Origin of the sequence: Buttiauxella cochleicola (assembly GCF_021282405.1) — a bacterium.
GTDB lineage: Bacteria > Pseudomonadota > Gammaproteobacteria > Enterobacterales > Enterobacteriaceae > Buttiauxella > Buttiauxella massiliensis.
Genome location: NZ_JAJSOU010000004.1, coordinates 1 through 115,343, shown reverse-complemented (window position 1 = coordinate 115,343; position 115,343 = coordinate 1). Strand labels below are relative to the sequence as shown.

102 protein-coding genes, 1 other RNA gene and 9 pseudogenes (1 of these 112 running past the window's edge) are annotated in these 115,343 nt (G+C 48.0%); 47 read left to right on the top strand and 65 right to left on the bottom strand.

Annotation, left to right across the window (positions count from 1 at the left end):
• The 5 genes in view from LVQ79_RS06845 to LVQ79_RS06825 are tightly spaced (at most 34 nt apart) and all read left to right on the top strand, a layout consistent with a single transcriptional unit that may run on beyond the window.
• On the top strand, positions 1-220 hold the 3' end of the coding sequence (locus tag LVQ79_RS06845) for an ATP-binding protein (protein ID WP_232864375.1). The gene continues 2,816 nt to the left of window position 1, outside the view; only the last 220 of its 3,036 coding nucleotides appear in the window; the start codon falls outside the window, past its left edge; the stop codon is at positions 218-220.
• A 24-nt stretch (positions 221-244) separates the two neighbouring features.
• Positions 245-874, top strand: coding sequence for a hypothetical protein (locus LVQ79_RS06840; protein WP_232864374.1), 630 nt, complete (start codon positions 245-247; stop codon positions 872-874).
• A 12-nt stretch (positions 875-886) separates the two neighbouring features.
• Positions 887-1,747 carry a hypothetical protein gene (locus LVQ79_RS06835; protein ID WP_232864373.1) on the top strand — a complete coding sequence of 287 codons (861 nt, stop codon included), beginning with the start codon at positions 887-889 and terminating at the stop codon, positions 1,745-1,747.
• 15 nt (positions 1,748-1,762) lie between these two features.
• On the top strand, positions 1,763-2,362 hold the full coding sequence (locus tag LVQ79_RS06830) for a hypothetical protein (RefSeq protein WP_232864372.1): 600 nt from the start codon (positions 1,763-1,765) through the stop codon (positions 2,360-2,362).
• Between the two features lie 34 nt (positions 2,363-2,396).
• A complete protein-coding gene (locus LVQ79_RS06825; protein WP_232864371.1) occupies positions 2,397-4,979 on the top strand; it encodes an acetate and sugar kinases/Hsc70/actin family protein in 2,583 nt (860 codons plus the stop codon).
• A gap of 299 nt (positions 4,980-5,278) precedes the next feature.
• On the opposite strand, the gene LVQ79_RS06820 is transcribed toward LVQ79_RS06825, so the two are convergent.
• Positions 5,279-5,464, bottom strand: a complete 186-nt coding sequence (locus LVQ79_RS06820) for a type I toxin-antitoxin system Hok family toxin (RefSeq protein ID WP_370639835.1) — start codon at positions 5,462-5,464, stop codon at positions 5,279-5,281.
• A 156-nt stretch (positions 5,465-5,620) separates the two neighbouring features.
• Between LVQ79_RS06820 and LVQ79_RS22550 the strand changes: the two are divergent.
• From LVQ79_RS22550 to LVQ79_RS06805, 3 genes and pseudogenes are all read left to right on the top strand, one after another.
• Positions 5,621-5,941, top strand: a pseudogene (locus LVQ79_RS22550) (transposase); the annotation flags it as partial.
• A pseudogene (locus LVQ79_RS06810) lies at positions 5,942-6,467 on the top strand (integrase core domain-containing protein); the annotation flags it as partial.
• 155 nt (positions 6,468-6,622) lie between these two features.
• Positions 6,623-7,084: a hypothetical protein gene (locus tag LVQ79_RS06805; RefSeq protein WP_232864370.1), complete on the top strand. Its 462-nt coding sequence runs from the start codon at positions 6,623-6,625 to the stop codon at positions 7,082-7,084.
• Positions 7,085-7,338: 254 nt separating this feature from the next.
• On the opposite strand, the gene LVQ79_RS06800 is transcribed toward LVQ79_RS06805, so the two are convergent.
• Together LVQ79_RS06800 and LVQ79_RS06795 are read right to left on the bottom strand one after the other, a co-directional pair.
• Positions 7,339-7,638: a hypothetical protein gene (locus LVQ79_RS06800; protein WP_232864369.1), complete on the bottom strand. Its 300-nt coding sequence runs from the start codon at positions 7,636-7,638 to the stop codon at positions 7,339-7,341.
• A 10-nt stretch (positions 7,639-7,648) separates the two neighbouring features.
• A complete protein-coding gene (locus tag LVQ79_RS06795; RefSeq protein ID WP_370639840.1) occupies positions 7,649-8,068 on the bottom strand; it encodes a hypothetical protein in 420 nt (139 codons plus the stop codon).
• Positions 8,069-8,268: 200 nt separating this feature from the next.
• Between LVQ79_RS06795 and LVQ79_RS06790 the strand changes: the two are divergent.
• Positions 8,269-8,472, top strand: a pseudogene (locus LVQ79_RS06790) (arsenical pump-driving ATPase); the annotation flags it as partial.
• A gap of 171 nt (positions 8,473-8,643) precedes the next feature.
• Here the strand turns inward: LVQ79_RS06790 and LVQ79_RS06785 are convergent.
• From LVQ79_RS06785 to LVQ79_RS06775, 3 genes and pseudogenes are all read right to left on the bottom strand, one after another.
• On the bottom strand, positions 8,644-10,335 hold the full coding sequence (locus tag LVQ79_RS06785; RefSeq protein ID WP_232864367.1) for a UvrD-helicase domain-containing protein: 1,692 nt from the start codon (positions 10,333-10,335) through the stop codon (positions 8,644-8,646).
• A 2-nt stretch (positions 10,336-10,337) separates the two neighbouring features.
• A complete protein-coding gene (locus LVQ79_RS06780; RefSeq protein ID WP_232864366.1) occupies positions 10,338-12,464 on the bottom strand; it encodes an ATP-dependent nuclease in 2,127 nt (708 codons plus the stop codon).
• 66 nt (positions 12,465-12,530) lie between these two features.
• Positions 12,531-13,402, bottom strand: a pseudogene (locus LVQ79_RS06775) (tyrosine-type recombinase/integrase); the annotation flags it as partial.
• 87 nt (positions 13,403-13,489) lie between these two features.
• Between LVQ79_RS06775 and LVQ79_RS06770 the strand changes: the two are divergent.
• Both LVQ79_RS06770 and LVQ79_RS06765 read left to right on the top strand, forming a co-directional pair.
• The gene (locus LVQ79_RS06770; RefSeq protein ID WP_255668757.1) at positions 13,490-13,741 is read left to right on the top strand and encodes a zinc ribbon domain-containing protein; all 252 of its coding nucleotides are present in this window, start codon (positions 13,490-13,492) and stop codon (positions 13,739-13,741) included.
• A 47-nt stretch (positions 13,742-13,788) separates the two neighbouring features.
• A pseudogene (locus tag LVQ79_RS06765) lies at positions 13,789-13,872 on the top strand (VOC family protein); the annotation flags it as partial.
• Positions 13,873-14,351: 479 nt separating this feature from the next.
• On the opposite strand, the gene LVQ79_RS06760 reads toward LVQ79_RS06765, so the two are convergent.
• Both LVQ79_RS06760 and LVQ79_RS06755 read right to left on the bottom strand, forming a co-directional pair.
• Entirely contained in the window at positions 14,352-15,791 is a 1,440-nt protein-coding gene (locus LVQ79_RS06760) for an HNH endonuclease signature motif containing protein (protein WP_232864365.1), read from the bottom strand.
• A 501-nt stretch (positions 15,792-16,292) separates the two neighbouring features.
• Complete coding sequence (locus LVQ79_RS06755; RefSeq protein ID WP_232864364.1) at positions 16,293-16,784, bottom strand: hypothetical protein; 492 nt, start codon at positions 16,782-16,784, stop codon at positions 16,293-16,295.
• Between the two features lie 402 nt (positions 16,785-17,186).
• Here LVQ79_RS06755 and LVQ79_RS06750 point away from each other — a divergent pair, with 402 nt between their 5' ends.
• Positions 17,187-18,107 (top strand): L,D-transpeptidase family protein, encoded by a 921-nt coding sequence (locus LVQ79_RS06750; RefSeq protein WP_232864363.1) that lies wholly within the window; start codon positions 17,187-17,189, stop codon positions 18,105-18,107.
• A 352-nt stretch (positions 18,108-18,459) separates the two neighbouring features.
• Entirely contained in the window at positions 18,460-20,121 is a 1,662-nt protein-coding gene (locus tag LVQ79_RS06745) for an NAD-dependent malic enzyme (RefSeq protein WP_232864362.1), read from the top strand.
• Positions 20,122-20,222: 101 nt separating this feature from the next.
• Here LVQ79_RS06745 and LVQ79_RS06740 read toward each other — a convergent pair whose 3' ends face one another.
• Positions 20,223-21,059 (bottom strand): AraC family transcriptional regulator, encoded by an 837-nt coding sequence (locus LVQ79_RS06740; protein WP_232864361.1) that lies wholly within the window; start codon positions 21,057-21,059, stop codon positions 20,223-20,225.
• A 389-nt stretch (positions 21,060-21,448) separates the two neighbouring features.
• On the opposite strand from LVQ79_RS06740, the gene cfa reads away from it, so the two are divergent.
• Both cfa and metK read left to right on the top strand, forming a co-directional pair.
• Positions 21,449-22,597 (top strand): cyclopropane fatty acyl phospholipid synthase, encoded by a 1,149-nt coding sequence (gene cfa / locus LVQ79_RS06735; protein WP_151995654.1) that lies wholly within the window; start codon positions 21,449-21,451, stop codon positions 22,595-22,597.
• Positions 22,598-22,695: 98 nt separating this feature from the next.
• Positions 22,696-23,841: a methionine adenosyltransferase gene (gene metK, locus LVQ79_RS06730; protein ID WP_232864360.1), complete on the top strand. Its 1,146-nt coding sequence runs from the start codon at positions 22,696-22,698 to the stop codon at positions 23,839-23,841.
• A 306-nt stretch (positions 23,842-24,147) separates the two neighbouring features.
• On the opposite strand, the gene LVQ79_RS06725 is transcribed toward metK, so the two are convergent.
• A complete protein-coding gene (locus tag LVQ79_RS06725; RefSeq protein ID WP_232864359.1) occupies positions 24,148-25,041 on the bottom strand; it encodes a LysR substrate-binding domain-containing protein in 894 nt (297 codons plus the stop codon).
• Between the two features lie 109 nt (positions 25,042-25,150).
• On the opposite strand from LVQ79_RS06725, the pseudogene LVQ79_RS06720 reads away from it, so the two are divergent.
• Positions 25,151-25,721: pseudogene (locus LVQ79_RS06720) on the top strand (nuclear transport factor 2 family protein).
• A 92-nt stretch (positions 25,722-25,813) separates the two neighbouring features.
• Here the strand turns inward: LVQ79_RS06720 and LVQ79_RS06715 are convergent.
• The 4 genes from LVQ79_RS06715 to LVQ79_RS06700 all read right to left on the bottom strand — a co-directional run bounded on the left by LVQ79_RS06715 (position 25,814) and on the right by LVQ79_RS06700 (position 30,017).
• Positions 25,814-26,845: a methionine synthase gene (locus LVQ79_RS06715; RefSeq protein ID WP_232864358.1), complete on the bottom strand. Its 1,032-nt coding sequence runs from the start codon at positions 26,843-26,845 to the stop codon at positions 25,814-25,816.
• A 27-nt stretch (positions 26,846-26,872) separates the two neighbouring features.
• Positions 26,873-27,850 carry a DUF1852 domain-containing protein gene (locus LVQ79_RS06710; RefSeq protein ID WP_232864357.1) on the bottom strand — a complete coding sequence of 326 codons (978 nt, stop codon included), beginning with the start codon at positions 27,848-27,850 and terminating at the stop codon, positions 26,873-26,875.
• A 714-nt stretch (positions 27,851-28,564) separates the two neighbouring features.
• Positions 28,565-28,975 (bottom strand): ASCH domain-containing protein, encoded by a 411-nt coding sequence (locus LVQ79_RS06705; protein ID WP_232864356.1) that lies wholly within the window; start codon positions 28,973-28,975, stop codon positions 28,565-28,567.
• A gap of 106 nt (positions 28,976-29,081) precedes the next feature.
• Positions 29,082-30,017 (bottom strand): LysR family transcriptional regulator, encoded by a 936-nt coding sequence (locus tag LVQ79_RS06700; protein ID WP_232864355.1) that lies wholly within the window; start codon positions 30,015-30,017, stop codon positions 29,082-29,084.
• Positions 30,018-30,115: 98 nt separating this feature from the next.
• Here LVQ79_RS06700 and LVQ79_RS06695 point away from each other — a divergent pair, with 98 nt between their 5' ends.
• Entirely contained in the window at positions 30,116-30,550 is a 435-nt protein-coding gene (locus tag LVQ79_RS06695) for a DMT family transporter (protein WP_232864354.1), read from the top strand.
• 9 nt (positions 30,551-30,559) lie between these two features.
• Positions 30,560-31,033, top strand: coding sequence for a DMT family transporter (locus LVQ79_RS06690; protein ID WP_232864353.1), 474 nt, complete (start codon positions 30,560-30,562; stop codon positions 31,031-31,033).
• A gap of 114 nt (positions 31,034-31,147) precedes the next feature.
• Here LVQ79_RS06690 and LVQ79_RS06685 read toward each other — a convergent pair whose 3' ends face one another.
• Positions 31,148-32,602 carry an APC family permease gene (locus LVQ79_RS06685; protein WP_232864352.1) on the bottom strand — a complete coding sequence of 485 codons (1,455 nt, stop codon included), beginning with the start codon at positions 32,600-32,602 and terminating at the stop codon, positions 31,148-31,150.
• Between the two features lie 563 nt (positions 32,603-33,165).
• Here LVQ79_RS06685 and LVQ79_RS06680 point away from each other — a divergent pair.
• The 4 genes from LVQ79_RS06680 to LVQ79_RS06665 all read left to right on the top strand — a co-directional run bounded on the left by LVQ79_RS06680 (position 33,166) and on the right by LVQ79_RS06665 (position 39,662).
• Positions 33,166-35,232: an EAL domain-containing protein gene (locus tag LVQ79_RS06680; protein ID WP_232864351.1), complete on the top strand. Its 2,067-nt coding sequence runs from the start codon at positions 33,166-33,168 to the stop codon at positions 35,230-35,232.
• A gap of 359 nt (positions 35,233-35,591) precedes the next feature.
• Entirely contained in the window at positions 35,592-37,814 is a 2,223-nt protein-coding gene (locus LVQ79_RS06675; RefSeq protein ID WP_232864350.1) for an EAL domain-containing protein, read from the top strand.
• Positions 37,802-38,719: an amino acid ABC transporter substrate-binding protein gene (locus LVQ79_RS06670; protein WP_232864349.1), complete on the top strand. Its 918-nt coding sequence runs from the start codon at positions 37,802-37,804 to the stop codon at positions 38,717-38,719. Before LVQ79_RS06675 ends, LVQ79_RS06670 begins: the two co-directional genes overlap by 13 nt.
• A gap of 55 nt (positions 38,720-38,774) precedes the next feature.
• Positions 38,775-39,662, top strand: a complete 888-nt coding sequence (locus LVQ79_RS06665) for a transporter substrate-binding domain-containing protein (RefSeq protein ID WP_232864348.1) — start codon at positions 38,775-38,777, stop codon at positions 39,660-39,662.
• A 79-nt stretch (positions 39,663-39,741) separates the two neighbouring features.
• On the opposite strand, the gene LVQ79_RS06660 is transcribed toward LVQ79_RS06665, so the two are convergent.
• The 5 genes from LVQ79_RS06660 to LVQ79_RS06640 all read right to left on the bottom strand — a co-directional run bounded on the left by LVQ79_RS06660 (position 39,742) and on the right by LVQ79_RS06640 (position 44,883).
• The gene (locus tag LVQ79_RS06660; protein ID WP_151995639.1) at positions 39,742-40,056 is read right to left on the bottom strand and encodes a hypothetical protein; all 315 of its coding nucleotides are present in this window, start codon (positions 40,054-40,056) and stop codon (positions 39,742-39,744) included.
• A gap of 175 nt (positions 40,057-40,231) precedes the next feature.
• Complete coding sequence (gene hisD / locus LVQ79_RS06655; protein WP_232864347.1) at positions 40,232-41,539, bottom strand: histidinol dehydrogenase; 1,308 nt, start codon at positions 41,537-41,539, stop codon at positions 40,232-40,234.
• Positions 41,540-41,542: 3 nt separating this feature from the next.
• Positions 41,543-42,682 (bottom strand): nuclear transport factor 2 family protein, encoded by a 1,140-nt coding sequence (locus tag LVQ79_RS06650; RefSeq protein WP_232864346.1) that lies wholly within the window; start codon positions 42,680-42,682, stop codon positions 41,543-41,545.
• A gap of 162 nt (positions 42,683-42,844) precedes the next feature.
• A complete protein-coding gene (locus LVQ79_RS06645; protein ID WP_232864345.1) occupies positions 42,845-43,816 on the bottom strand; it encodes a nuclear transport factor 2 family protein in 972 nt (323 codons plus the stop codon).
• Complete coding sequence (locus LVQ79_RS06640; protein ID WP_232864344.1) at positions 43,813-44,883, bottom strand: LacI family DNA-binding transcriptional regulator; 1,071 nt, start codon at positions 44,881-44,883, stop codon at positions 43,813-43,815. The genes LVQ79_RS06645 and LVQ79_RS06640 overlap by 4 nt, the downstream gene beginning before the upstream one ends.
• A gap of 281 nt (positions 44,884-45,164) precedes the next feature.
• Here LVQ79_RS06640 and LVQ79_RS06635 point away from each other — a divergent pair, with 281 nt between their 5' ends.
• From LVQ79_RS06635 to LVQ79_RS06610, 6 genes are all read left to right on the top strand, one after another.
• Positions 45,165-46,415: an MFS transporter gene (locus LVQ79_RS06635; protein WP_232864343.1), complete on the top strand. Its 1,251-nt coding sequence runs from the start codon at positions 45,165-45,167 to the stop codon at positions 46,413-46,415.
• Between the two features lie 94 nt (positions 46,416-46,509).
• A complete protein-coding gene (hisD, locus tag LVQ79_RS06630; RefSeq protein ID WP_232864342.1) occupies positions 46,510-47,841 on the top strand; it encodes a histidinol dehydrogenase in 1,332 nt (443 codons plus the stop codon).
• Complete coding sequence (locus tag LVQ79_RS06625; protein WP_232864341.1) at positions 47,841-48,608, top strand: SDR family NAD(P)-dependent oxidoreductase; 768 nt, start codon at positions 47,841-47,843, stop codon at positions 48,606-48,608. Before hisD (LVQ79_RS06630) ends, LVQ79_RS06625 begins: the two co-directional genes overlap by 1 nt.
• Positions 48,605-49,336: an alpha/beta fold hydrolase gene (locus LVQ79_RS06620; protein WP_232864340.1), complete on the top strand. Its 732-nt coding sequence runs from the start codon at positions 48,605-48,607 to the stop codon at positions 49,334-49,336. The genes LVQ79_RS06625 and LVQ79_RS06620 overlap by 4 nt, the downstream gene beginning before the upstream one ends.
• Entirely contained in the window at positions 49,333-50,124 is a 792-nt protein-coding gene (locus LVQ79_RS06615; RefSeq protein ID WP_232864339.1) for an HpcH/HpaI aldolase family protein, read from the top strand. The genes LVQ79_RS06620 and LVQ79_RS06615 overlap by 4 nt, the downstream gene beginning before the upstream one ends.
• 11 nt (positions 50,125-50,135) lie before the next feature.
• Complete coding sequence (locus LVQ79_RS06610; RefSeq protein WP_232864338.1) at positions 50,136-51,302, top strand: cupin domain-containing protein; 1,167 nt, start codon at positions 50,136-50,138, stop codon at positions 51,300-51,302.
• 58 nt (positions 51,303-51,360) lie between these two features.
• Here LVQ79_RS06610 and LVQ79_RS06605 read toward each other — a convergent pair whose 3' ends face one another.
• Positions 51,361-51,567: a hypothetical protein gene (locus LVQ79_RS06605; protein WP_232864337.1), complete on the bottom strand. Its 207-nt coding sequence runs from the start codon at positions 51,565-51,567 to the stop codon at positions 51,361-51,363.
• Between the two features lie 273 nt (positions 51,568-51,840).
• Here LVQ79_RS06605 and ynhH point away from each other — a divergent pair, with 273 nt between their 5' ends.
• The 3 genes from ynhH (at position 51,841) to LVQ79_RS06595 (ending at position 54,018) form a co-directional block, all read left to right on the top strand.
• Positions 51,841-52,065 carry a protein YnhH gene (ynhH, locus tag LVQ79_RS22650; protein WP_502258292.1) on the top strand — a complete coding sequence of 75 codons (225 nt, stop codon included), beginning with the start codon at positions 51,841-51,843 and terminating at the stop codon, positions 52,063-52,065.
• Complete coding sequence (gene pykF, locus LVQ79_RS06600; protein ID WP_034455914.1) at positions 52,062-53,474, top strand: pyruvate kinase PykF; 1,413 nt, start codon at positions 52,062-52,064, stop codon at positions 53,472-53,474. The genes ynhH and pykF overlap by 4 nt, the downstream gene beginning before the upstream one ends.
• 307 nt (positions 53,475-53,781) lie before the next feature.
• Positions 53,782-54,018, top strand: coding sequence for a major outer membrane lipoprotein (locus tag LVQ79_RS06595; protein WP_034455915.1), 237 nt, complete (start codon positions 53,782-53,784; stop codon positions 54,016-54,018).
• 74 nt (positions 54,019-54,092) lie between these two features.
• On the opposite strand, the gene ldtE is transcribed toward LVQ79_RS06595, so the two are convergent.
• The 7 genes from ldtE to sufA form a co-directional block, all read right to left on the bottom strand.
• Positions 54,093-55,142 (bottom strand): L,D-transpeptidase LdtE, encoded by a 1,050-nt coding sequence (gene ldtE, locus LVQ79_RS06590; protein ID WP_232864336.1) that lies wholly within the window; start codon positions 55,140-55,142, stop codon positions 54,093-54,095.
• 100 nt (positions 55,143-55,242) lie between these two features.
• Complete coding sequence (gene sufE / locus LVQ79_RS06585; RefSeq protein ID WP_232864335.1) at positions 55,243-55,659, bottom strand: cysteine desulfuration protein SufE; 417 nt, start codon at positions 55,657-55,659, stop codon at positions 55,243-55,245.
• Between the two features lie 13 nt (positions 55,660-55,672).
• On the bottom strand, positions 55,673-56,893 hold the full coding sequence (gene sufS, locus LVQ79_RS06580) for a cysteine desulfurase SufS (RefSeq protein WP_232864334.1): 1,221 nt from the start codon (positions 56,891-56,893) through the stop codon (positions 55,673-55,675).
• On the bottom strand, positions 56,890-58,170 hold the full coding sequence (gene sufD, locus LVQ79_RS06575) for a Fe-S cluster assembly protein SufD (RefSeq protein ID WP_232864333.1): 1,281 nt from the start codon (positions 58,168-58,170) through the stop codon (positions 56,890-56,892). The genes sufS and sufD overlap by 4 nt, the downstream gene beginning before the upstream one ends.
• Entirely contained in the window at positions 58,145-58,891 is a 747-nt protein-coding gene (sufC, locus tag LVQ79_RS06570; protein WP_232864332.1) for a Fe-S cluster assembly ATPase SufC, read from the bottom strand. The genes sufD and sufC overlap by 26 nt, the downstream gene beginning before the upstream one ends.
• 16 nt (positions 58,892-58,907) lie before the next feature.
• Positions 58,908-60,392, bottom strand: a complete 1,485-nt coding sequence (gene sufB / locus LVQ79_RS06565) for a Fe-S cluster assembly protein SufB (protein ID WP_232864331.1) — start codon at positions 60,390-60,392, stop codon at positions 58,908-58,910.
• 8 nt (positions 60,393-60,400) lie between these two features.
• Positions 60,401-60,769 carry a Fe-S cluster assembly scaffold SufA gene (gene sufA, locus LVQ79_RS06560; protein ID WP_232864330.1) on the bottom strand — a complete coding sequence of 123 codons (369 nt, stop codon included), beginning with the start codon at positions 60,767-60,769 and terminating at the stop codon, positions 60,401-60,403.
• A gap of 447 nt (positions 60,770-61,216) precedes the next feature.
• Between sufA and iraP the strand changes: the two genes are divergently transcribed.
• The gene (iraP, locus tag LVQ79_RS06555) at positions 61,217-61,552 is read left to right on the top strand and encodes an anti-adapter protein IraP (protein ID WP_232864329.1); all 336 of its coding nucleotides are present in this window, start codon (positions 61,217-61,219) and stop codon (positions 61,550-61,552) included.
• A gap of 76 nt (positions 61,553-61,628) precedes the next feature.
• Positions 61,629-62,150, top strand: coding sequence for a GNAT family N-acetyltransferase (locus tag LVQ79_RS06550; protein ID WP_232864328.1), 522 nt, complete (start codon positions 61,629-61,631; stop codon positions 62,148-62,150).
• 100 nt (positions 62,151-62,250) lie between these two features.
• Here LVQ79_RS06550 and LVQ79_RS06545 read toward each other — a convergent pair whose 3' ends face one another.
• The 24 genes from LVQ79_RS06545 to ydiJ all read right to left on the bottom strand — a co-directional run bounded on the left by LVQ79_RS06545 (position 62,251) and on the right by ydiJ (position 84,274).
• A complete protein-coding gene (locus LVQ79_RS06545; protein WP_232864327.1) occupies positions 62,251-62,412 on the bottom strand; it encodes a hypothetical protein in 162 nt (53 codons plus the stop codon).
• Between the two features lie 182 nt (positions 62,413-62,594).
• Positions 62,595-63,095 (bottom strand): GlcG/HbpS family heme-binding protein, encoded by a 501-nt coding sequence (locus LVQ79_RS06540; RefSeq protein ID WP_232864326.1) that lies wholly within the window; start codon positions 63,093-63,095, stop codon positions 62,595-62,597.
• A gap of 102 nt (positions 63,096-63,197) precedes the next feature.
• A complete protein-coding gene (locus LVQ79_RS06535; protein WP_232864325.1) occupies positions 63,198-63,812 on the bottom strand; it encodes a response regulator transcription factor in 615 nt (204 codons plus the stop codon).
• Positions 63,812-65,125, bottom strand: a complete 1,314-nt coding sequence (locus tag LVQ79_RS06530; protein ID WP_232864324.1) for a sensor histidine kinase — start codon at positions 65,123-65,125, stop codon at positions 63,812-63,814. Before LVQ79_RS06530 ends, LVQ79_RS06535 begins: the two co-directional genes overlap by 1 nt.
• Positions 65,126-65,159: 34 nt before the next feature.
• A complete protein-coding gene (gene nudI, locus LVQ79_RS06525; RefSeq protein WP_232864323.1) occupies positions 65,160-65,585 on the bottom strand; it encodes a nucleoside triphosphatase NudI in 426 nt (141 codons plus the stop codon).
• A 318-nt stretch (positions 65,586-65,903) separates the two neighbouring features.
• Positions 65,904-66,956 carry an HTH-type transcriptional regulator EutR gene (gene eutR / locus LVQ79_RS06520; RefSeq protein WP_134183065.1) on the bottom strand — a complete coding sequence of 351 codons (1,053 nt, stop codon included), beginning with the start codon at positions 66,954-66,956 and terminating at the stop codon, positions 65,904-65,906.
• An 18-nt stretch (positions 66,957-66,974) separates the two neighbouring features.
• Positions 66,975-67,457: an ethanolamine utilization microcompartment protein EutK gene (gene eutK / locus LVQ79_RS06515; protein ID WP_154149993.1), complete on the bottom strand. Its 483-nt coding sequence runs from the start codon at positions 67,455-67,457 to the stop codon at positions 66,975-66,977.
• 10 nt (positions 67,458-67,467) lie between these two features.
• A complete protein-coding gene (gene eutL, locus LVQ79_RS06510) occupies positions 67,468-68,127 on the bottom strand; it encodes an ethanolamine utilization microcompartment protein EutL (RefSeq protein ID WP_134183069.1) in 660 nt (219 codons plus the stop codon).
• 13 nt (positions 68,128-68,140) lie between these two features.
• Positions 68,141-69,034 carry an ethanolamine ammonia-lyase subunit EutC gene (eutC, locus tag LVQ79_RS06505; protein WP_232864322.1) on the bottom strand — a complete coding sequence of 298 codons (894 nt, stop codon included), beginning with the start codon at positions 69,032-69,034 and terminating at the stop codon, positions 68,141-68,143.
• 19 nt (positions 69,035-69,053) lie between these two features.
• Entirely contained in the window at positions 69,054-70,415 is a 1,362-nt protein-coding gene (locus LVQ79_RS06500; protein ID WP_134183073.1) for an ethanolamine ammonia-lyase subunit EutB, read from the bottom strand.
• A 12-nt stretch (positions 70,416-70,427) separates the two neighbouring features.
• Positions 70,428-71,825, bottom strand: coding sequence for an ethanolamine ammonia-lyase reactivating factor EutA (eutA, locus tag LVQ79_RS06495; protein WP_232864321.1), 1,398 nt, complete (start codon positions 71,823-71,825; stop codon positions 70,428-70,430).
• Positions 71,822-73,066: an ethanolamine utilization protein EutH gene (gene eutH, locus LVQ79_RS06490; protein ID WP_232864320.1), complete on the bottom strand. Its 1,245-nt coding sequence runs from the start codon at positions 73,064-73,066 to the stop codon at positions 71,822-71,824. Before eutH ends, eutA begins: the two co-directional genes overlap by 4 nt.
• Before the next feature lie 46 nt (positions 73,067-73,112).
• Positions 73,113-74,300 (bottom strand): iron-containing alcohol dehydrogenase, encoded by a 1,188-nt coding sequence (locus LVQ79_RS06485; RefSeq protein WP_232864319.1) that lies wholly within the window; start codon positions 74,298-74,300, stop codon positions 73,113-73,115.
• The gene (gene eutJ, locus LVQ79_RS06480) at positions 74,290-75,129 is read right to left on the bottom strand and encodes an ethanolamine utilization protein EutJ (protein WP_232864318.1); all 840 of its coding nucleotides are present in this window, start codon (positions 75,127-75,129) and stop codon (positions 74,290-74,292) included. The genes LVQ79_RS06485 and eutJ overlap by 11 nt, the downstream gene beginning before the upstream one ends.
• 10 nt (positions 75,130-75,139) lie before the next feature.
• Entirely contained in the window at positions 75,140-76,549 is a 1,410-nt protein-coding gene (locus tag LVQ79_RS06475) for an aldehyde dehydrogenase family protein (protein WP_232864317.1), read from the bottom strand.
• 15 nt (positions 76,550-76,564) lie between these two features.
• Positions 76,565-76,852, bottom strand: coding sequence for an ethanolamine utilization microcompartment protein EutN (gene eutN, locus LVQ79_RS06470; RefSeq protein WP_134183085.1), 288 nt, complete (start codon positions 76,850-76,852; stop codon positions 76,565-76,567).
• Between the two features lie 105 nt (positions 76,853-76,957).
• A complete protein-coding gene (eutM, locus tag LVQ79_RS06465) occupies positions 76,958-77,251 on the bottom strand; it encodes an ethanolamine utilization microcompartment protein EutM (RefSeq protein ID WP_034455942.1) in 294 nt (97 codons plus the stop codon).
• Between the two features lie 35 nt (positions 77,252-77,286).
• The gene (gene pta / locus LVQ79_RS06460) at positions 77,287-78,303 is read right to left on the bottom strand and encodes a phosphate acetyltransferase (protein WP_232864316.1); all 1,017 of its coding nucleotides are present in this window, start codon (positions 78,301-78,303) and stop codon (positions 77,287-77,289) included.
• On the bottom strand, positions 78,293-79,102 hold the full coding sequence (gene eutT / locus LVQ79_RS06455; protein ID WP_232864315.1) for an ethanolamine utilization cob(I)yrinic acid a,c-diamide adenosyltransferase EutT: 810 nt from the start codon (positions 79,100-79,102) through the stop codon (positions 78,293-78,295). Before eutT ends, pta begins: the two co-directional genes overlap by 11 nt.
• Positions 79,103-79,114: 12 nt before the next feature.
• Complete coding sequence (gene eutQ / locus LVQ79_RS06450; RefSeq protein WP_232864314.1) at positions 79,115-79,801, bottom strand: ethanolamine utilization acetate kinase EutQ; 687 nt, start codon at positions 79,799-79,801, stop codon at positions 79,115-79,117.
• Positions 79,798-80,259, bottom strand: coding sequence for a EutP/PduV family microcompartment system protein (gene eutP, locus LVQ79_RS06445; protein WP_232864313.1), 462 nt, complete (start codon positions 80,257-80,259; stop codon positions 79,798-79,800). Before eutP ends, eutQ begins: the two co-directional genes overlap by 4 nt.
• A 5-nt stretch (positions 80,260-80,264) precedes the next feature.
• On the bottom strand, positions 80,265-80,600 hold the full coding sequence (gene eutS / locus LVQ79_RS06440; RefSeq protein ID WP_232864312.1) for an ethanolamine utilization microcompartment protein EutS: 336 nt from the start codon (positions 80,598-80,600) through the stop codon (positions 80,265-80,267).
• 210 nt (positions 80,601-80,810) lie between these two features.
• Positions 80,811-81,221: a 1,4-dihydroxy-2-naphthoyl-CoA hydrolase gene (menI, locus tag LVQ79_RS06435; RefSeq protein WP_134183097.1), complete on the bottom strand. Its 411-nt coding sequence runs from the start codon at positions 81,219-81,221 to the stop codon at positions 80,811-80,813.
• The gene (gene ydiJ, locus LVQ79_RS06430) at positions 81,218-84,274 is read right to left on the bottom strand and encodes a D-2-hydroxyglutarate dehydrogenase YdiJ (RefSeq protein ID WP_232864311.1); all 3,057 of its coding nucleotides are present in this window, start codon (positions 84,272-84,274) and stop codon (positions 81,218-81,220) included. The genes menI and ydiJ overlap by 4 nt, the downstream gene beginning before the upstream one ends.
• Before the next feature lie 329 nt (positions 84,275-84,603).
• Here ydiJ and ydiK point away from each other — a divergent pair, with 329 nt between their 5' ends.
• Together ydiK and rprA are read left to right on the top strand one after the other, a co-directional pair.
• Entirely contained in the window at positions 84,604-85,704 is a 1,101-nt protein-coding gene (gene ydiK / locus LVQ79_RS06425; protein ID WP_064518327.1) for an AI-2E family transporter YdiK, read from the top strand.
• Between the two features lie 212 nt (positions 85,705-85,916).
• An RNA gene (gene rprA, locus LVQ79_RS06420) (antisense sRNA RprA) lies at positions 85,917-86,023 on the top strand.
• Between the two features lie 1,342 nt (positions 86,024-87,365).
• Here rprA and ppsA read toward each other — a convergent pair.
• Complete coding sequence (ppsA, locus tag LVQ79_RS06415) at positions 87,366-89,738, bottom strand: phosphoenolpyruvate synthase (protein WP_232864310.1); 2,373 nt, start codon at positions 89,736-89,738, stop codon at positions 87,366-87,368.
• A 324-nt stretch (positions 89,739-90,062) separates the two neighbouring features.
• On the opposite strand from ppsA, the gene ppsR reads away from it, so the two are divergent.
• The 8 genes from ppsR to LVQ79_RS06375 all read left to right on the top strand — a co-directional run bounded on the left by ppsR (position 90,063) and on the right by LVQ79_RS06375 (position 98,363).
• Positions 90,063-90,896 (top strand): posphoenolpyruvate synthetase regulatory kinase/phosphorylase PpsR, encoded by an 834-nt coding sequence (gene ppsR / locus LVQ79_RS06410; RefSeq protein WP_151996135.1) that lies wholly within the window; start codon positions 90,063-90,065, stop codon positions 90,894-90,896.
• A gap of 159 nt (positions 90,897-91,055) precedes the next feature.
• Positions 91,056-92,102 carry a 3-deoxy-7-phosphoheptulonate synthase AroH gene (gene aroH, locus LVQ79_RS06405; protein WP_154149970.1) on the top strand — a complete coding sequence of 349 codons (1,047 nt, stop codon included), beginning with the start codon at positions 91,056-91,058 and terminating at the stop codon, positions 92,100-92,102.
• Between the two features lie 203 nt (positions 92,103-92,305).
• Entirely contained in the window at positions 92,306-92,470 is a 165-nt protein-coding gene (gene hemP / locus LVQ79_RS06400; RefSeq protein WP_034455958.1) for a hemin uptake protein HemP, read from the top strand.
• A gap of 293 nt (positions 92,471-92,763) precedes the next feature.
• On the top strand, positions 92,764-94,740 hold the full coding sequence (locus LVQ79_RS06395) for a TonB-dependent hemoglobin/transferrin/lactoferrin family receptor (RefSeq protein WP_232864309.1): 1,977 nt from the start codon (positions 92,764-92,766) through the stop codon (positions 94,738-94,740).
• Positions 94,741-94,749: 9 nt separating this feature from the next.
• Complete coding sequence (locus tag LVQ79_RS06390) at positions 94,750-95,781, top strand: hemin-degrading factor (RefSeq protein WP_232864308.1); 1,032 nt, start codon at positions 94,750-94,752, stop codon at positions 95,779-95,781.
• A complete protein-coding gene (locus tag LVQ79_RS06385; RefSeq protein WP_232864307.1) occupies positions 95,778-96,593 on the top strand; it encodes a heme/hemin ABC transporter substrate-binding protein in 816 nt (271 codons plus the stop codon). Before LVQ79_RS06390 ends, LVQ79_RS06385 begins: the two co-directional genes overlap by 4 nt.
• 35 nt (positions 96,594-96,628) lie before the next feature.
• Complete coding sequence (locus LVQ79_RS06380) at positions 96,629-97,591, top strand: FecCD family ABC transporter permease (RefSeq protein WP_151996137.1); 963 nt, start codon at positions 96,629-96,631, stop codon at positions 97,589-97,591.
• Positions 97,584-98,363 (top strand): heme ABC transporter ATP-binding protein, encoded by a 780-nt coding sequence (locus LVQ79_RS06375; RefSeq protein ID WP_232864306.1) that lies wholly within the window; start codon positions 97,584-97,586, stop codon positions 98,361-98,363. The genes LVQ79_RS06380 and LVQ79_RS06375 overlap by 8 nt, the downstream gene beginning before the upstream one ends.
• A 4-nt stretch (positions 98,364-98,367) precedes the next feature.
• Here LVQ79_RS06375 and selO read toward each other — a convergent pair whose 3' ends face one another.
• The 7 genes from selO to btuC all read right to left on the bottom strand — a co-directional run bounded on the left by selO (position 98,368) and on the right by btuC (position 104,737).
• Complete coding sequence (gene selO / locus LVQ79_RS06370) at positions 98,368-99,813, bottom strand: protein adenylyltransferase SelO (RefSeq protein ID WP_232864305.1); 1,446 nt, start codon at positions 99,811-99,813, stop codon at positions 98,368-98,370.
• 78 nt (positions 99,814-99,891) lie between these two features.
• Entirely contained in the window at positions 99,892-100,608 is a 717-nt protein-coding gene (locus tag LVQ79_RS06365; protein WP_232864304.1) for an EAL domain-containing protein, read from the bottom strand.
• Positions 100,609-100,775: 167 nt separating this feature from the next.
• Positions 100,776-101,750 carry a LacI family DNA-binding transcriptional regulator gene (locus tag LVQ79_RS06360; RefSeq protein ID WP_232864303.1) on the bottom strand — a complete coding sequence of 325 codons (975 nt, stop codon included), beginning with the start codon at positions 101,748-101,750 and terminating at the stop codon, positions 100,776-100,778.
• Positions 101,751-101,887: 137 nt separating this feature from the next.
• The gene (locus LVQ79_RS06355) at positions 101,888-102,349 is read right to left on the bottom strand and encodes an NlpC/P60 family protein (RefSeq protein WP_034455965.1); all 462 of its coding nucleotides are present in this window, start codon (positions 102,347-102,349) and stop codon (positions 101,888-101,890) included.
• Between the two features lie 80 nt (positions 102,350-102,429).
• Positions 102,430-103,176, bottom strand: a complete 747-nt coding sequence (gene btuD, locus LVQ79_RS06350) for a vitamin B12 ABC transporter ATP-binding protein BtuD (RefSeq protein ID WP_232864302.1) — start codon at positions 103,174-103,176, stop codon at positions 102,430-102,432.
• Positions 103,176-103,724 carry a glutathione peroxidase gene (locus tag LVQ79_RS06345; protein WP_232864301.1) on the bottom strand — a complete coding sequence of 183 codons (549 nt, stop codon included), beginning with the start codon at positions 103,722-103,724 and terminating at the stop codon, positions 103,176-103,178. Before LVQ79_RS06345 ends, btuD begins: the two co-directional genes overlap by 1 nt.
• Positions 103,725-103,756: 32 nt before the next feature.
• Positions 103,757-104,737 carry a vitamin B12 ABC transporter permease BtuC gene (gene btuC, locus LVQ79_RS06340; RefSeq protein ID WP_064553914.1) on the bottom strand — a complete coding sequence of 327 codons (981 nt, stop codon included), beginning with the start codon at positions 104,735-104,737 and terminating at the stop codon, positions 103,757-103,759.
• A gap of 392 nt (positions 104,738-105,129) precedes the next feature.
• Here btuC and LVQ79_RS06335 point away from each other — a divergent pair, with 392 nt between their 5' ends.
• The gene (locus tag LVQ79_RS06335; protein ID WP_232864300.1) at positions 105,130-106,071 is read left to right on the top strand and encodes a VirK/YbjX family protein; all 942 of its coding nucleotides are present in this window, start codon (positions 105,130-105,132) and stop codon (positions 106,069-106,071) included.
• A gap of 186 nt (positions 106,072-106,257) precedes the next feature.
• Here LVQ79_RS06335 and LVQ79_RS06330 read toward each other — a convergent pair whose 3' ends face one another.
• Positions 106,258-106,476, bottom strand: coding sequence for a DNA-binding transcriptional regulator (locus LVQ79_RS06330; protein ID WP_232864299.1), 219 nt, complete (start codon positions 106,474-106,476; stop codon positions 106,258-106,260).
• A gap of 146 nt (positions 106,477-106,622) precedes the next feature.
• On the opposite strand from LVQ79_RS06330, the pseudogene LVQ79_RS06325 reads away from it, so the two are divergent.
• Both LVQ79_RS06325 and LVQ79_RS06320 read left to right on the top strand, forming a co-directional pair.
• A pseudogene (locus tag LVQ79_RS06325) lies at positions 106,623-107,326 on the top strand (phage portal protein); the annotation flags it as partial.
• Between the two features lie 275 nt (positions 107,327-107,601).
• Positions 107,602-108,180: a serine acetyltransferase gene (locus LVQ79_RS06320; RefSeq protein ID WP_232864298.1), complete on the top strand. Its 579-nt coding sequence runs from the start codon at positions 107,602-107,604 to the stop codon at positions 108,178-108,180.
• Positions 108,181-108,665: 485 nt separating this feature from the next.
• Here LVQ79_RS06320 and LVQ79_RS06315 read toward each other — a convergent pair whose 3' ends face one another.
• The 4 genes and pseudogenes from LVQ79_RS06315 to LVQ79_RS06300 all read right to left on the bottom strand — a co-directional run bounded on the left by LVQ79_RS06315 (position 108,666) and on the right by LVQ79_RS06300 (position 114,752).
• Positions 108,666-110,636: a coiled-coil domain-containing protein gene (locus LVQ79_RS06315; protein WP_232864297.1), complete on the bottom strand. Its 1,971-nt coding sequence runs from the start codon at positions 110,634-110,636 to the stop codon at positions 108,666-108,668.
• Positions 110,636-111,148 (bottom strand): ABC-three component system middle component 4, encoded by a 513-nt coding sequence (locus LVQ79_RS06310; protein WP_232864296.1) that lies wholly within the window; start codon positions 111,146-111,148, stop codon positions 110,636-110,638. The genes LVQ79_RS06315 and LVQ79_RS06310 overlap by 1 nt, the downstream gene beginning before the upstream one ends.
• The gene (locus tag LVQ79_RS06305; RefSeq protein WP_232864295.1) at positions 111,141-112,358 is read right to left on the bottom strand and encodes an ABC-three component system protein; all 1,218 of its coding nucleotides are present in this window, start codon (positions 112,356-112,358) and stop codon (positions 111,141-111,143) included. The genes LVQ79_RS06310 and LVQ79_RS06305 overlap by 8 nt, the downstream gene beginning before the upstream one ends.
• A gap of 118 nt (positions 112,359-112,476) precedes the next feature.
• Positions 112,477-114,752: pseudogene (locus LVQ79_RS06300) on the bottom strand (replication endonuclease).
• On the opposite strand from LVQ79_RS06300, the pseudogene LVQ79_RS06295 reads away from it, so the two are divergent.
• Positions 114,734-115,219 (top strand): annotated as a pseudogene (locus tag LVQ79_RS06295) (phage integrase); the annotation flags it as partial. The pseudogenes LVQ79_RS06300 and LVQ79_RS06295 overlap by 19 nt on opposite strands.
• Positions 115,220-115,343 lie beyond the last annotated feature (124 nt).

Below are 115,343 nucleotides of genomic sequence, written 5' to 3'. Positions count from 1 at the left end.
ACGCATCGTTGGGCAACTCAAAACGCTTAACGCCTGCGAGCCCGATGTAATCCAGGCGATGGTGGCCTGGACGGAGGATAACACCGATCTCCCCCCGGATGCCGTACGCGAAAAGATGCCGCGTCGGCTGGCTGAGCTATTGAAATTTATCGATATCGAGCCAGAATCGCTTGATTTCACCGTGTTAGCCGCTCGGGTTAACGATATAACAAAAAAATAATCTTTTAAATAACAAGGGGTTGCTATGGGATTTTTGACTTCAATCGGTTCGGCGCTGTCGAGCATCGGCAGCTTTGTGGCGAGCGTCGCCAGCACGGTGCTGAAAATTGCGACCACACCTGAAATCGTGCGTGCGATAAGCGCCGTGGTGCAGGTCCTCGGGATCGCGCTGGATATTCTTCGCCCGGATCAGTCACCGGAAAAACATGGTGAAAAAGTGCTGGCCGCCGCAGAGATAGGGATTACACCAGACACCTTCGCGACGTTTGATGAATATTCTCAGGCAATTAAAAATTTTGAGGTGAAACCTGGTCTGGAAGGCAAATGGAGCAAAGAACAGAAAATCGCCGCCAGCGCTGGGGTGATTGCCCAGGGCCTGACCGAATACAAATCCTTCAGCATGGATTCGGCGATTAGCCTGCTAATGCTGGTGGCGCAAAAGCCGGAGTTTTTTACCGCCGAGCGCGTTCTTAACCTGATGGGCAAAACCAACGACTTTACCCTAATCCGCGATTATCTCGACGACGAGTTGGATCTGTATGACAGCGAGCGTGTGGAAGCTTGGTTGGCCTCTGCCGAAGCCGATATGCCGGATGGCCTGTCCCGGGAAGAGATCATCGCAAGCCTGCGCGCCCAGCGCGCTGATGCAGAATAACTCCGGACATGAATGATGAGCCATTACGCTATTTTTCTCGACCAGCAGCGCTTTAGCTGTTTTTACCACGCCCAGGCAGGCTGGGAAGTTTATCCGCTGAAAGGCGAAGAGAGCCTTGAGTGTGCCCAGCCGGACCAGTTGGTGGAAGCGCTGAGTGAACTGACTGGACGTCTGGAATGGTTCCCGCCGGAACAGATTGTGGTGCTCTATCAGGCGGCATACCAGCCGTGGCTACCGCAGTTGCTTGATGCGCTAGCCAACATCCCGGTTATGGTGTTGCCGCTCGCCCCATGGCTGGCCAGTGCTGCAGCCTGCGATCCGTTGAGCAAAACGCCGGAACTGATTTGCCGTCACCTTCTACCGCTGCTGTGGAAACAGTTGGTTAATCATGAAGCGCCGGTGAAATCCCACCAGCTTGAGTCTGCTTCACGAACTCAGGAAGCCCTGATGCAGCAGCTCCAGCAGGAGCAGCAGGAAAACCTGGCGCTGCAAAATACGTTAAATACTTGCCAGCAGAGCCTTCAGCAACAGCAGTCCAACTGGAATAAAGAGCGCGCCCTCTATGAAGCTAATCTGCTGCGCACTGACGATCTCGATGACGCCGCTATCGCCCAGTTTATGCCGCTGTTTTTCGCGCACTTCTGGCAAAAAGTCAGCCCGAACGATATGGCGATGCTGCTAGGCATCCTGACCTTGCCCGACATCTCAAGTCCTTGGCCGGAACCTAACAGAAGCGCGCTAGCGATTAAAAAGCGCAGCTTTCAACAAAGCCAGTTTCGTCACCAGCAACAAATCAAAGCCATGGTGCGCAAATTTGTTGAGGTGGGTTATTTGACAGTGCGCCCGGAAATGGAACCGTTACTGGAAGAGTAAGAGAGCTGACGCCCAATGACATCGCCCTTTGAAGATTTACGCGCCGATCCTGACTTTTGCGCCTGGCTCGCCAGGCTTATCGGTGACGAAGTGCAACAGCAACTGCAGCAAGCATGGCGGCAGTTAAGCGAGCCATCGTCAGATCCCCTGCCCGCTGTGCCACTGCTAAGGGAGCCCGCGCCAGAGCCGATATCTGACGCCCTGCAACCGCTACGGAGCATCATCGCGATGGTGAAAAACGATCCCGAACTTCAGGAGAAATGGCTGCGCCGCTCTCTTCCCGACGACGAGGCCGAGCAGTTCCAGCAGGTGTTAGTTATCGCCAGCCACTGGGATCGCATCGAGCGTCTATGGGACGTGCTCGCAGAACGGGTGAAAACCCGCGAGGCACCGCTTAATGAAGCTGAGCTACGCCTGGTGGAATACGCACTTTCGCTGCATAACCGACTGTGGATTGACCGGCTGGCGGAACTCGAAACCGTGGCTACCGCCAGCGCTTATAACTATGAAATCCATAACGGCGTCGGCCAGGGTGATACCATCATCGCGCTTTGGCAGCCAGGGCTGATTAATAGCGCAGGCAAGCGGGTTCGTAAACCACTGGTACAGTTATAGTAATCAGAAAAAGACGGATACGAAGAGAATGAAGATGCTGGAAAAACTGCAGGAACGCGCCTGGCTCGGGCTGGTTGACACCTTCTGGGCTGAGCTAAAAAGCAAAGAGACCTTTGGTATACTCGTTGATAGCGAGCAGACAAAATGGCTGGTGCAGGCGAAGGCCGATGGGCTACTACTCTGGACACATGATAATCGCTACTACCCGCCGGGGCGGGTCGAGGATAACCAGGCATACTGCAACGGGCTGCGCTGGCTGGGGCTCGAAGGCTGGCGTGTGCCGACCCGCCTCGAAATGCTGCTGTTTGCCAAAAACCACAAAAACCCATTGCGTCAGGGAGCTAATAATCGCCTGCAGGATAAATACGCCTTTAACGTTGTGGAAGGTTGTATCGATCTTGATAATACTAACCCTTCCGCCAACACGGGGCGTGAGTCTCTCTCCATTCCCTGCGCCTCAGTCACGAAACAGGTTTTAGCTGATATTCTGATCAATCTGCCGATCAGGTTGAGCTCCCTTAGCGAGCCTGGCCGTAACTGGCTGGATGGCTGGGAAGATCATCTTTATACCACACTGGTGGAGCTGGATTACCAAGTTAACCGTCTGCCGAAAATCGATCCCCTCACCTTTACAGATATCAATAAAGGGATATGGGAAATGTGGGGGCAGGACGCGCATACCCTTGAAGCTCTTAACATTCGTCCGCGCGACCCGGCGCGAGATATCCGCCCCGGCTGCGTCGCCATCGATTTTGGCACCAGCAGCACCGTGGTGGCTTATGAAACCGAAAACGGCCGCAAAGAATTAATGCGCATCGGCGTGCGTGATTTCTATGAGCGCATTGAACCGCACCATTTTGAAAACCCAACGGTGTTAGAGATTATCAATTTGCAGGCGTTGTTAAGCGAATGGACCGAAGAGGCCTACCGCCCCGGAGTGCGCTGGGAAATGGTGCACTGTTCTCACGAGGCGCAGGCGAAACTGCGCGATAATCAGAGCGATATCTACACCGTCAGCAGCATTTTGACCCGGCTGAAACAGTGGGCGCTGCGCCAGTCCAGCGATCATCAGGTGGTATTTACCGACCAACAGCAGTGCGAACACACCCTCGCACCGCTCACCCAAAGTAATCCGACGCGCGGAGAGTGGCTGGACGTCACTGGTGATTATCCCTTCGATCCCATTGAGCTGTACGCCTGGTTTTTAGGAATGACCATTAACTGGCGCGGTCGGGGGATCTCGCTGGAATATTTCATGACTTTCCCGGTGGAGTATCCGCGCGAGGTTAAAGAAAAAATTCTCGCCAGCTTTAAACGCGGCTTGCAGCGCAGCCTGCCGCCAACGCTGGTGGCTCAGCCTGAATTGCTTAACGCCTTTAGCGTCGAAGAGTTAGCCAGCGAGCCTGCAGCCTATGCGGTGTGCGCGCTGGATGCCCTAGCTATCCAACCCGGTGAACAGGGTGCAGCCTACGCGGTATTTGATTTTGGCGGCGGCACCACCGATTTTGATTTCGGCTACTACCGTCACCCCTCAGAAGAAGAGGACGATGAAGGCTTCGAGCGGGTATTTGAGCATTTCGCCCCCGCGGGCGACAAATTTTTAGGCGGAGAAAATCTGCTGGAAAATATGGCCTATCGAGTGTTTCGTAATAACCTCGATCTGTGTCAGAAATACCAAATCGCCTTTACCCAGCCGCTGGATGCCGACCCATTCCCGGGTTCGGAAATATATCTCGAGAAAACCCAGGCTGCCTACAGCAATACCATGTTGCTGATCAGCGAGTTACGTCCGTTCTGGGAAACGCCCAGTACAGCAGAGCCGGATATTGAAGATAAAACCTGCACGGTGGACCTGTTCAACCGGGCGGGAGAAAAAGTCAGCTGCGATTTCGTGATCCCGTATGGCGAGCTGGCAGAGTATCTTGAGCAACGCATCGCGCTGGGCATTGATAAATTTATCGCCGCGCTCGGACAGGCATTTACTCCTTTGCCTGAGGAGATGCATATTCTGCTGGCAGGCAATTCCAGCCGATCACTGTGGATCTCCAAGCTGTGGGGACTGGCCGACGATCGTCAGGATGCATTGATATTTACCAGAATGGCCGAGCGTTTTGGCAACGATACCCCTGCGCTACATATTCATGCGCCGCTCAGCAGCAATCCTGACGCCCCCTATCAGCCGACCGCCAAAACCGGGGTGGCGCTCGGGCTACTGGATTTGCGGCCTGGCGGCGTAACCAAAGTTATCAACCATACGCGCCAGCAGAGCATGGGCGAAGCCGGATTCGCGTTTAACGTGGGCCGCGCCCGCGCCGGATCGCTCCTGGTAGGCTTAGCCATGAATAGCCGCTATGAAGAGTGGTTTGAACTGGGACCCCAGCGGGAAGGGATTTTTGAGTTGCTGTATACACAGTCGCCGCTGGCGCAACAGGGCACGCTGTCCTCCGTTGATAGCGAAGTAAAACGCCTGCGCTTACGCCTAGGGGTGAATCAGAAAGGACATCGGGTATTTGCCAAAGCCACTGCGCCACACCAGATAAGCCTGGTCACGGCTGCAAACCTGGACGAACTGGCGGAAAATCGAACGGATAATCATCAAGTGCTGGAGTTGAAATAGTCTGAATTTACCGTATCGCTTTTGGGGTTGGGCTACGTGCAGCAAGTATAGAAAAGATATGCCAGTAAAATACTGGCAGCCCTCTTAAAAGCCGCTTTCGGCATGACTGGCCACACCAGCCTGGAGGCGGGATTTCCCCCGCCTCCAGGTGCTACTTGTCGGGTAGCAGAGCGATATTACTATAGCTCCGCCCCCTAAGAACGGTACGTGCGAGTTTCCCCGCATACCGTTAGCTGAATAACGCGTCCCTCTTCCAGATTGGTTGGGACAATGATGGATATGGCTTACGCCATGAAATTCTATATTGATAACTTCACGACTTCTTGTCGCACACCAGGTTCGTAAGCCAGTAACACAGAGGCGTCCCTGCTTCCATCATTCACCCGCAGCTCGCACAGCGAGCTTCGCGTCAGATATGTGAATATCAACAGTGTCAAGCACACCATAAATACACACCAGATCAGGGCGTTTAGCGGCAGTTTCATCGATTTCTTCTCCTGTAAACGCAAAACAGAAGGTAAGCGTCAAGCCACTGCCGCCTGTGATTCTGGTTCCGGGATCGTTAGCTTAGAGCTCCGTCTAATTTAGAAGGAGCTCTAATGATGGAAAATATGACCGACTGGCGTACCTAAGCCCGCAACATCTACTCTAACGACTTTAAACTGCATGTTGTCGGGCTGGCATCCCAACCCTGAGCCAACGTGGCTCAAATAGCCCGCGAGACCGGAGTTGCCCATAATCTGGTCTTTAAATGGCTACGCCTCTGGCAGAAAGAAGGCCGCATATCACGCCGTCTCCCTGCAACGATCGCACCCACTTCATCATCGGTACTACTGCCTGTTGAGGTGATATCTGACCCTACACAATCAGATGAGCAAAGCACCTCAACCTGTCACTCTCCTTCGCTGAACGCCACCTCCTGCCACGTGGAGTTCAGTCAGGGTAAAGTGACACTGGATAACGGTAAAATCGCGGTGGCAGAAAGCGATCTTCGCTGGTGTTCAGATGGCTTAGAGTTCGGCTGTGATGATGGCGAAAAGATGCGGGTCACGTTCGCACTGGACTGCTGCGACAGAGAAGCCATAGACTGGGCAGCGAGTACAGGTGGCTATGACAGCAGCACGGTACAGGATGTGATGCTGGGTGCAGTGGAAAAGCGGTTCGGTAATCAGTTACCGGAAAGAGCAATCTAGTGGCTGACGGACAACGGTTCTGCTTATGTAGCGCATGAAACCCGCGGGTTCGCGAGGGAACTGAATCTGGAGCCGTGCACCAGCAGTGAGCAGTCCGCAGAGCAATGGGATGGCTGAACGGTTCGTAAAAACGATGAAAAGTGACTACATCACCTTCATGCCAAAACCGAATGTGAGAACGGCGTTGATAAACCTGGCGGCAGCGTTCAAGTATTACAATGAAAACCATCCGCACAGCGTCCTAGGATACCTCTCACCGAGGGAATACCGGAGCCAACGGATAACGCTAACTTAGAGACAAAAGCTGTCTGGAAATAGCGGGGCAAGATCACATGAGGAACGCAGGGTGTTGCATGTTGGGGCAAAAAATGGAGGTTATACAGATCTCCTGTTTGGTATTATTGTCGCTATACAAAAATGGTGGTTACCGTCCCCAAATAAGAGGCTCAAATGGCAAAGGACACGAAACCCGGCCGCGCATTAATCAGCGCCATAAAATCCGAATCTGTAGTCGGGCTTGGGAAAGAATATGTCGAACTAGGTCTTGATGCCTTGCTTGAATCTAAGGCTCTAGAATCCATCCCATTCGTGAATACGCTGGTCGGTGTATATAAAACGGCAGGCCATATCCGCGACCAAATCTTCACGGATAAATTAGTTCACTTTCTGAACCCTTTGTCGGAGATGACTGAATCCGAGCGCATTGAAATGACTGACCGTCTGAATGATGACGACAAGTTTGCCGGTAAAGCAGGTGCCAGTCTGATCGAAATAATTGACCGTATGGAAAGTGAGAAAAAGCCAGAGTTGGTGGCGTCTTTCCTCAAGTCTTTTGCCAGGGATGATATTGATTTCAACACTTTGAGACGCTTGCTTTATGCTCTTGAAAGAGTACCAGCCTTCGATATTTAACAGTTGGCTGAATTTTGCCTAAGAGGAGGGTTTAGCTCTAGAACTAATGATGACCCACTCTTGGTAGGTTATGTTAATGCTGGTTTGGCAATTAACAACGGCGCAACAGATGGTGGTTATATTATTCCGACCAAGTTATGCAAAATGTTCGTTCAGGCTGGGGCGTTAAAAGCGAAAAAACCAGAAAATGACCTTGAACAGTTTTTTCAATAAACATAAACGGAGGCCGCAATGCCTCCGTTAACTGGTTCTTCTTAGTTGTTGCCCAATGAACCGGCCATTGCTGCATATTTGATTTCATCAGCAGGAATCTCCGGGTGAAGTTTGATTTGCCTGATGACATAGGCTGTGACTTCATCTCCCCAAAGTTTGGCTGCATCTTTGCAAACTTTATATGCAAAATCTCTGTGTTCAAATGCGTAGGATTTGCCGTAAGCATACTGCTGGCAGTTATAGACGTAAGCGCCGTAATCTCCATCCTTATCTGGGAAAGCGCAACCGGACAGTGTGAGCATAGTAGCGGTCAGAGTGAGAGCTTTGATCATGCTTTTCATCGTTTCATCCTTAAAACTCAGGATTCATTTGATCTGGGAACTTCTTGTATGCCGCGTAATAGCTTCCCAGCGTGTAGGCTTTCAACTGCTGCTCGGTATCAACACGACATGAGGCGTTGTAACAAGCACCGCTGATCATCCCATATGTCGCAGCCTTCTTGTTCAGATCTGACTTTGCTTCCTCAACACTATTTTTGCCCATCGTCACTACGCATCCGGAAACAATGGCCTGGCCTTTGCGGTCGTCCATTGTCAGGATCACCGTGTTGGCCAGTTTGCTGTAACCATTGTTCTTGTGCACATCGGCAGCGAACTCGCGGCATTCTGAGTAGTACGGGCTTGTTTTTATCTCGGCATAATCAGGTACCTTCATGCCGGCACAGCCAACCATTCCGAAGCACATCGCTGTTATCAGCGTGTTTTTTATTATATCCATAACCCAGGGACTCCATTTTGAAAACCAAATGATTTAATTCAGTACCATCGTTGGTGTGGGGGTATTTTCCCAAATTTCCCAAAATAAACAAGATTATACCTACCAAAATTGTGGGTCTGGAAAGGTGTTCAGTTGGAGGGAGATTGTGAGAATGGAAAAATCAATATTGCACAAAGTTTAAAGTCATTGTAAGTATCCCTGATAATCTAGCTACTCTTCCTCGTTCGCAGCTATATCTGAAGCCATTTAATCTGGTCGGTCTGGAAGCCCTGCGTGAATTATTTATAGAGAGCAAAGCCTCACCGACTCTCCCTGATACCACGCTGAATGCTCTGGATTTACCGAAACTTGCGTCACTGGTTGATGAACTAAGCCTGACTGGAAAGTGCATGGTTTTGCATGCGTTTTACCGATACTCAATCCCCCGCCAGCCCAAGCACTGGCGCGCCCTGAGGTCGCTCATGCACCTGCATTAAAAGAGACCCCTTAAGCGGGCAGGCGTGGCGGGGAGAGCATTGCGCGCTGTGGTACATATTAAAAAAAACAGCAGAACACTGTTTCTCTTCAAATCAAGTATCAGCCATAAAATAAGGGCTAACAATTCTCCGGTCATCGATATATATATTCATGTGATTTTTAGCTCGCGAAAATGCAACGAACATTAATCGTTTCGCGATGCTTTCTGAATATTCAACACCTTTTTCAACCGCCGAAGAATGGGGGACAACTTGATCATGATATCCAAGAGATATTACATAATCGTATTCCTCACCCTTACAGCCATGTATTGTTGTCACTTTCACGACGTTAGCTTCTTTATTTATTATTTTCCTTATTGAAATAATATCAGACTTTACTGGAAAAGTAGAAAGATTGGACTGACAGATCAAATAATCAGAATTTATTTTTGGAGAGCGAGGTAAAACAGATGAAATGAAGTCATAAAAATCCTTTAACCAAAGGATAAAAACAGTTCGCTTTGTATTGAATTGCTTTACTGTTTTTTTCAATTCACTACAAGATAAACTATCAAGTTCAGGAAGTTTATCCTTTATAGCACTGCATAACGCATGCCTGGCTCTGTAGTTCTTAACTGAGACTTCAAGCAACACAAGGCGAACAAGATCATTATAAATAGTATCTTTCAATGTATATAAAGGATTGGTTGAATAAAAATCAAACACAAACTCATTTGATCTTTCGTAAATACTATCGATAAGATCATTTAAATAATATCTATTCGGGCCTATTATAGCCAAACCCTCAACACTGCCTTTAGACTTATTATATGCACCAATAAGATTCATCACCCTATCGGCCAACTCAGTTTGCAGCGTATGTCTAATGATTGGCGATTTACCTAAATCCTCACGGATAGATTCTATATTAGATTTTGAATAAGAATATTTCTTATAATAATCCACTAATGATTTTGTAGATCTATAACACCCCGTGAGTTGTCTTACTTCCAAATCATCTAGTCTGAGTATATTCTTTATACTAACTTCATCCTTTATAGACACACCAAGATCTTGATATATAGCTTGATCATTATCACCCACAACAAGAATAATTGTTTTATTATATCTTGTAATAAAAGAAAGAACTTCCAACTGAATATAACTAGTATCCTGAGACTCATCCAAGTAAATATAACCTATAAGCTTCGATAAATACTCTGCCACCATCTCATTTTGAGTCAAAAACTCCCGACTAAGAGTTAATATGTCGTTAAAATCTATGAGATTTGCATCCAACTTGTTTTTTTCATATTCCTCACATACTATTGCTTCGTTTTTTTGAGCATCAACTATTTTATCAGGTTCATTCAATAAACAAAATGGCTCAACATGAGGAGCACCATATTCATCCCATTTAAACTTTAATCTTGTAGTGGCGAATTTTTCCTTCTCAATCTTACGAATTAAGTCACGATGTTCACGCTCGGATATTAACCTTACCCCATCTTTTGTTCTAGCCATCGCCCCTGCATATTTTCTTACAACCCATTCGAGTAAAAATGAATGTATTGTTCCACACCAAACTCTATCATTTAGAATATTTTGGTTATCTAATCTTAAATTTATTTCATCTGCGGCAGCATTAGTATGAGTAAGGACTATGTGCCATTTATATCCTGTATCACACATAATATTATCGTCAAGCATACCTAAAAGAAACTTAGTCTTCCCCGCACCAGGACAAGCAGAGACAAAGAGATTTTTCTTGATTTTTAATAACTCTTTTTTTTCATCATCCATGATTACGCCTCCATTAAAAGATGTATTAAAGGATCATTACTGTAGTGCCCTTTGAAAACATCCAAAACAGGTTCTATGTTATCAACAATATATTCAAGGCTATCATCTGAGAAAACCACGTCTATAATATTCTCACCTAAAGCTTTAGTATAATAATCACACCTGTATTTAATCACTCTTGCGAGAGTTAACTTATTAAAATCACATGTAAATCCAAGTGCCTCACACAAAGCTATAGGGATAGGGAAATCGAAATCAAGTTTCTCGACGACTTTCATTGCAAACCACCCTTTCTTATGTTTATTTGCCAATTTCAAAGCAAAAGAACCAATTTTCGTATCGTCAGAAGATTGGAAAGCATCTAAGTAAGGAGTTAAATAAAAATCTTTTTCGAAGGAATCTCGAGCGATTATCTCAAAGTATTTTTTTGAACCGCTTAGAGCCAAGTCAATTTCAAAGGTATGCTTCGTAAAATATGCTTTAAGAAGCTCATTGTTTGCAGTTAATAACTTTAACGCTTCAACTCTTTCTTTCCCTGATTTTTCTGAGGAAATGGCATCATCATACATTACTTGAGTAATGTATTCCGGTTTGCCATTGTTATAAATATTAATATCATCATCCGTGAGAATTGCGCATTTTTTAGTTATTCTCGACGGATGAAATAGAGATGAGAGTAATTCAAACCCGGTTCCTCTCACAGAAATAAGAGATACTCCTAACTCATCCAATGTTACACCGAAAGAGTTTTTTACTAGATGAGGGATAAGTATTTCCTCTGCATCCCCCTCAATTAATATTACATTTTTAGCAAATAATATATCTGTGCGTATTGCATCAAGAAAACGTTCTATCTTATTTATCGTTGATTCATCGAGGCCTGAGGAAGGAGAACAAGCTTGAGTGTATCCAAGTTTTTTCACCAAAACATTAGTTGATGAGATATTAGAGACTGATGAGATATGTGTTGAATGAGTGGAAATAAAGACTTGAGTTTTTTTGTTTTTTAAATTACTAAAAAGTGTTTTTTGAATATGAGTATGAATATGTGATTCAGGTTCTTCTATAATCAGGAAGTTTGATAATAAATTCTTACTCACCCCTTCTTCATACTCATACAATTTAAGAGCAAGATATATTAAATTGGCTCCTCCCAAACTCATTTCAGATAAATCAGCCGTATACCCATCACTCAACGAATCACCTGCTTTAAGTTGTAAAACCTTCACAAGATCTTTGACTTCACTAGGTAGTTCTGAAGAAATGTTTACTAAAGGGGAATATGTAGAGCCGACTGCATTCGTAATCGATGTTAGAATACCAGTGGAAAGCTTTCTAACCTCTGAGATTGTTGATATCTTTTTATTTACGTCACAAATATTACTTGTGAGCTCATCATCATTCGAAATATCTTTAGATATGAAATCCAATAATTTCTGGAATGGATTGAATCTATTATTTTTTAACTCACTAACAACATCTCTAAGCGCCCTTGCATATGTGCAACTAATATGGTCCAGCAAATTATAGCCACGCTGCCTATTCCCTAATAAATCTATATACTGTACTGATGGATTTGGAAAAATAAAGTTTGAAAAATCACCAACAACCTTAACATATTCATTTTCATCGAAGAAATCACAAGTTCCCTGATAAACAACCCAAGCCTCGTAGGTCGTTTTATCTATTATATATTCCTTTAATAACTGATCATATGCATCTCTCCTTTTTTCCAAGTCTGCAAGAGATGATAAATTAAAAAGTTTCTCTCTAATATGGAATTGAGGTCGATATATGTATGTTACTCGACCTGTACCACCCGCATCAACTGTCGTATTTAATTGGCATAAGATTTCAGACTCCTCATCTCCAGAAATGTCACCTAACTCCAAGCTAATTAATATCCACTGTCCAAAAACAGGTAAACATCCCCTGTGAAAATCTTTTTCAGAAAGAAATCTTTTATAATATGGGAGAGAGTCATCAAGAATTAATCTCATTGCCTCAAAAATATTTGTTTTACCTGACGAGTTCTCCCCAACTATCGTATTTACACATTCCTTCTTAAAGTTCAATTTTGTACTTTGAAAATTTCTAAAATTACGTATTGATAGGTTTTTAATATACATTTATTAATTCTTCTGGTTAATTTTGTCTGAATACCATTGCATCATATCTTTTCGACTTTCGATATATTAGGCATAGCCATATATTCCGCGAATACTATTTTTATCAACATGAGCAAGCTGCAATTCTATCCAGATAATGTTTAACCCTGCTTTATGCAATACAGTTGAAAAAGTATGTCGAAACCCATGGCCGGTAAGTCGTCCACCATAACCCATTCGTTTGATTAGTTGATTTATGCTCGCTTCACTCATCTGCTTGTACGGATCATTCCGCCCCGGAAAAACATAACGATAGTTCCCTGTCATGATCTTGAGTTCATTGAGTAAATCTAACGCCTGAGTCGACAATGGCACAAGGTGTGCCTTACGCATTTTCATCCTTTCAGCAGGAATTTCCCAAATATCGTTATCTAGATCAAATTCTGACCATAATGCCGCACGTAATTCGATGGTTCTTAAACCCGTAATCATCAGTAATTTTGTAGCAATCAGGACAAGCCGACTTCCGATGTAACCATCCAAAGCGCACATGAAATCGGGTATCTCATCAGCTTTTAGGAACGGGAAGTGATTTGATTGGTGTACTTCGAGGGCGCTGCCGCAGGGTTATACTCTGCCCTACCCGTAGTAATTGCGTAGTGAAACACTTCTGAGCAACGCTGTCGAACTTTACGCATTTTTTCTAATGCACCGAGCTTTTCGATTTTACGCAGCACATTCAGCAGCCCCAACGGTTTAATCTCTCCCACTGGCCTTGTTCCGACATAAGGAAAAATGTCGTTCTTAAACGCTGCCATGATGTCTGGTGCATATCCCGCCGACCATTTAGCAGATTTAAGTTGATGCCACTCTCTGGCTATCTTTTCGAAGGCGTTCTCTGACTCTGTTTGCAGAACCAGCTTTTGCTCTTTTCGAACCTCACTAGGGTTCTTTCCTTCTTAGCCTTTGCTTTGATCTGATGCATCACCTGCACAATATATATTCTGTATGTTTATTAATCAAAATGTCACCATAAGGAGCATCATATGTCACAACATGAACAGTTCTGTCAGGTTCGCGGAATGCCGATGTCTGCACCCGATGCACACAGTGCCAGCGATCAATATTGCGCGTACTGCAGCGACAGCAACGGCAATCTTAAACCTTGGGAAGAAGCAGTATCAGGCTTAGCAAGCTTCCTTGATTCCTGGCAAAAAGTCGGCCCGGAAGAAGCACAGAAGTGTGCAAAACGTTATCTGACGGCAATGCCCGCCTGGGCTCATAAAGCGGACGAGTGATTTGAGCTGATTATCTACACTCCCTCTGAATCCATTCAGGAGAGCCGATGTTTTCTTACATTATGCTGGGAACCAACGACCTGCCACGCGCCATTACATTCTACGATCCGCTGATGGAGATGCTGGGATACAAAGGATGCTATTCAGGTCTTTTTTTAGTAACGCTCAAAAGTATCAGGTATCAGCCTCATAGCCGAGCTCATTCACTGTAGTGATGTGATGCCCCCTTCCCTGAAGCAGGCAGTGCCATACTTTACTGTCTGCGTTTGCTACGAGAGTATATAACATGAACCTAGGCAGGCTTGTCCACACAGATTTAAGCACGTCGTTTGCCTCGCGCCGACTAGGCCGCACTAGTAGATCTGGGCTTATTTTAAATGGCACTAAACGCCTTTTACTATACTGGCGCACTCCAGTCCACTTCGGAATGGTTCGATTGACCGACATTGCACTGCTCGCACATAACCTGCAGGTTAGACAGCTTTTAACACCAGAGACGGGTATTTGCTACGTGGCTTGATATGACGTTGGTCGTAGTTGCTTTCAGAAGTAAGTCACGCTTGAAATATTAGGCTGTCGCTTGCCAGGAACGCAGTCAGGTGTTCAAATTTTATGCGGCAGTGTCGACTTCCATATAAGCCGTCAGAAATATCGTCCAACGTTCGTCCAAGTTGGTGGAGTTAATCGGCTTAACTGTTTTGATAGTCTTACCTTCATAAGCAGCCAGATCAGGATCGCTTTCCAAGATGGTGAGACTAAAATGTATGGTCATGGCCAGCGGATCAATCGCGCACATTCCAGCGTCAAACAAAGTATGCAAGTCGGCACGGAGCAGCAGGCCGTTTTTAAAGCTCGCACCACCTTTGCGGGCGTGCGCCAACAGGTGAGCCGCTTCGCAACGCATCAGGCTTGCACCGGAAATCACGCAGCGTTCAAAACAGTTCAGCGCCACGTCAGCACGGAATTGTGCCTGTGTACGGCGGCGCATACCGTAAAACGGTACATCGCCTTTAGCGTCGCGTTCCACCAGCTGACAAATTCGCGATTTACGTGGTTTGCGTACTTCCGGTTTGCGCTGTTTTGACTGGCTTGACTCTTCTTCTTTTGGACTTGAAATAACGACATCAGGCGCTGTTTCGGTAACTAATACCGCTTTTGTTGTATCAGAAACACCCTCAACTGGATCGGCACCGTAAATTTTGTTGTAAAACGGTTTTGTATATTCCAGCTCGTTCTCCAATTCAAGTTTAGGATCCGACTCAGGCACTAGCAGAACCTGTTTAGGCGTGGCCAGCAGAAGGAATTCAGGCATTGGAGCGAACATTTGCGCCACCGCTAGCAACTCATCCTCTGTTAACGATGCAGTAGCTAAAAAAAGCGCTATGCGTTCTTTCTCGGGAATTCTGTTGAGTTTCTTATGGTTCATCCCTACCCAGCGGCGATACGATAGCACTCTCATATGTGGGAGGCCTTGAGCAATTTCCAATGGGTATTTTGGATAAAGCATCTGCGGTAAATTTTTCGCTGAAACTGATGTAATTTTCTCTTCTGTAAGAGTTGTGTCTTTACGCATTAGTTTTGCTGTACGTGCAACCGCGGCTGCACGCTTTGCCTGTAATGCCTCAGATTCTGCCTTTTGCTTATTGATCTTCGCTATCTTGCGATCTGCGTCGGCGTTACCATAAAGCTCCAACTGTTTGAGAGTGGCGATCACCTTGCTCTTATCCATCCCACGAGTGAAGGTATATGTCTTACCCTTCCAGTTAAAGCGCACGTCATGCTGTTCAATGTGCACGATCGCATCACCCTGATCAGTTTTTTCAAAGAAAAATTGAAACTCGGCGCGGCTTATCTTCATGATTTCGCATGCTGCTACCGTGGCCTGTGAGTGAGCCAGCGTGTACGTAGAATCACGCGGACCGCAATGAACGGTGTTCCAACAACCCGGAGTCCAATTTCCGAAAGCGTAGTGATTTGCCTTCCAAACTCGTCGAGTATAATTAGCACGACTAATGACGTGCTTATAACCGTTGTGTTCACGAATAATCATTTCATCTCCCCGCTCGGCACGGCGATATTTTGGCCTGCCAGCTGTTGTCAACTTCCGCGCAAACGGCGTTATATTAACGGCGAACGGCCTTACAAGTACTTATGTAGTCTTCCAGTTCTCGCGAGGCTATCAGTTCGCAGCCTTCCAAATCACGGTGTTGGCTTGATAATAGGAGTTGAACCTACGACTTTCGCATTACGAATGCGAGTCAACTCAAAAATGAGTATAGCCATGAGTACATAAAACAGAAATAATTAATAAAATTATACTAATCAATAACATATCACATAAATTACCGTTCAACGTCTAAATAGTTTTTGTTGCCTCATGAAAATTCATTGAATCTCATGAGGACCGACAAATCCCATAAAATCCACGCAATTGCGTGGATTTTTTATTTAATCGTATCTTAGATGATATCGAAAAAGCACATTACAGATGAGTATAACAACGGTATCGATAATGAGGGGTTTAATATCCCCCATTGACCGCCCCGCCGTCTTATACTTTTCCAATAATAGTATTAATATTTTTGATATACATTATTAGAACCATTCCCGCAGCCAGAAGATGCCAGAGATATTCACCATCGCTTGCGCCGGACAGTGTCTGGCTAAACAACATCACACTGGTAACAAATAGAGACGCCACAGCACTTTTCATTAGCCATGGACGGGCATTAGCATCCGTCAGAAACTCCAGTTTCAGAATAGAAACAATAATGAAGAGGAAAGGAAGACACTGAAGAATAATCAAAACAGGGAAAAGTGCATCAAATAGCGGACTTAATACAACATGGGCAACCTGACTCTTATCCCAGGTTCCAACGATGTACTCCTTCCAACCTGCCCAGGTATCCCCCTGGTAAGCCGTCTCAGGCGAGATGAGACCGTTGAAAATGCCACAAACCTTATCAATGAACCCGTTTTTAAACCAAAAAATACCAAGGAAAATTTGTACCGGGATAATGTGAAAAGAGAGTTTTTTAAACATATAGATAACATCCTCGCAATACAGATAGAGGGCAGTTAAAGTAATGACTGGATATTTTTATAAAATAAAAATGCATTAAAGCAGGAGTTCATCCTGAATATTAAGCATACGCCCTTCGAAAATTTAAATACATTATGTGCAATAGGTAAAAATAGACATTATTTTATTCGAGCAATAGATAAAACTGCACATTAGTAAAACAGATATAAACACAACATCGTTGCAAATATTTAAATAATGCCAAATGTTATTTTTATGTAACATAACATTCATATAAAAGATAAATCCTCGTACGGAACATGTAACCCCCTCCATTTAATTTCGGTGTAAATTAATATGAATATGGAGCGATGATTATATTGGGAGTAATATCACATCAATTCATCATACAAATGGTTCATCATGAAATACCGCACACCCTCTCTCCTGGTTATTGGACTCCTGGCCTCACATTCTTCATTCGCCTCAACATTCACTCTCCCTTCTGACGGCAGTCGTTTGGTTGGGCAAAATGCTGTTGAGCAAATCCCTTCCCACAACCAGCAGCCGTTGGAAAATTTTGCAGTTAAGTACCATGTGGGTTTAAGCAATATGCTGGAAGCGAATCCAGGTATTGACCCCTGGTTGCCGCAATCGGGAAGCGTTGTCACTTTCCCTCTGCAAGTGATTCTGCCTGATACGGTACATGAGGGAATCATCATTAATACTGCTGAAATGCGGCTTTACTATTACCCGCAAGGCAAGAATGTGGTTGAGATTTTCCCAGTGGGTATAGGTCAGGTTGGCCACGATACACCTGAACATTGGGTCACAAGCGTACAACGTAAAAAAGCAGGCCCAACCTGGACTCCTACGCCGAATGAAAGGGCTGAGTTTGCAGCAGAAGGTCAAATATTACCGGCGGTTGTTCCTGCTGGGCCAGAAAACCCGATGGGTTTATATGCGATGTATATCGGTAATCTTTTTGCCATTCATGGCACAAACGCAAACTTTGGGATTGGCCTGAGAGTCAGCCACGGTTGCGTTCGTTTAAGGGCCGATGACTTGAAAAAACTCTTTAATGAAGTCCCTGTCGGTACTCGCGTTGAATTGATTAACGAACCGGTGAAAGCCACTGTTGAGCCAGATGGATCTCGTTATGTCGAGGTTCATAACCCACTGTCTTCAAATGAGGCAGAATTTAACACGGCAAACGTATCACCTCTTCACCTGTCTCAGAAAATTGAATCCGTCTTACAGGATAAACAGGTGCAACATGACGTTGTGGATAAAGCATTGGCAATGCGCGCAGGCTTGCCTGTACAAATTAACATCACAAATTAAATCTTATCAGGACTGATAAAAGGTTGGTCGGCAGAAAAGGTGGCGTTGATGTTGTTAGTTAAACCAACACCCACCTTTCTGTTATATTTTGTTGCACTTCACCTTAAAACAACACACCTGTCTTAATTATGTTTCTTTTGTGCACCTGAATGTTTCAGATAAATTTATTCAGAATTAGCGATGTTGCTTTTTTGTTTTTATTATTCTTGATTAAGTCTCTTACTCACATTGCATATAGCCTTTTTGAATATGGCTTCTGGCTAATGATTTGGCACATTTGCATAAGAAAATAATTAGGAATATATATCTCTACAAATTCAGAGAGTCAGCTATTTAACAAAGTGAGAGTAAAATGCGATACACCCACCTTTCCGGGCAATCCCTGCTTAGCAATACTACCTTTAATAAGGGAAGCGCATTTAGTAACAGTGAGCGTAATGAATTTAACTTACATGGACTTATCCCCACAATTGTCGAAACAATAGACGAACAAAGCGACCGGATACGCTTCCAGCTAAATAATTTCATTACTGATGAAGATAAACATATTTTTTTGCGTAACTTGCAAGATACAAATGAGGTGCTTTTTTATCATTACATCACATCTGATATCGAAGCTTCACTGCCATTAATTTATACGCCAACGGTTGGTTATGCCTGCCAGCACTTTTCGGAAATCTGGCGTAAAAACCGAGGAGTATTTATTGCCTGGGAGGACCGAGACAATATTGAAAGCATTCTTCGAAATGTTCTTAGCGATGATATCAAAATTATTGTGGTTACAGACGGTGAGAGAATTCTCGGTTTAGGTGACCAGGGCATTGGTGGAATGGGTATTCCTATTGGGAAATTGTCTTTATACACGGCTTGCGGCGGTATAGACCCGCACCAGTGTTTACCCGTAATGCTCGATGTCGGGACTAATAATAAAGAACTGCTAAGTAATCCATTATATATGGGAGCCCGCCACGCACGCATTTCTGATGCGGAATATTTTGAGTTCATTGATATTTTTGTGTCAGCAATTGAGCGCCGTTGGCCAGGAGTGTTGTTGCAGTTTGAGGATTTTGCACTACAACATGCAACGCCATTGTTGAAAGAATACCAGGATAAGTTATGTTGCTTTAATGATGATATCCAGGGAACAGCGGCTGTAGCATTAGGCTCTATTCTCGCAGCCTGTCTGCGTAATAAAATATCACTTTCCGAGCAACGTATTATGTTCGTTGGGGCTGGGTCTGCTGGTTGTGGCATTGCCGAGCTCATTGTATCAGCACTTAAGGCTGATGGTATTGATGAGGAAATCGCCAGAAGTCATATATTTCTTGTCGACAAAGATGGTCTGGTATTAAAAGACACCCCTGCATTAACTGATTTCCAGTATCGACTGGCTCATGCAAGAGAAAGCTTAACATTTTCCCCTGATGGCAAAAATATTGCGGCGCTGGTTAATTGCATCCAACCATCGATATTAATTGGGGTATCGGGTGTACCAGGCCTGTTTACGGAAGAAGTTATCAAATCGATACATTCTTGCACTTCCACGCCAATTATTTTCCCGTTGTCGAATCCAACATCACGCGTTGAGGCTGAACCTGTCGATATTATCGAATGGACCGAAGGTAACGCGATCATCGCAACAGGAAGTCCATTCGCGCCGGTTATCTACAATGGTAATAAACACATTATTTCTCAATGCAATAACTCTTATATCTTCCCGGGTCTTGGGTTGGGCGTTTTACTCTCAAATGCGAAACGTGTAACCGAAAGTATGTTCCTGGCAGCCAGTAAAGTCCTTGCACAATCATCGCCTATGCTCAAAGACCCGCATGGAGCATTATTACCTGAGCTTACAAAGATTCATGAAATATCTAAAAAGATCGCCATTGCCGTTGCGCTTGCAGGTGCTGAAGATGGCGTTGCTACCAGCATGGGAATTTATGAATTAGAAGAAAAATTAGAGAAGATATTTTGGAAACCGGAGTATCAGGGTTACAAGCGTATTTCATTCTGACTGATTGCCCCTACTCCATTTTTTGAGTAGCCATAAAAAATCCGGAAATGTTTAGCATCTCCGGATTTTTATTAAGCTACCTCCCCAGCAAACATCTGGTTTTAATCATATAAAATCGCAGCTGGCGGTGGAGGTGTAGCTTCATAGCGCGAGGGAGATACGCCAAATAATTGGCGGAATGCATAGGTATAAGCTGACGTACTACCGTAACCCAGCATTAACGCAATCTCGGTCACGCTGCGCGACTGGCGTAGTAAAATAATTGAATGCAGTAAACGATGCCGTTGTTTCCAGTTGCTGAACGTTATCCCGGTTTCTTTAATAAAATGCCGTGAAAAAGTACGTGGCGACATTCCTATCCGCTCGGCCCACTCTTCCATTAAATGGGGTAAATCGGGTGATTCGCTGATCACCTGGCACATTTCCAGCAATGCCGGTGCCGTAGGCCAGGTCATTGCAAATCCTGCGGCGGGAAGATCGTTTAGCACGTCGATTAAAGTGGATACCAGGCGCCCTTCTTTACCGTTAGCATCATAAAACTCGGGGATAGTCTGCGTTGCATGGTGGATAAAACTACGCGCAAAGTCAGAGACAGTTACCAACTTTAGCTCCGCTTTACAACCCGTAGCCGCATAGTAATCCGGGTCGATATCAAGGTTCTCCAGCATCACTTCACTGGCAGTTTGCACCCGATGAGGCATAAATGCCGGTATCCATAACCCATAACAGGCAGGAATAATGTATGAATTATTCTCCACGGAAATATATAGGGAGCCTTCACGGGCGTAGTGGAACTGAATGAAAGGATGAGAATGCAGTTCTGATTGCACGTTTTCCGCCAGCATAAACGAACGGAAGAAAACAGGGCGTGCAAGTTTAGCCCCTGTTGCATCGCCCGTGTAGCGGAATGAGTGTAATACCTTTTTTGTTTTAACCATCTGACTCACCTAAATTGACGCTTGATCGACACAACTTGGCATCCCTTCATGATACACAAACCTTCTTAGCTGCGATAATTAATTCATCAGCCCAGTCAATGAGTAACCAAAAATCAGTAAAGTAGTAACATGAAATATTTAATCGCACCCAGAATAAAGCGTTGACTGACATCGCCATTAGTTTAGCCAATAAAAAATTCAGAGGTATTTAGAATAAGCCACTCTACTATTTATAAAATAAATAGTTAGCATGAACTAATTATTTATATCGCAGCAGTCAATCAATAACAAATTTAAATATTTGTTATTCAATCTTTCTTTTAACGAAACATAAATGAGTTCAGATAGTCGAGTAGAAATTTAGCTTAGGCTTTTATTGAGGATGAGATATGAGTGTTGAAGTTGAAAGTGCTCCCGTCGTACGCAAAGACAACTGGTATCGGATTGCAGAAGATCTTGTGAACCAGGCTGATGTCCGTTTTAACGGCAGCCGCCGCTGGGATATTCAAGTACACAATCCTGACTTTTATAAACGTGTTTTGCAGGAAGGTTCTATTGGCCTTGGTGAATCCTACATGGAAGGTTGGTGGGATTGCGCCGCACTGGATGTTTTATTCGAGAAAATCCTTCGTGCAAAACTCGATGAGAAAGCACCAAAAAACTTCAGGGATTTAGCCCGTGTCGCGGGTATGCGCTTATTTAATTTACAGACACGTAAACGCGCCTGGATTGTTGGCAAAGAACATTACGATATCGGCAATGATCTGTTTGCAAAAATGCTCGATCCGTATATGCAGTATTCCTGCGGCTACTGGAAAGATGCGACCAACTTGCGTCAGGCGCAAGAAGCCAAATTGAAAATGTTATGTGAAAAATTGCAGCTTCAACCCGGTATGAAACTGCTGGATATTGGCTGCGGTTGGGGCGGTTTGGCACAGTACGCTGCAGAACATTACAATGTTCATGTTACCGGTGTGACCATTTCCGCAGAACAGCAGAAAATGGCACAGGAGCGTTGTACCTGGCTGGATGTTTCCATCAAGCTAATGGATTATCGCGATCTCGACAGCCATTTTGATCGTATCGTTTCCGTCGGGATGTTCGAGCATGTTGGGCCAAAAAATTACGACACCTATTTTGAAGTGGTGAACCGCTGCCTTAAACCGGACGGAATGTTCCTGCTACACACTATTGGTGCGAATAAATCAGATACCAACGTTGATCCATGGATTAACAAATATATATTCCCTAACGGCTGCCTACCCTCTGTAAAACAAATAGCCAGCGCCTCAGAACCCCATTTTGTCGTCGAAGACTGGCACAATTTCGGTGCAGATTATGACCTGACATTAATGGATTGGCACCAACGTTTTAATCTTTTCTGGCCTGAGATACAGGATAATTACAGCGAATCTTTTAAACGCATGTTCAATTATTACCTCACATCTTGTGCAGGAGCTTTCCGTGCCCGCGATATTCAGCTGTGGCAAGTTTTATTTAGCCGTGGTGTAGAAGGTGGAATGTATGTTTATCGCTGATATAGGCTATAACCTTAATCGCAAATTAATTTCGATAATATAACTACTATTTTTATTATCAGTATTAAATGATTTAGTTATTAATTTAAGGATTTTGTATGTCACAACAGTTATTCACCTCAGAATCTGTTTCTGAAGGGCATCCTGACAAAATAGCTGACCAAATTTCTGATGCCATTCTCGATGCCATTATTGGACAAGATCCCAGAGCGCGCGTGGCCTGTGAAACGCTGGTAAAAACCGGCATGGTTTTGGTGGGGGGAGAAATTACCACCGACACGTGGGTGGATATAGAAGAGATTGTGCGCCGCACGATCCATGACATCGGCTATAACAGCTCAGAAATGGGGTTTGATTCCCACACTTGCGCCGTTTTAAGTGCGATTGGTAAACAGTCTCCCGATATAAATCGTGGAGTAGATCGTGAAGATGAAGCAAATCAAGGTGCAGGCGACCAAGGGCTTATGTTTGGTTATGCATCCAACGAAACCGATGCGCTAATGCCCGCTCCTATTACCTTTGCTCACCGTTTAATGGCACGCCAGGCTCAGGTGCGGAAGAGCGGTTTATTATCCTGGTTAAGACCAGATGCGAAAAGTCAGGTTACCTTTGCATATGAGAATGGCAAAATCACCGGTATTGATACCGTGGTTATTTCCACTCAACACAGTGAAGCAGTCACCCAGCAAACCCTACGTGAAGGCGTGATGGAAGAGATCGTTAAGCCTGTTTTACCGCCTGAGTGGCTGACGCGCGATACCAAATATTTTATTAACCCAACCGGCCGATTCGTTATTGGTGGGCCAATGGGTGACTGTGGGCTGACGGGCCGCAAAATTATTGTTGATACCTACGGCGGTATGGCGCGTCACGGCGGCGGTGCATTTTCCGGTAAAGATCCGTCTAAAGTTGATCGTTCAGCCGCATATGTTGCACGCTATGTCGCTAAGAATATTGTTGCCGCCGGGTTAGCTGATCGCTGTGAGATTCAGATTTCTTATGCCATTGGTGTTGCAGAACCCACCTCAATAATGGTGGAAACCTTCGGTACTGGAAAACTGGATAATGAAAAACTGATTATGCTTATTCGTGAGTTTTTCGACCTTCGCCCACATGGGTTAATCCGCTCGCTGAATTTGCTGCAACCGATATATCAGCAAACAGCGGCCTACGGTCATTTTGGACGTGATATTTTTAGCTGGGAACAGACCGACAAAGCTGACCTGCTGCGCCGCTTCCTTTAAGTTTTCACGCTCTATAGGGCCAGGTTTTTAGCGCGAATTAATTCTCATAGAGAACAGTTAACATCGGGAGATCCACGCTTTTGCGTGGATTTTTCTTTCATTCGCTCAGACTGCGGCATTTCCATTTCATATAAAATACACTCGAACGCCTCTGGATATATATTGCACAAATAATTTTAGTTAAGTAATTAATAAACTCCAGAGAGTGCGAGATGAACCACCGACCCGGCACTGTTTGTCAATAAAATGCATCAAGTCATGATTTCACTGAGGAAAAAATCGCCCACGGTCACGCCGGGTAGTTGTTCAACCTATAAAGAGACCGTGTTTCCGGGTGTGTTTGAGGTAGGCTAGCACGGCGGCACTGGGTTCGTCTTTACGACTGACCATCATCAGATTAGCTGCCAATTCCTTCGAATCAAGAACTCGATAAACCACACCCGGGATCGCCACCTGTGCTAATGGTGCTGGGACAAGGGCGATACCCAACCCGGCTCCAGCCATAGCGAGGACGCTCAGTGAACTGGATATCCGATAAGCAATATGCAAAGCGTCGCCAAGCAGTTTATGGAGTTGCGTATCAAGTTGAGAATCCACGTCATTTATTGCGTACATAATCAAAGGCTCATGGGCCAGCATATCTACCGTCAGACTCTCTTTATCGGCGAATCTGTGCTCGCTGGACATCACCACGACCCGTCCCCATTCACCCACAGATTCGTAGACAAGGGTTGATTCATGATCCGGGTCGTAATCAGGCATATAACCCACATCCAGCGTCCCGTTCTGAATGGCTTCATTTTGAAGCTGTGGCGCAAGCTCCTGGCAAATTATTTCAGCGTCCGGGTAGGCCCGATGAAAAGATCGGACATCCTGCATCAGCCTGCCGCTGAAGACAGCATTACCGGCAAACCCTATCCGCACCCGGCCTGTTTCACCGCGAATAGAACGCTCCACGGCAAGACGGGTATGTTCTACTTGCTTTAGTGTGCGCGTGGCTTCCGCTTGCAATAGCTTCCCGGCTTCGGTCAGTTCCACACGACGGCTGGTCCGAATCAACAATGGCCCACCCAGCTCAGCCTCGAGGGCTTTAATCTGCATGCTTAACGCGGGTTGAACAATATTGAGCCGTTCCGCCGCCCGGCCAAAATGCCGTTCCTCTGCGACAGCCAGAAAATACTTCAGGTGGCGTAAATCCATAAATCGCTCCATTAATCATTAAAAATGATTAATCAGTAAAATCTATATATTTGAGTTTAACTACTTTCGGGACCAAACTGAATCCAGTCAAACAACAGGAACTAAAAATATGCAAAATCAACTTCAAGACCACCAACAACTTAACGACCTGATGAATGGCTGGATGCACCGTGATTTAGGTGAATGGGATCAGTTACGCGACTTGTTCCACCCTGACGGCACGATTGAAATCACCTGGTTTGAAGGCTTGGGAAGCGACTTTGTTAATGGTTCAATGCGTATGGGTGCTTCTGACCTGCGTACCAAGCATCTCATTGCTTCACCTGCTATTACCTTTAATGAAAGCAATTCTGGAAACCAATGCCATCATCATCGCTGAGAACGTAAAACTGAACATTGGTTGTGAGTGTCATAACCGTTTTTACGACCAGGCAGAAAAACGAGATGGAGTGTGGAAGTTGTTCCACCGTCAGAGTGTTTACGATATCGGCACCTTCACCTTCCCTTTAGGCCCTGTAGAAATTGACCAGGCGATTGTGACGAAGTATCCGCGTGAATATGCAGCACTGGCCTATTTACTGGAGCAGAGCGGTTTCCCTCTTGGGCGCGTATTCGCTACTCGCGGCAGTGAACTGGAAGCAAAAATGAAAGTTGAAGGTAAGCGCTGGTTGGCTGCCTGATCCCGACTCAAAAAGAGGTGAACATATCACCTCTATCCAAGTGCCTAAATTCAGAGTGCTACTCCACTTCAATGATCTAATATTTAGTGAAGTTATTTATTCGAGAGTTCTCTACGTACGATTTCCGCACCAGCACTTAAAGCATTTAGCTTGCCCCTTGCTACCTGGCGAGATAAGGGGGTCATGCCACAGTTGGTGCTTGGATAAAGCTTGTCTGCATCCAAAAATTGCAGTGCTTTTCGTAGCGTATTAGCGACTTCCTCAGGTGTCTCAATGATATTGGTTGCCACATCAATGGCCCCGACCATGACTTTTTTGCCTCGGATGAGTTCAATGAGATCCATTGGAACACGAGAGTTTTGGCATTCCAGCGAAATGATATCGATATTGGATGCCTGCAGCTTCGGGAAGAACTCTTCATATTGCCGCCATTCCGAGCCCAATGTCTTTTTCCAGTCTGTATTGGCTTTAATGCCATAGCCGTAGCAAATATGTACGGCAGTTTCACATTTAAGGCCTTCAATTGCTCTCTCTAAAGCGGCAATACCCCAATCGTTCACCTCGTCAAAAAACACATTAAATGCCGGTTCATCAAACTGGATAATATCGACGCCAGCAGCTTCTAACTCTTTAGCTTCCTGATTGAGAATTTTGGCGAATTCCCAGGCCAGCTTTTCACGACTTTTATAATGGCTATCATAAAGCGTATCGATCATGGTCATCGGACCTGGCAGCGCCCATTTAATAGGTTGGCTGGTTTGCCGGCGTAAGAATTTGGCATCTTCAACAAAAACAGGCTTCTGCCGGGATACAGGGCCAACCACTGTAGGAACGCTGGCATCATAGCGATTGCGAATTCTTACCGTTTCACGTTTTTCAAAATCAACGCCAGTGAGGTGCTCAATAAACGTAGTGACAAAATGTTGGCGCGTTTGCTCGCCATCACTGACTATATCAATACCTGCTTGTAGCTGATCTTGCAGACACAAACGCAGAGCATCTTGTTTACCGTCAATTAACTCCTCGCCCTGCAATTTCCAGGGTGACCAAAGTGTCTCAGGTTGTGCAAGCCAGGAGGGTTTAGGTAAACTGCCCGCAGTCGATGTAGGTAATAATATTTTCATAATAGATGACCTTATATTTTTAGTTAATCAAAGAACGTAATTTGCGGACCATTTCTCAAGGAGAGTTCTGTATGGTTTTATGAAATTCTCTTCAGTAAACTTACCCTGTTCAATCGCTAACTGGCTGCGTTCTTCTCGATCATAAACAATTTGAGTTAATGAATAGTCCTGTTGATTCAAGCTAGGTTGATACTCTTTTCCTGCTACAGAATTAGCATTATAAATTTCAGGACGATAAATCTTTTGAAAGGTCTCCATCGTGCTAATGGTACCCGTCAGTTCAAGATCCGTGTAATCGCCAGTCAAATCACCAACAAAATAAAATGCCAACGGTGCAACACTATTTGGTGGCATAAAATAGCGAGCCTGCAACCCCATTTTGTTGAAATAGTGATCGGTCATGGAGGGTTCATTTTGCTGGTATTCTACGCCCAATACAGGATGCTGATTTTCAGTGCGGTGGTACGTATTTTTGCTGGACACGCTTAAACATATAACCGGCGGTTTCTTAAAACGTTCTGTGTAAGCGCTTGAGTTAATGAAGCATTTGAATATGTTGCCATGCAAATCACCAAAATTATCTGGTGTGCTAAATCCAGGCTTATTCTTGTTATGATCTAACAGCACGACACTAAAGTCATAATCTCGCACGTAAGAGGAAAAATTATTCCCCACAATGCCTTCAATACGCTCGTTAGTTTTTTGATCGACAATATTTGTTTTCAATATTTCAATCACTGGGAAGGTATCACCCTTGCCTTCAACATCCATCTCAACGGAAATTATTTCGAGTTCGACAAAATAACGGTTCCCTTTAGGATTATCCCAATGCGCCAATGAATTGAAACGATCGTCAATCATCTTTAAAGCATTGCGCAAGTTCTCCTGACGCTTACTTCCTCTAGCCAGATTAGCAAAGTTAGTCGTGATGCGCGTATTTTCGGATGGATTATAATTCTCATCGAAAGAAAGGCTTTTAATAATAAATTCAAATTGTTTATTCATCGCGATTGGGTATCCTAATTTCTGATAAAACCTGAATTTATTTTTTGCTTTTCTTCATTACCAAACTTTCTTTTCAGGTGATTTATTCAGTAGTTTTCATATTGTCTGTAGCTAATTGCAGTAGGTAATTTATGCCAGAGTCATTGATTGAGGAAAAGTGATTAAATTTCAGCGAACATGAATTATCTTCATGTTGAGGTGAATGGTCATAGTCAATATCAGGAAAGCAGTCCCCTTCTCATAGGATTCAACGCTGGAATTCAGCGGAACGGAAGCGGTTAACTGGGTAGACATAGGGTGAGGTTACAAGGGAAGACATAACCGCATATCATTATGATATATATGATTATATTATCTTATAATCGAACATCCTCGGCCTGAAGAAAGACCATAGCCTCACCCCGATTCAGCCCCAGTTTAATAATAACCATAAATAAGTAAGGATATTGATCGCCTACTGATTCTAAGTGAAAAAAGCGCAGATAATGGAGGTAAATTTTATTCTGCTTTAATTTTATTAAGAGCAGAGAAAATGAGAAACCGCTGGTATAGCTCAGCCTTAAACCTTATTGAAAACATGGTTAAAACTATAGAAGCATGCAAACCTTTCTTCACTTGATGGTTGAGAAATGCTGCAGGTAATAAAGTGTGAGCTAGAAAAAGTGAGCTAACAGCTGCTATTTTAAATGCAGATGAACCTTAGTCTCACTCAAATTACAGAACTTCAATCAGCTTAAACTCTTCGGCAACAAGTTCCATATCATCTGAATAACAGCCTTCCCGAGTGAAAAACGCTTTATGCTCACTCCTCCAATATTCAAGGCTCAAATCACCCTCACCTTCTTTTCTGGCAAATTCTTCAGTCATGTCAGAAAAACATATCAGGCTCATCGATATAGTTCTGATAACACATACCGGAGCACCTTCTCCATTGAGAATAATATTATAACTGCCTATTTTTGAGGAGGGTTCTTCTGCCCAAAAAGAGGCAAGAGAGCCGCATGATGCAGTTTTAATTCCTTTCAAGACTAAGTCGGCAAGCTCGTTTGCCATTTCAGGATTATCCCCAAAGGACCACGCCTGAGCTCCCGGATATTTCGTCTTCAATTCTTCAATCACACTCATTATAAGGCCCCTTACCAGATTCAGTTAATTCAGGTTTTCATAACCCGGTTATTGCTCGTTTCTCTATCCACATAGGGAACTATATCCCAACTCTGGTCGCTAAGTTTCAATCAAACTGCCAGTAAAGCGGTGTGCCGTAAACTTCGACGAAATAATCAATGACTGCCCGTACATTTAGCGGAGGATGGCGTGCGTTGGGATATATAGCAGCGATATGCTGCGGCTCGGTATTGATCGCGGCCTCAAATCCCTCCATCAATCTGACGAGATCACCTTTTTTAAGACTGTCACCAATCAGCCAGTCAGGAAACAGCACCATTCCCATGCCGCTAAGTGCGCTGGTAAGAAGAGATTCGGCATTGTTGGAGGTGAGTAATCCAGTAATGGGATAGTGGGTCCAGGAGCCAGCTGGATCCCTGAATAACCAGCGATTTGGACCCGATGATCCTCTGTAAACCAGGCATTTATGGTTATTCAGTTGGGCTGGAAATTCCGGTTTTCCAAATTTTTTAATATAGCCGGGAGAGGCAACCAGATGATAACGCTGAGCTCCAAATATGCGCGCGTGGAAAGAAGAGTCCGTCAGCGTGCCAATTCTGAAAATAACATCTGAGGCATCCCTGTGCGGGTCGATGTAATCATCAGTCTGCGTCAGTTCAATCAGCAATCGGGGATAGCGAGCTGAAAGTTCGCTAAGCCAGGGGGCAATATGGCGCTGGCCGAAAAATACAGGCGCATTAATCCTTATCAGCCCTGCAGGCTCAATGGCTCTATCCTGCATCTCTTTACGAGCTTCGCTCATTTGCTCAGTCATGGTACGGGCATAGCTAATAAATAACCGTCCAGCCTCAGTGGGAATAACTGCTCGGGTATTTCGATAAAAAAGCTGCTGACCAAGTGCGTCCTCCAGTTGAAGGATGACGCGTGAAATCATTGATACGGAGACCCCTTCACGCCGAGCTACGACTGAAAAGCTTTGAGCATCAAAAACACCGATAAAAAATAACAGTGTGCGAAAATTTATCGTGCCTGGATCGTACATTATCTCAACTTCTGCAAAGGTGTTTCCTGGATTATACCGTTTTTCATTACACATCACTGCTATAGGATTCTCCACCTCAACCACTGGAGACTGTTTTAATGCAGCTTATATTTATATTGCTCGTCGTTGCAGGCGGGATGGGACTATCCGTAGAAGCCGGATTATTAGGACCACTGGGCAGCGAAGTCGGAGACTTATGGGCAACGTTCAGTATTTTCGGAGTCGGTGCTGCGCTGACATTCTTGTTAATGCTGTTCTTTAGTCCACGAAACAGCCCTTCCTTCTTTGCCCAACCATCATGGACTCTGCTGGGCGGCATTCTGGGCCCTGTTTACGTCGTGATCCTTACCGTTGCCGTTCCAAGTATTGGAATTGCGATGACCATGATTGGTATTTTGGCAGGACAGGTCTCCAAAAGTCTGGTCATTGACCATTACGGGCTGTTTGGTTCTTCTCATCGGAAAATTGACAGTAAGCGTCTTATCGCGCTGATTTTTATTGTTGCGGCCCTATTCCTCATGGCAAAAGGCTGAGGTGAACTCGTGAATATATTAATGATCATTCTGGCTGTCGTTGGCGGTGCGTTTCTTAGCATGCAGGCTGCAATTAATGGCAAGTTGGGTAGCAACGTTGGAGTATTTCGCAGTGCATTTCTGACTTTCTCGGTTGGCGCACTGGTGACCGCTCTGCTCATTTTCTTCTTCGAACCCAGGCATGCTGTGAGCTTACTGGATGTGCCGAAATGGCAATTGCTTGGCGCACTTTGTGGCGTTCCTTACATTGTCATTATGGTTCTGGCTGTTCAGCGAATTGGAGCGGCGGTTGCGACTGTTGCGGTCATCTTTGGCCAACTGGCAATGAGCATGCTCATTGATAATTTTGGCTGGTTAGGAAACGTTGCGATTCATTTTTCTGTGACACGCCTTGGTGCAGTGGTCTGCCTCGGAATAGCGCTTTTCTTTATTTACTCCAGTAATAAAACCAATGCTACGCCCGTCGAAAACATCGCCAACTAAATGATACCTATCGGCAGGTCCATTACATTGAAATAACAGGATCTAAGATTTAGGCGGTCACCACAAAGCCCTAATCGGCTTGTGGTGACCGCAGATTAACACTGCATCAGGATATTAACTGCTCCGCACGGCTGGCGTCTGCCCTCGGGTATGCCGCCTTGCCAGCAAAGGGAAAATGAACCCTAGCCCAACCAGCACTATTGGTGTGGCAATGTTAAGTGACAGCTGGAAAATCCACTCAGGCGTAAAGGCATCCAGCTTTTTCGGGAAAATCCCCGTCAGGCAGGCGAAAGCTGTAAAAGCAAAACACCAGATACCCACCGTGAGTGCCAGCTTGCGATTTCGGATAAAAACATACTCTGGTGAGTATTTCTCAGCGAGGCGCAGTACCGCAATAAAGGCCACAAAGACCCACAAATAACGCAATGGCATAACCACGGAGTTCAGATTCAGTAGCCATTTATACAAGTCGTTCATATCCCCGATACCCAGCGTTGGCAGCATTATCAAAATAGCCACCAGCACCAGCGTCATCAGATAGCCATTCACAGGCGTACCCGCATCATTTGTCCGGCATAGTTTCTGAGGAATATAGCGGGAGTCAGCATCGCCCAGTAATACTTTCAGCGGCGCATCAATGGAGAAGACCAGGGCAGCAATTTGTCCAAGCGTGTTAGCCACCGCGTAGATAACCATTAACCAATTCCCCATATGGTAATACCCACCCAGTTTCTGGAAGGCGTAATACTGGCCATTCGTCATCAGGTCATCGGGAATATTATTCGAATCAAACATCATCCCCATCGCCAAAGAGCCAAGGATCGCGCAGACGGCAACCATCACGGCTAGTATTAGCATTCCACGGGGAAACTCACGGCCCGGGTTGCGGGTACTGTTGACATAAGGAGAGATTTTTTCAGCGCCACCGACAGCAAACACCAGCATCGAAATGGTTGTGATATAGGTGAAATCAATATGAGGGATGAATGTCTCCCACGTGATATTCGTCGTGGCAATATGCACCTCTGTGATGGCGGGGGCGGTTACTGCCATCACAACATACAGTAACGACATGACAAACATGGCGATACCGGCAACCGATCCCACTATCTTCAGTGATTTCATCCCTCGGGAGGCCACCCACATAAACAGGACAAACAGCGCAAGCGTAATCCCCTGCAAGGCAACCACACTGTATTCTTTGATTAGCGAACCATCGCCGTTAATGGCCCACCCAAGGGCTATCAAAATTGCCTGTGGTTTTTGCGCAAGATATGGAACATGCACCACCCAGTAAGTCCATGCAGCCAGATAAGCGAGGCCTGGGCCCATGGTGTGTTTGATCCAGGTGCTGACTCCTCCTTTACCATCTTTAAATGTTGCTCCCAGTTGCCCAACAATCAGCGCGTAGGGAATAAAGTAAAGTGCAAAAATAAACACCCAGGAAAAAATAACGACCAGCCCCTGGTTGGCATAGTTATTGACAACATTGCCAAACCCCCAGACGGTAATAAACGACATCAGCGCGATGTTGTACCACCGCAACTGTTTTTGCTCAGACTGTGCCATAAACGATATCCCTTAACTGTATATTTATTATTACTTGCGGTAATTTATTAATTGGGGGGAATTATGCACATTAGTAGCAGGGACAATATAACTATATCGTGTAAAAGTTCGGCTCTCCGCACAATATATTTCTGTATCAGTGTTTGAAACAGCCCAAAAGCATAGAGGAACCACCATCAGGCCCAGTCTTTGCGGTTTTTGTTCATTTTGATGCCATGGATTGTGGGATTGACAGAAGTATTAACTTATTTAACATATTGGTAAAAAACACAAAACATTAAATCAATTTACTTCACATCACGACCGACATCAAAATATATAAATTTGTCAGTAATTTTGTTACCAAACCCACCTATAAATAAATCACCAATAAATAAATGTATATTTCTGGACAGTAAATACATCAGGTCAGATGACTGCTTAAACAATGTAATATTTTGAGAATAGCTACTCATTTAATTAGCATCAGTAATAAAATTCAATATCGCCACTTTTCATATGGTGATATAGTAGCTTTTAACATCGCAACAACAATAACATATGAACCCACAATTAAGTAACGAATGAACTACAACTTAACTAAAAGAAACGCGATTAGCATATTCCACAAAATAAAACTAAACTTCATTAACAATCGTATTTCACAGGCAGTGCTGAGTTCTACTATGGCGATTATGCCATTTTCCGTGTTACGCGGATTAGTTATTGTTGCAGGCACGTTATGTCTGAATGTTCACTGGGTAAAAATTTCGACTTGGTTAGAAAACCTACAGCAAAGTATGCTTGTTTTTCTCCCAATACTTTTAAATATCATTTTTTCTCTGCAATGGGCTGTCAGATATCGTTTATCTATCATGCTCAGCATCTCTCTTAGCTTAACGGTTTTACTTGGTATTACCGGCCTTGAACATAATAATGAAACTAACTTTTTTATTGGTGTAAGCCTGCCAGTTGCTCTGCTGGCTGCAATCTTTACCAATTTAATTTTAGAAAAGAACATTAAACTGTTCCGCACCAATAGAATAAAATTCAACTGGCCTTCCGTAAAAATACTATTAATATTTTTCAGTAAATTGCTTGGTTTGGTTCTGATTGGTCATCTCATTTTGCATGCCAGTGATTGGCTTACTCAGGACATTTCCGACGTAATATACCCTGACAATTTCACCCATGGACTACTTTATGAGCTAGTGCGAGAAGCCACCTGGTTCTTTGGCGTACATGGCTATTATATTTTCCAGGATATCGGCTTCAGGTTCATGAATGAAACGATATCTAATATGGATGCGTGGAAAGCTGGCCACGATTCATTAAATATATTAAGTGTTCCCTTTTATGAGACCTGGTGCGCATCAGGTGGCAGCGGAGGCACACTTAGTCTCTTGATTTGCTTACTCATTAGCCGTAACCCATCAAATAGACATTTGATCAATGTCTCTTTGCCGCTAGCCATTTTCAATATCAATGAGCCACTCATCTTTGGTGTACCGGTAGTACTGAATCCGGTGATGTTTATCCCTTTTCTAATGACGCCTGCAGTGGATTACATCATTGCCTACTACGCCACCCTTTGGCACATTATCCCCCCTCTTCAGCAAATGGTAGGTTGGGCAACACCGGCCATCATTAACGCCTGGTTGGGTACAAATGGAGCAATAAGCGCTGTGTTGTTCCAGGTATTTTTAATTTTTACCGGTATTGGAATTTACTGGCCTTTCCTGCGCTATATGGAAAAACGTGACTATAAAGAGATCACTCTGCCTTGTGGCAACACAAGTTTTGTTCCATTGAAAGGAAACCAGTTTCAATTACCTGTACCAGGCCATAGCGAAGTTGAATCACCGCATCATTATCTTTCTGAAGTAAATGAGTATATTGACGCCAGACGTAATATTAACGATCTGCAAAGTAGTGGTAATTTCGTACTGTGGTATCAGCCGCAAATAACGGTTGATAGCCAGAAAATTGTAGCAATGGAAGTGTTACTTCGTCATCAAGGTGATGATGGAAAAATAACACCACCGTACTTTTTAAAATATTATGAACGAATTGGTATGATGCCAGAGGTCGATTTTTGGGTATTGGAGAATGCTGTAGAAGCCATTCATCATGAACTCTCTCGCTTTCCTGGCATGACGCTTTCGGTAAATATTTCACCACAAACTTTACTTGATCCAAATTTCCTAAGTCTGGTGAGTAAGCTACTACGTAATCCATTACCATCAGGCTGGAAGTTAGAGATGGAGATTACCGAATCGCAAAAGGTTAAAGAACCTGAGCAAGTTATAGAGGTTCTCGCTGAACTACGGCAATATGGCATTAAAATCGCTCTTGATGATTTTGGCTCAGGCTATTCCACGCTCTCGTATTTAACACAATATGAGCTGGATAAAATCAAACTAGACCGTACGCTTGTGCTCGGGTTAGCACGTGAAGGTGGTGAAGAATTTCTCCATCACGTTGTGCAACTTTGCAAAAGTTCCGGCAGCCTGGTATTGATTGAGGGTGTGGAAACAGAGAAAGAACATCAAATAGTTAAGAACTGTGGTATCCATTTGGCACAAGGCTTTCTGTTTCATCGGCCACAACCTATGAACAATCTATGCAAACTTTTAGAAGTTGATACTTAACGATACTCATAATCCATAATGGATATTATTATTTGCAATAAATCTATTTTTTTTGGATATTTAGCTTGTTATGAGAAGATCAAAACATATGTACGTAATCTTGCATATGTTAATATTTATCGTTGACGCATTAATTAGCCATCCCTATACTCTTGACCTTGCAATTAAAGTATACCCTGCCCTATGAACATGTTTTCTTAACAGCATGACTCATCGGCAAAAATACACCGTGCAATAACATTATACAAATAAAGCATTAACAAATATCGTCATATAAACAACAAAGATAATAATAGTTTATATTTTAAGATCTCTCTTGAGCCTTCTTTAGTCGCTTACAAAAGAGTACAAATAGAAAAATGGTAGATAAAGAGCTGGTTCAACATGAGGTTGCGCCTCCCTGTAAAAAGGATTCCAACTTACGTGGGGAATATCGCTGGTATCATTCGATTACCGGGAAAGTTGCTATCTACCTTATGTTGGGGATTCTGATTGCCTATGGCGTTGGCTCTGGGGCAGGCCTTTTTGAGGTTAACCGAATATCTCATGAGCAATGGTTTAAACAAGCATCAACTAACTCGCAAATTACCAGTTATATCATCCGCAATATCTACACCTCAGTAACGGTAAAATCCAACCACGAAGGTCAGGTCATTTCCATCGAATCAGAACACCCACTCTGCGATGACGAAACGGTAATTCAGACAGGCTTCGATCCGGCCGATATGCTGACCCTGGTTTCAACACAAACACACAATCCGACGTGGCTATTGTTATACGATAAGAATAAAGGTTTTATCGACACTCAGGCAGCGCAAAAAATGACCGCCACTGATGGCACTGCAAACAGTGCGGCACTAGAGCAATATTACCGTGGCTTTGTCTCTATTGGTGGGAAAGAGTATTTCGTAGGCTCAATTCCCATCGTTAATCCTTCCGGCGAGTTGATCGGTGCTGTTGTCAGTAGCATTGGTGAGCGCAATGCCCTCTCGGCTACTCATAATAAGTTGTTGAAAAACACCTTGTTGATGCTGATTTTGATCCTGGGTATTACAGTTGTGGTCGTGAACTGGCTAGTGCGTAATCTTTTCCGTCCGGTTCCTCGACTTGTGCAAGCAGTGACTTTGATAGCTGATGAGCAAACGGACCAGCTCACCCCGTTCCAGAATCAAGAAGATGAGATAGGCGAACTGGCAAAAGCGATTGAAAAACTACGCGTGGCAATGGTTGACCGCGGTTATCTACAACGCATGCAAGAAATGGCGCAAAGGATGGAGTACATGGCACACCATGATTCTCTGACATTGCTACCAAATAGAGTTGCTTACCGAAACTCGATCGACGACAGATTATTAAGATTAAGAACTGAAGGCTGTATCTTCAACCTGCTATTGATCGATCTGGACAATTTCAAACCCGTAAATGATACCTACGGACACGTCGTAGGTGATGAACTGCTTTTAGAATCTGCTACACGCCTGTCAGCTCTAATTAATCAAAGCGATATGGCGATCCGCCTCGGTGGAGATGAATTTGCCATTCTTCAGCAGGTTAACAAAGACTCGATATCTGAAGCTGAGATACTTGCTCGAAAAGTTTTAGAGGCACTCAGCAAGCCGTTCTCCTGCAGTGGGCACGCTTTCTCTATCAGTTGTAGCATTGGGATTTCCTGTGCACCTCAACATGGTAACACCCGAGAAGATCTTTTCACTCATGCTGACCTTGCGCTCTATACGTCCAAAAGTTTCGGGCGAAATTGCTTCCATTTCTATTCTCACGGCATGACGATGAACCCATCTAATAACCTCCTCTTTAGCCAGGAAATTGAAGATGGCATCAGAAATAATGAGTTCTTTCTTCATTATCAAAAAACTATCAGCCTCGGAAATTGCGGCATTGAAGGCTACGAAGCTCTTGTTCGCTGGCAACATCCGAGTAGAGGCTTACTACAACCACACCACTTTATTTCTGTCTCTGAAGATATTGGGCTCATTGCCAGGTTAGGTGAATGGCTGATACGCAGCGCCTGTATGGACGCAGCTAACTGGCCAGCAGCAAAAATGGTTGCGGTGAATGTCTCTCCACATCAACTGCGTAGCCCAAGAATATTGGACATTATTCGCAACGCATTACAAGACAGTGGCCTGGACCCTGCGCGTCTGGAAATTGAAATTACAGGATCTGAGCAACTTGACCGCGAAGTCATCCTGCCGACACTAAATGCAATTCAGGCTCTGGGAGTGGGTATTGTTCTGGACGAATTTGGAACAGGTTTCGCCACGCTGGATTACCTGATTATCTTCCCATTCAGTCACATTAAAATTGCCCGCTCTCTTATTGATGTTCTCGACAAGTGTGAAGACAGTCAGATTTTGGTGGGGATGCTGGTTCGTTATGCACTACAGCGCGGATTGAAAGTCACCGCAAAAGGTGTTGAAACACAACAACAATATGAGTTTTTGACCTCCCTTAGTGAAGAAGAAATAACTGTTCAGGGATATTATTTTAGCCGGGCCGTAGAAAATGCCAGCGTTATGGCAGAGCTCGAACTGGAGAGAATGGAGAACACATGCAATTCATAACCACTCATTTATATCAGTCGCTTTTTTTTCTGGCTGTCACACTTCTACTCAGTATTGGTCTGCTGACCCCCTCCGATAGCCGAGCCGATGAGCTTTTATCACGCATCGCACAGACCAGGACTATTACACTTAGCTACCAGACTGATGTATTTCCTTTTTCATATGTTGAGGGCAATAAACCACAAGGCTTCTCCATTGAAATATGCAATCGACTGGTCGATATGCTTAAGCAGGAGCTAAATATTCCCGCCTTAAAAATTCATTGGGTACCTGTCTCCACGGCCACTCAATTTTTAACCATTGAGAATAAAACAATCGATATGGGATGCATTCCCACGGTCTACACAGTGGAACGCCAAAAATTAGTGACGTTCTCAGAGCCCTATTTTTTCTCGGCAACCCGCTATGTATCTCGTAAAGAAGATCATATTTCCGATATCAGCGAGCTCAATGGCCATACCGTGATGGTAAAAAGCGGTACCGTGTTTGTCCGACACATCCAGCAGGCCAATTCAGAGCATCAACTATCACTAAATATTGATCTTGGAACCGACAATGCTAAAGCGTTCTCCGACCTTGAAAGCGGACAAACACCTGCCATAGTCTCAAGCGACGTTCTGCTACTTGGGCAAATTGCACTTTCTGGGCATCCGCAGGCGTTTGCGATATCAGCAGATACCCTTAGTCCAAGATTGCCTATTGGTATGCCGATGCAAAAAGATAATGGCGATTTTACCGATGTGATTAATCGCTCCATGAAACGCCTGATGCTCAGTAAAGAGTTTACCAACATTTATAACAAATGGTTTTTTGAGTCCATCATGCCTCAGGGAATTACTCTCAACTGGCCAATACCACCTGAATTGAAACAGTCGATTTCTTCAACTGAACTTTATTCTTATTAACTACTCTTCGTCTTTTTTCCACCACGAAGATAACAAACAACCACAAAAAATATAAATGAAAAAGAAACACTTTCTTAACTACGTACTGAGTTTATTTTTAGTTTGTTATGCGGTTCTTTTAAAGGCAGAGACAAACATGTCGACGCTGGAAAGAATTTCCAATCATAAAGTGATTAATATTGGCTATCGTGATGCACCACCCTACTCTTATAAAACCAGTGATGGTCATGTAGTCGGTTATGTCATTGATTTATGCAAAGATGTAACCGAATCTTTGAAAAAAAACCTGCGCATTAAAGACTTGGTTGTTAATTATATTCCAACACCAGTTTCTATGCGTACCACAATGCTAAACCATAACATTATTGACATGGATTGCTCTGTTAATACTGATACAGTGAAGCGTGAAAGCGTTGTGCTATTTTCCCGACATTATCTGTCCGTTTATACACGCTTCGGTTCATTTGGTGGAAGTAATATTAATTCCAATACAGACTTAGCCGGTAGAACGGTCAGCGTGGTAAAAGGTACTACTGATTTAATCAATGTTAACAGCCTTAACCGCTTGCAGAAACTTAACATTATGGTTCTTACGCAACCCACTATGAAAGATTCATTTTCTGCAATGAGTAGCCATAAAAGTTATGCCACTGCAATGAATGAGGTATCCTTAAAACAACTCATTGAAAGCAGCGAAAATATGAAAGGATATCAGATATCTACATTGACATTAGGCCCGCCGCAAGACTTAGGCATAATGCTGCGACATAATGATATCGCGCTAAAACACATGGTTGATGAAAATCTTAATACACGCTTCAATCGTAGCGATTTCAAACAGTTTTATGAGCAATGGTTTAATAGTAAATTACCAGGGAAGAACATTAACCTACACCTTCCTCTTTCTGCTGAAATGTATCAATACATCACTAAAAAATCTTAACCGTATTTCAGCCAGCACAAAGATTTTCAGAAATAAAAAAGGGAGAAAGGTAACTTTCTCCCCACTGCTCTGATATTCATTACATCAGTTGAAGCAACATGCAGAAAGACATTCCGCACAAAACACCATATAACAAATTACTCTGGGCCGTTTTACGTACACGTTTTTGAGAATGGATGGTGACATCTTCCAGTCTTTTACGGACGTTGCGCGAAACCTGAGTATGGTGTGTTATGACATCTTTTGAACAGTGCCGGAACCTTGCGATATCATCCCTTATAAACTCATCGACAACGCCGTTGTTGGCTTTGAGTTCGCGGACAATTCCTTCAAGCATTTTTTCCATGCCTTTTACCCGCAGGACAACATCTTCTTCCATTTCCAGTGACAGCATAATCCAAATCCATGATTAATAATAACACTCTGGGGGTAATTCATTTACCACCCATCCCTTTCAGGATAATAATGTCGTTAAGAAACACCCTAAGCAAGATAATAAACATTAATAAAACTTAAGTTGAAAAATCTTCAGGTGAATTGCCGCTATATTGTTCACCTGAAAATAATGATTAATCACGCTCCCCGTTGGTTATTGCATCAATACTGTCAGGCAACAGACGAATTTCCGCCGCGCGGCGATGCGCCTGCATTCCTTCGGTACGGCTTTGACGAACGGCGGGCTGCGCCACCGCCGCGATACCGTGGTTGTCTATCCACTGGTGCGTGCAAATCTTCACATACGCGCCCACCCACAATCCGCCGGTATAGCGGGCCGCTGCCATGGTTGGCAACGTATGGTTGGTGCCGCAACATTTGTCGGAGAACACCACGCTGGCGTTTTGCCCGATAAACAGCGAGCCGTAATTGCGGATTTTGCTGGCCGTAGCATGTGGGTCGCGAGTGTGCACCTGCAAATGTTCGGTTGCCATGTGGTCGGCCCACGCGATCAGTTGCTCTTCATCGCGGCAAATAACAATTTCGCCCTGCCGCTTCCAGGCTTCACCTGCGGTTGCCGCCGTTGGCAAATTCATTAGCTGGCGTTCAATTTCTGCAAGCGTGGCGCGGGCGATTTGCGGGCTGGTGGTCGCCATGCCGACACGGGTATGTACATCATGCTCGGCCTGAGCCAGCAGGTCGGCGGCTAAAATGCGCGGATCGGCGCTGTCATCGGCAATCACATAAATCTCACTTGGCCCCGCCAGCGCGTCTATCCCCACTTTGCCAAACACCTGGCGTTTTGCTTCATTAACGAAGGCATTACCCGGCCCGACAACTTTATCCACTACCGGGATAGATTCCGTACCCCAGGCCATGGCGGCAATGGCCTGCGCCCCACCCACTTTAAAGATGCGATGTGCGCCCGCCAGGTGGCAAATGGCGATCATTGCCGGATGCGCGCCCGGTGGCAGGCAGGCAATAATTTCATCACAACCCGCGACCACCGCCGGGACGATGGACATCACCGGCGCGGATAAAATCGGGTAGCGCCCGCCTGGCACATAACAGCCCACCGTTTGAATCGGGATAATACGGTGCCCCAAATGCACGCCCGGCAGCGTTTCGATATCCAGCGGCTGCATGGTGGCCAGTTGCGCCTGCGCAAAATGCTTCACCTGGGCAATGGCAAACTCGCTGTCCTTGCGGGTTTGCGGGTCAAGCTCCGCCAGCGCGCTGGCGATTTCATGCTCTGAAACTTCAAATTTGTCCGGTGTGGTTTTATCAAATTTGGCCGAATAATCGCGCAGTGCGGCATCGCCACGTTCACGCACCTGGTCAATAATATTTTGCACCGTCTCGGTTAGCGTGCGGTCGGCCTGAACATCCTGCCCCTGCGGGCGTTTAATAAACTCAACATCAGCTTCAGAAATCGTGCCCATCTCTTATTCCTCCATTTGTCCCAGTTTGATTTGCGCCAGCAGTGCCAGGTGATCGTAAACCACCCATTCGTCGACGATTTTGCCGTTAACGATGTGGTAATGAGACATGCCCATCACGAACAAGCGTTCGCCAGTTGGTTTGCCCAATTCGCCATAACCAAGGTGATGGCCTTCCATAATCCAGCGCACCGCCACTTTGGTACCGCCTTCGTCGCAAGGGTTGGAACAGATATGCTGCGGCATCCAGGCGCCGTCCGGGATCATGCCAATCAGCGCCAGCGTCTGGTGGATCACTGCCGCCTGGCCGTACAGCTCTTTCATTAATGGGCCGTGCCACTGCACGTTTGGCGCATAAACGTCTTTGATTTTGCCGAGCATGCGGCGGTTATAAATTTCGTGCAGCCAGCGCAGACATTGCTCTTCGGTATCGGTATGAGCGATTGACACGTCGCATTCCATTTCCGGCGGGTATTGCCCCAACATGCGGCGGTTTTCACCGATGTCGGTCACGCGGAAGCCTTTATCGAACTGCTCTTTTGCCATGCCGTGCGCTATCACATCGGTATCAAGCCCTAACTGGCGCATCATCGCCATGTTGTCGCTGACCACCCATTCGCGGTAAATCTTGTTCTCGTGGATCATGCAGTCCGCGACGGTGCGGGTTACAAAGGTGCGGTTGGTCGGTTTGCCGAGATGGCTGTATTGCGTGTGGCGGCCCGTGCCGGTCACCAGGTGCGAGGTGTAAAAGCCGTCAACATCGTTACCATTCCAGATAACCTGCGTTGCCATGCCGCGGCGTTCCGGGAAGGCAATTAAACGCTGCAAGGTATCCTGCACCACTTGCTCGCGGTTATACATGGTGCCGAGTGCGTTATATAAAACGCAGTTGTGGGTGTAATGGGAATAAATTAAACCGACGTCGCGTTCATCCCATATTTTATGCGTGCAGCGCACGATGTAATCGACAATATCGGTATAACAATCATCAAAGCCACGTAATGATTGCACGCGTGGGCGTTTCTCCGGGACTAAATCAACAAAGTCTCGGCGTTCGACTTGTAATACAGGTTCATCGCGAGTGGGTTTGGTATTGCTTTTCTCTGAAGCTACTGGCGTTTTATTGGTTGTTTCAGTTGAAGACATATGACCTCCTGCGTTATTTGAATGCGCGACAGAATTTGTCAGCGCACATTATTCAGGGATAGGAATATCCCTCACCTGCAAATGGCGATAATCTTTATTTCTTTGCTTAGATATTTGGCGAGGAGATTATCCCCGCCACTATTAATGAGTAATCAATTGCAATTAATTAAAAATCTGTGACCAAATTGCTAATTCATCCACACCTAAATATTCACGAATAATTAAACCGTCGCGTAATTCCAGCTGGCTAATACCGGTAATAGAAACCGGGCGTCGTGTCGGCGTGCCGAATTTCCCATAACCGTCGTGCCAGGTTAAAAGCGACCAACGTAATGAAAGGCGTACCGGTTCGTTTGCATCGCGGCGCACCACCAAATGGTGCAGATGCGTTTCGCTATCGGCAAACGAGGCGCGATAGCCCGATAAAAACCCACCAATATCCTGCTCGCCTGTGCACAGCACATGCCCCGGCCCATGCAATGTGGCGGCAGGATGATAAAGCCCCGGCACCACGCCGCTGTTGCCGCCCGCCCACATCGACAAATAGCGTTCCACCAGCCCTGCTAATGGGCCGTCGACGTCATCACCTTCCGGGCCGCCAGCCCAACGGGCGTCCATCTCTTCGGCGCTGATATTTTCAAGCCCGGCTTCGCGGCGTGCATCCGCCAGCTGGCGGGCAAAATCACGCACTTCCACACCAGTTTGCAAAATGATGGCGGCGCGGTCTTGCAACAACCACTCCTGACGCACTGCGCCTTCTGCACAGACGCGGTCAGCCCAGGTACGCACCCAAATAGATTTGCCACTCGGTTTACCAAAGAACCCTTCGCCCTGATGCTGAATACAGGCCACTGTGCGTTGGGCGGCGTAATATTCCGACTGCGGCGAATGGGAGCAGAGAATATCTTCGGTCAATACCGTGCGCTGCGGGAAGCTGTGCATCGCTTCGAGCGTCAGGCGCATAAACTGCGACAGGTCATTGAGCTGTCTTTCCGGGGTGTTAAACACCACCGGCGTGGCGTAAAAATCCGCCAGTTGGCCGATATCTTTTTGCTCCCACACCACATGGGTCAGCGTCAAAATAAACTGCTGGATAGAGTCAAACTGAGGGCTAAAGCCCGGCAACCTGGTCATTCAACCTCCTGCGGCTGGAATAAAAACAGCCCATCTTTTTCGATAACGCCAGAGCGTGGACGCCTTGCGGAGTGTCGCACCACCAGCACGCCGGGAACCACAACCTGTTCCGGCTCAATGTTTTCACTTTCAATCTGTTTCATCAGCAGCGCTAACGTGGCGCTGACCATGGCATCTACGGGCTGCGACGCCGATGTCAGCGCATAAGATGGCCAGCCGGACGGGCCGGTATCGTCATAGCCAATGACCGAGAGATCTTCAGGAATGCGCAGGCCAAACTCAAAGCGGGCGACGTCCATAACGGTGAGCGCCATATGGTCGTTGGCGGCAAAAATGGCATCCGGTGGATTGGGCGATGAAAACAGTTCCCAGGCCGCTTTCGCCGTTATTTTGGCATCATAATCGCCCTGCACCACGCGCACATTCTGGATCCCATGGCGTTCTAACGTGCTGATAAATCCGTTCTGGCGCGCCACATTGACCGACGAATCGGAAAGCCCGGCGACGTAAGCAAAGCGCTGATGCTCGCCCGCCAGCAAGAATTCGGCAATCTGCCGCGCGGCGGCTTCGTTATCGGTATTCACGCTCGACGCCGTGGCATTTTCTTCGCTGCGGTTAAATAGCACCACCGGGATCCCGGCGGCGACACACTCTTCTGAAAGCTCAACCGAAAGCGATACCGAGGCCAGCACAATACCATCTACACGGTATTGCATGATTTGGTCAAAAATCCGGTCGACGTTACCGTCGCGGTCGCCCACAAACAGCAGCAAGTGGTAGTTCAGCTCATCGAGTTTCTGTGCCAGCGCTTCAAGCACCTGCGGGTAAAACTGGTTATCAAAATAGGACATCACCACGCCGACGATGCGCGAGCGAGCGGTGTTCAGTGAACGGGCGATGGCATTTGGCCGATAGCCCAACTCACGCGCCGCCTTCAGCACCTTTTCACGGGTGGCTGGCGAAATACTCGCCCCCGGAGTGAAGGTTCGCGATACCGCCGATTGTGACACCCCCGCCACTTGCGCCACCTGCTGCGAAGTCACGGGGCCAAAAGTCTTACGTTTCATGGTCTGGTATTCCTTGTCCGCATCCCACTGGAATGCCTGTTTTTTATACTTACACCATCTTTGCATGCGTATGCAACAGACAAAATTATTTTTTTCACATTTACACTATCGACCTTTACAAAATTGAAACCTTTTCGTAACTTCAATTTTTGAATACGTATGCAGAAGACAAAAAATACGCCGTCAATTTTACCGGTGACGCAAGTGAGCGACAAAGGATTGCACCGGTTAATGCCGTACTTGATTGGTTACAACCCATTAATATTTAAGAGGTTCACCACATGTTTCGTGCACTCTTTAGTCGTTCCGAAGTCAGACTGTTTTTTACCATTAGCGTGCTGTTCTTCATTTGCATCCACAGTATTGATGCCTTCCTCGCCCCGATGTTAATCAGCGAAGGAATGCAGCCTGAAGTGGTGGGAATGATTATGGGAGCCAGCGGATTAGCAACGTTGTTCGTGCGCTTCCCGATTGGCATTTTGTCCGATGTGGTAAAAAGCCGAAAAATCTTTATCCAGTTCAGCCTGCTGCTGCCGCTGGTGACCTGGCCGATTGCTTACTTCGAGCCTAACGCCACCACGCTGTACCTGGCAAAAGCGGCCGATGGTTTCACGGCCGCCACCTGGGTGCTCTATAACATTCTGTTTATCCGTTACTTTGATAAGAAAGACGCTCCCGCTGCCGTTGCTTTACTGGCACTGGCCGGGCCGCTGGGCGTGTTCCTTGGCAACTGTATCGGCGGTTTGTTAATGCACTTCTTTGATAAAAACATCGGCTATTTTATTTCAAGCATTGCGGCAATGCTCGCGCTTGTGCTGACCTTCCGCATTAAAGAAATTCACGATGCCGCCCGCGCACCAACGCTGAAAGCCTGCCTGACCAGCGCAAAGCGCCAGCTGGCGGATCCCTCGGTCTGGTTTATCGGCTTACTGGCGACGATTGTTATTCTCGTGCCGTTTGCGACACGCGACACGCTGACGCCAATTTACGCGCAGCAGCTCGGCGCAAAAGCGGGGATTCTGACTCTGCTCAGCAATATTCATCTGATTTTCTACGCGCTGGCTATCGCCCTGTGTAGTTCGGTCTTTTATAAGCGCCTGGGCCTGGTGAACACCGCTGTGATCGGCATTATTCTGCAGGTGATTTCCAGTATCGGTATTCCCTTCACCAGCAATATGTATCTCATTTATTTCTTACAGGCGATGGCGGGCTTCTCGTTCGGCATGGCGTTCGCGGTGTTTATGTCGTTGAGCGTGGTGAACACGGTTGAAGATGAGCAGTCCACGCGCATGGGCTTGTTCCAGACCATTTACTCCGTCGGCATGTTTATTGGCCCCGTCGCCATGGGCTTAATGCTGCAACATATTAATCTGTCGTCGGGTTATCTGGTGATTGGCGCGCTTTGCGTGGTGGCTGCATTCTTGACGCCGATGGCGGCTCGCAGCGTGGAGCAACGCCAGATTAGAGCGACACAAAGAAATATGCCGAAAGTTTCATCCGCACAGGAATATGCCAATAAGACCAGCCAGTAAATGTAATACGTCACACTTTATTTAATCCGATTCGACCCATTCACCCGCTTTGCCGGGCGGGACAGTTACGCATATAAAAGGAAAGGAGAGCGTCATGGCGCAATATTTAAAAACCAGTAAATCTTTATCTGAACGTCAGCAGGCCAATAAACAAATCAGTATTGTGGTTGAAAATACGCTGGCAGATATTGAACAACGCGGTAACGAAGCGATTCGTGAGTTATCCATTAAGTTCGATAATTACGACCGCCAGGATTACCGTTTATCGCAAAGTGAAATTAATGCCTGCATTAAACAGTTAAGCCGCCAGGATATTAAAGATATTGAATTTGCCCAGCAGCAAGTTTTCAACTTTGCCACGGCGCAAAAAGGCTGCCTGACGGATCTGGAAATTGAAACGCGCCCCGGCGTTATTCTCGGCCACAAGAATATTCCGATTAATGCCGTCGGATGTTATGTGCCAGGCGGTAAATATCCGCTATTAGCCTCCGCGCATATGTCGATTATTACCGCCAACGTCGCGGGCTGTTCGCGCATTATTAGCTGTGCTCCGCCGTTTAATGGCCGCCCTGCCCCGGCAATTGTTGCCGCTCAGGCAATGGCGGGTGCAACCGAGATCTACGCGCTCGGCGGGATTCAGGCGATTGGCGCGATGGCACTCGGCACCGACACTATCGCGCCTGTCGATATGCTGGTCGGCCCCGGTAACGCATTTGTGGCGGAGGCCAAACGTCAGCTGTTTGGCCGCGTGGGAATCGACCTGTTCGCCGGGCCAACGGAAACGCTGGTGATTGCCGATGAAAGTGTCGATGCCGAAATGTGTGCCACCGACCTGCTCGGCCAGGCCGAACACGGCGTGACGACTCCGGCCATTCTCCTCACCAACTCGCTGAAACTGGCTCAGGAAACGATGCGTGAAGTTGAGCGCCTGCTGACGCAGCTGCCAACCGCGGAAATTGCCCGCCAGGCGTGGCGCGACTACGGCGAAGTGATTGTCTGCGACAGCTACGAAGAGATGTTGCAGGAAGCCGACCGCATCGCCTCCGAACATGTGCAGGTGATGACTACCCGCGACGACTGGTTCCTCGCCAACATGACCAACTTTGGCGCGCTGTTCCTCGGGCCGCGCACCAACGTCGCCTATGGCGATAAAGTCATCGGCACCAACCACACCCTGCCAACGCAGAAAGCCGCGCGTTATACCGGCGGTTTGTGGGTCGGAAAATTCATGAAAACCTGCACCTGGCAGAAAGTGCTGAGCGATGAAGCCTCCACGGAAATTGGCAGCTACTGCTCGCGCCTGTGCCAGCTGGAAGGTTTTTCCGGCCATGCGGAACAGGCCAATATTCGCGTGCGCCGCTACGGCAATCAGGATGTGCCTTACGCAGGCACCGTTCCGGCGGTGGATATCGAGAAGGCATCGTAATGATGGCGCTTCCTTGCACACCGGAATTTCGCCTTGATAGCCAGCGGGCGTTAGTCACCGGCGGCTCCCGTGGCATCGGTTTTGCCGCAGCCATCGCGCTGGCGCGTGCCGGTGCGCAGGTGTGGATTATCGCCCGCCAGCCCGAACAGCTTGACGAGGCGGTCAAAAGTGCCGCTGCAGAAGGCCTGCAATTACACAGCGTGGCGCTGGATATTACCGATACCGCGCAGGTTGGCAAAACGCTGGCGGAGTTACCGGGCTTCGACATTCTGGTAAACAGCGCCGGGCTTGCGCGCCATCAGCCTTTCCTTGAAGTGAGTGCAGAGAATTTTGATGCGGTGATGGCGCTGAATTTGCGAGCCACTTTCTTTGTCAGTCAGCAAGTCGCTCGCAGCATGAAGCTGCGCCAGGTCGCCGGTTCAATCATTCATATTTCCTCGCAGATGGGCCATGTCGGCGGGCCGCAGCGCAGCGTCTATTGTGCGTCGAAGTTTGCCCTCGAAGGATTGACCAAAACTATGGCGCTGGAGCTTGGCGAATCGGGCATTCGCGTGAATACGCTGTGCCCGACGTTTATTGAAACTGAACTGTCGCGCGCCAATCTGGCCGATCCTGCTTTCAGTCAATACGTGCTGGATAACATTAAGCTGAAACGGCTGGGAACGCTGGAGGATGTGATGGGGCCGGTTGTGTTTCTCGCCTCGCCTGCTGCGGCAATGATTACCGGCACGTCGTTAATGGTCGACGGCGGATGGACGGCAACATGAATACTTCTCCTTTGCTGGAAAATCATGATACGCCGCTGATTTTGCTCGGCGGAACGCTTTGCAACGGGAGGCTGTGGCAGCCGCTCGTCGAGCAGCTGAATGTCGCACATTATAGCTGCGTCACGCTCAGCGGCGGCGATTCGGCTCACGCGCTGGCAAAGCAATTGCTTGAGGTACTACCGCCACGTTTCTGCCTGGCGGGATTTTCCCTCGGCGCGATGGTCGCGCTGGAAATGGTGGCGCAGGCTCCGCAACGAATTGCCGGGCTGGCGTTGTTGTCCATCAACCCGCTGCGGGATCTGCCGGAAAATGCGACCACGCGCCGGGCGGCAATAAAGGAAGCGGCAAGCCAGGGGATCGCATCGTGGCTCACTAAAAATATGTGGGCGAAGTATGTCGCGCCGCATCGTCTGGATGACGCGGCACTTCATCAAAAGGTTGTTCAGATGGCGGAGGAATGCGGCCTCGACGTTTTTGCAAGCCAGACGGAAGTGGCGATTTCCCGCGATGATCATCGCGCAGCGCTGGCCGCTTTTACCGCGCCGATTCTGATAATCAACGGCGCTTATGACGCCATTTGTACCCCACAGCATCATCAGGCGGCTGCCGCTGCCGCCCCGCAATCCCGCTGGTTAACGCTGCCGGAAAGCGGCCATTTCCTTCCCCTTGAATCACCGCAGTTAGTGGCAATCGCCCTGCGCAACTGGATACAGGAGTCAGCATTATGAGAAAAAATCCGCTCAAAGCGGCCTTTCGCCAGCAGCAACCGGTTATTAACGGCTGGCTGGCGATCCCATCGGGCTACAGCGCCGAAATCGTCGGGCATCAGGGTTATGACTCGGTCACCGTCGATATGCAGCACGGCATGATTGATTTCGCCAGCGCGCTGTCGATGCTGCAGGCGATTTCCGCGACGCCTGCCACTCCGCTGGCGCGCGTGAACACTAACGAACCGGCGCAAATTATGCGTCTGCTTGATGCGGGTGCCTGGGGAATTATCTGCCCGATGATTTCAACGCCTGAACAAGCCCAGCAGTTTGTTTCAGCCTGCCGCTACCCGCCGCTTGGCAACCGCTCTTTTGGCCCGGCGCGCGCCCTTTTATACGGCGGCAAAGATTATCCGCAGTATGCCAACGAAGAGATCCTGACGCTGGCGATGATTGAAACCCGCGAAGGGCTGCAAAACCTCGATGCGATTCTGGATACCGACGGGCTGGACGGCGTGTTTATCGGGCCGAACGATCTTTCTTTAACGCTCACCGGCAGCGCGAGCGCCGAGTCGCAGCACCCGGAAATGCTGGCGGCGATTGAGTTAGTGCTCAGCCGCTGTCGCGCCCATAACAAGCTCGCCGGGATTTTTTGCACTTCCGGGCAGGCCGCCGCGAATCGCATTGCCCAAGGCTTTAACTTCGTCACTCCGGCGAATGACGTTATGCAGCTTGGCAGCGCGTCACGTACCGCTATCGCCGCCGCGCGCGGTGAAACCCCGCCAGCCAGTGGCGCATCTGGATATTAATGGAGAACATTATGCAAACCATCACTCTGACCCAGGAAGAAGCCCAGCGCCGTCTGGTGCGCCCTGAAGATCGCGTTTCCTGTAGCGTGGCATTTATTGACTGCAAGTTGCCGGGATCGCACCTCAAACAAAACTATTCATTTATTGGCCCAGGCGTGACTCAGTCGGCTTCGCAGGTGGTGAATATTCCCGAGCCGCACGGTTTTAATATCGGTGCGGCGGCGATGCCAAAAGGCGTGACCAATAATTTGCATCTGCATTTCACTGCCGAAGTGTTTTTGATTCATGAAGGGAGCTGGCGTTTCCGCTGGGGCGCTAACGGCGAGCATCAGGCAGAATTTAGCGCTCCGGCGATTTTGTCGATTCCGACGTGGATTTTCCGTGGCTTTACCAACGTCAGCCCAACGGATACCTGCGGCATGGTGTTCACCGTATTGGGCGGTAATAACACCGGCGGGATTATCTGGCATCCGTCGATTCTCGACGCGGCTCGCGAATACGGCCTGTATCTGAGCCGCGATAATATGCTGATTGATGTGGAAGCCGGGGGAAAAGTCCCTGACGAAGCCGATTTGTTACAGCCGCTGGGCGCGGAGCATATCGCCGCACTACGCGATTATTCCGTAGAGGAAATGAGCCAGCGTGCGGTGACGGGCGAGCAGCGGAAATGGTCGGCAAACGCGCTGCTGGATTCGGTTTTGCCGGGCCACGGTGGCGAAATCGCACCGGTGATTGGCTACGGAATTTCGCAAGATCTGCATAACACGCCGCCAATGCTTAACCCGCACGGATTCTCCGTGGAGTGGTTGCGCATTCAGCACGACAATCACATTGGCCTGCACTGCTGCCCGGATGTTCAGGTTTTGATGGTGTTTAAAGGGACGCTGGAAGTGACGTGGAATCGCCCTGGCGAAGAAGTGACGATTGTGGGTGAAGAAGGTTCGGTGATTTCTGTGCCTGCGGGGAGCAGGCGTAAATACCGCGCGGTTGACGGCGTGATGGAAGCGACGCTGACGACGCAGGGCGATCATCGTAAAAAAATCTACTGGGATGCAGAAATTATTGAGCAGGCGCTGGCGAGGGATCGCTGTATCGATCCCGATGGCTATGTGGCTACGGCAAGTATTCTGCCTGCAACCGCACGCCGGGCGGGTGAGAAAATAGCTCGCGCGTTGTAGGAAAGCTTCTCATTATATTGCAGGGATGCATGGCGGCTGAAAGAAACCGCGTGACGGCTTACTTCTGAGCGGTTACGCGGCCTGCAAGCGTTGAGAGGTCGTTATCGGGGAATGGGCTTTCCATGGAAAAGTCCCATTCTTGCGCAGCACAAACACCGTCACTGTTGCCGTGGTTCTCACATTGCGCAATCCGTTTCGCCGGGGCATTCCCACAAGCAACAAAAAAAGCAACAGCGATGACAGCAGGAACCATAAACTTAATCATTAATCTTTTTCTTCATTAAATAAAAACCTCGAATGAGGAGGACTGCCTGGGTATTGATTAACTCATTCAAAAAAATATTATATTATACAAATATATTTTAAGTAAATTTTCTTCTCAGGAAAAAATTGATTTATCCGTTTTTGCCCACCAATTTCATTCATGTTTTTGTAACCCACCGATAACACCTCGCTGTATTTATGTGCATTCTGAATTTGAAACAGCGTTTTCAATTCCTTTCGGTGCAAGTTACCTCTATAATGTGCGCGTCTTGACTTGAATGGTTTCAGCGCATTGAACTGTCCTAATATACTAGAAAGCAATCAATATCCCCGGCAGGCTGAACCGCAAGCACACTTTCCTCTGCACGCTTTATTTCTGTCACCTATCCTTACCGGGTGGCACATGAACAATACCAGCTTTAGTTTGCGCTCCGGCGCCCGTATCGACCGGAACCGAATTTTCACAATCCTTCTCAACTTACAGATAAGACTGTCATGAAAAAGACTAAAATTGTTTGCACCATCGGTCCAAAAACCGAATCCGAAGAAATGCTGAGCAAAATGCTTGATGCTGGCATGAACGTTATGCGTCTGAACTTCTCCCACGGTGACTACGAAGAACACGGTCAGCGTATCAAGAACCTGCGCAACGTGATGGAAAAGTCTGGTAAGAAAGCAGCTATCCTGCTGGACACCAAAGGTCCTGAAATCCGCACAATCAAACTGGAAGGCGGCAACGACGTCTCCCTGAAAGCGGGCCAGACCTTTACTTTCACCACTGACAAAACTGTTGTGGGTAACAGCGATATCGTTGCTGTAACTTACGAAGGTTTCACCAGCGACCTGAGCGTGGGCAACACCGTACTGGTAGACGATGGTCTGATCGGTATGGAAGTGACTGCAATCGAAGGCAAAAACGTTGTTTGTAAAGTACTGAACAACGGCGACCTGGGCGAAAACAAAGGTGTTAACCTGCCAGGCGTTTCCATCGCTCTGCCAGCACTGGCTGAAAAAGACAAGCAAGACCTGGTGTTCGGTTGCGAGCAAGGCGTTGACTTCGTTGCTGCGTCCTTTATCCGTAAACGTTCTGACGTTGTTGAAATCCGTGAGCACTTAAAAGCTCATGGCGGCGAAAACATCCAGATCATCTCCAAAATCGAAAACCAGGAAGGCCTGAACAACTTCGACGAAATCCTCGAAGCTTCTGACGGCATCATGGTTGCTCGTGGTGACCTGGGCGTTGAAATCCCAGTTGAAGAAGTTATCTTCGCTCAGAAGATGATGATCGAGAAATGTGTTCGCGCTCGTAAAGTTGTCATCACTGCAACTCAGATGCTCGACTCCATGATCAAAAACCCACGCCCTACCCGTGCAGAAGCTGGTGACGTGGCTAACGCCATCATCGACGGCACCGACGCAGTAATGCTGTCTGGTGAGTCTGCTAAAGGTAAATACCCACTGGAAGCTGTGACCATCATGGCTACCATCTGTGAGCGTACTGACCGCGTGATGACCAGCCGTCTGGATAACAATCAAGACAGCCGTAAACTGCGTATCACTGAAGCAGTTTGCCGTGGTGCAGTAGAAACTGCAGAAAAACTGGACGCTCCAGTTGTTGTTGTTGCGACTCAAGGCGGTAAATCTGCTAAAGCTGTGCGCAAATACTTCCCTAACGCAACTATCCTGGCTCTGACCACCAACGAAGTAACTGCTCGCCAGTTAGTTCTGAGCAAAGGCGTTGTTCCTCAGCTGGTGAAAGAAATCGCATCTACTGATGATTTCTACCGTCTGGGTAAAGAAGTTGCACTGGAGAGCGGTCTGGCTCGTAAAGGCGACATCGTAGTGATGGTTTCTGGTGCTCTGGTACCAAGTGGCACCACCAATACTGCGTCTGTTCACGTACTGTAAATTTCCTGTGAACGAATAATTTGCTTAAAAAGCGCCTTCGGGCGCTTTTTTTATTCGGTTAAATAGACAATCCGCACTAAAAAGCAAATCGGCTTGCTCTATTTAAGTCGCATTTTAGTAAGATGAATCCGATTAAAATCCTCTGTTTTTTCTATTTTTTTTAGATTTTAGCCCCGGTTCGGTGTTTCTTTGAGCGAACGATCAAATTTAAGTGCATTCCCATCAAAAATTTATTCTCAAGATAAAAAAGTTTGTGTAATACTTGTAACGCTACATGGAGATTAACTCAATCTAGAGGGTATTAATAATGAATCGTACTAAACTGGTACTGGGCGCGGTAATCCTGGCTTCTACTATGCTGGCAGGTTGTTCTTCTAATGCTAAAATCGATCAACTGTCTTCTGACGTTCAGACTCTGAACGCTAAAGTTGACCAGCTGAGCAACGACGTGAACGCAATGCGTTCTGACGTTCAAGCTGCTAAAGACGACGCAGCACGCGCTAACCAGCGTCTGGACAACCAAGCTCACTCTTACCGTAAGTAAGAGTACTTGTATTAAAATGGCGCACATTGTGCGCCATTTTTTTGCCTGAAATTCCTGCAACTCAAAATACCCCGCTAATTCATCACCACGCTGCTTTGCCCACTTATCACACTTGCACCACTACTTGTTACGGGCGCACTGCCTGTCGTCGTCCTGACGCTCTGTATAGGCGTGATATTGACCGGTTGCGACGGTACACCCTGCGGTGCATTCACCAGTACCGGATAACCCGCTCGCCGTGATATGGCACTATCAACCTGCGCCTTATCGCTCATTGGGTTGTCGATAAACGAACCGAACGAGGCTGAAATGGCAATCGGGACGGTTTGTGGGTTTTCCCAATCGTTGCGCGACAGCGGTTGATGAACTTCCACAAAACGCCGGCCATCCGGCTCAATGCTATATTTCACCGGTTCATTGATGATTTGCACACGCGTGCCCCAGGCGACCTGGCTGAATAACGCTTTAATATCTGGCGCTCGCATACGCATACAACCCGAACTCACGCGCAAACCGATACTATTACGCGCGTTGGTGCCATGAATCAGGTATTCACCACCGCCCTGCTCGAGGCGCAAAGCATAACGCCCAAGAGGGTTATTTGGACCCGCAGGCACCACAGCAGGCAGCGTAATACCTTGAGCCGCTGAGCGCGCGCGAATGTTAGCAGTTGGTGTCCAGGTTGGATTTGGGATCTTTTGGCTGATACGGGTCACCATCACGGGAGTTTCACGCCCCAGTTGACCAATCCCCAATGGATAAACCTCAACACGATTCTGTCCTGGCGGATAGTAATAGAGCCGTAACTCAGCAAGGTTAATAACAATTCCCTCACGTGGCGTATCCGGGAGGAGCATTTGTGAAGGAATAGTCAGTTCACTGCCGGGTTTAGGCAGGAATGGGTCAACGGTATTATTCGCCTCAAGAAGAAGTAACACGCCGGTATTATATTTTGCAGCGACTGTTTCGAGATTTTTACCGTCATTAGGCACAATATAAGTTTGATTCTCACCGATTATCCGACTGCCCGGTGGCGGGAGTAAATAATCGACAGCCCACGCCGACTGGCTTGCCGCCAGAGCGCTAATTAAAAATAATGTTATTTGAGAGAACGCGCGTTTCATACTGAATTCCTGTATTCACCGGCTGAATGCCGGAATGCTGAAAGCCATGCGAGGCAATGAAATTACCTCGCGTTAACAGGATGAAAGCTGTTCTTTGAGTTTAGCTAAGATTGGCGGCTTTGGTACGAATAGCGCGGATCATTGCTTCAAGCCCTTGCGAGCGCGAGGGGGTAAGATGTTGAGCCAGTTCAAGTTTCTCAAACCAGGGGCGCACATCAAACGCGACAATATCCTGCGCAGTCATCTTTTGGTAGAGAATAAATACGATAGCAATCAGCCCCTTGACTATCGCGGCATCGCTATCACCCTCAAGCGTAATTACACCATCAGGCTGTTGATGGATAACAATCCACACCTGACTCTGACAGCCCTGAATAATGTTTTCTGCTTTATGCTCAGCTTGCGGCAACTCCGGGAGGCGCGCGCCCAGCTCTATGATGTAGAGATATTTCTCTTCCCAATTGCTGCACCGACTAAAGTTTTTCAGCAGTTTTTCTTTATCTGGCAACGTAGCCATGGCTTGCTCCCTGTTAGCCCAAAAGGCGATGAATCCGCTGTAAACCAGCCACCAGGCGATCCACCTCTTCTTCGGTGTTGTACATAGCAAATGAAGCGCGGCACATTGCTGGCACTTTGTAGAACGCCATCAGCGGCATCGCACAATGGTGGCCGGTGCGCACTGCAATGCCGTAATTATCGAGGAAACTTCCCACGTCATATGCATGATGTTTACCGAGATTGAAGGCGATAACCCCAAGACGATGTTCAGGCCCGTAGATGGTTAAATCGGGAACCGCTTGTAACGCCTGCTGTGCGTAGCGCATCAGAGAGTGCTCATACTCGCTCACCTCGGCAAGATTGAGGCTTTCTACGTAGCGTAGAGCGGCCCCCAGCCCGATAATCCCGGCAGTGTTTGGCGTACCCGCCTCAAAACGCCACGGGGCTGCGGCATAAGTGGTGCCTTCCGTCAGGCTGACGTTGGCAATCATTGACCCGCCCCCTTCCCATGGCGGCATCTTTTGCAGGATTTCTTCACGCGCATACAACACGCCAATCCCCGTCGGTCCATAAATTTTGTGACCGGAGAAAAGATAGAAATCGCAATCCATCGCCTGCACATCAATGGCATGGTGCATGATGGCCTGTGCACCATCCACCAGCACTTTTACGCCAGCCTGATGAGCAGTGGCAATCATCTCACGTACCGGGTTTTCCGTACCCAGTACATTCGAAACCTGAGTAATAGCCAGCAGTTTTGTGCGCTCATCAATTAGCGTTGGGAAGACATCCAGCTGCAACGTGCCGTCTTGATTCAATGGAATCACGCGCAGCGTCGCATCCGTCTGCTCGCAGAGCATTTGCCATGGCACGATATTGGCGTGGTGCTCCATCGCGGAAATAATGATGTTGTCACCAGCCTGGATATTGGCTCGCCCCCAGCTGTTTGCAACCAGGTTAATTCCTTCGGTTGTCCCACGCACAAAGACAATTTCTTCCGGGGTTCGTGCATTAATGAAGCCTGCCACCTGATTACGCACGTTCTCCATAAGCTGCGTAGCTTCGGCACTCAATGTGTGAATGCCGCGATGCACCGCCGCATAACCATGGCTGTAAAAATTCAGCTCGGCATCAATCACCGCCTGCGGCTTTTGCGCGCTGGCAGCACTGTCTAAATAGACCAGTGGCTGCCCATTCACTTCCCGGCTTAAAATCGGGAAATCGGCGCGTACCCGTTCTATGGAAAAACTCATGCATCGCCCCCTGCAAAGCGCTGGCCGATTCGTGCCAGAACCTGCTGTTTTAATGCCTCGTCACGAATGCTTTCCGTAAGCTCTGCGGCAAAGGCAAAAATAATCATTTGAAGTGCGGCCTGCTCTTTAATCCCGCGCGAGCGCAGATAGAACATCTGTTCATCGTCAATGCGGCCAATCGTGGCACCGTGGCTGCATTTCACGTCGTCGGCATAAATTTCCAGTTGCGGCTTGGTATCTACCTCCGCCAGACGCCCCAACAGAAGGTTATTGTTGGTCATCTGCCCGTCGGTTTTAATCGCGTACTTCGCCACTTTGATCATGCCGTTAAACACTGCGCGGCCTTTATCGCGGACAATCGTTTTATGTAACTGGCGACTGTTACAGTAGCCCTTGTTATGTTCAAGCCAGGTGCGGGTGTCGCACACTTCGTTGTTGATTGGCAGCGCCAGGCTGTTCATTCGCAGTTGTGTGTTCTCGCCATTCAATTGGGTACTGGTGTTGTGGCGTAATACCGCGGCTCCCAGCAAGAAACTGCTGCTTTCAACCGCCGCATCCTGACCAATGATTAAATCATTATGAGCAAAGTGGTAACTCTGGGCATTTTCAAAAGCCAATTTGTCATGAAGCAACTGGCTGTTTGCACCAACTTCAGCCGTAAAACGCGCCCCGGTAAAATGGGCGTGCTCATCAAGGCTGACGTAATGCTCAATCACTGTTGCCTTAGCGCCTACACCAAGCGACAAGTGGTGGCGATAATGCGCGGTATTCATCTCGCCCTGCTCACTACCCCGGCTAATATGCATCAGCAACAGTGCTTTCGCTGGGCTGTGATTACGCGCCACGCGTATATGCGTTACGGTTTCGGCGAGGCTTTCAGTGAGATGCAAAAATACTTCGCCCTGTACTGCCGCCGGTAGAGAGTCGCGAGTTTCATCCACTGTCACGTCAAAACCACTGTGGGTTAAATCATCACTCAATTGCGCATTGAAGCGCCCGTCGACAAACACCAGCCGCCACGCATCCACTGACAGCGCCAGCGCATCGCGTTGAATCTCAGTCAACTCCTCAGGCGCAGGCAAGACAAACTGGTTATTGAGCAACCCTTCCAGCGGGGTGTATTTCCAGTTTTCATTTTTGCGCGTCGGCAACCCCAGGCGCAGCATTTGCTGCATATGTTCCTGAGCTTCTTTGCTGCGTTTCTCGCCCTGTGTTTCAAACAGGTGGTGCCACTGTTGCAGGGCGTTGCTGTTACTGTTGTTCGGTAAGCCAGCCATAACCCTGCTCCTCCAGTTGTTTTACCAGACTGAAATCACCTGATTTCACGATTTTCCCCTGATACAACACATGGACAAAATCAGGTTTGATGTAGTCAAGAATGCGCTGGTAGTGCGTGACGATAATGAACGCACGGTTGCCATCACGCAGGGAATTCACCCCTTCAGCAACGATCTTCAGCGCATCAATATCCAGCCCGGAATCGGACTCGTCAAGAATACAAAGTTCTGGTTCAAGCACCGCCATTTGCAGAATATCGTTACGTTTTTTCTCACCGCCAGAGAAACCAACGTTGACCGAACGTGTCAGTAAATCCTCCGGCATTTTCAGTAATTTGATCTTCTCTTCCATCAAATCCTGGAAATCGAAACGGTCGAGCTCTTCGAGCCCGCGATATTCGCGCACCGCATTCAGCGCGGTTTGCAGGAAGAACTGGTTGCTGACGCCGGGAATTTCTACCGGGTACTGGAACGCCATAAAGATGCCTTCACCCGCGCGATCTTCAGGTGACAATTCCAACAGATCTTTGCCTTTAAAATGGACTTCACCACCGGTCACTTCATAGTCGTCGCGCCCGGCAAGTGTTGCGGAAAGCGTACTTTTCCCTGAGCCATTCGGCCCCATAATGGCGTGCACCTCGCCCGGTTTTATTTCAAGGCTTAAACCGCGCAGGATCTCTTTGTCCTCAACGCTTACCTGTAGATCTTTAATGCTCAGCATAATTTTCCCTTAATCCTTAACCAACACTGTGCTCAAGACTAATCGCTAATAATTTTTGTGCTTCCACCGCAAATTCGAGCGGCAATTCCGAGAACACGTCTTTACAGAACCCGTTGACGATCATTGAAATCGCATCGTCCTGGGCTATCCCGCGTTGCAGGCAATAGAACAACTGGTCTTCACCGATGCGCGATGTCGTCGCTTCGTGCTCGAGTTGGGCGGTATTGTTGCGGCATTCAACGTACGGGAAGGTATGCGCGCCACTGTCCGGGCCGATAAGCATCGAATCACACTGCGTAAAGTTACGGGCGTTGGTCGCCGTCGGCATGATTTTCACCAGCCCGCGATAGCTGTTCTGACTGTGCCCGGCGGAGATGCCTTTCGAGATAATCGTCGAGCGGGTGTTTTTGCCGATGTGGATCATCTTGGTTCCGGTATCCGCCTGCTGATGCCCCGCCGTCAGCGCCACCGAGAAAAATTCACCGATGGAGTTATCGCCACGCAGGATCACGCTCGGGTATTTCCAGGTAATTGCCGAACCGGTTTCTGATTGCGTCCAGGACATTTTGCTGTTCGCCCCTTCGCACAGCGCACGCTTGGTCACGAAGTTCAGAATGCCGCCGGTGTTTCCATCGCCCGGGAACCAGTTTTGCACCGTGGAATATTTCACTTCGGCATCTTTGTGGATGATGACCTCCACCACTGCGGCGTGAAGCTGGTAGCTATCGCGAACCGGCGCTGAGCACCCTTCGATATAACTGACGTAGCTGCCTTCGTCGGCCACTAAAATGGTGCGTTCAAACTGGCCGGTTTTCTCGGCATTAATGCGGAAATAAGTGGAAAGCTCCATCGGGCAGCGCACACCTTTGGGCACGTAAATAAAGGTGCCGTCGGATGCTACCGCCGCATTCAGCGCGGCAAAGAAGTTGTCGTTACTCGGAACCACTGTACCGAGATATTTTTGCACCAGATCAGGAAACTCGTGAATCGCCTCGCCAAAAGAGCAGAAAATAATGCCCTGCTCGGAGAGTTTTTCACGGTAAGTGGTCGCTACAGAAACGGAGTCAAAAATTGCATCCATGGCGATATTCGAACCTTCGCGCACCGGAACACCGAGCTGTTTAAAAGCTTCTTCCACTTCACCTGTCAGATACGCGTTGCTGCCTGGCTGCTGGACAGCGCCAGGTTGCGATTCACAATTGTCATCGCAACTGCCACACGACGGCGCGGAGTAGTAGCTGTAATCCTGATAGTTAAGCTTATCGTAATGGGCCTTCAGCCAGTGCGGCTCTTCCATTTCAAGCCATGCGCGATAGGCGCTAAGGCGAAACTCCAGCATCCACTCAGGTTCATTGCGCCGCGCAGAGATTGCCCGCACCACATCTTCGTTGATGCCGTGCGCCATTTCGTCGGTTTTTAGCTGGGTGAAAAAGCCTTCTTTATAGGAATGGCTTCCCGCCCAGGTTTGCACTTCTTCAGACGTTTCAGTGTTACGTGACATAATCCCGCCTACACCCCAAAGCTTTCACCACAGCCACATTCGTGCTGGGCTTTCGGGTTGTTGAATTTGAATATTTCGTTTAATCCTTCATGCACATAATCGACTTCCGTTCCGTCGATAAACGGCATCGCTGAAAGTGGAACCCACAACTTTGCGCCGTCCAGTTCAAAAAGGAGATCGTCAGACTTAGGTTCCTTAACGGTATCCAGCACGTAGCCGAAACCCGCGCACCCGGTCTGTTTAATGCCCAAACGCACACCAAGGAAGCCCGGCTGCTGGCTTGCCAGTTTGCGAATATGAGCAGCAGCATCAGGAGTTAACGTCAGTCCGTTCCAGGCAAATTCACTGGGATCGAAGCTACCGGTTTGCACATCCATAGTTCACCTCTTTATGTTTTGCCGCCCAAAGGCCAACACCCTATGTTAATGATAACTATTATCAATACAACATCCTGATAACAGGGGTATTCACGAAATGCGCTATTTTTAGGCGTCTTAACTAAGGATAGACCCTGCTGAAAGTCTTGCAGGCGGTGAAATGAGCTATTTAACTCAATGAAATTAAGAGCATTTAACTGGAATAAGAAAGCTTAGGTGATAGAAATTAAAAGATGTATAGAGAATACCGATTTATGCGATTGGTGGCCCCAGGAGCACGATGATCTCCAACGGCAATGCATACATGAGTATTTGTAATTAACGCCTGGCATAGCATGTTCACCCGGTGGAGTGGTGCACAGTCACAACTTAGGCTATTTTCATTTTCATCAAATACATCTCCCCCTGATTTTGTTTAGGGGTTATCTGGCTAGAAATGGGGCTTTTATGAAAAACTTGATACTAGGTGTGATAGCAAAAATTTCTAAAATGGATGCCGAAGCAAAGCAACTGGCGGCAAAAGTCGAAGCTCAGTCTCTGCTTATCGGCGCATTGTTACTGACCATTGGTAAAAATGGCGGTATGAATGAAATGTTGGAGAACGTCAGAAAAGCAATCAATGCGGCTTTAGACGCGGCTGATACTCCCCTGAAGACTGATGCCGAGATACTTTTAAATGAATTCAATAACCTTCTTTTGTTAACACAACTGCTGGAAACAAACGATGCTGAGATTGATCTTGAAGCTCTGAGAAGTATGCCTGGCGAAACAGCTGCTGAATGAGTTTACCCCGGCCAGAAGTCACCCTTTTAGCCTTTTGTTTGCAATACAGTTACAACCCTATAAAAAAGATAAGTAGATGATAATCATTGAAACCGAAAGATTAATTTTACGTCCTCAAACCATTGCAGATTTTGATGTTTGGTTGCCCATGTATGCAGACCCTCAAATTTTCCATGTGACCAATTCTCCAGGTTTTACACCGGAAGAGGGATGGAATCGTATTTTGAGAAACATCGGGCACTGGTCAACATTTGGATTCGGGATCTTCTCCATCTTCCAAAAATCTGATGGTGTTTTTTTAGGGGAAACGGGGCTGGCTAATTTTCATCGTAGTGTTGATGAGAAGTTTGATAAATGCGCTGAAGCTTCATGGGTTATTACACGCGCTGCCCAGGGCCAAGGGATTGCAAAAGAAGCTGCCGATGCCGCACACCATTGGTATGTCGATTCGTTTTCGCCAGTCAAAACTGTGTGCCTGATTGTGAAACATCACCCAGCATCAATTCGCGTTGCTCAACATATCGGTTACCGTATTTATGATGAGTGCTTATATAAAGGAGCGGAGTGCTTCAAGCTAGAACGCTTATACGAAAAATAATCAGCTTTTCAGACGCCATTAACATCATCAATATTCCTCTTCTTACTCAATACAGCCAGAAGAGGAGTTATTTAATCCGCTTTCAAAGTTTGTTTAAATCTTAATAACCCGCAGCTTTGTTAGCCGCTTTTATGCGCTTATTTCTTGAATCTTTTTCATTTTTATCAGTAGCCTGCATTATCCCACCAGCAGCATCTACCCAATCACTCGCGGTGCACCCGGATAATGTCAGACTCAACATAAGTGCGAACATATACTTCATTTTAACTCCCTTACTTCTCATCAATGTATAAAAAACGTCCGTGTAATACGCAAAGTATTTGACGCTGAATACATTATTTTGACAAAAAATCTCAAGAGGAGCAAAGGAGAATATGTTGCACAAGTGCTTTTATACATGACATTACACGCCACAATACGCCTGCAACATCATGAAATTCGCTTTCAGGAAGCGTTGAGGGCTACTTTATTTGCCTCTAACGCATCAACGGCACATTGCTGATCCAAGTGGCCACCCGGCGCACCGCCAATACCAATGGCACCGATGGTTTGGTTATCAACTTTCACTGGGATACCACCGCCCAATAATAAGAAACCTGGGATATCACGCATGTTCTGCGCACCAGCGTTATCCTGTGCACTCTTCATAACATCGCCCGTTGTATTTTTGGTAGTCAGTGCGGTATAGGCTTTCATACGACTGGCTTCAACGGTGTGCGGGCCTGCGTTATCCATACGCTTAACGATTTTCACAACGCCGGCACGGTCAACAACGGTTACCGCGACATTGTAATTTTTGGCGCTACAGGCCTGAATGGCACTCTGTGCGAGCTTATCGGCAAACTCGAGAGAGAGATTTTTTTCGGTCAGAACATTGCTTGCAAACGCAGGCATTGCTGCGGCAGTGCTGAAAAGAGCAGCGGCTAACAGGATGGATTTTTTCATGGTTTCTTCCCTCAACTCGGTTGTGATTAATTAACGAGAGTTAAGGTAGCGGACCAGGTTGCGCAAAACCATTCGGATGAATACCAGGGAAACCAGGTAATTTTACGTAGTGCCTTTCAGCCCGCCGTAGATTTTTATTAACTTCGCCAACGAGTTGATTTCAAGCCGCGCAAACAAACTTGCGCGATGTGCCTCGACGGTTCGTGGTGACAACGACAGATCCCGCGCCATCTCTTTGTTCGATTTCCCCTGCATGATTAGATTCATCACTTCTTGTTCGCGCGCTGAAAGCGTCGCCAGTTTGGCCTGCAAATCGGACTGGTTTTCACGCTGCTGCTGGCTTTGTTTTTGTTGCTCAAGCGCAGCACTCACAGTTTCAATTAGCAGGTCGGCATCAATGGGTTTTGTTAAAAATTCAAATGCCCCATTTTTAAATGCGCGACGGCAAAGATCTATACTGCCATGCCCGGTCATCATGATAACTGGCAGGCTGCATCCCATTTGTTCCCAGCTTTCCAAAAGCGTGATCCCGGACTTTCCAGGCATACGAATATCCAGCAACAGGCAACCATTCAGGGCTGGCATATCTGGCTGGGATTCCAGGAAATTTTGTACACTGGTGTAGGTTTGTGTTTCCCAACCCATCGTTGCCAGAAGTGCGGTTAATGAAAAGCGTATCGCTTCATCATCGTCAATAAGATAGATTCGCTGCCCCATCACGCCTCCTGGTGTATGTGTGGAAAAGTCAGGGTGAAACACGCGCCACCCGCAGCACTATTTTCTGCGTAGATACTGCCATTTAGCCGCTGTACCAGCGTTTCGGTCAACGCCATTCCTAGTCCTAACCCCTCTTTACGGGTGGTAAAGAAAGGCATAAACACCTGTTCTAAGGCTTGCTCGCTCAGCCCTGGCCCACCGTCAGTGACGGTCAACACGATGTCGTTCCCGGCCTGGCGGGCATTGATTGACACCCAGGCTTTGTCATTGTGCTGCTGCGCCTGAATCGCGTTATTGAGCAGGTTATGGAATATCTGCTCAATACCTAGTGGTGAGGCCATAAGTGAAGGGAATGATTCAGGGATTTGGTTTATTACCGTGACTTTTCCACGTTCAATCTCATTACCCAGCAGCATCGCTACTCTTTCCCAGGTACTGTACAAATCCACCGGTTGCAACGTCTGTTCATCACTGTGCAATTTCTCCCGAAACTCCAGCAGCAATGCACTAATACGCTTTGTTTGCATAACCGAAGCTTCCAGCAGCGGCTGAGCTTTTTCAGCCTGTTGTTGTGCAATCAGGCGCTGCGCGGTTTGTGTATAGCTCAAAATTGCCGTAAGCGGTTGATTGAGTTCATGCACCATTCCTGCAGCAATTTCTCCCATCGCGTTAAGACGGGCTAGTTCTGAAAAATGGGCGCGTAAATCAGCAATATTGCGCTGGCGCTTCGTCGTCTGATGCTGGTTATATAAGTAGATAGCCATTGCCCAGAAAACACCCACCAGCACCAGAATTAGCCAGGGTAAATTTCGCCAGTCAGGATTATTCGTCACCTGCAGATTTAGCGGTTGCGAGGGGCTGGTAATCTGTTTCTCCCAACGCCACCAATCATCATTCCCGGCAGCGCCCTGGGTGAGAAGTGCGACACCTTGCCAGCTTAGACTAAAGTGATGAAACTTCTGTGTACGCACCAGATCAGTAAGCAATGTGGGTAAATCAATCAACAAAGAACCTTGTGGTGAATTGATCCAGTAGGTCCCCGCGCGTGCAGGGTTGATATCCGGCCGTGGAGGATTATGAGGCGTGGTTTGCCAGCGCAAAATATAGGGGAATTTCTGTTGCACTACCGCCGGGTCGCTACTGTTTGAAAGCAGCGCGAGAATGACATCGTTTTGCGCAAGTTTGACCGTGATATCGCGATACAAAATACGGAACTCAGCGCTTTGTTCCTCATACTGCTGATGCAGAGCGTAGAAAACAACACCGCCACCAGACAGCACCGAGAGAATCAACCAGATAAGGACTTTACGCATCGAGTTCCTTAATTTCGGATATGTACAACAGAGATCAAAGCCAACCTTTTTTGCTGAAGGTCGCTCGTGTCGCTTCATTCAAATCATAGTTACCCAGTTCAGAATGTTTAACCCAGGCGATTTCCTGAAATTCTTCATTAAACGTGACATGGCGATTGGCGCTCACGCAGTCAAACAACAGATAAATCATGTAGATTTCTTCTTTGCTGCCATCAGCATAGGTCTTCACGCGCACGTCGTCGGCAAAGGTCCAGGGTTTAACACAGCTTATCTGCAGTTCTGCGCCCAGCTCTTCATGAATTTCGCGTAGCAACGCCTCTTCCATTCGTTCACCCGGCTCCATTCCACCGCCGGATAACGCCCATTGCCCAGGGAACACACCGCGATCGTCTGCCATCTTACACAGCAGCACTTCACCGTTATTTTCAATAATTGGGCAGACGATAATTCTCTGACGCATACGACCTCCTGATGTCTTTAGTTTTGCTGACGTTAGCAGAAATGCGCTCGTGAGTCTCACCTGGCATAATGCCTATGGCGCTGATAATTAGATATTTGCGAGGAGAAAGGTCATTAGAATTTATCGAAATAATTGCGGTTGCTTAATGGAGTATTGATGTACCTGGTGAGTGCGCGGGTGGATGATTTGAAAACACCGACTCCTGCGAACCACAAACATAGCTTAAAAAAACCGGTGGATATCGCTTGCGCTAATCCACCCTTGTATCTTGAAACGGTGTCGGGTTAGCGCAGCGTCATCCAACATTAATTCCTTCTATCACTGCCATTCACGACCACGCAAATGCAATGTCTCAGAAGGTTTTTCCAGGAACAAGCGTTGATAGTCAGTGGCGAACTGTCCGAGGTGCCAAAAGCCCCAATGCATCGCCGCGTCCTTCACCGTATTCCAGTTAGACCACGGGCTTATCAATTCCCGGCGAACTGCATTTAAACGGAGTGTTTTAAGCCATGCATTCGGCCCGATACCCAGTACTGCATGGAAACCATTTTGCAAAGTACGGCGACTAACGTGTAACTCATTGCATAGCTCGAGTACCGTTAACGGTTCCGATGTGCGACTTAACACGCAGTCACGTGCCTGTGATACCAGGCGTTGATAGCTGATTTTACGGGACATCAGTTCTGATGCTACCGGCTGGGCACTTTCCAGTAGTTCACTCATCCCCGAGAGCAAATTATGTGTCAGTACTCTGCGCACGTTTTCGTTGCGCATACATTCAGGGTCATGACTGCCATGTGCCAGCGCTTCATTGATAAAACGCCAGATTGTCTCTTTTTTCTGCTGGCACACATCCAGCGCAGAGTTATTTTGCAAAAGCTCAAATAAAACATCGGGTTGCTGAAACAGCCCTGCATTACGAAATAGCACATCGTTGGCAATCACCACGCCAAGAATAGTGTATTCATCTGGTGTGCTAAGCTCAAACTCCGTCCCTCCGGGGCGGGCCGCGATCTCCTCTTTTCCCAACAGTTGAGTACCGATAAACCCTTTTTCGCCATGCGTGGCCGGAATGCCAAACCAGAAGGCATTCGGCCACACCATGCAAGACTGGCGAAGAGCAAGGCTGGTGTATTCACGAAACATTTGGATGTCATCAAATAGCATCTCAGTCAGTTCACCCTGAAAATGCCCAGGCTGGAGCTGATCGTAAAGTTGCTGCCACGCAGTGATGGTGCAGGCATGTTCATAGACATCTTTTGTCACACGCTGTTGAATGACATCATCTTCAATCAGAGGTGTCACCTTTTCGTCCCGCGCATACTCCGTTTTACGCAGATGATGTAAGTCAGTATTAATTTTCTTACTCATACGCGACTCCTTGCGATACTACTCAGACTTCAGACGATAACGGCTGCTACGCTTACGCAATTTTCCGTCATGGAATAAAGCCTCAAGTTGCGTTCTGGCTTCTTCGAGCGGCCAGTTAAAATGCGCCGCGACTTCACCCGCCGTCATCCCGTGCTCCTGGGTTTGCAGCACATCGAGTAACGCTTGTGTTTCCATGGGTTTGACTGCCACCCGTTTGGCTGCTGGCTTACGGCCAAAACTGCAAACTAGCCGCTCAATGTCTTCATCAGGGCGGCCCAGTTCCTTACGGCTAACCACTCGTCCGGTGCGGCTGGCAGCAGCAGAGCCTGCATCCAGCGCTGCACGACAAGCCGCAAGATCCCCTTCAACAACCAACGTCACCATGCCAGGATTGAGCACTTCGTGGTTCAATAAGCGCACGTTTGCTGCCTTAAGCATCGCATCCGCAGCATCAATTCCCGCGACCAGGCCGTACACTTCGAGCAAACCGAGTGAGTTCATCGTTTAGCCCCTATGCACGCTGAATTGGATTACGCGCTATCTCAAGCACAGCTTCACTAAAGGCGTTACAAGCGGCTTTACAAGCGGCCTGACTGCCCGTCATAAACGCTGCTGAGTAGTTGGTTTCCGACGGTGGCGGCACGTAAGTGACAATGCGCACATCAGCAGATTTCAACGCAGCATCAATGCCAAACGTGGCTTCCAGCGGCGGCGCAACCAGGTAAGCCATTGGGTCCCCCAGCAAGATCCCTGCCGTTGTTGAAAGATACGAGCCTGTACGGGAGATTAGATGAGCCAGAAAAGCGGTATCTTCCGCATCGTTAGCCCACTGAAAAGCAGGCCCCTGTTCAATAGTGGCAAACATCGAATCCAGCCCGGCACGCACTTCCGCGGGGTTTGGCCCCCCCAGCATAATCAGAACTTCCCCGGCTGTAGGTGACGGGCCGTGTGCGGCGCCAGCATACAACGAACGTCCAAACACCACTTCAACCTGTGCCTGTTTTGTCGCTTCGTCGGCGGCAATATAGGTTACATCATCAGAATCAGCAGTAATCAAACCCAGGCTACGAATATGGGCAGGCAATTTCAGTTCACGGGCAAATCCTTCACTGACGTTGGCGATAACCCGCATCGCTTTCACATTCGGTTTAATCAAATCTAAAGCTGGCATGGTAATGCTCCCTTTAACGAGTCAGGTTGATGCCCGACGCTTTCTGCGCCAGCATACGTTTAGCAAGTTCGACAATGACGGCAGCCGCTTCTACTGGCGGTGTACCACCCCGGTGAATGTTAGAGATACAGGTGCGGTCGGCTTCTACCGTGGTGGCAGTTTTTGGCGAGTAAACGGCGTAGCAAGACAAACTTTCCGATTGCCCAAGCCCTGGGCGTTCGCCCACCAGCAAAATCACCACTTTCGCCCCCAGTAGCTCACCGATTTGATCTTCAATCTTCACGCGCCCATAGCGCACAAAGAACGGTGTGCCGACATGCAGCCCGGATTGTTCCAGCCCCTGCAACAACGGCGGCAAAATCTCGCCGTAGTTGGCGGTGATAGCATCTGTTGAAAGACCGTCGGAAATGACGACCTGGACATCCGGGTTCTGTTTGCAAGTGGTGCGCAGCAATTCGATGGCATTAGCGCTAAGGCGGCGCCCCAAATCCGGGCGTGTAAGGTAGAGGTTTTTGTCGCTGATTTCTGATTGCAGCTCCAGTAGCCCTTGCTGCTGCACCCATTCGGCGGGCACTTCTTTAAGAACGGTATCTTTCGAGCGTGAATGGTCAGCTAAGAAGCGCAACAAAGCCTGAGTGCGGGGGCGCGGCCCAGCGCGGCCGGTGCATACACGCGCAACCGTACTGTGGCGCAACTCTTCAAGCACATCAGCACGATGCGGGTTCTGCACGCCAATCCACATTTTGGCCTCGGTAGAACCTAAATCGACACTGCAACTTTCTTCTGTTGTTTGCACCACGACAGGCGTAGTTGGGGAAGCAACAACCGCAGGCTGCACGGCATTGGCTGGGGTTTCCATATTCTCCAGCACGCTGCGTACAATTTCTTCAATCTGTTTTTGGTCCATGATGATTTCCCTGATGATTTCAGAAGAACAGCGACGGATCGCCAGCCCGGGACGTTAAACGGCCATTAGCCATCAATCCCATTGTTTCCAGCCACGCTTCAAACTCCGGCGATGGGCGCAGGTTTAGAAGCTGGCGCACGGTAGCGGTATCGTGGAATGCCGTGGTCTGGTAATTGAGCATGATGTCGTCACCCAGCGGCATCCCCATGATGTAATTACATCCGGCGGTCGCCAGCAGGATCATCAGGTTCTCGTTGAGATTCTGGTCCGCATCTGCGTGGTTGGTGTAACAGCAGTCACAGCCCATAGAGATGCCACTTAACTTGCCCATGAAGTGGTCTTCAAGCCCGGCACGGATAATCTGCCGGTCGTTATAGAGGTATTCCGGCCCGATAAACCCGACGACGGTGTTGACGATGAAAGGATCGTAATGGCGTGCCAGGCCGTAATTTCTGGCTTCCATTGTCACCTGATCGGCACCAAAGTTTGCCCCAGCGGAAAGTGCCGAACCTTGCCCGGTTTCGAAGTACAAGCAGTTTTCCCCGGCGATGCGGTTAAACTCCGCCCCTACCGCACGAGCCTCATCCAGCATAGCTAACTCAACGCCGAACTCTTTTAGCCCCTTCTCGCTGCCACAAATACTCTGGAAGATAAGCCCGCCTGGCGCGCCACGCTTGATGGCCTCAATTTGCGTGGTTACGTGCGCCAGTACGCAGCCTTGCGTCGGAATCGAATACTTGTCGATAACGCTGTAAATGGTGTCGAGCACGCGGGTTAAGTTGCCTACATCATCCGTCACCGGGTTGACGCCAATCACCGCATCGCCCACACCAAAACACAGCCCTTCGTAAATTTGTGCTTCGATACTGCGCACATCATCACGCGTATCGTTCGGTTGCAGGCGCGCACTAAAGGTGCCCGGCAAGCCAATTGTGGTATTCGCTTTTTTGATGACCGGCATTTTTTTGCCGCCATAGATCAAATCCGCGTTCGAGCAGATTTTAGCCACTGCTGCCACCACTTCGGAACTGATGCCTTTGCGTAAAAAGGCAATATCATCAACGCTGGTCTCATCGCTGAGGATGTACTCGCGCAGCTCGCTGATGCTCCAGTTTTTAATCCGCGCATAGGACGTTTCGTTGATGTCGTCCTGGATAATGCGCGTCACGCAGTCATCTTCATAAGCGATAACCGGGTTCATGCGGATATCCGCAACCGTCATCTCAGACAACACCTGTTTTGCCGCCACACGTTCCTGTGAACTGTGAGCAGACACGCCCGCCAGCACATCGCCGGAACGTAATTCATTGGCTTTCGCCAGCACTTCTTTAACATCCTTGAACTGATAAACTTGCCCAAACAGCGTGGTTTTTAGTTTCATTGTGTCGATCCCTCAGGAAGGAAAGGCGAGTGATTTAATGGTTACCGGGACGACGGCTCCGCCAAACAACGGCAAACCAATGTCGATATAATCGCCAGTGCGGGTGACCACTTCGTCAATCACCGCAAGCTTGCGCTGCTCCATTTGTGGATACAGCAGCATCCCCAGCGCCTTGCCCAGATCCTGTTCCGCGACAACAATAAGCGGCTGCAGACCTGGGTTGCGTTGGGTAAAAATATTCACTGCATTGATGACCAACTGCACAGTGGCGTAGCTGGTAGAAAGCTCCGGTGGAATGGCAAGCGCGTAGCTGTCTTGCGCGGCATTAAGGTCCATTAGTGCCAGCCCCTGTTGCCAGTTATCAGCCAGCCCGTCGTGCCCGACAGGGTGAACAACCGGAATATTGCGCAGCGGTAATGTCAGCTCATCGAGCCAGATGGTGCTACCCGAAAGCGAGAGTGTATGTGCGCCAGCGCCAATTACGGTGGCACGAACGGTTTGATCGGGAACTTGTACCGGTAGCGAAGCAAATCCAGCATGGCGATGAATCGCCTGAGCCAGAAGCGGACCAATATCACCAAAGATAAATGGCGTTTCTGGTGGCTGGCGGTAGCATTCCCCCACGCCACCAGACAGCGTGATCACATCGGCGGGCTTTCCAGCGGGCAACGCATCCGTCATTAACAGACGTTGTGCCAGTGGTGAAATCTCGCCTGCGATAACTTCATAAAGCAGTTGTGCCATGCGGTCGGCAACGGCTTCAAGCTGTGCAGGCGTTAGTGTTTTTTTACCTTCACCGAACAGCTCATCGGCAATCCACTGCCCTGGGCGATGGATGAAAGCGACGTTGCCTTGAGTGTCGGTTTCAAACAGGCGCCCACCCACATTCAGGCAAGCCGAGGCGACAACTTTACCGCCTTCGAACAGCACATAGTTTGCCGTGCCGCCTCCGATATCAATATTCATCACCCGGTTTAACTGACGCTGCGATAACGCCTGCGCCCCGGAGCCATAACCAGCAATAACCGACTCAAGATGCGGCCCAGCGGTAGCGACAACAAAATCGCCCAGCCGTTGGGCAAGCGCCATCACGGCTGGCCGCGCGTTGCGGGTTTTTGCTGTTTCGCCAGTAATAATAATTGCGCCAGAATCGATTGTTTCAGGTGCAATCCCCGCAGCCTGATACTGCGCGAGAATAAGGCTTAATAGCTCGTCCTCACGCAGATGGCCATCAACATCAACCGGGGTAAAGAACACCGGGCTTTGCCAGGTAATTTCACGTTTCACGAACTCATAGCGCGGCACCTGCGAAATAGCAGCCCGGTTCACCAGTGCAAGACAGGAGAAAATCACCTGTGTTGTCGTGGTACCGACATCAATACCCACGCTAATCAGTTCGCGGATTTTCACGATTGTGCCTCCACAGACGTAGCCACAACCTGAGCACTTTCTTCCTTAGGCACCAGCAGCATTGCGACACCAATCGCGGTCACGCCACCCACCAGCTTGCCGACAATCATCGGGAAGATCATCGGTGACATATTGGCCGCAGCAAAGCCCAGGTGGTCGCCCAGTGCAAAAGCCGCCGACACCGCAAACGCGCAGTTAATGACTTTGCCACGCGCATCCATATTCTTCATCATGCCGTACATCGGGATATTATTAGCGAGTGTCGCCACCATGCCACCCGCTGCAATATTGTTAATTTTCAGCAGATTGCCAACACGCATCAGTGGTTTATCAAACCAGCGAGTCAGCAGCAGTACCATTGGGTAAGCGCCCAGTAACACGCAAGAAATCGAACCAATCACTTCGATAGCACGCATCACTTCGCCGGGTTTATCACCCTCACTCATAAAGATGGGATCAAGGCCTGGGATCAGTGTCCAGCCTACGAGGAACTTCACCACTGCTGCCGCAAGGCCAACAGTAATAATCGCGACGAGAATTTTGGCGAAAATCTGGAAGCCGTTAATCATTTTTTCGGGGATAAACTTCAGACCCAATGCCACCAGAACTGCCACGATCAGTACCGGGATCATATTGAGCAGAATCAGGCTCATAGTGAATTCAATCGGCTGCCCGTTCACTTCTACGCCGGAATACATCGCCACCAGGCCACCGGCAATACAACCAATTGGGATCGTCACAATTCCCGCCAGCACGCCCAGCGCCAGATAACGCCGGTCGGAAGGTTCAATAATGCCCAGTGCTACAGGGATCGAGAATACGATGGTTGGCCCCATCATTGAGCCGAGGATAAGCCCAGAATATAGCCAGGCTGCTACATCGCCCCCGGCCAGTTCTTTAGCGAGGAAGAAACCGCCCATATCACAAGCCAGCAGTGTTCCGGCGAACATCGAAGGGTTCGCGCCAAGCATTTCATAGACCGGGATAATCACCGGGCCAAGCAGGTACGCCAGAACCGGGGCCAGCGCAGTCATCCCGACCATCGCTAATCCCAGCGCGCCCATTGCCATGAAGCCCTCTTCAAACTGGCTGCCAGAACCGGAAATGCTTTTGCCGAGCTTGCCAAGCCCGATAAAACCGAGGATTTTTTCTGACCCGCCAAACTGAATAAACACCCGGTCAACAGCGGCAATCAGCATAAAAATCATCATGATGTACATGATAATGTCGTTAATACCCATATCCCTTCTCCTTCGTCGCCTGCGGGCAGGCGGGTGTAATGTCCGTTCAGGCGTCCTGATACAGCGTGATAATCTGGGCTTCCGTCACAGTGCGTGGATTGGTGGTAATGCAAATGTCGCTCAAGGCTGCGTGGGCAAAACCGGCAAAATCGGCATCACGCCCTCCAGCGGCGCGTAATCCGCTGCCAAGTTCAAGTTCATCAATCAGGTGTTCTACAAAAGCGATACTCTCGCTTGCCGCACAAGGTTTTCCCGTCAGCGCATGGCCAATTTCGCTATACGCTGTTTTGCAAACTAACTGATTAAACTTCATGACTGCGGGCAACATGATGGCGTTTGCCTTGCCATGTGGAATGTCGTATGCCGCGCCAATCTGGTGAGCCGTCGCGTGGCATAACCCTAGTCCCGCGTTAGAAAACGCCATTCCCGCCATGTAAGACGCAAGCATCATCGCTTCACGCGCCACCAAATCATGCCCCTGCCCAACAGCTTGCGGTAACGCCTGACAGATGCTGTTAATCGCGCGATACGCAAGCCCACGAGTCAGCGGTGTACCATTACTTGCTACGTAGGCTTCAATGGCGTGGGTTAAGGCGTCGATTCCTGTTGCGGCGGTAATATGTGGCGGGACACCAAGCGTCAGACAAGCATCAATAATCGCTAAGTCTGGGATCAGCATGGCGTGAACCAGCACCTGTTTACGGTGAGTTTGTGCCGCAATAATCACGGCGACATTGGTGGCCTCCGATCCTGTTCCCGATGTAGTTGGAATAGCGATAAACGGCAGGCGGCGATTGAGGCGTGTTCCGCCGACAAGACTTTCCAGGGGGAGCTCAGGATTAGTAGCAATAACGGCGACCACTTTCGCCGCATCCAGAACGGAACCGCCACCTAGTGCGACAATGCCATCACACTGGCAACGGCTGATTTGTTCAACCGCCGCACCTATATCACTGTCGACAGGCTCACCCGGCGGGCAAGACCAGATTTCATATGCGATGCCGCTATGTTTCAGATTACGTTCCAGAACCTCAGTCATTCCAGCACGGTGCAACATGCCATCGACCATCACCAAAGGGCGATTAATACCGCGCTCGCGCAGCGCTTCACCACAACGCGCCACCGCCCCCGGTCCCATAAACGTGGCGGGCGGAACAGCAAACTCACGCACGTTGCGAGCATTCATCATGTCCAGCGCCTGATATAGCGCGGATTGCATTTCTTCACTGTGCATGAGCACCCTCCACTTGTGCCATGCCGCACACCGCGATGGCTAATGGCGTCATGAAAATGGAATGAGGGGGAAGCTGAACGGTGATACCTGGAAAACGTTGGCGGAATAACCCTGCAACACCCGGTTGCATACAAGACCCACCCGCCAGCCAGAGTTGTTCGACGTCGTAACCTTCAATGTGGCGAGCAACAATGTCTGCCATTTTTTCGTAAACCGGACGAACCACCGGCCAGAGGCTGCCGTCGCTATTGCGCTTCATTTGTTCGGCGTCTTCTAGTGCAATGCCTTGATTACCTGCGAGCGTGAGGGAAATATGGTGCCCACCAGTCGCTTCATCCCCGGAGTAAATCACTTGCCCTTGTGACACCACAGCAATGCCGGTTGTGCCACCGCCAATATCCACCACGGCCGCTTTGTCGAGCTGCAACATATCGGCAACGGCTGTCGGTTCATCCAGCACACGGCTCACTTCAAGCCCCGCGGACTCCAGCACGTTGAGAGAAATTCGCGGGTCTGTTCCCGGCGGGAATGAGGTCGCAGCATGGCTAAACCGAAAGCCCAGTTGCTGCTCCAGCGTGTCGAGGTGGCGGCACACAATCTGCACCGCACCAAAGAAATCCCACACCACGCCGTCACGAACTACATCGGCCCAGTCAAGGCAAACGGCAACGGGCTGGCAGTCGTTATCGACAACCAGCGACACCACATCGCAAGTGCCAAGATCGATACCCAGCCACAGCGGTTGCTGTACCGTTTTCGGTTGCCCGTTACACAGCAAAGACGCGTTTCTTAAACGGTCGTTGAGCCAGGTCTGCTCGGTGCGTGCCATTACTGCCTCCTTAAACGATGCGGAATCCATCTACCAGTACGCAACGACGCAGGCGCACAAAGGTTCTGGCTGATGTCACACCCTCACCTGTTGGCGTGGTGATGGTCATGGAAGTCCAGCCCTCGCCACCCAATCCCAGTCCGGCAATACAAGGGCCGTTCTTGACGAAAATACTGGTGTCGATGGCGTTCGCCATGGCATTCATATTGTCGATATTGCGTGAGTGCATAGCGGCGGTGTGATGGCAACCACCTTCCAGTTTCACCGCAAGCGCAATGGCTTCGCTGACGTTTGCCACGCGGATCATCGGCAACACGGGCATCATCATCTCTGTTACAGCAAACGGATGACGCGCAGTGGTTTGTACCAGCAGCAAACGTGTTTCAGAGGCAACGTTGAGGTCGATAGCTGCGGCAATTTTGGTAGCATCACGCCCGACCCAGTCACGGCAGACTTGCCCTTTACCTTGTTCATCAATATTTTTCAGTAGCACTGGCAGCAGTTTTTCAGCCTGCGCGTCACTGAGTAAAACTGCGTGATTGCGCTGCATTTCTTCAAGCAGGGCGTCGGCCACGCTTTCCACCACAATCAGCACTTTCTCGTCAGCGCATATGATGTTGTTATCGAATGAAGCGCCCTGCACGATGGCTTTTGCTGCGCGAGGAATGTCGGCAGTTTCATCCACTACAACCGGTGGATTACCCGCACCCGCCGCAATCAAACGTTTGTTGGTGTGCTTACGTGCGGCATCTACTACCGCTTCACCGCCTGTCACCACCAATAAACCGATGCCGGGATATTTGAATAATCGCTGCGCGGTTTCGATATCAGGATTGAGCACCGTGACCAGTAAATTCGCTGGGCCGCCTGCCGCAACGATGGCATCGTTAAGCCAGGTGATAGTTTGCTGCGAGACTTTTTTTGCCGCCGGATGTGGTGCAAATACCACGCTATTTCCGGCTGAAATCATGCTGATGGCGTTGTTGATGACTGTCGCTGCAGGATTAGTAGAAGGTGTAACCGAGGCCACCACGCCCCACGGTGCATTCTCGATGAGTGTCAGGCCGTTATCACCCGTTAACACTTGAGGGGTCAGGCACTCAACGCCCGGAGTACCACGAGCCTGAGCAATATTCTTGGCACATTTATCTGCAACACGGCCCATTCCGGTTTCCGCGACAGCCATTTCGGCAAGCTGTTGCGCATGTTGTTCGCCCGCCAGGCGAATTGCCGCAACAGCTTTCTGGCGCATCGCCACGCTGGTTAAGGCTTTTTGGGCGGCACTGGCTGCCTGAACGGCGTCATCCAGTGAGGCAAAAACACCTGCATCGCAAGGTGGGGTAACAGGTTCTGGCGCTGAGTTAGCGGCCATTCCTGCCAGTACGGCTTTCACCACCTGCTCAATTTGTTGCCTGTCCATGTCGTTCAATCCTCACTATTTATGGAAGATGATTTCTCTGTCCATGACCACTTCATCGACAATGCCTATCACGCACATGTCGACCGGAGAGGCTTCACTATGGTGCGCACGGCGAGCGGAACTACCGCCCACCAGCAACACCCACTCGCCGTTTCCGGCACCAATGCTGTCGGTGGCTATTGCGCACTCGCCGCTCGGCTCACCCTGACGGTTAATCATCTCCACCATCAGCAACTTGTCGTGTTCAAGTCCGCTATGGCGGACTGTGCAAACGATTTGACCAATGACCATTGCCAGCTTCATGCTCGCCTCCGGACAAAATTCAGGTACAGCTATCCCGTGCCGCCCTGAGGCTGCCAGATGACTGAATTAAGGAAAGGTGACGTCCGGGGGTGACGTCACCGGCTATCAATCGATAGTCTTGTCGCTACCCAGGCCAATTGGGAACACTTCTTCCAAATCGCCATGTGGACGTGGGATGACGTGAACGGAAACCAATTCACCAATGCGTTGGGCTGCAGCAGCTCCGGCATCGGTTGCCGCTTTACAGGCCGCCACATCACCACGAACCATTGCTGTTACCAGCCCACCGCCGATTTGCTTTACTCCAACCAGTTTGACGCGAGCCGCTTTGACCATCGCATCCGATGCTTCAATCACTGCTACCAAACCTCTGGTTTCGATCAGTCCTAATGCTTCCATGATTCATTTCCTCTCACTCGGTTAAAAATCTAGTTTTATCCAGCTTCACTGTTTGCCCTCTCCCTGAGGGAGATGGTTGGGGTGAGGGTGGTTTGAGCCACCAGCACCAACTCAATAATTTCGCGGGTACTGCATCCACGGGAAAGATCGTGCAAGGGCGCGCTTAACCCCTGAATCAACGGGCCGAGAGCGCGAAACCCTCCCAACCGTTGTGCAATCTTGTAGCCGATATTGCCTGCCTCAAGCGACGGGAATACCAACACATTCGCCTGCCCTGCCAGCACACTTTCAGGTGCTTTTTGCGCAGCAACCTGGGGAACGAAGGCCGCATCGAATTGCAATTCACCATCCACACACAGTTCAGGTGCTCGTTCACGCACGATGTCTGTTGCCTGTTGAACGGTGGCGACACAAGGGTGCCTGGCACTGCCGTTGGTAGAAAATGACAACATGGCGACGCGAGCGGGTTGCCCGGTAATGGCCTGCCAGCTTTGTGCACTACTGATAGCAATATCAGCAAGCTGCACCGCAGTTGGTTGTGGCACTACGCTGCAATCAGCAAATCCAAGAATCCGCTCCCCTTCGGGTGGCAGCATCAGAAACAGTGAGGAAAGCGTTTGAACGCCCGGTTGTAGTCCAATGACTTTTAATCCAGCACGCAAAACAGCTGCAGTTGAAGAAATATTCCCCGCAATACACACATCAGCTTTCCCTGCTTTAACCATTGCGGCGGCAAACCAGAGAGGGTCACGCAAGCGTTCTGTTGAGTCATCCGGAGTTTTATCACCCAGGCGCTGAGAAAGCTGCTGATGAAATTGCACCAGCCAGTCATGTGATGTTGCCGGATCAATAATATGTAACCCATCGAGCGGCAGCCCTGCCGCGAGGGCGAAATGGCGTAAGGCAAATGGATTGGCCAGGATGATGGGTTGTGCCAGGCCATGATGTTGCAGGTAATGCGCCGCTTCTATTACACGAGCATCCTTCGCATCCGGGAAAACAACCCGGCGTGGCTGGTTTTGGGCCTGGCGGCGACAGCGATCAAGCAGCATGTTGGCCTCCTGCCAGGCGCCGTTGTAGCGCAGATGCATCCGGCCACTCTTTTTTCAGGCACAAGATCATCAGTACATAAACCGCACTCGAGAGGCGATTCAGCGCCTGCAACAAATCAGCTTTTTGCACGTGGTAATCCACACCGATAAACACCGTTGCGGCACAAATTTCGGTTTCACGGATCCTGGTACGCAGAAGATTGAGCAATGCCACATCACGCCCGTGAGCGGCATCTGGCACCAGATGATCATGCCCCAGGTATTTCAACGGTTGATGAGATAACTGGTGTAAATCGTCAGCCGATAACCCAACGATTTGCTGTTCTGGTAGCGCCTGCTCCAGAGCATCAGCACGCATGATATTCCCAAGCAAAGAGCGGATATCTGCAAGCCAAAGTGCCACTGTTTTATCAAACTCAGTTTGTAGCCACACCGCAGTCGCAATGGTGCTATCAAGGCTTGCGCGAAACGCCAGACGAGGATCGTTTTTCGCCACAAACACCTGCGCATTGAGATGAGTTAGCGTGTCTGGTTTTTCCTTCACTTGCTGCTGGCACAACTCACAATGGGCTACCTGCGCTACTGCCTCACTCGTCAAGCCATGAACTGGCTGTAACTGCTCCTGCATTTCAACAAACAACCGTCCGTCGTCATCCTGGAATTTCACCAGTAAATGACGAGCGTCAATCAACTCGCGGGCGGATGGCGTCATACGGCTGTCAGCAGGCAGACGAATTTCGCTCCCTTCGCTGAGGGTATGGTTTGCCCGCAGCCAGTCTTCGGTGATGAAGGTGCTCATACGCGCCTCGCCTTAGCATTCCTGCCAGTTGGCAGGCCAGGCAACATAAAGAAAACGAACGTGGCCTGGGGTGCCAAATTCAATACTGGAGCCTTTCGGGATAAACATCACATCCCCGACTTTGCCGATAAGCGTTTCGCCTTCGTGGCGAATATGTAATTCCCCTTCCAGCACCATATCGATTTCGTCGTAATTCAGCGTCCAGGGGAAAAAGCCGTTTTCCCACTGCATAAAACCAGCGGCCATGCTACTGCCATCTGCGCCTGTCACCAGATCAGTTAGCCCAACGCACGGCTCTTGCGCACCATCGAAACGACCAAACTTTACCGAGCTGCCATCAATGACTTTAATTCCGCCCTTGCCCGTGACCGCGTGGAAGCTGGGCTGCATTCCGCTGCCCGAGCGGGTTTTCTGCTCTTGCTCAACTTTATCGATGAGTTGTGCCATCAGGCTTTCCGTGAACTTACCTTCAGGTAACTGAGAGAGGATTTCTTCACGAATACGCTGACGTTCAGAACGAGGCGGCGTATGGTCTGCTGCCACCGGGCCTGCATCCTCTTCGACTAAGGTTATCTCGAGTTGGTCGGCAACCACGCGGGCTTCGGGCGTGACAATCGATTCTTTTAGCACGAAAGCGATAGTTTTAAGGCCACGAGTCTGGGCTTCACGAACATCGTTTGCAGTAATCAGCTTTTTCATTGAACAGGTTCCTTCAGGCCTGCGACTTCGGCCAGATAATCCTCAAGTTGCCTGACGCTCTCAGCATCCAGGCTGTTCAGTGCAAATATTGGCGACGTAAATCCTGAGTCAATTAGCATCGCCTGCGTTTGGGCAATATTTGCATCGGGCAAATCAATTTTGCTTATTACCGCAACCTGTTGCAGGTGCGGGTAAATATCCAGTAAACCGGCGGGAATACGGCATTGCGAATCATTGGCAGCATGGACATATATCAATAAATCCGCATCAATCAGGGTATTTATTAATGCGCAATATAAACGTGGGTGGCTGATAAATTCCCCCGGCGTATCAATATTCCCTGCATCGCTAAATTCAACCGCCTGAGTTTTTCGCGCCAGTGAATAATTTCCCTGTAATGCGTTAAACAACGTTGTTTTTCCCGCGCCCACGGTGCCGACAAAAACGATGCGTTTCATCAGACCTAGCTCCGCGTCATGGTACAGACGGTATAGTTAAGAATGCTGCTCAGGCCGGTAATCGTTTGTTGTAACGCTTCTTCTACCGACCCGACCGAACCGTAAACCACCAGTGCGCCGCTAAATCTGTCCAGAAAACCTATTTGTACGCTGGCAGCTTTCGTGGCGAGATCACCCGCTATCATTGCTGTTTCACCGGGAGTCAGCGTCATAATGCCAATGGCTTCAGCGCCGGGCACACCTATTTTCTTTGCCAGTTCTTCGCCTGGGTGGGCAATTAAATGCGCCAGTGTTACCTGTTTTCCAGGAACAAATTCCTGAATAATGCGTTCCTTTTCCATTGCGCCTCCTGAAGAATTACCGCCATGCTGACAATAAACCGCAAAAGGGAATAACAAATTTCGGCAACTAATGGGGAAAGGTGAAGTGGATCACTCAATAAATACAGAAAAGCACGGTTATTCATTTCAGGATGTAAATAAAAAGCGGCGGGATAATATCCCACCGCCATTATTGTTTATTTTTGAATAATTCCAGGCTCAGGCTATTTATCACACCACCGCGGTTGTTAAGCGCGATGTGCAACAAAGCCGCCCTTGCTCGTCGCTGATTTCGATTTGCCAGACCTGGTGCCTGCGCCCAACATGCACTGCGGTGCAAACACCGCGTACGATGCCTTCTCGCGCAGAACGCAGATGGTTGGCATTAACTTCGAGGCCGACAATTTTCTGCTCGCCTTCGGTACACAAGTACCCAGCCACAGAACCGAGTGTTTCAGCTAACACCACCGACGCACCGCCGTGCAACAGGCCAAATGGCTGGCGAGTGCGGTTATCAACCGGCATAGTGGCTTCCAGCTCGGTTTCTGTGATGCGGGTAAATACGATACCCACATGCTCCACCATATTGTCAGCGCCCATTTTATTAAGCGCATCCAGGTTTACTTCACGTCGCCAGATCATCCCATAATCTCCAGTAGTGCCTGTAGCGGATGGCGAACACCGTTGCCTTCCACACGTTTGACCTGGCTGCGGCAGGAATAGCCGGTTGCCAGGCAGCGTTGGCGCGGCAGGCGCTGCATTGCCTGGTGCCACGAAAGCTCGTAAATCCCCAGTGAGTTAGCATGGTTTTTAACTTCATGCCCGTAGGTTCCCGCCATGCCGCAACAGCCGACGCTGACGTTTTCAAGTTTTGCGCCCAGGCGCGCAAATATTGCCGCCCACTGGTTTGGCGCAGTGGGTAGTGCTGTGACTTCGGTACAGTGACCAAACAGATACCACGACTCACCACCAACGCTTGTCATTTCACGGTTTTCCAACACAGCAGGCAACCATTCATGCACCAGTTGAACGTGGAAATCACCGCGTTCTTCACCGAGCGTCTGCTTATATTCGTCGCGATAGCAGAGCACCAGAGCCGGGTCGACCCCCACCATTGGCATTCCCAATTTCGCAATGCGGTTGAGGAAGTCCGACGTTTTACGCGCGGTGCGAGCGAATTTTTGCAGGAAGCCTTTGATGTGTTGCGCTTTGCCGTTGGGTGAGAATGGCAGAACTACCGGCTCGTATCCCAGCTTTGTCACCAGGCGCACAAAATCCGCCACCACTTGCGCATCGTAGTAACTGGTGAACGGGTCTTGCACCACCAGCACCGTTTTAGCTTTCTGCTCAGCACTGTAGCTCTCAAGCTGCTCAAGTGTGGTATTTGCTGAAATGTGCCCTACTAACTGCTGCTGCAACGATGGCGTCGAGAGCATTGGGAGATCGATCATGCCGATATGTTTGGCAGATAGACTACGTACCCACGGCTGACTCATAAAGAAGTTGAAGGTCTTTGGCGCACGCGCCATTAACGGTGCGTAGCTTTCGACGGTTGCCACCAAATGGTCACGCATTGGGCGCAGATAGCGGGTGTGATAGAGCTGCAAGAAGCGAGAGCGGAATTCCGGCACGTCGATTTTAATTGGGCATTGCGTTGAACACGCTTTGCAGGCCAGACAACCCGACATCGCCTCTTTCACTTCATGAGAGAAATCATATTCGCCTTTACGAGCATGCCAGGTATTGCGTGTACGTTCGATAAGCGTACGCAGGCTGGCGCGTTTTTCCGGCATCTGTTTTTCGAGTGCATCCGGGTCAACGCCACGATCGGCAAGCAAACGCAGCCATTCACGTGTTAACGTCGCCCGCCCTTTTGGCGAGTGAATACGGTTGCTGGTAATTTTCATCGACGGGCACATCGGGCTTTTCACATCGAAGTTAAAGCACAGACCATTGCCGTTACACTCCATTGCACCGCGCCATGAGGTGCGCACCGCTATCGGGATTTGCCTGTCGAAAGTACCGCGCTTCACCGCATCGACCTGCATCATTGGGTCATCCACACCTAACGGCGGGCAGATTTTCCCAGGGTTCAGGCGGTTATCCGGGTCGAATACCGCTTTGATGCGACGCAGTTCTTCATATAACGTTTCGCCAAAGAATGCCGGGCTGTATTCGGCACGGAAACCTTTACCGTGTTCGCCCCACAATAAACCGCCATATTTCGCGGTGAGCGCAACCACATCGTCAGAAATGCGCTTCATCAGCACTTCCTGATGAGGATCGGTCATATCCAGCGCCGGACGCACGTGTAAAACGCCCGCATCGACGTGGCCGAACATGCCGTAACTCAGGTTATGGCTATCAAGCAACGCGCGGAACTCAGTGATGTAATCAGCCAGATGTTGCGGCGGTACACAGGTATCTTCCGCAAACGGGATAGGTTTCGCCTGCCCTTTCGCATTACCCAGCAGGCCAACGGCTTTTTTGCGCATGTTATAAATGCGCTCGATACCAGCCAATTCGGTACAAACCTGCCAGCCGATAACGCCACCTTCGCCTTGTGAAATCAGCGAATCGAGACGCTCACATAGTGACGCAACCTGGTCTTCGATGAGCGCCAGGTCATCACCCGCAAACTCCACGATATTCAGACCCAGCATCTCTTTGCCTGGAACGTCGGTGATTAATTCACTGACCGAATGCCAGACGATATCCTCACGCGCCAGGTTCAGGACTTTTGAATCGACGGTTTCGACGGAGAGCGCACGGGCTTCTACCATAAACGGCGCGTTGCGTAGCGCGGAGTCGAAGGAGTCGTACTTGATATTCACCAGGCGGCGCACTTTTGGCAGACGCGTGATATCCAGTTTCGCCTCGGTAATAAACGCCAACGTGCCTTCTGAGCCGCAAAGAATGCGTGTCAGGTCGAACTGCGAAAGGTCGTCGTTGAAGACGTGGCGCAGATCGTAGCCGGTCAGGAAGCGGTTAAGTTTCGGAAATTTATCGATAATCAACTGACGATGTTCGCGGCAACGCCCAAGCACCGTGTTATAAATTCTGCCGGTTGGGCTTTCGTCGCGCCCCATTTCTTCAGCAAGCATTGTCGCCATCGGGTGCGTGTCGAGAATATCGCCTCCCAACAACACAGCACGAACGCCCATAACGTGGTCAGACGTTTTGCCGTAAACCAACGAACCTTGCCCTGAAGCATCGGTATTTATCATCCCGCCGAGCGTGGCGCGGTTACTGGTAGAAAGTTCCGGTGCAAAAAAATAGCCGTACGGTTTCAGGTATTGGTTGAGCTGATCTTTAATCACACCCGCTTCGACCCGCACCCAACCCTGCTCGGGGTTAATTTCAATGATGCGATTCATATAGCGCGACATGTCGACAACGATGCCTTTATTCAAGGACTGACCGTTAGTGCCGGTGCCGCCGCCACGTGGTGTAAAGACCAGTGTTTTGAAGCGTTCTTCAGAGGCCAGTCTGGCAAGTAATGCCACGTCTGCCGTAGAACGAGGGAATAACACCGCATCTGGCAACAGTTGATAAATACTGTTGTCAGTGGCCATGGTGAGCCTGTCAGCGTAGCTGGTGGCGGTATCGCCGGTAAAACCTTGTTGTTCCAGTGCCTGCAAAAAATTGAGCACCAATTGAACAAGACCTGGTGCCTGAGAAATTTGTGGGATCATTAGTGGGTCGACCCTGCCTGACGTTATAAGTTGTGAGTTATCGTTTGCGTTTAATAATTCTAATACCCTAAATAATTCGAGTTGCGGGCAGGCGACAAGGCCGTAAGTCCCCAGGAGCATAGATTGCTATGTGACTGGGGCACACGGGTGTAGTCAACACACCTGCGGCTCGAATTATGACGGGCATTCGTTTTTAACACATTTTATTCAGACATTCCCGTCTGTTTTGTACCTGTCCAAAATCGCGGAAATACATCATCATTAACACATCCGCTTCGCGGTTTTAACGTGGCGTTTTGCCCGTTATCAGTAATTAAGGGATTTTATCTATGGTTAAAGTGAGTCAGCCAAAGGATCTGCTACAAATCCTGCTGTCGGTGTTGTTTATCTCGGTGATGATCATCGCCTGTTTGTGGATAGTGCGCCCATTTGTTCTTGGTTTTGCCTGGGCAGGTACAATCGTGCTCGCCACCTGGCCACTGATGCTCAAAGTTCAGAAATTATTGTGGGGAAAACGCTCACTCGCCGTTCTGGTTATGACGCTATTGCTGTTGATGTTGTTTGTTATTCCGGTGGCGTTGTTGGTGAACAGCCTGGTAGATAACAGCGGCCCGGTTATTGATTGGGCTACCAAAGGCAATATGGAGTTACCGAAATTTGAGTGGCTTAATACCATTCCGCTTATTGGCGACAAACTCTACGCAGGCTGGAATACACTGGTCGAGAGTGGTGGCAGTGCCATTATGGCGAAAGTGCGTCCATATATCGGCACCACAACAACCTGGTTCCTGGGCCAGGCGATACACGTAGGTAGTTTCCTGATGCATTGCGGCCTGATGCTGCTGTTTAGTGTGCTGCTGTATGCGAAAGGTGAAACGCTGGGCAATGGGATTCGCCACTTTGCATTCCGCCTCGCGGGAACGCGTGGTGATGCGGCTGTATTACTTGCAGGGCAAGCGATTCGCGCTGTAGCACTTGGTGTAGTTGTCACCGCACTGGTTCAGTCGGTTTTAGGTGGCGTGGGGCTTGCCATCTCCGGTATCCCAAATGCGACACTGCTAACCGTAGTGATGATGTTATGTTGCCTGGTGCAAATCGGCCCATTGCTGGTGCTGGTGCCTTCAATTGCCTGGTTGTACTGGACCGGTGATAACACTTGGGGCACAGTGCTGCTGGTATGGAGTTGCGTAGTCGGCACGATGGATAACTTTATTCGTCCGGTACTGATTCGTATGGGTGCGGACTTGCCGATGATCCTGATTCTTTCCGGCGTTATCGGTGGATTGATTGCCTTTGGCATGATTGGCCTGTTTATCGGGCCGGTTCTGCTGGCAGTCTCTTACCGTTTGATTTCGGTATGGATGCACGAGGCACCAGCGCCGCAGGATGACCCGAATGAAGTCGTGGAAGTCCTTGAAGAACACGAATAAGTACACCACCTAAAACGAATGTTGCTTCTACAACTGTAGGAGCAACATAACTAAACTGATTAACACTACTTATCAATTCCAGGCTTGCCCCCCCTCTCCAGAACTCCTTGCTGCATTAAACATCCCGTAATGTGACCCCAACCGTTTACTTTCTATTAACTATTGAGACGAATCCGAGTGACGCTCCAGGATGAGATGCCTACTATTACTTCACGGCTATGAATCAACACATTGATTTATAAGCATGGAAATCCCCTGAGTGAAACAACGAATTGCTGTGTGTAGTCTTTGCCCATCTCAACGATGGGCTTTTTTTTGGGCTACCCTGCATGCCAGATGTCATAAAAAAAGACCCATCATGAACAAGGTAATGCCGTTCACTTAACGCTTGAAGACTTCAATGCTGCCATATATGCGATGAGCCCTATCAGCTTCAGATGGGTAGTTTCTGCCGCTGGCGCGGCCAGAATTGATAGGGGGATTACAGAGTATTACTGACGCGAGGGGTACCGGGAGAGGATAAATCTGCAATCATCTGGCCGCCAGAGCCAGCGGAAAGTCTTTATCTATAGCGCTAAAAACATACCGGGCATTGCCACATTGATGCAACAACACCTGGTAAGTAGCCAATTATGTCCATCTCGCTTTCTGTACGGCGAGCACTTCTACTGGTATTTCCCTGGAAAGAATCAAACCCTGATGGCAGTGAATAATTGGGTGAGTTAACTACCTGATATTTTTGGTCTGCTGCCCTTTATATAGAAATATTTTGTATGTTATGTGCTGAACTATCTTATTAAAGAGAATTGATGGTTTAAGGCCCTATTTGCAAGTCTAATTTAATATGGTTAAATGATGGTTTAGGGAACTCGGGTTAATAGCCCTTCAATGGAATTGAACCATGAAACTAATATTGACTATAATTATGATTACTACCCTCTCTGGTTGTATTACTGGATATTCAGCAGACAGGGAGAAGCTTTTAGCTATTTCTCCGTGGGGAATAACAGAGATAATGTGATTTGTGTTAGCTCAATCAGGTGCGAAATTTACGGTTTACTTCACGGAAGTGTCGTTGTGGCGTAAATTACTAAATATTATGGTCAACTATAACTGGCCATAATATTTGAGCCTCAGGAGTCGATGTATCTCTTCGTTTGGCTGTAATCAACGGTTATCTTCATGTGCTTAAGCCCAGTCCCGGTTCATTCAAATACTGGTCGCGCAGAGTAGTTACAGTTAAACCCCATGACTTGATCGGGTATGACCACCGGTGTCAGCAGACAGGCTTTATCTGCAGACACCGTCACAATTAAAAACCTTTAATCCTTCAATCCCTCTGCAGCCATAGCTGCCGCCGCATGCAAGAGCTGGTTGTGGCTAGTTGCTCGTTTTCATTAAAATCAGCTTTGATTCATCGCCCTATTTTTAGATTGGCTTAGACATCACTTAACGCGAATCAAGTCCAATAGTAAACCGTTCGGAAGTGAAAGCGGGATTGTGACTGCATTTAGGAAAACCGAAGGAACTCTGCTTACAGTTCTGTTTCCTTGAATCGGAGACCCGAATTATCGGGCCTCCATTCCTTAAGTGAACGACATAACTCAAGAACAAGGAGCCTTTGTAGACTTCTGGCGGATGACTCCACCCTATAAAGAACTCTATTTATTGGTTTCTGCGAGACTTAGCCAGGTTTGCACCACGGTGTCAGGGTTCAGAGAAAGACTATCGATCCCCTCTTCCATCAACCAGGCTGCAAAATCTTCATGGTCGGATGGACCCTGACCACAAATTCCCACATATTTGCCCTGTTTCTTCGCCGCTTTAATTGCCATCGACAGCAGTGCTTTCACCGCATCGTTGCGCTCGTCAAACAGTTCAGAAACTACGCCGGAATCGCGGTCCAGCCCCAGCGCCAGCTGAGTCATATCGTTTGAACCAATGGAGAAACCATCAAAATATTGCAGGAACTCATCTGCCAGCAAGGCGTTAGATGGGATCTCACACATCATGATAATTTTCAGCCCGTTCTCACCGCGTTTCAAACCCTGACGTTCCAGCTCTTCCACCACTGCTTTGGCCTGCGCAACAGTTCGTACGAACGGCACCATCACTTCGACGTTAGTCAGGCCCATGTCGTTACGTACCCGTTTCATTGCAGCACATTCCAGCGCGAAACAGTCGCGGAAGCTGTCAGCCACGTAACGGCCTGCGCCACGGAAACCGAGCATCGGGTTTTCTTCATGCGGCTCGTAACGCTCGCCGCCCACTAGGTTGGCGTATTCGTTAGATTTAAAATCAGAGAGACGCACGATAACGCGCTTCGGCCAGAATGCCGCACCGAGTGTCGCAATCCCTTCCGTCAGGCGAGCGACGTAAAACTCAACCGGATCGTCATAACCTTTCATCATCTCGCGGATTTCTTTTTGCAACGCAGGCTCTTGCTGGTCGAACTCCAGCAACGCACGCGGGTGCACGCCAATCATGCGGTTGATGATAAATTCCAGACGCGCCAGTCCCACGCCTTCGTTCGGCAGGCAGGCAAAATCAAATGCACGATCCGGGTTACCAACGTTCATCATGATTTTCAGCGGCAGATCCGGCATGGTATCTACCGTGGAACTGTTGATGCTGAAATCCAGTAGTTCCTGGTAAACATAACCGGTGTCCCCTTCGGCGCAGGAAACCGTAACGTTCTGGTCATCCGTCATGCGTTCAGTGGCATCGCCACAACCCACAACAGCAGGAATCCCCAGTTCACGAGCGATAATCGCCGCGTGACAAGTACGGCCGCCACGGTTGGTGACAATTGCCGCCGCCTTTTTCATGATCGGTTCCCAGTCCGGGTCGGTCATATCGGTGACTAAAACGTCGCCTGGCTGAATGAGGTTCATCTCGCTAATGTCATGAATCACTTTAACCGGGCCCGCGCCGATGCGATGACCGATGGCGCGTCCTTCAGCAATGATTTTGCCCTGGGAATGCAGTTGGTAACGCTCCATTACCTGCCCTTGGGAACGCACGGTTTCCGGGCGAGCCTGGACAATAAACAACTTGCCAGTGTGCCCATCTTTGGCCCATTCGATATCCATCGGGCGGCCATAGTGTTTCTCAATTTGTACAGCCTGCTTCGCCAGCTCCTGCACTTCTTCAGGCGTGATAGAGAACTTATCACGGTCGGCTTGCGGCACATCTTCGATACGCACCTGCTTGCCATGCTCCTGGCTTGGAGCATAAACCATACGGATTTTCTTCGAGCCCATATTGCGGCGCACAATCGATGGTTTACCGGCAGCTAAAGTTGGCTTGTGAACGTAGAATTCGTCAGGGTTAACGGCACCCTGCACTACCATTTCACCCAGACCATAGGCGGAGGTGATAAACACCACCTGGTCAAAACCAGATTCAGTGTCGATGGAGAAGAGCACGCCAGAGGATGCAAGGTCTGAACGAACCATGCGCTGGACGCCAGCCGAGAGCGCAACACCACGGTGATCATAACCCTGGTGGACGCGATACGAGATAGCACGGTCGTTGAACAGGGAAGCAAATACATGCTTCACGGCAATCAATACCGCGTCATAACCTTGTACGTTGAGGAAAGTTTCTTGTTGTCCGGCAAACGACGCATCTGGCATATCTTCAGCTGTTGCAGAAGAACGCACGGCAAAAGAAGCATCAGCATCGTCTGAGGAAAGCTGTTCGTAAGCATCATGAATGGCTTTTTCAAGCTCAGGCTGGAATGGTGTATCGATTATCCATTGGCGGATTTGCGCACCGGCTTTTGCAAGCTCAGTCACATCGTCAATATCCGTTTTGTCCAGCAATTCATAGATACGCTGGTTAACACCACTCTGATCAAGAAACAGGTTAAATGCCTCGGCCGTGGTGGCAAAACCATTCGGCACGGAAACACCCATACCGGAAAGGTTAGTAATCATTTCACCCAGAGAGGCATTTTTGCCCCCGACCCTGTCTACATCATTCATGCCGAGTTGGTTGTACCAAAGCACCAGCGGTGACGAGTTGGACATCGAAACAATCCTTTTGTGATATATAAATGAGAATTACATTACATCCCTTTTAGATTGGCATAATTAGATGAGGGAATAAAACAGGTGAATCGTTCAAGCAAAATAAAAATTTGAATTTTTCAGATATATTTACATTTTATCTAACTTGTTGATTCTTAATTTAATCCCTATATTAATAAAGGTTTATCAAGAAAGTAAAAATGAACCGTACATTTCATTAAAAATAAAAACTACGTTTCAGTTTTAAAAATGAAATGAGATTGATCCAGGATGGAAGGTTTTAATTTATGCTTCAGCCTATGTGAAACATTTCAGGAATAAAAAATGGATAACTCAGCAGACAGGCAAGTTTTTTATATTTCCGATGGCACCGCGATCACCGCCGAAGTCCTTGGACATGCGGTTATGTCTCAGTTTCCTGTTGCCATTAACAGCATCACGCTGCCGTTTGTTGAAAACGAAAGCCGGGCCAATGCGGTGAAAGAACAAATCAATGCCATTTATCAACAATCTGGCGTGCGTCCATTAGTGTTCTACTCCATCGTTTTACCAGAAATTCGCGATATTATTTTGCAAAGTGAAGGTTTTTGTCAGGATATCGTGCAAGCGCTGGTTGCGCCTTTACAGCAGGAATTAAAGCTGGAACCGACGCCGATTGCTCACCGAACTCACGGTCTTAATCCGGGCAATTTAATCAAATATGATGCGCGTATTGCCGCCATTGACTACACACTCGCGCATGATGACGGCATTTCAATGCGCAATCTCGATCAAGCACAAGTTATCTTGCTTGGCGTATCGCGCTGTGGCAAAACCCCAACCAGTTTGTACCTTGCGATGCAGTTTGGTATTCGAGCGGCAAATTACCCGTTTATTGCCGATGATATGGATAACATTCAGCTGCCAGCAGTGTTGAAACCTTTGCAACATAAGCTCTTTGGTTTGACTATCAACCCAGAACGTCTTGCGGCAATTCGTGAAGAGCGCCGTGAAAACAGCCGTTATGCGTCGATGCGCCAATGCCGTCTGGAAGTGGCTGAGGTTGAAGCCCTATTTCGTAAAAATCAGATTCGCTATCTCAACAGTACCAATTACTCGGTTGAGGAGATGGCGACCAAGATCCTCGATATCATGGGCTTAAATCGTCGCATGTACTAACAAACTAGTGCAAAGGTGCAATTTTGTATGGTAGGGTGTACAGAATCTGGTGGTAACGATTCAGTTCTACGGTTGAATTCAACATAAATTGGTTTATCGTGACTGCCATCACTTCCCGGTACTCCTGCCGAGCTGAAGACAAAATTTCTGAGACACCCAATGAATAAAACAGATGAATTGCGCACAGCGCGCATCGATAGTCTGGTAACACCTGCGGAACTCGCACAGCGTCTGGCTGTATCCCAGGAAGTTGCACAAAACGTAACGGCTTCCCGTCGTCGGATCGAAAAAATTCTTAATGGCGAAGACAATCGCCTACTGGTGATTGTTGGCCCTTGCTCAATCCATGATCTGGATGCGGCAATGGATTACGCCCGTCGATTGCAGACTGCGCGTGAGAAACACCAGCATCGCCTTGAAATCGTAATGCGTACCTATTTCGAAAAACCGCGCACGGTAGTGGGTTGGAAAGGGTTGATTTCAGATCCCGATTTAAACGGTAGTTACCGCGTAAACCACGGTATCGAGCAGGCGCGCCGCCTGTTGCTGCAAGTGAATGAACTCGGCGTGCCAACGGCGACCGAATTCCTCGATATGGTGATCGGGCAGTATATTGCCGATTTGATTAGCTGGGGCGCAATTGGCGCACGTACCACCGAAAGCCAGATCCACCGTGAGATGGCCTCCGCGCTTTCATGCCCGGTCGGATTCAAAAATGGCACCGACGGCAACACGCGTATTGCAGTTGATGCCATTCGTGCCGCCCGCGCCAGCCATATGTTCCTTTCGCCGGACAAACACGGCCAGATGACCATTTACCAAACCAGCGGCAACCCGTACGGCCATATCATCATGCGCGGCGGCAAACAGCCGAACTACCACGCAGCCGACATCGCCGCGGCGTGTGACAGCCTGCATGAGTTTGATTTGCCAGAACAACTGGTGATCGATTTCAGTCATGGCAACTGCCAGAAGCAGCACCGCCGCCAGCTCGAAGTTTGCGAAGATGTCTGTAACCAAATTCGCAATGGTTCGCGGGCAATTGCGGGCATTATGGCTGAAAGTTTCATTCGTGAAGGCACACAGAAAATTGTTGCCGGGCAGCCACTGGTGTACGGACAATCAATTACCGACCCTTGCCTAAACTGGGAAGACACCGAAACGTTGCTCGATATGCTGGCAGACGCAACGGATAGCCGTTTCTAAATTTTCGGTGGATGACGATCATCCGCACTATAACCGCATTTCCCAGGTCGGATTAGCGTAAGCGACATCCGACCTTTTCCCCTCTTCCGCTCAAAATTGATCCATTCACAAATTTCTTACAAATAACACTTGATGATGAAACATAGTTTATTGATAATGATTATCATTGTTACATTGATTGTCATTTGTAAACAGAGTGAAACATGGATAAAGCATTCACCCCTACGAATCCGCAATCTGCGGCTGGCCCACGTCAGATAGACAGCAAGCTTTTGCTCGGCCCTGACGGACGTGTGGTTATTGTTCACGAAGGCCAGCAATATCAGTTAAGACAAACTCAGGCCGGGAAGTTAATCCTGACCAAATAAATTCCCTTCATACTTCAAGTTGTAGGTGCGTTAGCGACTCGCCTTCCTACAACTCGAATTATTTAGGGGGAATAGAACCTAAATACAACCCAAATTATTTCTCCGAAATAGTTCGAGTTGCATCGCGGCGACAAGTGAACGAATCCCGATGAGCTTACATAAGTAAGTGATTCGGGTGAGTGACGCAGCCAACAAAGATGCGGCTTGAAATATGAAGGAGAAACGCAAGCCACCCAGGTTTTTCATCATCCCAGGCAGCCAGCGCTTTTAAATTTTCTTATGGAGATTTGCGCATGCCTGCTTTACACACAGTCGGCTTCCGTCTGTCATTACTGACTGTTGCGGTTTTTTCTGCCCTGCCCGCTTTCGCGAAAGACGATCAAATGACCGTGGTGGCCACTGGCAACCAACGCAGCACATTTGAAGCACCAATGATGGTTACCGTTATTGATGCCAATACCCCTGAAAGCCAAACTTCATCATCTGCCGCTGACATGCTGCGCCGGGTGCCCGGGATCACTCTTTCCGGCACCGGCCGCACCAATGGTCAGGACGTCAGCATGCGCGGTTACGATCGCCGTGGCGTGTTGATGCTGGTTGATGGCGTACGCCAGGGCACGGACACCGGGCATCTCAACAGCACGTTTCTTGATCCGGCTTTAATCAAGCGTATCGAAGTGGTGCGCGGCCCGGCAGCTCTGCTGTACGGCAGTGGCGCACTCGGCGGTGTGATTTCTTATGAAACAGCAGATGCCAGCGATTTGCTGTATGAAGGCCAGAACAGTGGTTTCCGCGTGTTTGGTAGCGGTGCGACGGGCGATCACAGTGTCGGAATGGGTGCCAGCGCCTTTGGCCGCACGGATAACCTTGATGGCCTGGTTGCGTGGTCGAGCCGCGACCGTGGCGACATCCGCCAGAGCGACGGCGAAACCGCGCCAAACGATGAAAACATCGGTAACTTCTTGACTAAAGGCACCTGGTATATCGACCCGGCGCAGTCACTGGCAGGCTCTCTGCGTTATTACAATAACGCCGCACAGGAGCCTAAAAACCCACAGACGACTAACGCTGACTCAAGCAACCCGATGGTTGACCGCTCAACCATTCAGCGCGACGCACAGCTGAAATACCACATTGGGCCGGAGCAAAGCGATTGGCTAAATGCCGATGCTACCGCCTACTGGTCTGAAGCTCGCATCAACGCGCAGGGCCAAACTGATGGTGCTGAGTTCCGCAAGCAAACCACCACTGGTGGAAAAGTCGAAAACCGCAGCCGTGTATTTACCGACAGTTTCGCCGCCCACCTGCTGACTTACGGCGGTGAGTATTATCGCCAGGATCAAAAACCTGGCGGCAACACCACGGGCTTCCCACAGGCCAACATCGACTTCGGCTCCGGCTGGTTGCAGGATGAAATCACCCTGCGCGACCTGCCTGTCTCCCTGTTAGCCGGCACACGCTATGACAATTACAGCGGCAGCAGCGACGGCTATGATGACGTGAATGCCGATAAATGGTCATCGCGTGGCGCACTGTCCATTACGCCAACCGAATGGTTGATGCTGTTTGGATCTTATGCGCAGGCGTTCCGCGCCCCAACCATGGGCGAAATGTATAACGATGCGAAACACTTCTCTATCGGCACGCGTTACACCAACTACTGGGTTCCGAACCCGAATCTGCGCCCGGAAACTAACGAAACGCAGGAATACGGCTTTGGCTTACGCTTCGACGATTTAATGCTGGCTGAAGACGGCCTCGAATTTAAAGCCAGCTACTTCGATACCAAAGCAAAAGACTACATTTCTACCACCGTCGATTTCGCCAAAGCGACCACCATGTCCTATAACGTTCCTGATGCCAAAATCTGGGGTTGGGATATGACGGCGAAATACACCAGTGCGTGGTTCAGTTTAGATCTGGCTTATAACCGCACCCGTGGTAAAGACACCGGCACAGGCGACTGGATTTCAAGCCTGAACCCGGACACTGTCACCAGCATTCTGGATGTGCCTGTCGCACAAAGTGGCTTCTCCGTGGGCTGGGTTGGCACCTTCGCCGAGCGCTCAACTCATATCAGCAGCAGCTACAGCGCGCAGCCGGGTTACGGTGTAAACGATTTCTATGTCAGCTATACAGGCCAGCAGCAGTTGCGCGGGCTCACCACTTCCCTGGTACTGGGTAACGCCTTTGATAAGGAATACTGGTCGCCACAGGGGCTCCCGCAAGATGGCCGTAACGGCAAAATCTTCGTTAGTTATCAATGGTAAGGAAGCAATATGACTCAGCGTTATGACAACTGGTTGCAGCTCAAACAACAGCACCCTAAAAAATATGCTCGCGACATCGCTCGTCTGATGAACATCAGCGAGGCCGAACTGACTCATGCTCGTGTAGGGCATGATGCATGGCGCTTAAAAGGTGAAGTTCGCGACATTCTCGCCTCCCTTGAAAACGTGGGCGAAATCAAGTCCATTTGCCGTAACGAATATGCGGTGCATGAACAAGTTGGACGTTTTGAGAACCAACAACTTCATGGCCATGCAGGGTTGGTTCTTAACCCCCGCGCGCTGGATTTGCGTCTATTTCTGAACCAATGGGCTTTCGCTTTCCACATCCGTGAAGAAACCGCACGCGGTGAGCGCCAGAGCATTCAGTTTTTTGACCATCAGGGCGACGCGCTGCTGAAGGTGTATACCACCGACAACACCGATTTCGCTGCCTGGGGCGATATGCTGGCGAAGTTTATTTATGCCGATAACCCGGAGCTTGAGCTGCAAGCAGCAGAAGAAAGCGTGATGACACCTGCGGTAGATGGCCAACAGGTTGACTCCGAATGGCGCAGCCTGCGTGACGTGCATCAGTTCTTTGGTCTGCTCAAACGCCACCAGCTAACACGCCAGCAGGCATTTCGCCTTGTCGCTGAAGACCTGGCCTGCCAGGTTGATAACAGTGCACTGGCACAGCTGTTAGCTCAGGCGAAACAGGATCAAAATGAAATTATGATCTTCGTCGGCAACCAGGGCACCGTGCAGATTTTCACTGGCAAGGTGGAAAAAGTTGTGCCAATGGATAACTGGATCAATATCTTCAACCCTCAGTTCACCCTGCACTTGATGGGCGACACCATCGCGGAAAGCTGGGTGACGCGTAAACCAAGCGGCGATGGCTTCGTGACAAGCCTGGAACTGTTTGCGGCTGACGGCACGCAAATCGCGCAGCTTTATGGGCAACGTACAGAAGGCGAGCCTGAGCAGCAGCAGTGGCGCTCACAGCTGGAAGCATTGGTAAGCAAAGGGCTGGCCGCATGAAACGCTGGTTAATTGCCCTGCTTGCAATGCCAGTGATTGCCGCTGCCAATGAACGAGTGGTGGCAATTGGCGGTGATGTTACGGAAATTGCCTATGCACTAGGTTCGGGTGACCAGTTGGTCGCCCGGGACAGCACCAGTCTGCATCCGGAGGCTGCAACAAAGCTGCCTGATGTTGGTTACTTGCGCCAGCTTAATGCCGAAGGGATTCTGGCTATGCGCCCGACGTTGGTACTCGCGAGTGTGCAGGCCAAACCTTCGCTCGCACTTGAGCAAGTCGCCAGTAGCAACGTCAAAGTGGTCACTATTCCAGCGAGTAATTCGCTGGATGCTATCGACGAGAAGATTGACGCAGTCGCGCAAGCGATGGGGAAAACGGCTCAGGGCGATGCTTTGCGCAAGCAAGTGCAGAGCAAACTGGCTTCGATTCCTGAGAAACCATTGCCGGTGAAAGTGCTGTTCATCATGAGTCACGGTGGCATGACCGCGATGGCGGCCGGGCAAGAGACGGCGGCTGATGCTGCGATTCACGCCGCGGGTTTGCAAAATGCGATGCAAGGTTTCAAGCGTTATCAACCAATGTCGCAGGAGGGCGTGATTGCCAGCCAGCCGCAATTGGTACTGGTCACAGCTGACGGCGTGAAAACGCTGGGTGGTGAAGATAACGTCTGGAAACTACCTGGTCTTGCGCAAACTCCCGCAGGAAAAAGCCGCCAGCTGCTAGTTGTTGATGATATGGCGTTGCTCGGTTTCGGCCTGCAAACACCAGATGCTATCCTTGCGTTACGTAAGAAAGCGGAGCAATTGCCTTGATACGCCGTCCCCTGCCGCAACGCGCTCTGTTCGCCATGATTCTGGCGTTACTGGCGCTGTCTTTGGTTGCCGCCAATTTAGGTGCCATGCGTCTTTCCATCGCCGTGCTGTGGCAAACTCAGGATGAAGCGTTGCGTCATATCTGGCTCAACATTCGTCTGCCGCGAGTATTGCTAGCAACGCTTGTGGGCGGCGCACTGGCACTTTCAGGCTGCGTGATGCAGGGGCTATTTCGCAACCCGCTGGCTGATCCAGGTTTACTTGGGATCAGTAGCGGTGCTGCACTTGCGGTTGGGTTTTCAGTAGTCCTGCCGATCGCACTACCGGCAGTCCTGGCATTATATGTTCCAATGCTTGCCGCATTTGTTGGCAGTCTCGCGGTCACGCTGGTGATCTTCTTCTTAAGCCGCCAGGGTAACAACAGTCTTTCGCGCTTGCTGCTGGTAGGGATTGCCATCAATGCGCTTTGCGGCGCGGCGGTCGGCGTGCTTTCCTGGATAAGTAACGATGCCCAATTGCGCCAGTTATCGCTTTGGGGCATGGGCAGTCTTGGGCAAGCACAGTGGTCAACCTTACTTGCTACCGCTTCGTTTATTCTCCCGGCTTCGCTGGCTATCGCGTTTCTGTCCAGGCGCCTTAACCTGTTACAGCTTGGAGATGAAGAAGCCCATTATCTTGGCGTGGATGTCAAAAAAACCCAACGGCAACTGCTCATTTTAAGCGCGTTGTTAGTCGCAGCAGCCGTTGCCATAAGCGGTGTGATTGGCTTTGTTGGTTTAGTTGTTCCGCACTTAGTACGGATGTGGCTAGGTGCCGATCATCGCTGGCTGATTCCCGGCTCGGTGCTGGCTGGCGCAATGCTCCTGTTGGTTGCCGACACCCTCGCCCGCACGCTGGTTGCGCCCGCTGAAATGCCCGTTGGCCTGCTGACCAGTCTGCTTGGCGGCCCATGGTTTTTAGCAATGATTTTCCGCCCGGGGAGGGAAACTGATGGCTGATTTATTACAGGCGAAAAACGTTACGTTTCGGCCAGGCGAGCGAAAATTACTCGATGACATTAATCTGACGCTGGCTGCCGGTGAAGTCGTGGCGCTAATCGGCCCTAACGGTGCCGGAAAATCTACGCTGCTGAGAGTACTGACTGGTTTCCAGCCACCAGACGGTGGTGAAATTACCCTTGCTGGGCGTCCACTCACTTCATGGTCTGGAGATGCTCTGTCGCGTAAACGTGCGGTAATGCGCCAGCGCAGTGGTATGGCCTTTAGCTGGGCCGTTGAGGATGTGATTGCTATGGGGCGCGCGCCGTGGCCGGAAAAAGAGACTAAATCTGTCGTCCAGGAAGTGATGGCGCTAACGGGGTGCGATACGCTTGCCGGGCGCGATTTCTGCCAGCTTTCTGGTGGTGAACAACAGCGCGTACAACTGGCTCGCGCACTGGCGCAGCTATGGCTGGATGGGCAACCCCACGGCTGGCTGTTTTTAGATGAACCGACCTCGGCGCTCGATCTTTATCATCAGCAACATATCTTGCGTTTACTGCGCCGTTTATCGCTGATGGGAACATTGTCCGTTTGCGTGGTGCTGCATGATTTGAATTTGGCCGCGTTGTGGGCTGACCGGATTGTATTGCTGCATGAAGGGAAGTTGGTGGCAAATGGCTCGCCGCAACAGGTGTTGAATGAATCGACCTTGCAACATTGGTATCAGGCGGATTTACGGGTGTTCAATCATCCAGAACACCCGGTGCCTCAGGTTTGGTTACAGCAATAATAGGCTAACTAGAGCAACTAACCTCCAGGCGTTTGCCCCAGTCCGGCGGACGCTGTGTCAAATCTTCCGAATGTTCCGCAAATGGCTGGCGCAGTGCTTCATGTAGTTCAGCCAGAACACTCACATCACCTTTATCGGCGGCATCGATAGCACGCTGAGCCAACCAGTTACGCAGAACAATTGAAGGATTTGCAGCTTTCATTGCCTGCTGGCGCTGCTCGTCACTCACCTGCTCCATTTGCAGTCGAGTACGGTAGCGGGTAAACCAGCTATCAAAAGCGGCTCTGTCGATAAATTCATCCCGTAGCGGCGAGCTTGCTGAATTTTGCTCAGTCAGGCTTAGCATTCTGAAAGTGCGCGTGTAATCGCTCCCTTCTTTTGCCATCAAACCAAACAGTTCCGTGAGAATTTCATTATCTGCCGTTTGTTCGCTCAACAGGCCCAGTTTGCCGCGCATTAATTCCCCGAATGCTTTCATCAGCGCGAACTGATAGTGGTCGAGCAATTCGTTGAGCCATTCCACCGAGATAAACGGTGACAGCGTCTGCGCCAGGCGTTGCAGGTTCCATAGACCCACGGCTGGTTGATTATCAAAAGCATAACGCCCCTGATGATCGGAATGGTTGCAGATAAAATCAGGCTGATAGTCATCAAGGAAACCGTACGGGCCGTAATCCATCGTCAGGCCGAGAATCGACATATTGTCAGTGTTCATCACGCCATGGGCGAAACCGACAGTTTGCCAGTTAGCAATCATCTGTGCGGTACGCTCGATAACATCTCGGAACCAAAGCTGATATTTATCTTTTTCATCAACCAGATGCGGCCAGTGATGGGCAATCACATAATCTGCCAATTGCTGTACTTTTTCGGGTTCACGACGATAGTAGAAATGCTCGAAGTGGCCAAACCGGGCGTGGCTTTGCGCCACACGAATCAGCATAGCGCCTTGCTCAGTGGTTTCGCGGCGTACTGGGGTGTCGCTGGTGACGATACTGAGCGCACGCGTGGTTGGGATCCCTAAGCCATGCATCGCTTCACTGGCGAGAAATTCACGTACCGTTGAGCGCAACACAGCGCGGCCATCCCCCATCCGCGAATAAGGTGTTAAGCCTGCACCTTTCAAGTGCCAGTCAAATTTTCGCCCGTCATCCAACTGTTGTTCACCGAGCAAAATACCGCGCCCGTCGCCAAGTTGCCCCGCCCAGACACCAAACTGATGACCGCTATAAACCTGAGCTAAAGGCTGCATACCCGGAAGCAGCATTTCGCCACTCCAGATACCCGCATGAGATTCGTCAAACAATGAGGCATCAAGCCCGAGGTCATCAGCCAATGGACGGTTATAATAAAAAAGCCGGGAATGATGCAGCGGCGTTGGCTTCAGAGCCGTGTAAAAACCGGGCAATTCGTCGTGCCAGCTATTGTTAAATACAGGTTTATTGGTCATGTTACCTCCTGCCGATAGTGTAGTGCTTGTACGAGGTTTTAAACACAGCACGTTGGCAGGGGTATTCACTCGATCGGGTTAATTAGAATGAAACCAGTCGGTTAATGCCTCAGGTGAAATAGCCGGCCAGCAATTACCCTGCATGGCGAAGGCAGTTAATGAGAGGACTTTCTTACGCGTTGCATCTTCTTCAATACCCGTTATAACTAATGTCTGGCAAAAAGGAGTAAGTTGGGCAAGCATTGCTAACATAAAGGGTTCAAAAGAGCGTTGTTTAATTTGTTTATGAATAAATAATTTATCCATAAATACACGTTTAAATAGCCCGTCAAAAATCGGTTTAGTCGTCGCCACTCCCGCACCAAAATTAGCCAACACTAATGAATAATGCTTACACATTGTTACTAAACACGTATTTTCATTGCCACGATTTAACTCGGGGAAGTTTTCATTGATAGAAAACTCAATGAACGGAAGCTGCGCCAGGCGGGAAGCCAGCACCGGATTGGCTAAAATCTCATCAACGATTACCGCACTTATATTTACCCAGACAACCATGCTCTGAGCCTTAAAGAATTCTTGATAGTTTTCGAGTAATTCTATTTGCTCATGAAACAATATTAATTGCTGTTCTGATTTAATAACTGGCGCAACTAATTCTGTTGGAATACGCACCGGCGCATCGATCCCAACAAAATTAACTAATAATTCAACACCTAAAACTTCCCCCTTAGGTAAGTAAACAGGCTGGAAATAAAAATCCGAACGATATTGTGCATCGAGTACAAGGATCATGTTGCCAGCCGTGTTTCGAATGAGGTGGATGGCATCGTGACACGATGAACATCCAGCGTTAACTGGATTGATTTGATTGTATTTAAACGCAAGGTCATCCTTGATATGTGTATCAGATTCTTTTCGAATATAATTATATTATCCTGGTTATCTTCCTATCGCCAGTTTTAGCGAATATGACGGACAGAATCACGGTGGATTATCTCGGGAGAAAAGGATTCATTCTCATAATCATTTTCCAATAATTTACGGATCGCAAAACGCGCCATTTCACTTATCGGAAAATGAACACTGGTAATTGCTGGTCGAACAAACGCGGCTCTTTCTCCACTGTCGTAACAAACCAGTGAGATATCCTGGGGAATTCGCAACCCACGTTCAGTGATTGCCAGCATCGCACCTACTGCCAACTCCTCGTTGCAACAATAAATAGCCGTCGGTTGGGTACTTTCAAGTAACTGAGATGCCAACTGATAGCCAGCCGGCATGTCGTACTCGCCACCCAGTACCGCAATAGGCACAAGCTGCGCCTGATTCATGGCATCAATAAAGCCCTGAAGACGCAGTAAGCTTGAAGACCGCCCACCCGGCCCATGCAAACAAGCAATTGCAGTATGGCCAGCATCAATAAGAACCTGAGTACCAAGAGCACTCGCCGCAAGATGATCAAACACCACACAGCGTGGCTCAAGCCCCGGTACATCCCGGTCCAGAATAATAAATTTGCGGTCTTGTTCAGCCAATTGCACAAGAGTGTCATCGGTGATGGCGCGGACATGTAATATCAGGCCATCGCAACGTAAATTAAACAGTCGCTGAATAGCATTGAGTTCTTTCTCAGCAGTATCACGCCCTTGAGTCACTAATAGCTGTTTTCCCTGTAATTCAGTTTCACTCTGAATGGTATCCATCAGTGCCCCGAAGAAACCGCCACGATAAGAGGTCGTGACAAGCCCTAAGGTATTGCTTTGACTGGATGCTAAAGCTCGGGCCGCAGGATTCGGCGTGTAGCCTAATTCGATGATCGCCGCTTCAACTTTGATTCGGGTCTGCGCATTAACTTTACTATCGCCATTCACCACGCGCGAGACGGTCGCCCGGGATACACCTGCGCTGGCGGCAACATCTTCGAGAGTAACCATGAACTATCCTTTAGTGGGAGCGAAATGCTCCCAGATATTACCTGATATCGTGAATCGCACCTGGGTTAGCCACGCAATTGCTGAAGGGAGTCACGTTTAGGGCCAATAGACTGGCCCTACCCGAGGAAAAAGCTGTGCTAGATACGGCGGGCCTGCCAGAATTTCTTGCTCCAGTAGACATTATCGAGAGACGAACGCATCACGCCGCGACTGGTCGAGGCATGAATGAATTGGTTGTCCGTATCGTAAATACCAACATGCAGGCCACTTTCACCAGACCCCGTCTTAAAGAACACCAGATCGCCCGGGAGTAAATCATCTTTATCAATTTCAGTGCCAATTTTAGCCTGTTGGCGCGTTTCCCGTGGCAGTTGCAGATCAAACCGGTCGCGGAAAGTAATTGACACAAAACCGGAGCAATCGACGCCACGACGGCTCATGCCACCATAACGATACGGAGTGCCATGCCAGCCGCTGAGTTGATCATTAAGCCTGGCAATTACCGTTATCGAGTCTGAAAGACGAGAATTTGGAGGTGGCGCATGATGACTACACCCAGCGAGCACCAGACATGCCACTACAAGAATCCATACACGCATTTTCAGGCTAGTCCTCACCCGTTTATAATTTCCAGTAATTTAGCGCTTACCTATGATTTGGTGCAAGTTTTTACCAGCAACTAAAGTGTGGCTATCAGCATGCTATGCCCTTCAACCTGCATTCTGCGAAAGTGCATGTTATAGGCTGTCGCTAAATGCTGCACAGACAGCACATCATCCCGCTGACCTTGCGCAATCATTTTACCCGCACGCAACAACCAGACAGTATGTGCATGACGCAAACTGTGGTTCAAATCATGGCTGCTCATCACCACCGCAATGCCAGCTTCGCATAACGCCATCAGAATTCTGTCCAGCGCAGTTTGCTGAGCAATATCCAGACTGTTCATTGGCTCATCCAGCAGGAGCAAGCGCCCATGCGGGTTAATTTCAGGGTGAATTTGCAATACAACTGCTGCCAGGCGAACACGCTGCCACTCGCCACCAGAAAGCTGGTTAACACTGCGCGTGAGTTTATCTGTCAGACCCAGACTGCTAACGAGCTTGAGCATCACGTTATCGTCAGGACTGACTTGCTGATGCATTTGCAGGTAGTGCCAGACAGGCATGGAAAATGGTGGCATTTGTTGCTGAGAGAGATAAGCACGATGGCGAGCCAATTGCGTAGGTTGCCATTCGTTCAGGTTGCTGCCGGCAAAGGTAATTTCCCCGCCCCCCAAACTCAACCCCGCAGCCCTCATTAATAATGTGCTTTTCCCCGCGCCGTTTGGCCCGACAAGATGCACCAGTTCGCCCGTGCGTACCGTGGCGGAAATCGGCCCTAGCCGCTCCGCCACAACCACATCGATAAGCTGTAACAACGACATTATCTCGCTAGCGCCGACTTAATAGCATTAATAACCACTGGATCTTCAGGCGTCATATCCGGTGAAAAACGTTGAATAACCTGGCCATCGCGCCCGATAAGGAATTTCTCGAAGTTCCACAGAATATCGCCTACATGAGCGGGCGCACGGCCTTTGCTGCTCATGCGTTCAAAAAAACCACTCCCATCAGGCGCAACAGCAGTTGGCGCAGCAGCCACTAATTTTTGGTACAACGGGTGACGATTCTCTCCGTTGACATCCACTTTGCTAAACATCGGGAACGTTACGCCATAAGTGGTGCTGCAAAAGGTTTTGATCTCTTCTTCGCTGCCCGGTTCCTGGCCCAGGAACTGATTGCATGGGAAACCGAGAACCGAGAAACCTTCGTGCTGCAGCTCTTTTTGCAGATTCTCTAACTGTTCGTATTGCACCGTCAGACCGCATTTAGAGGCTACATTTACCACCAGCAATACTTTACCTTTCCAGTTTTCGAGCGTTGTCGCTTCACCGTCAATGGTGGTGACTTCAGTATTCAGAATGTCTTGCATTGTGTCCCCTTAAATTGAAATCAAACGATGGATTATTTCCCAGCTTTTAATAGTAGCCATATAAATAGCGGAGCGCCCAGCGTTGCTGTCACAACACCTATCGGCAATTCGGCTGAAACCAGCGCCAGACGTGCAATGACATCAGCGCCAAGCAACACTGTTGCTCCAGCCAGCGCACTGGCAGGCAATAAAATACGATGATCCGTTAGCCCTTTCAGACGCAGCATATGCGGGATGACCAGGCCGATAAAACCAATAGCGCCGGCAAGTGCCACACTCACACCGACCAGCCATCCTGTTGCAATAACCATAATATTGCGCCACAACCAGACGGGCAGACCTAGCTGACGAGCAGACATTTCACCCAATGCCATTAAGTTTAATGGCGCATAGTTCCGACATAGCCACAGCATCACCGGAAGCAGAGTTATCATCAGCCACCATTGCCGCCAGTCTACACCTCCAAAACCACCCATCATCCAATACATTAACTGGCGTAAGTCGAGGCTTGAACTGAAATAGATAGCCCAGGTCATCAGTGCACTACAGATAATCCCCAGGGCGACACCTGCAAGCAGCAATCGGCTATTAGAAAGATGGCGCCGCGAAAAACGCAGCAGGATAAAAGTGATAATCAGCGCACCGGCGATCGCGCAAATACCCAGAATCCAGTCTGGCAGCATCCCTTGTCCAAGTAATACTGCTGCTACCAACGCAACCCCTGCTCCATTGGAGACACCAAGCAGACCAGGCTCGGCCAGTGGGTTTTCGAATAGGGCCTGCATAATGGTGCCAGAAATCGCCAATGCCGCGCCAACCAAGAGCACTGCTAAGGTACGGGGCATACGGATCTGCCAGATGAACAACTGTGCATCCTCACGCATCCAGTGTTGAGGAGCAAACCACTGGTCCCCGGCGCTTAAACTCAGCACCACCATCCCCAACATTGTGGCAAACAATGCAAGTAGCCAGCGGCGTTCGTGGCGGCGTTGTTGAGCGACAAAAGTGAGCATCTGCTTGGAAAGATCCGATGAGAGAGAATTCATGCAACTGATTTTACGGGGAGTTTCCTACATCCGACAAGCGCTAAAGGAAGCGCGCGGGCCTGCGCGTGAGATTTCTTCTATTCTACGCGCCCAATAATATATAAAAGGTAAATAGATAATAATTTATGGCGGAAATAGCACTGATAGTTTCACTTCCATATATAACCAACCGCAGCGACCATAAAGCTCCATCACGTCATAATTAGCCTTGTAATTATTTAATAAATAACCATTATTCATCAATGGCATTAAGAATATTAAATCGGGAATAAACGAAGTGTGATTATAAGAAGGCAAGGCGTGATCATTGCAGACTGCAGGGACTAAAATAAATAAAAATTCAAGGAAAGGTAATTACCGTGTCTGACAACACTCTGCAAAATACATATCTGCAAACTCCCGACAGAAACCTTATTTCTGATCTCATTACAGGAAAACTGCTCCCGGGTGCAATATGGCACAAGCGTAATTATCGGTTTAAATTTATGATGCGCACAGCCCTGTTCTACAATCCCACTCGCCGGATGCTCGAGAGTCTTGCATTGCGATCTGATTTTGAGCATATGTTAAAGGCGCAAATAACGTTACCAAGTAAACCTCATCGCCAATATTTAGTTCGGGGATTAAATGCCAGCCAACGTGCTGATGCGGTGATCGGGCATTATCAGTTCGTGGACTCATTATCATCAAAGCAGTTGGCTGGCGCATTAATTGCGGTACAAGAAAAAACACTGGTGACCCTTACAGGAAAAGATGACTGTCAGTTTTCGCTCTCGTCTTCTTGTGCAGGAAGTGCCGAACGTGAAGGTGAAAGTACACTGTGGCTTAAGGACAGCAACCAACACGTGCTCGCCAGTCTCACTTTTAGCGTTTTACGCTCCAAAGACCAATGGCAACTTGTTATTGGTGGCCTACAGGGACCAAGACGGGAAGTACCTCATGAGGTAATAAAGCAGGCAACACGAGCCTGCTACGGTCTGTTCCCTAAACGTCTGCTAATGGAGTTTATCTGGCAATTAGCAGCCCGGAGCGGAATTTCCAGCGTATATGGGGTCAGCGATAATGGTCATGTCTTCCGGGCATTGCGTTACAGGTTAAGTAAAGGCCGCCATTTCCACGCAAGTTATGATGATTTCTGGCAATCCATTGAAGGTGTAAAAGACAACGCATGCCGTTGGCAGCTCCCTTTGCAGTTGGAACGAAAAACTCTTGAGAGCATCGCCAGTAAGAAACGTGCGGAATATCGTCGCCGCTTCCAGCTACTGGATGATATGGCGGCGCAAATTGCTAATCTGTCGTAGAGACGTTTCTTGCTGCGGCATTAAACTGAGATAAATTGCTGGATTTTAAGCAAAGAAAAAGGCCGCTAAAGCGGCCTTGAGATCTAAATTTAATCAACTGAAATAAAAGGATTTATTTCAAACAGCGTCCACGCGCTGTCCACATCGAAAAATCCAAGCCTCGGTTTTCCGGGGCTTTTTCGTTTATCACATCCACATAGTTTGTTGTCCACCTTGCATCGGGTGAGGCAACACTGGTGTTCTCTCGCCAGGCTTTACGATGTAGTGCTTCACAGTCTCGAGCGTCACAAATGTCGCACTGCAATTCACATTCTGGCACTGGTGGTAACGCTCTTTTGTTTCCGTTGAATGATAGCGACTTGTCCGGGCGTGGGCGGCGGTCTGACACAATGGGCAATGGAACATTTCAACACCTCGACTGAGTTCGTTTGATGTTGATATTTCACCCATTAAATCATTAATTAACAATTAGTTATAACTATCCATTCGCTTTCACCTCCTCCTGATACTCTACATCAAAAAGCCTCACTTCAAGCTCTAAGGACGTCGTGAATGCGTTTTTAGAAAAGCGCATGAGCGTCACCGGCAAGCTGTTACGGCTCGAAACCTCACCGGCCAAATACACCCGCAAAGGCACCGGGGAAGATGCGTACTGGTTTGTGCAGTCGTTTGTCACCCCGCATGAGTTCGCGCCGGGTTCGGTATTCCACCTTCTGGAACCGGATATTAACCAGGAGCTTTACGGCCTGCCGGAATATCTCAGCGCACTTAACTCGGCCTGGCTCAATGAGTCGGCAGCCCTGTTCCGGCGCAAGTATTACCAGAACGGCGCACACGCCGGTTACATCATGTATGTGACCGATGCCGCGCAGAGCAGAACCGACGTGGAAGCACTGCGCGAGGCAATGCGTAGTTCTAAGGGATTAGGGAATTTTAAAAACCTGTTTTTCTACGCGCCGAACGGCAAACCGGACGGGATTAAAATCGTGCCGCTCAGTGAGGTGGCGACCAAAGATGATTTCTTTAACATCAAGAAAGCCAGTGCCGAGGATTTAATGAGTGCACACCGTGTACCGCCGCAAATGATGGGTGTGATTCCCAACAATACTGGCGGATTTGGTGACGTGGTGAAAGCGGCACAGGTATTTGTGCGTAATGAGCTGACGCCATTGTAGGAAAGAATCAATGAGGTGAATGATTGGTGGGTGATGAGGTTATCCAATTCAAAACCTATGAACTAACGGAAACCCATTAAACTAAAAGTAAGCCGCTGAATTAGCGTAAATTTTTTAATTTTATTGTCATCCTGCACTTGCGTCCATAAAACCCGAAAACATTGATCAAATCAATGGATTGTCATACCTACTATCGCTATAATTCGCCCCAGATAAGACACTAGCCAAAACGTGATTAAACTGAAATCAGTTGATGCAAGAGCACACTTTCATTTTTTCCGTTTTATTCCAAAGATTTTTCGATACACCATAAATATAAAATTTCACTAAAAAAACCAATGGATTATTTTCGTTTATGAATAGCGACCAACTATGCAGCATTCAATCTAAAAACACATTAGATCACCTCAAAGAATGTTTACAAATAGAAGTTATAAGCCGAAGTGGTAAAAAGAAATTTTCATGGCTAAAGGTTTTTCACCGAGTTGCTTTTAGTAGAAAGAAACGGTTTTACTTCTGGTGGCGCATTGCTAACTACATGTATGGCTCACCTAATAAACGTTATAAGAAAATGGCGCGAAAAATAAATGAAAACCTTCGCCATAAATATGGAGCCGATATAAGCATAGCTGCACACATTGGTGCTGGCATGAAGATTAATCACTATCTGGGGATTGTAGTTAGATCGGAATGCATTATTGGTAAGTATATGAACATCCGACAAAACACTACAATTGGTCGTAAAAACTCACAAGGTGAAATTGGTATTACTTCTATAGGAGACAATGCAGATATCGGAGCACATAGCTGTATTATTGGTGATATAAAAATTGGTAACAACGTCACTATCGGTGCAATGACTTTCGTAAATAAAGACGTTCCTGATAACTCTGTGATTTATAACACTGTTTCATCTATCATTAAAAGCAAGTAAAAATCCACTCATATCGAACTCTATTAAGCCCGTGAAAGGTGTTATTGAATAAATCGAAGTTTTTCCCGACTGTTGGTTCAGATCACTTATCATCCTGACAATACCAGCGGGCCCGGTAGCCTCGCAGACAGATGTTTTTGTGTAGCGAGCTGGCGCCTGTCGAATGCCCCACTTTGCGCCGCTCATAAAGCGGCTTTTTTACGCCCTCGCCTGACGCTCTCAGACGTGTCACACAGCCCTAACACCGATAACCTCACCCAAGGCAAAGCGACACGCCAAAAATCGCAATCATGGCGCGCTCAGACGTAAATTAAATAAATACCACGCCTGCGCGCAATGCTATCCCCGCCACGCCTGCCCGCTTCATGTGTCGGTTTTAATGCAGGCGCATTTAAACAAAAAACCGCACCATTAGTGGTGCGGTCTGTAATCTGAAAACTATTTAGTGCATACAGATTAAGGCAAATAAATGCGAGGTATTTCTCTTATTTCAAATCGTCGATAAGCCCAAGTGGCAGCCCATCCTCACCTATAGAGCTATAGTGCGCTACTATTGACGATAGCTCTCTATGTCTGAATGACTCAGGCAAATCATTATCAACTAAAATAATCTGGCATGGCGCATTTTTATTTTTAGCCCTAAGCACAGTTTCTAGGAGCTGCTCATAAATATTCTGATACTTCATTGGGTCTGACATGCCTTCAAGATCATCTTCTTTTGACTCAGTCTCTGACGCATATTTTTCTTTAGTTTGTTTACCTAAGTATTTCCCAACAGTATCAAAAATCAACAGCATTGGATGGTTGATATTTTGTTCAATTGCGTAATCTAAAATCGCAAGCATATAACCAATTGATGAGATTGTTCTAAGGCCCCCTGAAGTTATTCTATGGTATTCTTTCCCTCTAACAATCGGTATGTAGAATTTCTCACACATTTTAACATCAGTTCTATTCTTTATATTAATTCCACGCAAATAACGATTAAATTTATCACCCAAACTTTGAAGTATTTTTTGCATACTTGGTGCATTCTTCTTAAGAGAATCTAATCTTTCACTCAATGAGTTGATATCTTTAATTAAAGCTTCATGCTTACTTAATAATTCTTCCTGCTGATTTCTAATTTTTAAATTCTTGACTAGTTGCTCTCTTGATTTTTCATTCCTTGACACCTCTTTTATAAGAGTATCACGCTGAGTTAAGAAAGGAGTAATCATTGATTGACTCTCTTCATCAATCATTTTCCTAACATCTTGCAACTCTGTGTTATAAGACTCTTTATCCTTCACTGTCATTTTATACTCTAAAGACAACTCAGTAATCAGATCGTTTATATTCCTGCGCCTTTTACTCAAAGAGCCAAGCTCTTCATCTAGGTCTTTCTCTGAAGATATCTCAAATGGCAATGCGCCGTCATTAATTTTAATATGGCTGTCACAAACAGGGCAGGAGTATACTTCCTCATCTAATTGACCAATGCGAGAATTAGCAATTTTTATTGCTTTTATTTTATCAATGTCATTATCGTAATCATTTTTCAATCGTGAGTATTTCTCTATTTTATCTTCAAGAGAACTGATACGAATAGAACTTTCTTTGTGCATAAGTGATAAATAGTTATGAGCGTCTTTTAATTCTTTATATTGTGCAGAATCCGCCACCATTTCTTCATTTAATTTTTTTAATGCAGCTTTTAGATCTTCAACCATCAAATCTATTTGATTTAGTTCATCATCAATAGATTCAACTGTTTCATAATCTGTCTCTCTAAGGAAGTCAGAAATGATAGTATACTTTTTATTTAACTCCGTTACCTGCCTGCTTTTTAATGAAATTTCACCCTCAAGTTGAGCAATACTTTCATCCAAAACATTGAACATGTATTTGAATACTTCTTTGGTAAAGGTATATCGAGTAAGATCACCTAAACCTAAAAAAGACTTACTTCCGATATCATCTTGATTTACGTAGACAAACTTATAAATATTTCTAAAGCTTAACCTACGTAATTGAGAATCTTTTTTTGATGGTGATACTTTAATCTCAATTTTAGGAAAATTAAGACTATCAAGTAAAAACTCAGAATAAATCCCGTCATTATTTTGGGTTGAACTATAATTAGGCGAATATCTTTTAGGGAAATGTAATGATACGTCTTTATATTCACAGCGATATACTTCGATCATTTTTTTTGGATCAAAAATATCTCTTTTTATAGTAAATACAATGTCATTAATTACCACTTCTAAAGCAGCATGCTTTACAGATGTTTTTATTTCATCGGCCAAATCAATCGAACTGGCACCTAAAAGATAATTGATGAACTCTAGTACGCTTGACTTCCCCGTATCTGAGTCGCCATAAATAATATTTATCCCTTGATAAAACGGGATTATATAATCTTTCCTAAAACCCACAAGAATGAGTTGATTAATATTTATGTACGATTTCATTACGCGACCTTAAACACTTGATTTAAAATGGAGTTAAGCTTAGAAACAGCAAATGACTGCAAAGGAGTGACTGCCTGAACAAGCTTTTTAATTTCCAAAAAATAACCTTCATTAAATCCTTCGGCAAACAGCATACCTTTAGGCGATAAATAAATCTTTGTAGCATCATCACTATTTTTCTCAGCCATTAACAATCCATGCGCAGCCATCATTTTCAATAAATATTTAATTTTGTTATTATCAAATAAAATATCCACATTTGATGAGTAACTTTTTATAGTAAATATTAACTTAGGTTCTAGTAGAGCCCTTTTTTTACCAGCGGCAGAGAGCACATGATCAATTTTGGAAGGGTTTTTTATGAGATAAATAAAAATCTGCAACTTATTTATATCTAATACTAGATTTCCAACTTTGTTATGTGACAGCATTGAAATCATAATTACAAGCATGGTGAAATTAAGCCCATACTCTTCATCAAGCGGTATATAAGGGAGATTATCCTTATTCATTATCAACTCGCTTTAATTTTTCCAGATCTTTAAGACATGTCGCAGATGACCAAACAATATCTCTATCATTTTTATTTGCCAATTGATGAAGCATGCCTTTTTTATGGACTGAGTCCAGGCTTTTGATTAATGTATCTAATGAAGCCTTATCCTCACGACTAATTCTTGCATGTACTCCAGCAATAAATTTATCAGGGGAAATAGAATCAGCAATATGGCTCTCATACTCTTCCTGATATATTGTTCTTATTTTTGCATATAACTGACTTAGTATTTTTCTGTCATAATCGCTTGTGAAAATATTTCTTACCAACTCTGCATTATAGTAAAACTCTTTCGCATTCTGGGCGATATCTTTATGTATATCGGCAACAATCATTTTTAAAACAAAATATTCATTATCGTATTGCTGTGCATCAAGAAACCTTTCAACAACAATTGAATTTGGCTCAGCCTTATCAATTTCTGTTATAAATTTTTTGACCGCAATAAATACCATTGACTGACTGTTTTCAGGCTTGCAAATCGAACCATGATCGTCATTAACTGCAAATGAATTTTTTCGCTCACTATCCATCGGTAGTGCGCTTTTTTTATCTACATATGAATCATACGTTCCGTAAATATATCGTGTGACTGGAAGTTTTTTTGAAGCATTGATCCAGCGTCGATTCAAATCATCAGTAGCGTTGCTTAATAAACTTAAATCAACAAGTTGGGCATTAGTAGAAACCAAAGATGCAATATTGGCTATCTTTGCTCCTGAGTGGGGGACAGCTAAAGAAATAAATCCTACAATATTGGAAGACTCCTCATATTCAGCTTTTTTAAGTATCAAGTTTTTTGATATTAGCCCCCCCATACTATGGGCAATAATAATTATGCGTTCATAATTGGATAGGTTTATATTTATTTCTGTATATAGAAGCTCAGCTATCTCATCAGTTGGAATGTTTCTTTCTTTTCGCTTAGTTCGTGACAAAATCCTAGCAAGAACACCTTTAGTTGAAGCATAAGTCTGAGTGAATGTTGTGAAATAGTTAAAACATGCAACATCAAAAGAATCCTTGATGTCTTCTTCCTCAGTTAGAAGCATTGGGAATGATATACCTTCACTATTTTCCCATGTGTCAAGGCCACCTTTCAAACCATGCACAAACAGTATAAGACTGTTTTTATTCTCTCGGCTTATCCATTCTACCATGCTCATATGCAATCCCGCCTGCGTGTAGTAAAAAACCAAAATGGAGGAAAATTAAAAAACAAAGATTCTTTTTAAGTATTTTCACTCCATTCGTGCGTTTTTTCAACCAGAACGATGAGAAACCCTAAACGATAAATGTCCATTTTTCATCAAGTTGGATTGAATACTCATTGTCACCGCACTTCAATATTGCTCCTCGAGCCAATGCTTCTAGCTCCCAGCGTTGCAGTATTATCCCTTCAAGCGCTAATTCGACACGTTTTTTGTGACTCGATTACGCTCTATCGCAGTTAAACGAGCAGATGGCGCACGTGAATAATTCGTTTTCAGATCACAACTTCGCTGAGTTCGTTTTCCCTTTGTAAGTTGTTCTTTCAAAAATTCCCTGAGTGCGACCTGAATCTCAACATCACTCCAGCTAACATCTCCACTATTGAGAAGATTAAGCACAGCCACGGCTTGCTCAGAAGCTATTGATGCCACTCCCACTTTGCTGCCTAAACACCCCAACCCACAGTTATTGACAGGACTCCGAGTCGCGGCAGAGCCGCTCTTTACGGTCAAAAGATTAAGGTCAACGTCAACGGCTTTAGCAACGATGCGCCATTGAGTTGTACGCGTAACATGAACATTGTCAGAACCAAAATGCGGGGCGAAGATGCCCACAACCTTCTGCACCTCCTCGTCATACGCATTAAGCTCGTCAGCTACCTTACGGGCAACCCGGACAGTCTGCGTGTCACGCGGTACGTTTGCCCCACCCTGTGCAGCAATGTACAAATCAAAATCACCACCATCAGCTGCGGCTCTGACATCTTCGACTCTGTCATCAAGCTCACTGGCGATGCTCACACCACGTGGTAATTTACGCAGCTCGCGATAAGCGCCCATTGTTGGCACGCCAATCGGTTTAAATTGAGGGATGCGCCATGTGGATGCCCAGGCATTAACTGCTGCCGCGGTGTCTTTTAACGGCTTGCCGGTGTCTTTATCCAGTTCGCCATCCAGCGCGTAACCGTCGATATTCTTTGCGATGTATTTTGCGATATAACCCGCCGCCCCACCTTTGTTGAGGTGCTTACACTCAAAGCGATTTTTGGCCGCCCCACGTTCATCGCCATCTTCTTTTAAAGAGTAACGACTCATGATCCCGATAACCTGCTGACGCTGGTCAGGCTGGCAGAAAAGCATCATGTGCCAGTGTGGAGTGCCGTCATGGTGAGGCTCGACGACGCGCATGCCATACACATTAAGGCTATTGTCTTTGAATGCGGTGCGCATCTTGCTCCAGATGCCACACAAATAGCGCTGACCCTCTTTTGGGCTGTAGGCTTCATCGTTCCATTTATGGTTAAGCTGGACGGTTTTATCCGCACCAGTGACGCGTGTGGGGTGATATTTGGATGGAGTCGTGATGGTAATAAACATTCCGACATCACCTTTGCTGGAGGCGTAACGCTCAATCCCCGCAATAGTGTTCATTAATTCCATGCGGCGGATTTCAGGGTTAGAAATGCTTTTAAGCACCTTATCAATCAGGTCGATCCGCTCGCCTGTTTCCACGTTCTCCAGTTCGCGGCTTTTCAGATATTCCAGATTAGCCAGGCGACGCGCATGTACATCGCGGATGGCTTTTTTACTGGCGTAAGGTGAACGTTTTTTACTGACCTCACCGACTGCAATTAGCAGTGCTTCATTCCAGCGGGTGCGCTGTGCTTTAAACTGACCAACCCACCAGTCATCCGTAATAAGACGGAAAACTGCTGAAAACGCTTCACGTGCAGTCAGCTTTCCTTTGCGATACTTTTTCCAGTGCAGCGGCGTAATGTTGAATGCACGGGCTGCTCCCGCAATTTCACCGTAAAGCCAGGTTTGGGCATCATCGGTAAACAGCACTTCCTTTTTATCGCCCTCATGTTCGCTGGCATAGCTGTCGCTGAGTTCTTCATATGCACTCAATAACTGAGCCGCTATCCGTCCCGCGAACTTCTCCAGCGCTTTATCGTTCATACCCGGCAGATGTGAGTAAGCATCCTGTTCGAACAAAAAACGTATTGAAGCGTCGGTGTTCATCCGGTGATTGCGATTTACGCGTTCAATGCGTGGCCATAAGCGCCGCTTGAAAGTGGAGGTCAGGAACCGCAATGCATCAAGCTGGCTTGAGTGGCGTTTCAGCCAGTAATAGCGATTACTGAATTTGGTGCAGAGGTTATGCGGGAGCGTATTTATCTCAGCTAAAACCGCTTGCACCTGACGGTGTTCGTCACGTGTAAGAGGTCTGTCATAGGGATCTCGCGAGATAGCCTCGCGCGGAGCGTTCCAGGGATAAGCACCGACAAATGATTTGCCGGTGCCTTGAATCAGGGGTGTGGCAGAAGGAGCTTGCGCAGTATTGTGCAACTCGCAGAGCTCAAGGGATTAAACCCTCAACGATAAATCGAGAGCTCACTACTCTGGGTGGCATGTTCACCTCCTTGGTTGAATCCGAGTTGTTTATGGGGGAGCACCCATTCAGGGGAATAAAGCGCCTCAAGGAACAAACACCTGAAACGGGTTATCTGACCACTGATGAGATTGATTTATTGCTTTCCAGATTGGATGGCGATAATCGGTTGATCGCAGTGCTTTGTTTGAGTACTGGAGCCAGGTGGGGTGAAGCTGAAAGTCTGAAAGCGGAGCATATTGTCCATAATCGGGTGTCATTTGTTAAAACCAAAACAAACAAACCCAGAACGGTTCCAATTTCTGAAGAAGTTGCGCAGGAACTGGTAGACGATAAAAAAGGATTTCTCTGCCCTCGCGCTTCGTATCGGGAGTTTAGAGAAACGTTGAAACAGGTGAAACCTGATTTACCATCAGGCCAGGCGAGACTGTAATTAAAATTGTGTATCTGCCTGTTTTTGATATGTTCACTCCAACAACGGAGACAGGCAAATTATGGACGAAAAGAAACTTAAAGCCCTTGCGGCTGAACTGGCTAAAGGTCTTAAA

Coding starts and splice junctions, on each gene's coding strand:
- LVQ79_RS06840 (WP_232864374.1), top strand. CDS start 245: ATGGGATTTTTGACTTCAATCGGTTCGGCGCTGTCGAGCATCGGCAGC.
- LVQ79_RS06835 (WP_232864373.1), top strand. CDS start 887: ATGATGAGCCATTACGCTATTTTTCTCGACCAGCAGCGCTTTAGCTGT.
- LVQ79_RS06830 (WP_232864372.1), top strand. CDS start 1,763: ATGACATCGCCCTTTGAAGATTTACGCGCCGATCCTGACTTTTGCGCC.
- LVQ79_RS06825 (WP_232864371.1), top strand. CDS start 2,397: ATGCTGGAAAAACTGCAGGAACGCGCCTGGCTCGGGCTGGTTGACACC.
- LVQ79_RS06820 (WP_370639835.1), bottom strand. CDS start 5,464: ATGAAACTGCCGCTAAACGCCCTGATCTGGTGTGTATTTATGGTGTGC.
- LVQ79_RS06805 (WP_232864370.1), top strand. CDS start 6,623: ATGGCAAAGGACACGAAACCCGGCCGCGCATTAATCAGCGCCATAAAA.
- LVQ79_RS06800 (WP_232864369.1), bottom strand. CDS start 7,638: ATGAAAAGCATGATCAAAGCTCTCACTCTGACCGCTACTATGCTCACA.
- LVQ79_RS06785 (WP_232864367.1), bottom strand. CDS start 10,335: ATGGATGATGAAAAAAAAGAGTTATTAAAAATCAAGAAAAATCTCTTT.
- LVQ79_RS06780 (WP_232864366.1), bottom strand. CDS start 12,464: ATGTATATTAAAAACCTATCAATACGTAATTTTAGAAATTTTCAAAGT.
- LVQ79_RS06770 (WP_255668757.1), top strand. CDS start 13,490: ATGTCACAACATGAACAGTTCTGTCAGGTTCGCGGAATGCCGATGTCT.
- LVQ79_RS06760 (WP_232864365.1), bottom strand. CDS start 15,791: ATGATTATTCGTGAACACAACGGTTATAAGCACGTCATTAGTCGTGCT.
- LVQ79_RS06755 (WP_232864364.1), bottom strand. CDS start 16,784: ATGTTTAAAAAACTCTCTTTTCACATTATCCCGGTACAAATTTTCCTT.
- LVQ79_RS06750 (WP_232864363.1), top strand. CDS start 17,187: ATGAAATACCGCACACCCTCTCTCCTGGTTATTGGACTCCTGGCCTCA.
- LVQ79_RS06745 (WP_232864362.1), top strand. CDS start 18,460: ATGCGATACACCCACCTTTCCGGGCAATCCCTGCTTAGCAATACTACC.
- LVQ79_RS06740 (WP_232864361.1), bottom strand. CDS start 21,059: ATGGTTAAAACAAAAAAGGTATTACACTCATTCCGCTACACGGGCGAT.
- cfa (WP_151995654.1), top strand. CDS start 21,449: ATGAGTGTTGAAGTTGAAAGTGCTCCCGTCGTACGCAAAGACAACTGG.
- metK (WP_232864360.1), top strand. CDS start 22,696: ATGTCACAACAGTTATTCACCTCAGAATCTGTTTCTGAAGGGCATCCT.
- LVQ79_RS06725 (WP_232864359.1), bottom strand. CDS start 25,041: ATGGATTTACGCCACCTGAAGTATTTTCTGGCTGTCGCAGAGGAACGG.
- LVQ79_RS06715 (WP_232864358.1), bottom strand. CDS start 26,845: ATGAAAATATTATTACCTACATCGACTGCGGGCAGTTTACCTAAACCC.
- LVQ79_RS06710 (WP_232864357.1), bottom strand. CDS start 27,850: ATGAATAAACAATTTGAATTTATTATTAAAAGCCTTTCTTTCGATGAG.
- LVQ79_RS06705 (WP_232864356.1), bottom strand. CDS start 28,975: ATGAGTGTGATTGAAGAATTGAAGACGAAATATCCGGGAGCTCAGGCG.
- LVQ79_RS06700 (WP_232864355.1), bottom strand. CDS start 30,017: ATGTACGATCCAGGCACGATAAATTTTCGCACACTGTTATTTTTTATC.
- LVQ79_RS06695 (WP_232864354.1), top strand. CDS start 30,116: ATGCAGCTTATATTTATATTGCTCGTCGTTGCAGGCGGGATGGGACTA.
- LVQ79_RS06685 (WP_232864352.1), bottom strand. CDS start 32,602: ATGGCACAGTCTGAGCAAAAACAGTTGCGGTGGTACAACATCGCGCTG.
- LVQ79_RS06680 (WP_232864351.1), top strand. CDS start 33,166: ATGAACTACAACTTAACTAAAAGAAACGCGATTAGCATATTCCACAAA.
- LVQ79_RS06675 (WP_232864350.1), top strand. CDS start 35,592: ATGGTAGATAAAGAGCTGGTTCAACATGAGGTTGCGCCTCCCTGTAAA.
- LVQ79_RS06670 (WP_232864349.1), top strand. CDS start 37,802: ATGCAATTCATAACCACTCATTTATATCAGTCGCTTTTTTTTCTGGCT.
- LVQ79_RS06665 (WP_232864348.1), top strand. CDS start 38,775: ATGAAAAAGAAACACTTTCTTAACTACGTACTGAGTTTATTTTTAGTT.
- LVQ79_RS06660 (WP_151995639.1), bottom strand. CDS start 40,056: ATGCTGTCACTGGAAATGGAAGAAGATGTTGTCCTGCGGGTAAAAGGC.
- hisD (WP_232864347.1), bottom strand. CDS start 41,539: ATGGGCACGATTTCTGAAGCTGATGTTGAGTTTATTAAACGCCCGCAG.
- LVQ79_RS06650 (WP_232864346.1), bottom strand. CDS start 42,682: ATGTCTTCAACTGAAACAACCAATAAAACGCCAGTAGCTTCAGAGAAA.
- LVQ79_RS06645 (WP_232864345.1), bottom strand. CDS start 43,816: ATGACCAGGTTGCCGGGCTTTAGCCCTCAGTTTGACTCTATCCAGCAG.
- LVQ79_RS06640 (WP_232864344.1), bottom strand. CDS start 44,883: ATGAAACGTAAGACTTTTGGCCCCGTGACTTCGCAGCAGGTGGCGCAA.
- LVQ79_RS06635 (WP_232864343.1), top strand. CDS start 45,165: ATGTTTCGTGCACTCTTTAGTCGTTCCGAAGTCAGACTGTTTTTTACC.
- hisD (WP_232864342.1), top strand. CDS start 46,510: ATGGCGCAATATTTAAAAACCAGTAAATCTTTATCTGAACGTCAGCAG.
- LVQ79_RS06625 (WP_232864341.1), top strand. CDS start 47,841: ATGATGGCGCTTCCTTGCACACCGGAATTTCGCCTTGATAGCCAGCGG.
- LVQ79_RS06620 (WP_232864340.1), top strand. CDS start 48,605: ATGAATACTTCTCCTTTGCTGGAAAATCATGATACGCCGCTGATTTTG.
- LVQ79_RS06615 (WP_232864339.1), top strand. CDS start 49,333: ATGAGAAAAAATCCGCTCAAAGCGGCCTTTCGCCAGCAGCAACCGGTT.
- LVQ79_RS06610 (WP_232864338.1), top strand. CDS start 50,136: ATGCAAACCATCACTCTGACCCAGGAAGAAGCCCAGCGCCGTCTGGTG.
- LVQ79_RS06605 (WP_232864337.1), bottom strand. CDS start 51,567: ATGATTAAGTTTATGGTTCCTGCTGTCATCGCTGTTGCTTTTTTTGTT.
- pykF (WP_034455914.1), top strand. CDS start 52,062: ATGAAAAAGACTAAAATTGTTTGCACCATCGGTCCAAAAACCGAATCC.
- LVQ79_RS06595 (WP_034455915.1), top strand. CDS start 53,782: ATGAATCGTACTAAACTGGTACTGGGCGCGGTAATCCTGGCTTCTACT.
- ldtE (WP_232864336.1), bottom strand. CDS start 55,142: ATGAAACGCGCGTTCTCTCAAATAACATTATTTTTAATTAGCGCTCTG.
- sufE (WP_232864335.1), bottom strand. CDS start 55,659: ATGGCTACGTTGCCAGATAAAGAAAAACTGCTGAAAAACTTTAGTCGG.
- sufS (WP_232864334.1), bottom strand. CDS start 56,893: ATGAGTTTTTCCATAGAACGGGTACGCGCCGATTTCCCGATTTTAAGC.
- sufD (WP_232864333.1), bottom strand. CDS start 58,170: ATGGCTGGCTTACCGAACAACAGTAACAGCAACGCCCTGCAACAGTGG.
- sufC (WP_232864332.1), bottom strand. CDS start 58,891: ATGCTGAGCATTAAAGATCTACAGGTAAGCGTTGAGGACAAAGAGATC.
- sufB (WP_232864331.1), bottom strand. CDS start 60,392: ATGTCACGTAACACTGAAACGTCTGAAGAAGTGCAAACCTGGGCGGGA.
- sufA (WP_232864330.1), bottom strand. CDS start 60,769: ATGGATGTGCAAACCGGTAGCTTCGATCCCAGTGAATTTGCCTGGAAC.
- iraP (WP_232864329.1), top strand. CDS start 61,217: ATGAAAAACTTGATACTAGGTGTGATAGCAAAAATTTCTAAAATGGAT.
- LVQ79_RS06550 (WP_232864328.1), top strand. CDS start 61,629: ATGATAATCATTGAAACCGAAAGATTAATTTTACGTCCTCAAACCATT.
- LVQ79_RS06545 (WP_232864327.1), bottom strand. CDS start 62,412: ATGAAGTATATGTTCGCACTTATGTTGAGTCTGACATTATCCGGGTGC.
- LVQ79_RS06540 (WP_232864326.1), bottom strand. CDS start 63,095: ATGAAAAAATCCATCCTGTTAGCCGCTGCTCTTTTCAGCACTGCCGCA.
- LVQ79_RS06535 (WP_232864325.1), bottom strand. CDS start 63,812: ATGGGGCAGCGAATCTATCTTATTGACGATGATGAAGCGATACGCTTT.
- LVQ79_RS06530 (WP_232864324.1), bottom strand. CDS start 65,125: ATGCGTAAAGTCCTTATCTGGTTGATTCTCTCGGTGCTGTCTGGTGGC.
- nudI (WP_232864323.1), bottom strand. CDS start 65,585: ATGCGTCAGAGAATTATCGTCTGCCCAATTATTGAAAATAACGGTGAA.
- eutR (WP_134183065.1), bottom strand. CDS start 66,956: ATGAGTAAGAAAATTAATACTGACTTACATCATCTGCGTAAAACGGAG.
- eutK (WP_154149993.1), bottom strand. CDS start 67,457: ATGAACTCACTCGGTTTGCTCGAAGTGTACGGCCTGGTCGCGGGAATT.
- eutL (WP_134183069.1), bottom strand. CDS start 68,127: ATGCCAGCTTTAGATTTGATTAAACCGAATGTGAAAGCGATGCGGGTT.
- eutC (WP_232864322.1), bottom strand. CDS start 69,034: ATGGACCAAAAACAGATTGAAGAAATTGTACGCAGCGTGCTGGAGAAT.
- LVQ79_RS06500 (WP_134183073.1), bottom strand. CDS start 70,415: ATGAAACTAAAAACCACGCTGTTTGGGCAAGTTTATCAGTTCAAGGAT.
- eutH (WP_232864320.1), bottom strand. CDS start 73,066: ATGGGTATTAACGACATTATCATGTACATCATGATGATTTTTATGCTG.
- LVQ79_RS06485 (WP_232864319.1), bottom strand. CDS start 74,300: ATGCACAGTGAAGAAATGCAATCCGCGCTATATCAGGCGCTGGACATG.
- eutJ (WP_232864318.1), bottom strand. CDS start 75,129: ATGGCACGCACCGAGCAGACCTGGCTCAACGACCGTTTAAGAAACGCG.
- LVQ79_RS06475 (WP_232864317.1), bottom strand. CDS start 76,549: ATGGACAGGCAACAAATTGAGCAGGTGGTGAAAGCCGTACTGGCAGGA.
- eutN (WP_134183085.1), bottom strand. CDS start 76,852: ATGAAGCTGGCAATGGTCATTGGTCAAATCGTTTGCACAGTCCGCCAT.
- eutM (WP_034455942.1), bottom strand. CDS start 77,251: ATGGAAGCATTAGGACTGATCGAAACCAGAGGTTTGGTAGCAGTGATT.
- pta (WP_232864316.1), bottom strand. CDS start 78,303: ATGCTGCTTGATCGCTGTCGCCGCCAGGCCCAAAACCAGCCACGCCGG.
- eutT (WP_232864315.1), bottom strand. CDS start 79,102: ATGAGCACCTTCATCACCGAAGACTGGCTGCGGGCAAACCATACCCTC.
- eutQ (WP_232864314.1), bottom strand. CDS start 79,801: ATGAAAAAGCTGATTACTGCAAACGATGTTCGTGAAGCCCAGACTCGT.
- eutP (WP_232864313.1), bottom strand. CDS start 80,259: ATGAAACGCATCGTTTTTGTCGGCACCGTGGGCGCGGGAAAAACAACG.
- eutS (WP_232864312.1), bottom strand. CDS start 80,600: ATGGAAAAGGAACGCATTATTCAGGAATTTGTTCCTGGAAAACAGGTA.
- menI (WP_134183097.1), bottom strand. CDS start 81,221: ATGATCTGGCGACGTGAAGTAAACCTGGATGCGCTTAATAAAATGGGC.
- ydiJ (WP_232864311.1), bottom strand. CDS start 84,274: ATGATCCCACAAATTTCTCAGGCACCAGGTCTTGTTCAATTGGTGCTC.
- ydiK (WP_064518327.1), top strand. CDS start 84,604: ATGGTTAAAGTGAGTCAGCCAAAGGATCTGCTACAAATCCTGCTGTCG.
- ppsA (WP_232864310.1), bottom strand. CDS start 89,738: ATGTCCAACTCGTCACCGCTGGTGCTTTGGTACAACCAACTCGGCATG.
- ppsR (WP_151996135.1), top strand. CDS start 90,063: ATGGATAACTCAGCAGACAGGCAAGTTTTTTATATTTCCGATGGCACC.
- aroH (WP_154149970.1), top strand. CDS start 91,056: ATGAATAAAACAGATGAATTGCGCACAGCGCGCATCGATAGTCTGGTA.
- hemP (WP_034455958.1), top strand. CDS start 92,306: ATGGATAAAGCATTCACCCCTACGAATCCGCAATCTGCGGCTGGCCCA.
- LVQ79_RS06395 (WP_232864309.1), top strand. CDS start 92,764: ATGCCTGCTTTACACACAGTCGGCTTCCGTCTGTCATTACTGACTGTT.
- LVQ79_RS06390 (WP_232864308.1), top strand. CDS start 94,750: ATGACTCAGCGTTATGACAACTGGTTGCAGCTCAAACAACAGCACCCT.
- LVQ79_RS06385 (WP_232864307.1), top strand. CDS start 95,778: ATGAAACGCTGGTTAATTGCCCTGCTTGCAATGCCAGTGATTGCCGCT.
- LVQ79_RS06380 (WP_151996137.1), top strand. CDS start 96,629: ATGATTCTGGCGTTACTGGCGCTGTCTTTGGTTGCCGCCAATTTAGGT.
- LVQ79_RS06375 (WP_232864306.1), top strand. CDS start 97,584: ATGGCTGATTTATTACAGGCGAAAAACGTTACGTTTCGGCCAGGCGAG.
- selO (WP_232864305.1), bottom strand. CDS start 99,813: ATGACCAATAAACCTGTATTTAACAATAGCTGGCACGACGAATTGCCC.
- LVQ79_RS06365 (WP_232864304.1), bottom strand. CDS start 100,608: ATGATCCTTGTACTCGATGCACAATATCGTTCGGATTTTTATTTCCAG.
- LVQ79_RS06360 (WP_232864303.1), bottom strand. CDS start 101,750: ATGGTTACTCTCGAAGATGTTGCCGCCAGCGCAGGTGTATCCCGGGCG.
- LVQ79_RS06355 (WP_034455965.1), bottom strand. CDS start 102,349: ATGCGTGTATGGATTCTTGTAGTGGCATGTCTGGTGCTCGCTGGGTGT.
- btuD (WP_232864302.1), bottom strand. CDS start 103,176: ATGTCGTTGTTACAGCTTATCGATGTGGTTGTGGCGGAGCGGCTAGGG.
- LVQ79_RS06345 (WP_232864301.1), bottom strand. CDS start 103,724: ATGCAAGACATTCTGAATACTGAAGTCACCACCATTGACGGTGAAGCG.
- btuC (WP_064553914.1), bottom strand. CDS start 104,737: ATGCTCACTTTTGTCGCTCAACAACGCCGCCACGAACGCCGCTGGCTA.
- LVQ79_RS06330 (WP_232864299.1), bottom strand. CDS start 106,476: ATGTTCCATTGCCCATTGTGTCAGACCGCCGCCCACGCCCGGACAAGT.
- LVQ79_RS06320 (WP_232864298.1), top strand. CDS start 107,602: ATGAATAGCGACCAACTATGCAGCATTCAATCTAAAAACACATTAGAT.
- LVQ79_RS06315 (WP_232864297.1), bottom strand. CDS start 110,636: ATGAAATCGTACATAAATATTAATCAACTCATTCTTGTGGGTTTTAGG.
- LVQ79_RS06310 (WP_232864296.1), bottom strand. CDS start 111,148: ATGAATAAGGATAATCTCCCTTATATACCGCTTGATGAAGAGTATGGG.
- LVQ79_RS06305 (WP_232864295.1), bottom strand. CDS start 112,358: ATGAGCATGGTAGAATGGATAAGCCGAGAGAATAAAAACAGTCTTATA.